Origin of the sequence: Pseudomonas sp. RL_105y_Pfl2_101 (assembly GCF_963970585.1) — a bacterium.
Taxonomy (GTDB): domain Bacteria; phylum Pseudomonadota; class Gammaproteobacteria; order Pseudomonadales; family Pseudomonadaceae; genus Aquipseudomonas.
This window is the reverse complement of sequence record NZ_CAXAPG010000009.1, coordinates 114912-198891: the sequence shown is the minus strand read 5'-3', so window position 1 is coordinate 198891 and position 83980 is coordinate 114912. Positions and strand designations below refer to the sequence as shown.

Below are 83980 nucleotides of genomic sequence, written 5' to 3'. Positions count from 1 at the left end.
AGACGTGACCTTCAACCTCGCGCGCCGTTTGGCGCCCAAGGTGCGATGGCCTGCGGAAATAGACCTGGAATCACGCACCGCACCCTGAATACAAGCCATCAACCGAAGCAGCCTCCATACGACAGGCTAAATATTGCAAGCGGCGTTCACCCCGAACTGGAACGGCTCATCATGGTATTTAAGGTTTACGACGGCTGCGCCGCCGAGCGGGAGCAAGCTCCCTCGCCACAGGCCGTGTATGTCTTCAGATCAGGTGTAACGTGCTGCCGCCTTCGCGGGCAAGCTCGCTCCCAACATTAGGGGGTTGGCGGTATGCGCTCATTCTGTGATCACCTCGGGGCGGTCAACGACGCTCGACCTGTGGCGAGGGGATTCAGCGAAACGTCGCACCGCCCCGCGGGGCTGCGCAGAAGCCCCAAAAAAGGCGACGCATTCCTACAGAAAAACCGCTGCGCCACCGAGCGAAAGCAAGCTCCCTTGCCCCGAATCCTGGGCATTACGAAGGCTTGTTTATTCACCCTGCGCAACGCTTCCGCCAAGCTACGAATCCTTGCGCCATTGCCTACAACTACGCCAGAATCCGCCCGCTTGTGCGCCTTGCTCATGGGTTCTATCGTTTCCCTGCCACTGCCCATCAGTGGTCGGGTTTAGTAGCCCGAGGTTGTGTCAGTAAGATGCACGAGCTCTCCATCCAAGCAGGTTCCTAACCTGTCCTTGATGGTGGCTGTGCGCAGGGCGCTTCGGCGCGCCGGCAATGCTGATCTCCCCGGTCTACTAACCTGCGTACAGCCGCCACCCTTCTTTTAGTAGGGAAGAGGTTGCGGCTTAACCATGGAGTATCAGCACATGTTCAAGCCAACACCGAATCCCCCTGAAGCAGATCGCACCTCTGCGTCCACCAAATCCAAAACGAAAAAACAAGACGAAGCAGAAAGGCGCGCCTTGGATTATTACCTGCAACCGAAACCGGAAAAGTCCGAAGAAGCATCCAATCCAGACCAGCTCTTCACCGTGAAAAAAAACGCCGACAACGAATGCCTGCTCGCCAACCTCAGCGAAAACCTGGCATCCGCCGACGCGATGATCAGCAACCTCGCCTTCGACCTGGAAGGCCCCCGCCGCCACATCGCCCTTGGCATTCAGCAATTGATCGAGATGAGTTCATTGCTGGCGAACCGAGTGTTGGATAACGTCGATCCACGCTAACCGCAGCACCACCAACCCCGTGGCGAGGGAGCTTGCTCCCGCTCGGCGGCGCAGCGACCGCAAGATTTTAGGGCCGCTTCAGCCCAGCGGGAGCAAGCTCCCTCGCCACGGGTTGTAAGGCGCGTCTGACGGATTGCTCAGCCCTTCCGCCAAGCCACGCATCCTTGTGCCTTTGCCTACAACTACGCCGGAACCCGCCGACTTGTGGGCCATACATTCAACCCCTATCGTCTCCTCGTCGCTGACATCAGCGAAAGGCTTGGCGGCCAATCCTGTCAGTAATTGCTGAAACACTTTAAGCATCACATTCTTCTAGAGGGGGGTGCGAAAAAAGTTGATATCAAGGATTTGGAAGTGGGGAAAGTTATACGGCGCAAATATGAGGAATGGCGGGCTTATGCCTGTGCGGCCCGTACAGCTTCCAACGAGCTATTGACGTTGCTAGCACAAGAACCAGCAGATCCTGAACGAGCGTCTGGTGTTGATTTTGCACTGGTGCGCTTCGGCAACATCGATGCTGATGCGCTCGAACAATTTAATCTATGGGAATCAGACCATGGCTTCCCCTGGCATGACTCTCCAGAGGTCATCAAAAGCGATGCCCGACATCTTGACCTTGCGCTGTGGTACGGGAATCTACTGTGCGGTCTATGCTTCGCCACACCCAGCGGCAAACGCACCGTTGTACGGATCAAACTACTGGAAGGCCATCCCAAGCGGGAGAGTGGTTCACACCCGTTGAAGAGAAGAGTCATCCAGCTTTGCGTGCTTGCCGTTACTCAGTACTGCAAGATCATTGGTGCGGAACTCATTGAAATAGATAGCCCGTTACCCGGTGCAGTCCCTATATACGTCGAAAATGAATTTCAGATGGTAAACGGTGCCCTTGTGTTGACTCTTGATGAGTAATAGCATCATTTCAGAGGTGATCGAAAAATGAGCAAATTGAAAGCAACCCAACGCGGGAAGGCCGGCAAACATAAAGGGCAGGACAACTTTGACTGCTTGTACGTACGCGGCTTGCGCAAAGCTCGTGTCACAAGCTCAATGGATTTGCGGATACTCGACCGCATCCGTCGTGGGTCCTCCGATGAGCCTGATGGTGCACTCGCAGGCTCGCGCTTGGTCAAGCTATCTGCCAGCGCGTAACCCCCACAAAGTAAGCATTAGGCGGCCCATCGGCCGCTTTTTATTTAGCGGCTGGCAACAAAAAAACGAAGCTGGCTTTCAAGCTGGAAGGCTCGCTTCAACACTTCGCTACCCCGTCATTATATGGCCTCAGATAGCCCTGGTTCCCAACGCCCCGAACCAGCGCAAACCCGCGCCAACAAGGGGCGATTTACGGTCAAACTTATTGGCCATTTCGATCCCCTTTTGGCCTCTCCTGCCGTTCTCTGAAACGCCCCACACCGCAAGACTGTGTTCAAACCGACCAGCCTTGCGGAGAACAAAAAAATGCTGACGATCTACTCAGACGATCACCACCTGCACCACGGCCGCTGCGAGTTGATGGACGGGCAATTGATGCCTTGCTTCGAAATGCCGTCCCGAGCCGATCACGTGTTGGAGCGGGTCAAGGCGCAGGGGCTGGGGCCGGTGGAGGCGCCGCAGGATTTTGGCCTGGGGCCTATCCTGCGTATCCACAGCGCGGCGTACCTGGAATTTTTCAAAGGTGCCTGGGACCGCTGGGCCAAGTACCACCGCGAGGGCGATTTGTTGCCCTTCACTTGGCCGGCGCGGACCTTTCGCACGGTCATCCCCACGAGCCTGCACGGTCAATTGGGTTACTACAGTTTCGACGCCGGCGCGCCGATTACCGCCGGCACTTGGCAGGCGGCCTACAGCGCCGCACAAGTGGCCCTCACCGCCCAGGCGGACATCCAGCGTGGTGCGCGCAGTGCCTTTGCCTTGTGCCGTCCACCGGGGCACCACGCCGCTGGCGATTTGATGGGCGGTTATTGCTACCTCAACAACGCGGCCATCGCCGCCCAGGCCTTTCTCGACCAGGGTCAGAAGAAGGTCGCCATCCTGGATGTGGATTACCACCACGGCAACGGCACCCAATCGATTTTCTATGAGCGCAGCGACGTGTTGTTCGCGTCGATCCACGGCCATCCGGAAGCGGAGTTTCCGTTTTTCCTGGGTTATGCGGATGAGTATGGCGAGGGCGCCGGTGAGGGCTTCAACTTCAACTACCCGTTGCCGGCCGGCTCGGGCTGGGACACCTGGAGCGCGGCGCTGGAGCAGGCCTGTGGGCAGATCCAGGGTTACGACGCCGATGTCATCGTCGTGTCCCTGGGCGTGGACACGTTCAAGGACGACCCCATCTCGCAATTCAAGCTCGACAGCCCGGATTACCTGGCGATGGGCAAGCGCATCGCGGCGCTCGGCAAACCAACGCTGTTCGTGATGGAAGGCGGCTACGCGGTGGCAGAAATCGGCATCAATGCCGTGAACGTTCTTGAAGGTTTCCAAAGCGCCCCATGAGGAATAACAGCATGAACAGACTCAAGCGTTTAATGGCTCCCGCCGTGTGCGCCGCGCTGCTTTGCGGCGCTGCCCAGGCCGAGGAGCGCACCTTGCGCGTCTACAACTGGTTCGACTACATCACGCCCAAGGCCCTGGAGGATTTCAAGGCGCAGAACAGCCAGGTCAAGCTGGTCTACGACATCTTCGACACCAACGAGGCCCTGGAGGCCAAGCTGCTGACGGGCAACTCCGGCTATGACGTGGTGGTGCCGTCCAACGTGTTCCTGGCCAAGCAGATCGAAGCCGGAGTGTTCCAGCCCCTGGACCGCAGCAAGCTGCCGAACTGGAACCACCTCGACCCCAAGCTGATGAAGCTGATCGAAGCCAACGACCCGGGCAACAAGTTCGCCGTGCCCTACATGTACGGCACCATCCTGATCGGCTTCAACCCGGACAAGGTCAAGGCCGCCCTGGGCGACAACGCGCCGGTGGACAGTTGGGACCTGATCTTCAAGGAAGAGAACCTCAGCAAGCTCAAGCAGTGCGGCGTGGCGCTGCTCGATTCGCCGTCGGAGATCCTGCCCCTGGCCTTGCAGTACCTGGGCCTGGACCCCAACAGCAAGAAGCCGGCGGACTACGCCAAGGCCGAAGCGCTGATGATGAAGGTGCGCCCATACATCACCTATTTCCACTCGTCCAAGTACATGGCCGACATCGCCAACGGTGATATCTGCGTGGCGGTGGGCTACTCCGGCAGCTTTTCCCAGGCCGCCAACCGGGCCAAGGAAGCCAAGAACGGCGTGACGGTGGACATGCGCCTGCCCAAGGAAGGCGCGCCGATCTGGTTCGACATGCTCGCCATCCCCAAAGGCGCGAAAAACCCGGACGACGCCTACACCTTCATCAACTACTTGCTGCAGCCGCAGGTGATCGCGCCGGTCAGCGATTTTGTGGGTTATCCGAACCCGAACAAGGACGCCACCGAAATGGTCGACCCGGCGATTCGCGGCAACCCCAACCTGTACCCGACCGAGGCGGCCATGGCCTCGCTCTACACTTTGCAACCGTTGCCCCGGGATGCCGAACGCGCGCGTACGCGGGCCTGGACGCGGGTAAAATCCGGCCAGTAAAGGCCGTTGGGGGATAACGGCCATTGTGGGAGCAAGCTTTGCTCCCACCAGCGTATACATAGTTACCACCAGCCCCGTTTCCTGCCTCTCTAGCATGGAAACCCCGAAGCGTTCGGCTTTGGGTTTTTCATCTATCTCGAGAGAGGGACAACTCAGATGACATCGGACCCTACCGGCACCGCCCCGGAGTTCAATGCGAGCATCAGGAGCGCGCTGCTCAACCAGCTGCTCGCAGGCCCCACCTACCCGGAAGTGGCGGCCATGCTGCTGCGCAATGCGCTCAAGAAGCTGTACCCATCACTGGATCTCGACCCGCTTACCACCGTCATCGGCGAACCGGCCTGGGACATTGTTGGTGGCGAGATCGTGGCGCGTCCCACCCGCTATGAATCGCTCAGCGATTTGCTGGCTTCGAGGGTGGACCAGAGCAAACCCACGTTGTTGATTGAAGGGCTGCACTTCCTGACCCAACTGCCGATCACCGCGCCCGAGGTGCATTTGCCGGTGCGCATCGACCAGATCGGCCGTTTGATCAACGAGCTGGTGCCGGCCATGGTGCCGGCCAGCCAGGAGCAGCAACTGGCGTACTGGAACATGCCGTTCGGCAATTACGGCCCACGCTGGCATGAACTCTCCCACACGCTGAGCAAGCTCTGGGACGTCAAGCAGATCGAGGGCTGGACGGCGACTGAATGCGACATGGCCCGGCAACTATTCCTGTACCCCGACCCACAAGACCGCAAGGACAGCTATGACAGCCACGCGTATCTGGTCGACATCGAGGAGGTCGACGGCGACGAGGTCAACCGCGTCAATGAAAACTCGCTGGTGGTGCTGATCGGCCTGATCGACAACAAAGAGGTCATCCTTGTGCACTCGTTGCTCAACGGCTACCAGAAGTTCGCTTCACGGCATGCGTTGGGACAAGCCCTTTCCGATCACCTGGGGACCTTGGTCCACCCGACGAAGATTCGCTGGCGGCTCTATGAACCCGACGGCAATATTTTCGATAGCAAGGCCTGCGGGATCATCGCGGTGCAGGTCAAGATCCTCGGCATCCCCAGCATCAGTCTGAATCCAACCTTTGCTGATGACGAACCACCGGCCCCCAGCGGGCTGGACATAGGACCTGGCGAAAGCTGGTTCCAAAAACAGTTGCCCGAATGGCTGCAGAGCGCGCCGATCTCCGACCAGATCCTGTTCGCCCAATACATGAAAAACCTCTCGGCGCTGAGCAGCTCCCACGCCGGAAAAACCTACCTGGACGATATTCCCCTCATCAAGAATTATGCGTCGCACGCGCTGAAAACGCAGATGCTGGCGGACCACCGCGATGCATCGACGCTGGACCCGGAAAAAATCGAGATCGAGATAAAAAGCCCCGTGGTCTGGGGCACCTTCGTTGTGCCCTTCAAGTTGGATACCACCCGGTTCAACCTCGTCGAACTGGCACTGCAAAACCTGATTGCACTGCCTCCGGGCAACAAAACGGTGGGGGCCCTCGACGCGACCGTGTTGCCCGCCTGGTTGACGGTGGACTACATCGAGAATCTCATCACGCAGGTCGACATCGGTCGGTTTTATCCCGACCTGATCAAGCAAAAACTGCTCGATGACCCGGCGGAGTCGAGCCGCCGCGAAAAGCTGTACACCTCACAGTTGCGCATACAGCTGCCCATGCTTGCACTGGAAGGCAAACTCCGTGGGCGGGGCAATATCGATGAGCGCGGTTGCCGTTATGTCGCGGCACTGATGGAACCCCAGGAAGCCGACCGCAAGGTAGACGGGCAAACCATCGTCCTGCGCAAACTGGCTTTCGTGCCCGAGCTGCAGCTGGGGCTTTCAGAGGATATCGTTGCCAACATGTTCGTGATCGGCCCGCAGACGCCAAGTGCCGGTCCTTGCCTGATTTATCGACCGTTGCTTGAACCGCAGCTGTGGCAATTCCCGTCGTACAGCAACTTGCTGTACACCATCAGGCAAAATGCGCCCTTGCGCCAATCGGTACTGGCGTGGCTGCCCGATGGGGTACGAGAAACCTATGGCCGAGATGTCTTTCCAGGCGCCCTGCCCTCGCCCTGGACCATCGTGGAGTTCGTGGCAGCCCCGCTGGAGACCTTGTCCAATAACGGTCCTGTCAGCCTTGGCGACGAGACCCTGGGCGCCGACTTCCTGCCACTGTTGTTCCGGGCCAACGCCAATGCCTTGGTCACGCTCGCCGATCATCAGTCGGTCTCCAATCGCGAAAGCCGTTGGGAGTCTTTCAAGCAGGCCGGTTGGCTGATTTTCAACCTGGCGCTGCCCTACCTCGGCACCACGGTGGCCACCGCGACCTGGCTCTGGCAAATCCTGGACGACCTTGAACAGCTGACGCAGAGTGACGAAGAAACCAATAGTCAGGACAAGTGGGCGCTCTTTGTCGATGTGTTGTTGAACGTCTCCTTGGGGATCATCCATTACGTGATTGACCGCACCAGGGCGAGCAAAGGTAGCCGTCCGACAGAAGCCCCGGAGATTGCCCCGCCACAAATCCCGCCAGTGCCCAAACCCAAGCTCACTATCGAAACGCTCGCGCCGCTCACCAAGCCAGAGCTGCCGCAAGAGCACTACGAGGTCGTTCATACCAGTGGTGCGTTGATCGGCAGGTCGAGCAAGCGCGCCAATCTGCTCGATAGCTTCAGCATCGCGGCCCCCGACTCACCTGGGCAACCCAGGGCCGAAGGCGCGCTCAGGGGCCTCTATGCGACGGGTAGGAAGTGGTACGCGAAAATGGCGGGAAAATGGTTCGAGGTCACCGTAGAGGGCGACCAGGTCTGCATCATTGATGGAGCCCGCACCGGCCCTCCGCTGATCCATGATGCGCACGGCCAGTGGCAGATCGATACCCGCTTGCGCTTACGCGGCGGCGGCTCGAAAGGTGCCCGGCAGAGGGTCGTCGCCGAGGCACGGCGCCGCAGCGTTGAGCTGCTGGCCGAACTCAACCAGTTTGAAGAACAGAAACCGGCGAACCAGAAGTTGCTGACCATGGACGCGCAGGAAATGAACCAGGCGTCCGGCGCGGCCCGGGAAACCAAGCGTGAGGCGTATCTGACGACCCTGGAAGCCCAACGAGAAAACTACGAAAAAGCGCTGAGGACCCTGATTGAATGGCCGGTCTTTCAGTCACGCCCCGATTACCCTCGCGTCAGCCTTGGTTACCTGAATGCGCAAGTGAATTTCACCTTCGCAGAAATGGATGTATTGCGAGAGCGTTTTACGCCTGCCCTGACCGATGCCATGGGCATGATCACGTCCGAGGTCAAGGTACTGGAGCAACAACACATCGATGCTGCCAACGCCATGATCAACGCCGGTCACGACATGATCGAGCGCCTGGACTACATGGAGACACGTTTTTCCAGGCTCAAGGAGATGGGACGCGAAGGCTTTGAGTTTGTCCGCCAGTACCGCGCAAAGATGCCGGTCTACAAAAGTGACGATCTGCGACTTATCCAGCTGGATATGTACCGCCACCTCTGCCTGTCTCTTGAAAGCGTCGAGACGATGCCTGAAAGCTGGGTGGAAATTAACCGGATTGTCGACAACGCTACGGTGGCCTTCCAAAGCCTGCGCGACGCCGTGGATGAGCGAAGCATGATCCGGCTGGATGAACAAATCGATGCACTGGGCAGCCTGACGGAACAGTTCGCCGCCATCGAAGAACATCTCGACTACATGGGTAGCGAATACCAGGACAGCGCCAGCCCTGCACAGCTCACTCGCCTGACCCGGCAGATAGGCGATTGTGGAAGACGAGCGTTGCGCCAGTTGGCCCAAGCCCTCGATGAGCGAAGCAACCGGCGAAGATCAGGCCGCGCTCATGAGCCACGTCCACGGCCCAGGAAAAAATTCATCAGGGCCCGCTTCTGGGGCGTCATCAGTGGCGAGCCTCGCTTATCGCAGTTGCACGAGGAAACGGATTGGGTCGATGTGAAGAATCCGTTCTCGGATGAAATCATCGCCTCGTTCCACCGCAAGGAAACCGGCGAATGGGCGCCCCACATGATGTCCGACCCGCCTCCCCTGGCAGTCCCTTCGCTGGATACGAGCGTTCGCAAAGGCCAAGCCCTGATCGACGGGCTGACCGCGTTCAACGCGCAAATTGAACAAGACCTGAAACAGCCAGGCCGGACACCGGCCGGCGTGACGATGATCCTCAATGCACACGCCAGCCGGATGGAGAAGGTCGGCATCGCGATCCGGAAGGCACTCGACCAGGCGCAAAGCGTTGTCACCAACGAGACGATTGAAACATCAGAAGCGCAGCAGCGCTCGGCCGAAGCCTTGCGATTGCGCCTCAAAAAAGAATCGAAGGCGCTCTATGAGCAGGAGTTCGAAACCGTACTGAACATCATCAAACAAAGCCCACCCACCATGAGTGGCGTGATCTGGCTGAAAGATCGAAACCGGATTTCCATCACCAAACGGATCAACCGACAACGCATCAAGGGCCCCATACATGGTTTCCTCGACAGGTATGAAATCAAGGACAGGAAGACCAGCAAGACGCTCTGGTTCGCCGACTTTCACTACTCCACAAACTGGGTACCCGCCCGTACGTTCCTTTCGGCACGCCTGAAAACAGTGGAGCAGGTGGTTCTGGGGGGGGCCGAGGTTTCTACAAAAGGCTTCAGCCAGCGTCAGTTGATCAATCATTACCGTAGCGAAATTGCCGTGGACCACGCCCAGCAGGTGTTTTTTCCAAAGGAGCGACCATAAAACCAGGTCCGCCGCCGATGCCCCGGTGGCGCGCCCTCAGGGTTTCCAAGCCTTCGACAGGTTCGCCAGCGCGGTGCCAATCGCCGCTGGCGGGACCGCCGCAAACCCCAGCACCAGCCCGGCGCGCACCGGCGTCGGTGTGTTGGGCAACCAATAACTGCTCAGGCCATTGATTTCCACACCCACACTCGTCGCTTGGGCGATCAGTTCACGCTCGCGCTCGATGCTCTCTACCGGGACCGTGAGATGCAGCCCGGCCACGACGGTGGGCAGGGCACCGACACCCGCAACCGCCTCGGGCCAGCCCGCCAGCAACGCATCTCGCCGAACCAGGGCGGCCCTGCGCATACGCCGGATGTGCCGCTGGAAATGCCCGGCGGCCATGAACTCGGCCATCACCGCCTGGGTGCTGACTTCGGAGTGGCGCACGTCCACGGCGCGCCGTCGGGCAAAGGCGTTGACCAGGCCTGGCGGCAGCACCAGGTAGCCCAGGCGCAGGGCCGGGAACGCCACTTTGCCGAACGTGCCGACGTAAAGCACCCGCCCCTGGCGATCCAGAGCAGCCAAGGGCGCCAGCGGCGCGCCGCTGTAGCGGTACTCGCCATCGTAGTCATCCTCGACGATCCAGCCGTCGTTGCGCTCAGCCCAGGCCAGCAACTCCAGCCGCCGTGGCAGGCTCATGACCACCCCGGTCGGGTATTGATGGGACGGGGTGACGTAGGCCAGCCGACAGTGGCTCAACGCGCCCAGCGCGGCGCAATCCAAGCCGTCGCCATCCACCGGCACGCCCCTGACATCGGCCCCGGCAACGGCGAACGCATGCCCGGCCGCGCGATAGCCGGGATTTTCCACCGCCACGACGTCGCCCGGGTCCACCAACAGCTGTGCACAAAGGCTGATGCCCTGCTGCGCGCCACTGGTGATCACAATTTGTTCAGCCGTGCAGTGCAGCCCCCGGGAGCTGCGCAAGTACGCCGCGATCAGCCCGCGCAAGCGCGCATCCCCTTGGGAGTCGCCATAACACAGCTGTTGCAGGTCCGGCTTGCGCCAGAAAGCCGCATTCAGCTTGGCCCAGACGTCGAAAGGGAACAGATCGAAAGCCGGCACACCGACCCTGAACGCCCGTGGCGGGCCACTGGGTGGCTGGGCCAAATGGTGTTTTTTGACACGGTGAGCGCATCACTGTGGATAACTTTACTGGATGGACCCACAGGCAAATCCAGCCAATCTGTGGATAAGGCTGTGGGTAAGCCTGTTGAAAACCCTGTGGATACTTTTGTGGATATGTTTTTCAGCGGCAGCGCCGTCGAGGACAGTTTCGCCACATAAGTACCGTCACCGACCCGTCCTTCGATGAAACCCTCGGCGTAGAGCTGGTCGTACGCCCGCACCACGCTGTTGCGCGAAATCGACAAGGCCGCCGCCAGGTCGCGGCTGGCCGGCAGGCGCGTGCCGCTGGCCAGGCGCCCATCGAGCACCCGGGCACGCAAGGCCTGGTAGAGCTGGCGGCTGAGCCCCTGGCGGCGGTCCAGCTCGATGCCAGCGGGGTTGAACGACAATGGCGGCGCGGCGTTGTGCATGACAGCCCTCACGAATGGACCTATCGAATTGGCCGTAAGTGGCTCTTACAACAGACCAATAGCCTGCCTAGGATGCTCGCATTCGCCAAGGAAAATCGTCATGTACAACCCTAAAGCCTTTGCCGTCGAAGACCTGCCTCAACTGCATGCCATGATGGGTGATTGCCGCCTGGCCGTCTTGATCACTCAAGGTGAACACGGCTTGCAGGCCAGTCATCTGCCGTTGCTGCTGGACACGCAACAAGGTCCGAACGGAAGCCTCTACGGCCACATGGCCCGGGCCAATCCACAATGGCGCGACCTCGAAGCCGGCGCCGAAGCCCTGGTGATATTCGCCGGGGCCGATGCCTACGTCAGCCCAGGGCTGTACGCCAGCAAGGCCGAACACGGCAAAGTCGTGCCGACCTGGAACTACGTGGCCGTACACGCCTACGGCAGCGCTGAGGTGTTCAGCGATGCTCATCGCCTGCGCAACCTGGTGGGCGCCCTCACCGACCGCCACGAAACCGGTCGCGAGCAGCCGTGGAAGATCGATGACGCGCCGCCCGATTACATCGACAGCATGCTCAAAGCCATCGTCGGCTTCGCCCTGCCCATCCAGCGCCTGGAAGGCAAGCGCAAGCTCAGCCAGAACCGTAGCCCCGCGGATGTCGCTGGCGTACGCAACGGCCTCGCCGCCAGCCCCGACCCGCAGGACCGGGCGCTCGCCCACCTGATGCCTGAACAATTGTCCAAGGAGTGAACATGAGCCAACCTGAAATCCGCCTCGTCAGCGCCGACGCTCACGCCGCCTGGCTGCCGCTGTGGCAAGCCTACCTGCGGTTCTATAAAACCCAATTGTCGGACGCCGTCAGCCAAAGCACCTGGCAACGCTTGCTCGATGAGCATGAACCGACCCATGCTGCCCTCGCCTGGGATGGCGACACGGCGGTGGGCCTGGTGCACTTTATCTATCACCGTTCGAACTGGAGCATCGAGAATTCCTGCTACCTGCAAGACCTGCTGGTAACGGAACAGAGCCGTGGCAGCGGTGTAGGTCGCCAGCTCATCGAATTCGTCTACGCCACCGCCAAGGCCGATGGTTGCTGCAAGGTGCACTGGTTGACTCACGAAACCAACGCCACGGCGATCCAGCTGTACGAGCGCATCGCCGAGCGCCCAGGCTTCATTCAATTTCGCAAAGCCCTTTAAGGAGCGCAGCATGTCGACTTCACTCGCCGATTGGAAAGGTGTCCCGGCGCCCTCTGCACAGGTGCTCCAAGGGCGTTTCATCCGCCTGGAAAAGCTCGACCCGGCGCGGCATGCCGATGGCCTCTGGCAAGCCCTTGAAGGCCCCGGCGCCGACCCGAAGCTCTGGGATTACTTGCCCTATGGTCCGTTCACGGATCGCGGCGCGTTCGATGCCTGGCTGAACAACCATGCGGCCAACACCGACCCGTATTTCTTCAGCGTGATCGACCGCGTCAGTGGCGAGGTGCAGGGCATTCTCAGCCTGATGTCCATCGTCCCGGCCCAGGGCCGCATCGAGATTGGCCATGTGACCTTCGGCGCGCCGATGCAGCGTTCGCCGAAAAGCACCGAGGCGGTTTATTTGCTGGCCAAGGAGTCTTTCGCCCTGGGTTATCGCCGGCTGGAATGGAAGTGCAACAACGGCAATGCCCGCTCCAAATACGCGGCCGAGCGGTTGGGGTTCACGTTTGAAGGGGTGTTCCGCCAGCACATGGTGGTCAAGGGGCAGAACCGAGATACGGCGTGGTACTCAATACTGGATTCGGGTTGGCCGGAGATCGCGGCAGGATTCGAGCAGTGGTTGAGTGAGGAGAATCAGAGCGAAAGTGGGCAAGTGCGAGGGCTAGTAGAGTGTCGGACATCCGCTGTCGGTGGCTGACGGCCCGTTTCGGCGAGCCGGCTCGGCGTCCATCACGTAGTTGACGACCCCACCGCCAATCCTTGCGGGGAATGGCGATGGGGCGACTTGCATCAGAGCTGTAAGTAGCCCGCGACTAAGCGATCAAGGTTTCTTTTTGGCTCCAAATGGCTTGAGCGTTTCGCGCGTGACGCCCTGCCTCAGGTATCGCCAGGCCCAATCGGGCACCGCCATGTGGCTTTCCAAATACAATGCAAAGTCCAAAAGCCTGTGGCCCAAACGATTGGCTGGGAACTCAAAATTGTAGAGATATTGTTGAGCCTGTCGCTGGCCAACACCGAGTGAATCTCTAACGATTTGGTTCGCGCGCCTCCCGTCCACGCCAAGCCCAACTCTTAACGCCCTTGCAATATCCAACTCTGAACGAAGCGAGCCAGGTTGCCTGAGCGCGGCTCGAACAGCGGCATCGCTGAAATACGGCCCAACGAGGTCCTCCCATATTTGTATAGCGTGATCCCTCGGGAAGCGCTGGATCAAATTAAAAATATTCGGCGTACTTAATAAAATCGAAACCCTGGTATTAGAAACAGCTTGTCCCGAAACGCTAAACAAACCTACCACTGCTGGCGTTTCGGCTTCCGATTGTACCCACCCCAGAAACTCTACAAATCTCGTCAGGCTGTCTTGCTGCCGGATAATACTGTTCAGATTCTGATCATCGAACGGCTGCATCCAGTCAATACTTATCGTGCCGTCGTCAATCACTTCGGTGTAGCGGGTATTGGCATATTCCGCAATGATCCCAAGCCGCGCCTCAGACAGCTTCGGATCACGTAGCCACCTGGCAAGGACATTGACCGGCAGCATGCCGCCGAGGTTCGAGGAAATCACCGTTGAGCGAAGAAGCAGATTAGCCCGTCGCTGCAAATCGGGAAACCGCCCGAGGGCAACGCTGAGCAGATCGATGGTGTCTTCTACCTGATCGTAATACATGAACTGGTTCATTAACTTGGCATCGTCATTAATGGTGACGCCCGACTCACGTTGATACCTTTGCTTTACTTCATTCAGATCGGCCTGATCCACCAGATCAGCACCTTCCAGTAAATCATCCAGTTGATCATCGTCCAAATGGCCGTGCAGGGTCTCATTGTATTTTACGTAAGCCAGCTCATTCCTTGGATGATGGTCGGTCAACTGTCGAGCCCTGACACCATACTCAAGCATGATATGGATCACATCCTGAGAAAGTTGAAGGTGTTCGTTATTGAGCAGTTCGGTCAGATGCAAATCGTCGATGGGCCCCAGCAGCACGTCTTCGAAGAACCTGCGCAAGGACTGCGTTTCCTGAGTGTAAAAGGGCGCGCTACTTGGCATCAGGCGCTCCGGAGACCGAACCGATAGATAATGCCCGATCTCCTGCAACAGCTCCGGCGGCAGGATGCCGTCCCGCGCTGCGTCCAGCGTCCTTCGGCCCAAGCTGTTGGCGTGACGGTCAAGGTGATCCAGAACCGGCTGGAACAAGCGATGTGGGTTGGGGGCGTTGTAGACAATCCGAGTGAGATCAGAGAGCGCTGCCTCCTCCAAGAGCTCTTGCAACCATGGCGCGATGTCGGAGAGCGCCAATTGCAAGCCGGTGGCCGGCTGCATCACGAAGCGGCTGATTTGCGGATGTCCAACGATATAATCGGCAGTTGCATTACGCAGCCCTTGCATCGTGAAGGCTTCCTGCGCCTGCCCTTCATTGAGCCCACGGGCGACGGCATTGAAAAAACAATCGCCATCGGCGGGAATCTCAACGACCCGCCTACCCAAAATCAAACTGTAGTGATTTTCAGCCGTTCGCCTCAAGACGATATCCGTGGATGATCTATCGGGGTGCTGACTCATCCGATAGAAACGCTCGTCTTGCCCTGGCGTGAAGCGTACTGACCAACTACGCCCTGCGGTTATTTCGTCCATGATCAGCAAGCTCCGGTTCTGCGGCCAGCTCGGAAGACGAGTCATGACAGAGGGGACCAGGTCCATGATGTCGTTGTCCCAATGACCAGCGGTCCGTACCCATTCGGAAGCACGAAGCGACAGAGCAGGCACTTTGGGTTTGGAAGGGCCTGGTTGTGGAGAGCTACCTGCCGGGCGTTTCCCGCCGCCCTGACCAAATCCAACCGCACGCCACTCTCCGTTGGGCATCCGGGCAACGGTACTTCGCATCACGCCACTGGAACGGATACTCAACCCGGTAGCAGGGTCGACAAGGGTGGCCTCGGTCGCCGTCAACTTCGTATGGTCGTGCACCCGGAACACCGTCCCATCGGGTTGTCGCACGTACACCGCACGCGTGACGCTGTTATTGACCGTGGGGCGATAAAAGCCCTGGGCATCGGCGGCGAGCCCTTGTAGCAACGAGGTATCTGTCACGGCATAACGGCGGTAAAGCGCGTCTTCCAAAGGCAGGCCAGCCAATGTTTCGCCCTGGCTCTGGCGGGCCGTCAGGGCCAGGAAAGAGGACTGCCCCCGCACCGGAACACTCACGCCACCCGCCACCCCTCGTCCGCCATAATTGGCCACTCTGTGGACAAAGGCCAAGGTAGCCAGGTTCGCTGGAACAGCGCCGGTCCTGACCATCAACCAGCCGGTCTTGATGGCGCTCTTGAGCAGTTGGAAGCCGGGGACCAGGAGGATGCCGGCCAGGTCCATGAACGTTTCCATCGCCATCATCACCAGCCTGGCAGACGTCTGGCGATGAACATCCCGGTTGCTGTTGGAGCGGTGATCGGCATACGCGCTATGGAAGTTGACGTGCGCGCGGTGGAGGGCCTCGAGAAGATTGCCAGGGATCAACGCGCCGCGGATCAACGGTCGGCCACGTTGTTGCCCCAACGTGCGCTTTATCTCTTCAGGATCGAGGGTGCAAATGCGTGAGCGGAAATATCCCTGCCATTGCTCTTGTTGCAACAGCCCCGCCACCCCCTCGCCCAGGCTGGAAAACTCATGATAGTCATTACCCTCGGGGCTGTCCGGAAAATAAACCCCCACGGTTCCCTTGAAGTCCGGCCCGTCCTGATCGGAAAAAACCAGGACGCCATCAATGCTGATCGCATTACCCATCGTCCCATGCTGTTCGCCAGCCCCGACACTTCCACCCAGCACAAGCGCATAGACCTGCACCCTTCGTCCCTGGACCAGGGCACGTGTCTCGGCAACGGGCGATTGCAGAACAGCCTGCTGCCAGAGAGCAATCAACTTCTTGGGCTTGGGTGGATGGAAGGCCCTATCGAACACGGTGGTCTTGAAGACTTCATCGCCCCTGAGCCCGGCCTCATAGCCTTTGAATTTCATATTGGCCAGGTACGCCGCCTGCCAGGCTGCTTTGTAGTCAGGTTTATTCATGTCCTTCCTGAGCAGGGTTTCATAACGGCCACCGGCATCAATATGCGTCGCCATCCTGGCAAGCTCGCGCCCCGTCAATGTGATCGGGAAGCCGTCGGCCGGATGCCGGATACGCTGGCCATCTTGATCGACAAGGTAGACGGCCAGCACTTCTCTCATTGCGTTCGGGTATTGAGCCGGGCGCAGGTTATCGAGCATCAACTCGGTCAGGCTGACGATACGTGACTGCCTTGGGTTGGCGCCTTTGCCATAGGAGAGCGTGACCAGGGTCTTGTCCGGGTCGGGATCAACGCCGGGGTACACCGCGTGTTGCAGGTACTGCTTGATCTTCTGGCGAGTGAACTGCGACAACGTCGGGATATCGCTACCCGTCAGTGTGTAGGCGGCTTCCAATACCTGCGTTTCCAGGCTGCGGTAGTTCGATTTTTCCGCACGTGTCGCAGTTGCATAAAAATCGGCACGGTTGTTTTCAACCAGGATTTCCCGACGCACCGCCAGCGGCCCGGCCAGCGACAACACGGGCAACCCCAGCGCATCTTCAACCTTCAGCGCATAAGCCGCCAAAGGAAGTGTCTGGTTTCCCGAGGCATTCAGGACCGTTTCCAGCGCGGCGCGTTGCTGCTGCAGCAGGTCATCCGCCGCCACGGCAAAAACAGACCCTGGCAGTTCAGAAGCAATGTCCCGGATCCCACACTTTTGTCCCGCGTAGGTCGGGCTGACGTGATTGACCAGGTCCTGGAAAGAACGGAAGCGCTGTATTCCCCCCTCAAGGGAGTACAGGAACAGCGAAGGCTGATCCGTGCGCTTGATCACCATCGCAGCGGGCCATTTCTGTGGCTTCGCGGCGCCCATGTCGAGCATGACGACATAGACATGGGGAATGGGCGCTCGCTGCAAACGGCTTCTGTCCTCCATGGACGGGTGAGTGGTGATGAGGTCCAGCAGGCGATCCTCTTCATCCTGCAGGGTTCGCGCACTTTGGGTTAACGGGGTGGCCGGATCCCGATCGACTTTGTACAAGTCGAAAAGATGCAGGAACCGCCGGGACAACAGATGAGCAAGTGCCGCTTCAGTGGTCGACGTATCGAGCGCGTCTGCGCCGTTTCTGTCATGGCGAAAGGCGCTGAGATCGTCACGGAACTGCTGCTTCAAGCTGTCATTGGTCGCGGGTTCGGCGATATAGAACACGGACTCCATGAGCGCTGGAATTTTCGCGTCCAGCGGGCTGACGAATACGCTGTCGACCTCTTCCACCGAATCCGGACGGGTGTAGAAGCCCACGCCACCGCGCGAGTAAGTGGGCGGTGTATCCGTCGCTAAACAGCCCAACATCACGTCGGTAAAGCACTGTGAGGCTGTCAATGAACGCCCACCGAATGAGTCCACGCTAAACTGGTTCACGTACCAGTGATCCGGGTCGATGCCCTGGAGCAGTGAAGTGTGGAATTTGCGCTCAGGGATCTTTGCCTTGATGCGGCTGACCAGCAGACGCTTGAGCACGGTGTCGAACGTTGGCAAAGCAGCGAACAGACGCGCCAGCTTCACCTGATTGACATCCAAGTGCCCCAGTTGCCTGACTTGTTCTTTTTCACGGGGGCTGAGCAGATTGCCTTGGGCGTCCACCTCAGTAATGACCGGCTGCCCAATGCCCTGGTAGCCGGACGCAATGCCGGTGTGCAGTTGCTGCAAAACGTCTGGTGAAAGACCTTTGCCGTTGACCCGCAGTGACGAGAAGTCCAGGGACATATGACTTCGGTGGGGATAAACCCAACCCTCGCGCGGAGAAGGCTCAGCGGTCGCCCTGCTTTGATGGGCGATCAAAAAGCCTCGTGTCACCGCGTCACGCAGCGGCACCGATGAGGTTTTTCTTTGAGCGGCCGAATCGACTGTCTCGACCTCTTGATAGGTGACTTGTACCCGCGTATCGCCGACAAGACCCCATTGATTTAGCCATTGATCGGCGAATTCATGAGGTTGAAATCGAAAACCGTGGGGTAACAGGCTGATGGGTTTGAGCAGTACGCCAGCAGCCTGCGGCGTCACGCCAGGTGCATTTTCAGGGAAGGCAGTCATTCAGGTGTCCCGGTGATGAGTAGGGCTGGGACCCTATCGCGCCGTTTCAGCGGGAATGACGTACATATGTATAGGTGGGGCTACAGGCTTTGGAGAAAAGCGTAAGCCCAAATGTCAGCAAGATCTCACGGATCTGTGGCGAGGGAGCTTGCTCCCTCGCCACAGGTTATTTCATCAAGTTCAGACCAGCTTTTGCGCCAACACCGCAATATGCTCCGGCCCGATCCCGCAGCAGCCGCCCAGATGGCTGGCCCCGCGTTTTTGCCAGTCCGCCGCCCACTGGAGATAGCCTGGCGGATCAAGGTCTTCGCGCAGCGGATCCAGCCCATCGTTGGCCGTCGCTTCCTTCGGTTGTGGCGGGAAGGCGTTGGCGTAGGCTCCGATGTGGATCTTCACGCCCAGGCCCTCGAAGGTTTCCCGCGCCGCGTCGATTGCCGCGCCGATCACCTCCGGTTGGCTGCAGTTGAACAGCAGCACCTCAACCCCCAGTTCGGCCGCGACCGCCGCAGCGTCCGCCACCGGTTCGCCGGAACGCAGGCGCGGCACTTCGTCAGTGTCTTCGTCTTTGAGGGTAAACGACAGCCAGAACGGCTTGCCGTCCTTTGGTAGCCCGGCGTGAATCGCCCGCGCTTCGACCGTGGAACTCTGGGTCTCGGCCAGCCACAAGTCGACGTGGGGCGCCAGGCCGTTTACCAATGGCGCCAACAGTTCACGGACGCGGGAGACGTCGAATAGATCCGGCCGATAGGAACCGAACAGCGGCGGCAGCGATCCGGCCACCCGCACCGCTTTGCCTGAAGCCTGCACCGCTCGCTGCGCCAACTCTCCGGCCAGTGCTGCCAACGCCTGACCCTCTGCGGCGAAACGCGCTTCGCCGATATGAAACGGCACCACGGCATAGCTGTTGCTGGTAATCACGTTGGCGCCGCTGGCAATGTAGGCCGCGTGCACGGCTTCTACCGCCTGGGGCGCTTCGCTCAAGGCCAGCGCCGACCACTCGGGCTGTCGGAACGGCGCGCCCCGGCGTTGCAGTTCGCGGCCCATGCCGCCATCGAGAATGACTGTCGTTGCTGAGCCCATATGCGATTCACTCATAAGCTTATGAAAAATACTCACTACCGGAGTTGTTCTTATAACTATTTAATACGCACCATTCAAAGAACTACAACTTATTTTTCCAACAGGGCCTTCTCATGAAACTACCACCATTGCTGGCTCTGGGCCTGACGCTGCTGAGCGCCTCTTCGCAAGCGTTCGCCGGCGCCACGCTGGATCGCGTTGAACAGAAAAAAGAACTGGTTGGCGTGCTGATGGAAAGCTACCCGCCCTTCTCGTTCCTCAATGATCAGAACCAGCTCGACGGTTTTGACGTGGACGTGGCCAAGGCCGTGGCGCAGAAACTGGGCGTGAAGCTGCGCCTGGAAACGCCGTCCTGGGACGTGATCGCGGCCGGTCACTGGAGCGGGCGCTATGACATCTGCATCTGCTCCATGACGCCGAGCAAGGCGCGCGCCGAAGTGTTCGATTTTCCCGTGCAGTACTACGCATCGCCAGCGGTGATCGTGGTTAACGCCAAGGACGACCGTATCCACGGCGCCAAGGACTTGAGCGGCAAGAAGGTCGGCCTGACCAGCGCCTCCAGCTATGAAAGTTACCTGAACAAGAACCTGGTGATCGAAGGTGCCGAGGATACTCAACTGAGCTACCCGTTCGAGAACGTGCAGATTGCCCCTTACGACACCGACAACGTGGCGTTCCAGGACCTGGGTCTGGGCGCCGGGGTGCGACTGGACGCGGTGCTGACCAACCTGGTGACCGCACAGCCGCGCCTGACCGAAGACAAGCGCTTCAAGCTGGCCGGTGAGGCGCTCTACTCCGAGCCGAACTCGGTGGTCATCGAAAAGGGCGATGCCCAGTGGGGCAACAAGGTGCGTGAAGTCTTCGCCCAGTTGAAACAGGACGGTACCTTGAGCAAACTCTCGCAAAAATGGATCGGCGCCGACATTACCCAATGACTTCTTTTCCACCCCCTCAGCCACCGCCACCGGTGGCTGAGTCACGCCTGCAAAAAATCTTCGGTTTTCGCACCCGCCTGTACCTGACCTGGGCGGTCATGTTGGTGCTGTTTGCGAGTTTTTTCCTGAGCTTCGACCTGAAGTTCTCCATCATCCTCGACAAACTGCCGAACCTGCTGGGCATGCACCTGGCGCCCAATGGCTTTGTGCAAGGCGCGGTGCTGACGTTGTTTCTGTGCCTGTGCTCGATCGTCGCTTCGTCATTGCTGGGCTTCATTACCGCCCTGGCGCGGCTGTCCAGCAGCGCGGTGGCGTTCGGTATCGCCAGTTTCTATGCGTCATTCTTCCGCGGCACGCCCCTGCTGATCCAGATCCTGCTGATCTACTTGGGCCTGCCCCAACTGGGCGTTGTCCCGGGCGCCATCGCCGCTGGGATCATCGCCTTGTCACTGAACTACGGCGCCTACCTGAGCGAAATCTTCCGCGCCGGCATCCTCGGCGTCCCCAACGGCCAACGCGAAGCCTCCCTCGCGCTGGGCCTGAGCGAAACCGTGATTTTCTGGCGCGTCACCCTGCCCCAGGCCATGCGCACCATCATCCCGCCGACCACCAACCAATTCATCTCCATGCTCAAGGATTCCTCGCTGATCTCGGTGATGGGGGTTTGGGAGGTCATGTTTTTGGCGCAGTCTTATGGTCGTTCCAGTTATCGCTATATCGAAATGCTGACGACGGCGGCGATTATTTACTGGTTGATGTCCATTGCGCTGGAGCTGATTCAGGCGCGGATGGAGCGGCATTATGGGAAGGCTTATCTGAATAATCGCTGAGCAGGGGACAAGGCAGCAGCAGATCGAAGGTGTAGCAAAAGGCTCATCCTTTGGATTCAGGAACCAAGGAAGCCTACCATCGCGAGCCCGATCTGTATCGAGCAATTGTCCGTTGCACTTTCCGATTGAGTGCTGCCGGACAACGCCAAGTCTTTATCCCAACGATTTAAACAAGGCATCCGGCGGTAGTGATTGCCCCGTCGAATGCCGGTCAAATAGAAAGGTCCGAGCAGGCCGTAGGGCAAAGCTTCGAACTATGAAATCCAACGAACCGACATCCTGAACTCCGCACGAGCAGCCTACAAATTTCATCCGCCGAATCTTTCCCACGGCGAGGAGATGGCTGGCATCGCCGCCCTGGGTGAAATTTTTAAAGTGCGACCTTCTCCATCACAGGTCGCACTCAATGCCTACCCAACACTTATTCCTGCCCCAACATCTCGCTCTTGCTATAGCTCTGGCACTTGGCTGTGCCGAGGTTTCGATGGCTCAGCAAACTGCCGAAATCCCCACGACTGCCCAGCTGCAGGAGCGTCTCAAGGCGCTCGCAGAAGCTCCAGATACCAAACATCACAATGTCGACAAACCTCGCAAAACCGCCATGAAACTGAACAAAACCAACGACTTGGTCAATGTCAGCGCAAAGGGTGCGTTCGGTGGGATGGTTGATGGAGGTGGCGGAACCAATGTGTTGCGATTGGACGACGCCGCGCACTCCACATTGGGTAAAACCCGTAATTTCCTGGCCATGCACGTCACGAAAGGCGAATGGGAGCACACCGGGAGCTTCACTGGCTGGGGAGTGATCGAGCCGACAACCGGATTGATCAACACTGGCCATATAGAAGGACAGGTCGGGATTTTCGGTGAACTCAATAACAAGGGGACCGTTGCGAGCAATGTTTCTGTCGAGTCGGGCGCTCGCCTGGTGAACTCCGGAACGGTATCCAGTCGCGTGGATGTTCGAGAGAACGCGACATTCCGCGGCAATGGGACGGTCGACACGCTGGACGTGGCGGGCTTGATGGAAGTCGGCCCTGAAATGGGCGCTCCTTCGGTCGTCAACGATCTCAAATTTTCCAAGACCGCGACGCTGGTCTACGGTATCGATGCAGAGAAAGGCAGCGCCACGATCAAGGTGGGTGGAACAGCGACGTTAGGCAATGCGATGTTGAAAATCACTTCCGTTCCGGGCGAATCCATCGGAGCGGGCAAACATGTCGTGATAAAAGCGGGCAAAGTCGATGGTAAATTTGGGCCGGTCATCAACGAATTGGCCTTTATGGCAGCGACACCTGACTACACCACAGAAGCGCAAGTAGAATTAACCCTTACACTTAAAGAGGTCGCGCGCCCTGGAATCACGCCGACTCAAAATAGCCAACAAGTTTTAGACAGTATCCTAAAACCGCAGCACGACGAACCAACGCTGCCAGACCCCGCCCTTGCATTACCAACAACCCAAATTTCCGTCACTGAATCGCCAACCAGTCCCCCTCCGTCCAATTCCACCGAACCGCTGAAAGTAGCCGCCAGCGCCAAGCCCAAGTCGGTCGTCCAGGCGCAAGCGGTCAAGCCAGCCCAAAAACCCAACGCCGCCATCAACGCCCTGCTCGGCACCAACCTGACCACCGCCGCCGATGCCATCGACCAACTGGGCGGTTATGACACGGCGGATCTGGGCAACGCCACCTTGAGCAGTGTCACGCCGATCAGCACGGGAATGCTCTCGGCCATGAGCCGGAGAAATCCGGCGGATGGGTACGACAACGGCCAAGTCTGGGTCCAGGCCATCGGCAACAGCGGCAGCCTCACCAAGCAATTGGGCAGCTTTGCCCTCAAGCATTCGACAAAAGGCCTGATGCTGGGAACCGACTGGGCCGTCAGCCCCGTTTGGCGACTGGGCATCATCGGCAGCAAGACCCAGACACGACTGGACAGCTATCAATTCGACGGAGCACTCGACAGTTGGCTCGTGGGCGCCTATGCCTTGCGCCAGGACGGGCCGCTGGCGCTGCGCCTGGGCGCTGTCTATGGCAGTCATGACGGCAGCACCAAGCGCCACGTTGCCTTCAATGGGTTCAGGGATCGCTTGAAGGGTCGTTACGATGCCACGACACAGCAGGTCTTTGGACAGATCGGCTACAACCTGGATGTTGGACATTTCGATATCGAGCCCTATGTCCAAGTGGGTTACCAGCGCTATCGACGCGATGCCTATACCGAAAAAGGTGGGGACGCCGCGTTGCAATACAACGGCCAGGCACAAGAACACTACAGCAGCGACCTCGGCCTGCGCCTCGCCCGTCCTTTGATTTTCGACCGAGGCATGCGGTTGACGCCGCGACTGGATGTCGGCTGGAAGCACCTGTATGGCGACGTAAGGGGCACCTCACATCAGCGTATGGCTAGCGGAAGTGGCATCTATACCGTCGAAGGTATCGAACTAGACCGTGACAGCCTGCTCCTGGAAGCGGGGCTGGACCTGGCCGTTTCACCACGGCATACCCTGGGGCTGAACTATCGCAGCGAAACAGGCCAGGACAACCACAACGGTGCACTGATGGGCCAGTGGCGAATGATGTTCTGACAGGCAAAAAAAAGGGGAGCACATGCCCCCCCGAGGTTAAAACGTTGTATCGAGGCGGTTAGCTCAGCCTTCGATCTCGATCAGGATCTCGCCCGGATTGACCCGGTCACCCTTGGCCACATGAATCGCGGTGACCTTGCCAGCGATGGCCGCCTGCACTTCGGTTTCCATCTTCATGGCTTCGGTGATCAGCACGGCTTGACCGGCCTTCACCACATCGCCTTCCTTGACCAGCACATCGACGATGTTGCCCGGCATGGTGGTGCTGACATGGCCCGGCGCAGTGGCTTGCTTACGCTTGCTGCCACCGCCGCCGACAAATTCATTGAGCGGTTCGAACACGACCTCTTCGGGCATGCCGTCGATGGACAGGTAGAAGTGACGCTTGCCTTCGGCCTTCACGCCCACACCGGTGATGTCGACGCGGTAGGTTTCGCCGTGAACGTCGATGACGAATTCGGTCGGCACGCCTTCGCCGCCCGCCGAGCTCACGCTGCCCGCCTCAGGGATGGGCAGCAGCACTTCCGGAGTCAGGGTGCCGGCTTCGCGTTCTTCGAGGAACTTGCGACCGATGTCCGGGAACATGGCATAGGTCAGTACGTCTTCTTCGGACTTGGCCAGCGCACCGATTTCGCCACGCAGCTTGGTCATTTCCGGCTTGAGCAAATCGGCCGGACGCACGTCGATCACCTCTTCACTGCCGATGGCCTGGCGACGCAGCTTCTCGTTCACCGAACCTGGCGCCTTGCCGTAGCCGCCCTGCAGATAGAGCTTCACTTCGTTGGTGATGGTTTTGTAGCGCTCACCGGCCAACACGTTGAAGAACGCCTGGGTGCCGACGATCTGCGAGGTCGGGGTCACCAGCGGCGGGAAACCGAGGTCTTCGCGCACGCGCGGGATCTCCGCCAGCACTTCGCTCATCCGGTTCAGTGCGCCCTGCTCTTTCAACTGGTTGGCGAGGTTGGAAATCATCCCGCCCGGTACCTGGTTGACTTGGACGCGGGTGTCCACCGCGGTGAACTCGCTTTCGAACTGGTGGTACTTCTTGCGCACGGCGTAGAAGTACAGGCCGATTTCCTGCAGCAGTTCCAAGTCCAGGCCGGTGTCGAATTCGCTGCCCTTAAGGGCCGCAACCATCGATTCGGTGCCCGGATGGCTGGTGCCCCAGGCGAAGCTGGAGATCGCGGTGTCGATGTGGTCAGCGCCGTTTTCGACAGCCTTGAGCTGACACATCGCGGCCAGGCCAGCGGTGTCGTGGGAGTGGATGAACACCGGCAACGATTGCTCGCTCTTCAGCGCTTTCACCAGTTCGCCAGTGGCGTACGGGGTCAGCAGACCGGCCATGTCCTTGATCGCCACCGAGTCGCAACCCATGGCTTCCATCTGCTTGGCCTGGGCCACGAACGCGTCGATGGTGTGCACCGGGCTGGTGGTGTAGGCGATGGTGCCCTGGGCATGCTTGCCTGAGGCCTTCACCGCCTCGATGGCGACCCGCAGATTGCGCACGTCGTTCATCGCATCGAAAATACGGAACACATCGATGCCGTTGACCGCAGCCTTGGCTACGAATGCCTTGACCACGTCATCGCTGTAATGGCGATAGCCCAACAGATTCTGACCGCGCAGCAGCATTTGCAGGCGAGTGTTGGGCAGCGCCGCGCGCAGTTGGCGCAAACGCTCCCACGGGTCCTCCTTCAGGAAGCGCACGCAGGCGTCGAATGTCGCGCCGCCCCAGACTTCCAGCGACCAATAGCCGACTTTGTCGAGCTTGTCGCAGATCGGCAGCATGTCCTCGGTGCGCATGCGCGTGGCGAGCAGCGATTGGTGGGCGTCGCGCAGGATTGTGTCGGTAACAAAGATCTTCTTGGACATGGTTGTATTTCCTTACAGGCCTGCGTGGGCGGCAATGGCGGCGGCGATGGCCAGGGCCAGCTCTTCGGGTTTGCGCTTGATCGAGTAGTTGGTCAGTTCAGGGTGGCTTTCAACGAAGCTGGTATTGAACTGGCCACTGCGGAATTCCGGATTGCGCAGAATCTCCTGGTAATATGCGGCGGTGGTCTTGACCCCCTGCAGGCGCATGTCATCCAGGGCCCGCAGCCCACGGTCCATCGCTTCTTCCCAAGTCAACGCCCAGACCACCAGTTTCAGGCACATCGAGTCGTAGAACGGTGGAATGGTGTAGCCGGTGTAGATCGCCGTGTCGGTGCGCACGCCCGGGCCGCCAGGGGCGTAATAGCGGGTGATCTTGCCGAAGCTGGGTAGGAAGTTGTTTTTCGGGTCCTCGGCGTTGATACGGAACTGCAACGCAAAGCCACGGTGCTGGATGTCTTCCTGCTTGACCGACAGCGGCAACCCGGAGGCGATGCGGATCTGTTCGCGAACGATGTCGATGCCGGTGATTTCTTCGGTGATGGTGTGTTCCACCTGCACCCGGGTGTTCATCTCCATGAAGTACACCTCGCCTTCGGCGAGCAGGAACTCCACGGTGCCGGCATTCTCGTAGCCCACGGCCTTGGCGGCGCGCACCGACAGGTCGCCGATGTAGGCGCGCTGCTCGGGGGTCAGCTGCGGGCTCGGGGCAATTTCAATCAGCTTCTGGTTGCGTCGCTGGATCGAGCAGTCACGTTCGAACAGGTGCACCACGTTGCCGAAACTGTCGCCCAGGATCTGCGCTTCGATGTGCTTGGGATTGACGATGCACTTTTCCAGAAACACTTCCGCCGAACCGAATGCCTTGGTGGCTTCGGAAATGACCCGTGGGAAAGCCTGTTCGAGTTCTTCGCGGCTGTTGCAGCGACGGATACCACGACCGCCGCCGCCGGACGTTGCCTTGAGCATCACCGGGTAACCGATCCGATCGCCTTCGGTCAGCGCTTCTTCAATGCCCGCCACGTTGCCTTCGGTGCCCGGCGTGACCGGCACACCGGCCTTGATCATGCTGCGGCGCGCTTCGGTCTTGTCGCCCATGCGGCGAATGACTTCTGCCGAGGGGCCAATGAATTTGATTCCGCGTTCGGCGCAGATGTCTGCCAGTTCGGCGTTTTCCGAGAGAAAACCGTAGCCGGGGTGCAAGGCATCACAGCCGGTTTCCACCGCCAGGTTCACCAGTTTGCGCGGGTTCAGATAGCCGGCCAGCGGATCGGCGCCAATGCTGTGGGCCTCGTCCGCACGCTTGACATGCAACGCATGGCGGTCCGCGTCGGAATAGACCGCGACCGAGCGAATGCCCATCTCGGCGCAAGCGCGCACGATGCGGACGGCAATTTCACCACGGTTGGCGATCAGGATCTTTGTTATCAATTGGAGGTTCCCTTGAGCCGGTGATACCACGGCCTGGGGTCCAGGCCGACGCGTGACCAGATGTAACAATTGGTCGCAGCCCCACACTAGTCCTGGCTGTCGATTAACAAAAATGAATATTTATTGGGTCGTGCATAAGCAAAGACTTATAGTTGCGCTATCCGTCTCGGCCCAGGGTGCTTAAATAATGCGTAAGTCATTGATGCGTATGACATTGCGTCAATTGCAGATTTTCAACGAGGTGTGCGACCTGAGGTCCTACAGCCGTGCAGCTGACGAAATGTCTCTCACACAACCGGCCGTTAGCCTACAGATTCGTTCCCTGGAAGAGCTGATTGGCCAACCGTTATTCGAGTATGTGGGCAAAAAACTCTACATGACCGAAGCCGCCGAAGCCCTGCAACGTGCCAGCCGGGACATCTTCGGACGCCTGGAAAACCTCGATATGCAGCTCTCGGATATGCAGGGTTCGCTGCAAGGCCAATTGAAACTGGCGGTGGAGTCGAGCGCCAAGTACTTCGTCCCGCACCTGTTCGCCGCGTTCAAGCGCCAGCATCCGGAGGTCAACCTGAACCTCACGGTGGTCAATCGCGGCCAGGTCATCCGCCGGCTCTCGGACAACCGTGACGACCTGGTGATCATGTCCATGGTGCCTCAGGACATGGGCCTGGAGTTCCTGCCATTTCTCAACAATCCAATCGTCGCCGTGGCGCCGCCCGATCATCCGCTGTGCCACATGGGCCCGCTGCGCTTGCAGGACCTGGAGCCCTATACCCTGCTGTTGCGCGAGCCGGGGTCCGGCACGCGACTGGCCTGCGAGGAGTATTTCAAGGAGAAACGGGTGCATTTCACCCAGACACTGGAGGTGGCGTCGGCGGAGGCCCAACGCGAGTGCGTGGTGGCCGGACTGGGCGTGGCACTGTTGACGCGCCACGCCGTGAGCCGAGAATTGTCGTCCGGCGCACTCATCGAATTGCCGGTGGAGGAGTTGCCGCTGTACCGCAGTTGGTGCCTGGTGCAGGCCAAGGCCAAACGCCTGTCACCGGTGGCTCACGCCTTCTTGGCATTTGTTCGCGGTGAGCGCGCTCAAATCATCGGCCTGGTTGAGCGTTTCGACGGGAAGCCTCCGGCGTTGCCTGCCAGTAATTGAACTCTGCCGTGCCAGGAAATTCGCTGATGTCGGCCAGGAGCTGGCGCTGTTCATAGCGGTCTTCGATGGCACGACGGAACGCCATACGGCGCTGGTCTTCCTGCTGACGACGGGTTTTGACGGCGCTGCGTTCTTCGTAGGACTGGGTCATGTCGAGACTCCCAAGACGTATACGGGAGCTTTACGATGACGGCGCGGGATGACGGTTTAGCGGCGCGAAGATTACAAGACGATGAATTTGGGCAGCCGCCACCTGCTGCGAAAATGCTTGCTCCCGCCGAACCATAGGAACCGCGCTGGAACCGCGCTGGAACCCGCGTAGGAGCTGTGTAGGAGCTGTCGAGTGCAACGAGGCTGCGATCTTTCCCCAAACACCTGAATCTCAAGCGAAAGATCAAAAGACCGCAGCCTTCGGCAGCTCCTACCGCAACCGAGCGCAAGCACTCCCTCGCCACAAAAGCTTCCTCGACAAAGAGTCGAAGCGACCCGATCAGTCGTCCAACGCCTTCACCGACTTGGGCGACAGCCGCAGGCTGCGAAGGCTGCGCTTCACGCTCTTGAGGTGGTTGACCAGGCTTGGCCCGCGGGCCATGGCGACACCCATTGCCAGCACGTCGATCACCACCAGGTGGGCGATGCGCGAGGTCAACGGCGTGTAGATCTCAGTGTCTTCATGCACGTCGATGGCCAGGTTCACCGTGGACAGTTCTGCCAATGGCGTCTGGCTCGGGCACAAGGTGATCAGCGAGGCACCACTTTCGCGCACTAGGTTCGCGGTGATCAGCAAGTCCTTGGATCGCCCCGATTGGGAAATGCAGATCGCCACGTCGGTGGGTTTCAAGGTCACCGCTGACATGGCCTGCATGTGCGGGTCGGAATAGGCCGCTGCCGTCAGCAGTAACCGGAAGAACTTGTGCTGGGCATCGGCCGCCACCGCGCCCGAGGCGCCGAAGCCATAAAACTCGACACGCTGGGCCTGGGACATGGCCGTGACGGCTTTTTGCAACGCCACTGGGTCGAGCTTCTCGCGAACCTCCATTAGGGTATGCAGGGTCGTGTCGAAGATTTTCAGGCTGTAGTCGGCCACTGAATCGTCTTCGTGGATCGCAAACTGACCGAAGCTCGCGCCGGCGGCCAAGCTTTGCGCCAGCTTGAGTTTCAGGTCCTGGAAACCCGAGCAACCGATGGCCCGGCAGAAACGCACGATGGTCGGTTCGCTGATGCCGACGCTGTGGGCAAGATCGGCCATGGAGCTATGCATCACGGCCGCAGGATCAAGCAGTACGTGATCGGCGACTTTCAGCTCCGACTTGCGTAGCAAGTGGCGTGACTGGGCGATGTGTTGCAACAGGTTCAAGGGGCTGGACTCTTGTTATGGGCAGGTGCCGGGATGTAGCAAGCTTGTAGTTATACTACAAGAATTGGCTTTTTGCCCGTCCAAAACGTAACTGGATTGCCTCGCCGCCCCTTTGTTTTGGCCGAGGATCCCCCGATGTAGCAGCTTGTGGCCGTAGCGCAAACGCTCAACGCTGCCGATCCGCTGGTTTCCTGGCCTGTCCTGAGCTTCTAACCCGGGGAAAATCGTTTATAGGTCACTGGCCAATCACCCAATAACTTGCTCCCCGCCAACATATATCCCGCAATAATAGACAGTAGACATCAAGACAAAACCAAGTAATCCATCGAAATATCATTTCTCCTTACAACACCAACAGCAATTGAGCAAACACTATCAGGGCGAAATAGATATATTGATTCCCGCAGGACGCAATCAACTTAACTACAGGAGTTACTACCATGAAAATCACGACTAAAGACTGGACCGCACAAATCGACCGCATGCCAGGCGCCGTATCTTTCCGCACCTTTGGCACCGTCACCGTGGCCAATAGCGGCGTTACCCCCACGCTGGTACGCAGCGACCTACAAGACAAGTCTCTTAATCTGCGACTGGAGTTGAAACTTGAACAATCCAACGGAATTTCACTGCCGGCACTGACAAACAAGCTCGTTGAGTATAAAGCGCTGGGCGACTCCAGTGTCACTGGCGTCAGTATTTTTTTCGAAGGCCAGTTACTGCACCACATCGATGAAGTGCTAGTAACTAACTAAGTGTAGACCCCATAACTTCCCGTCAGACGACGTCGTTGCCTGACGGGAAGTTTTCCTCGTGGTCCAGGCTCATTCACCCAGGTGTTGCGCCCGCAACAACCCAGCTAACCCGTCAGCCTCCACCGGCCGGCTGATCAGATACCCTTGAACCTCATCGCAACGTTCATTCCTGAGGAATTCGAGTTGCTCCTGCCGCTCAACGCCTTCGGCCACGACCTTGAGCGACAACCCATGCGCCATTGCAATGATTGCCCGGGTAATTGCCACATCCACGCTGCCCTCACCTAACCCACGAATGAACGCCTGGTCGATCTTCACGTAATCCACCGGGATGCGCTTGAGGTAACTCAGGGATGAGTAGCCGGTACCGAAATCATCGATCGCCAGCTTGACCCCAAGGTCACGCAATTGCTGGAACGTGGCGATAATGTGTTCCACGCTGTCGAGCAACTGGCTCTCGGTGAGCTCCAGTTCCAGGTATTGAGGGGCCAGACCGGTTTCTTCCAGTACCTGCCGCACCAGGCTGACCAGCTTGCCCTGACGCAATTGATGCACCGACAGATTGACGGACACCCTGATTGGCGCGAGCCCCTGACGCTGCCATTCGCATGCCTGCCAACAAGCCTGGCGCAATACGAACTCGCCAATCGGCCCAATCAACCCGGTCTCTTCGGCCAGGCCGATAAAATCCCCCGGCGGCACCCGGCCCATGGCCGGATGATCCCAACGCACCAACGCCTCGGCGGCGTTCAGGCGACCAGTCGCCAAACACAGTTTTGGCTGATAAAAAACCTTCAGTTGGTGCTCTTCCAAGGCCTTGCGCAACTGATTCTCCAACTGCAGACGCTCCAGCGTGCTGGCCTGGAGGCTGTCGGTGTAGAACTGGAAATTGTTGCCCCCCAAATGCTTGGCATGTTGCATGGCCATGTTCGCCTGGCTGACCAGCATGGCAACTTCCCGCGTGTTGTCGGGCAACAGACTGATGCCGATCGAGGCACTGAGCACCAGTTCATGGCCTTCTATGGTCAGTGGCACACGCAGTTTGGCGGCCAGCCGAGTGGCCACGCGCGCCAGGCTCGAAAGGTTGCCATAGGCATCGAACAACACCGCAAACTCATCGCCCGATAGCCGGGCGATGGTGTCCGCCTCGGGGAGCGCATTGATCAGGCGTCGTGCCATTTTCTGCAACAACTGGTCGGCGATGTCATGGCCGAGGCTGTCGTTGAGCAATTTGAAACGGTCCAGGTTGATATGCAGCAACGCCAGGCTGCGCCGTCCACCCTGGCGCACACGCTGGTGAGCTTCGTGCAGGCGCTCGCGAAACAGCGAGCGATTAGCCAGCCCGGTCAATTCATCGTAATGGGTCAGATAGCGCATCCGTTCTTCGGATTCGCGTCGCGCCGAAAGATCGGCGAAGAAACCCACGATATGACTGACATTTCCCCGAGCATCGCGCACGACGTTCAATTGCAGCCATTGCGGATACAACTCGCCGTTGGCCCGCGCCTCCACCAACTCCCCCTGCCAGGTGCCATGCTGCTTGAGCGCTTGGCGAATGATGGGGTAATGCCGGCGCGCGTCGCGACTGCACGGCAGGTCCACCACGTTGCGCCCAAGCATGTCATCGATATTGAAACCGGTGACCCGCGTGAACGCCTGATTGGCAGCGAGAAGCACGTAGTGAGGGTCGAAAATCACGATACCTTCACTGGCGGCTTCGAACACTGTGGCCGCCAGTTGCCGTTGCTGCTCAAGCTCCTTGTGGGTGCTGATGTCTCGCCGGGTGCCGACCATACGCAGCACCCGGCCGCTCACGCTGCGTTCCACGGCCCGGCCGCGGTCTTCGATCCAGACCCAGTGGCCATCGCCGTGGCGCACGCGGTATTCGATCTGGTAATCCTCGCTGCGACCCTTGAGGTGTTCGACCAAGGCTCGCTTGAGCGCCGGCAGGTCTTGCGGGTGCAGGCGCGGAGTGAGGTGAGTGAGCATCGCCGTGATGTATTCGGGCTCCAGGCCGAACAGTTCCTTGAGTTGTGTGTGATGAACTTCGTCAGTCTGCAGGTTCCAATCCCACAACCCCAGCTCACTGGCCTTGAGCGCCAGGGCTAGGCGCGCCTCGCTTTTGCTCAAGGCCTGGCTGGCGACCTCCAGTTCAAGACTGCGCTGCGCGACCCGCGCCTCCAGGCCAATCTGGGCCGCTCGCAGTTTTTCCTCGGCAGAACGGCGTTGTTCGACCTCCCGGGCCAGCGCGTCGTTGAGCTGGGCGCTGCGGGTTTGTGCTTGCTGCAGATGCTCGATTAGCGCCTGGTTCTGGAAGCGTCGCAACAGGCTGCGTTGGATCAAGCGGTTGACTTGCCAGGCCACCACGCTCAGCGAGACCAACACGATCAGCCCAAGCCAGCCCCACCCGCGTTGCTGCTCATCGCCGCCCCAGAAGAGGTAGCCGATGGCCGGTAACAGGCAGGGCAAGGTAAAGGACAGGAAGGCGGGAAGACTCACCGCGTAGGCCACACTGGCGGACAGGGCTGCCGCGCCAATCAGGCCGAACACCCAGGCCTGTTGTTGGAAACTGTCAGCCGGGACCAGCGCGATACCGGCCCCAGCCAGCGTCAGACCGGTCATCGCGGAGCCCAGCAAAAACATACGCAACCAGATCGGGTGTGCCTGGCGGCCCGGCATCGCCGAATCGAAAGCCGCCACCTGGATCACCCGCAACGCCACCAGCGACAACAACCAGACCAGCCAGACGCTGACCAGGAAATAGCGCCGCGGCTCCCATAACAGCGCGGCGCAGACCAGACCATTGAGCAACATGAACAGCGTGGGCAGCAGCGAGCCTTGATACAGCAGACGTGTGCGCTCGACCGCCATCTCCATGGCGTACTGCTTGCAGATGACCCGCGGCTCCACACAGGGGCCCACCGGATCGGAATTGAGGGTCATTGGCACTATTCTTGTTCTTATTCAGTGGAGCATGGAGAACCTGAAACAAGCACCGAGCATACACAAGCCATGGGCCATCCCACACTGCCCCAGCTCATAAAAATGCGGAACAAGTCGCTATTTCATTGGGTGGCGCCTCTTCGAAGCGGGCCCCGCCAATACCTGTAGTCTATGACCCGCCGGTCATCCTCAAGCGGTCTTTTATCGGCTGATGCAAAGCTCGGTTTGCCCGGGGTCGCGTCGCACCCTAGAATGCCCCGATGCGCGATGACCTCTCCCTTCTGCTGAACTCCCTCAACGATGCCCAACGCCAGGCCGTAGCAGCCTCCGTGGGTCGTCAGTTGGTCCTGGCCGGTGCCGGCTCCGGTAAAACCCGAGTGCTGGTGCATCGTATCGCCTGGTTGATCCAGGTCGAGAACGCCTCTCCCCATTCGATCCTGTCGGTGACATTCACCAACAAGGCCGCGGCCGAGATGCGCCATCGCATCGAACAACTGATGGGCATCAACCCCGCCGGCATGTGGGTCGGCACGTTCCACGGCCTGGCGCACCGCTTGTTGCGGGCGCATTGGCAGGAGGCCGGGCTGAGCCAGACCTTCCAGATCCTCGACAGCGACGACCAGCAACGCCTGGTCAAGCGGGTGATCCGCGAGCTGGGCCTGGACGAACAGCGCTGGCCCGCCCGCCAGGCCCAATGGTTCATCAACGGCCAAAAAGACGAAGGCCTGCGCCCGCAGCACATCCAGGCCAGCGGCGACCTGTTCCTGGCGACCATGCGCAGCATCTATGAAGCCTATGAGGCGGCGTGCCAGCGTGCCGGCGTCATCGACTTCTCCGAGCTGCTGCTACGGGCGCTGGACCTGTGGCGCGACCACCCAGGCCTGCTGGCCCATTACCAGAAGCGCTTCCGGCATGTATTGGTGGACGAATTCCAGGACACCAACGCCGTGCAATACGCCTGGTTGCGCCTGCTCGCCAAGGGCGGTGACAGCCTGATGGTGGTGGGTGACGACGACCAGTCGATCTACGGCTGGCGCGGCGCCAAAATCGAGAACATCCACCAGTACTCGACGGACTTTCCCGACACCGAAGTCATCCGCCTGGAACAGAACTACCGCTCCACCGCCGGTATCCTCAAGGCCGCCAACGCCCTGATCGCCAACAACACCGGGCGCCTGGGCAAGGAATTGTGGACCGACGGTGGCGAAGGCGAAGCAATCAACCTCTACGCCGCCTTCAACGAACACGACGAAGCCCGCTACGTGGTGGAAACCATCGAAAGCGCGCTGAAAACCGGCCTGGCCCGCAGCGACATCGCCATCCTGTACCGTTCCAACGCCCAGTCGCGGGTGCTGGAAGAGGCGTTGCTGCGCGAACGGATCCCCTACCGCATCTACGGCGGCCAGCGCTTCTTCGAGCGAGCTGAAATCAAGAACGCCATGGCCTACCTGCGCCTGATCGAAGGTCGCGGCAACGACGCGGCCCTGGAGCGGGTGATCAACGTGCCGACGCGGGGCATCGGTGAGAAAACCGTCGAGGCGATTCGCGATCACGCGCGCCACAGCCACGTATCCATGTGGGAAGCCATGCACCAACTGGTCGCCAACAAAGGCATGGCCGGTCGCGCCGCTGGCGCCCTGAAGGCCTTCATGGACCTGATTGAAGACCTGGCCGCCAAGTGCGGGGACATGCCTATACACTTGATGACTCAGACCGTCATCGAGCAGTCCGGCCTGATCGCCTACCACGAAGCGGAAAAAGGCGAGAAAGGCCAGGCCCGGGTGGAAAACCTCGAGGAGCTGGTCAGCGCCGCGCGCAACTTCGAAAGCACCGAAGAAGACGAAGCCCTGTCGCCGCTATCGGCCTTCCTGGGTCACGCTTCCCTGGAGGCCGGTGACACCCAGGCCGACGAACACGAAGACAGCATCCAGCTGATGACCCTGCACAGCGCCAAGGGTCTGGAATTCCCCTACGTGTTCCTCGTGGGCATGGAAGAAGGCCTGTTCCCCCACAAGATGAGCCTGGAAGAACCGGGACGCCTGGAGGAAGAACGGCGCCTGGCCTACGTCGGTATCACCCGCGCCATGCAGAATCTGGTGCTGACCTACGCCGAAACCCGACGTTTGTATGGCAGCGAGACCTACAACAAAGTGTCACGCTTCGTACGTGAAGTACCGAAGGGTCTGATCCAGGAAGTGCGACTGTCCAACAGCGTCAGCCGTCCGTTCGGTGGCGGCCAGCAGCAAAGCACCAGCAGCCTGTTCGGCGGCAGCGACATCCCTGAGACCGGCTTCAGCCTCGGCCAGACCGTACGGCATTCGGTATTCGGCGATGGCGTGATCCTCAACTTCGAGGGCGCTGGCGCCCAGGCGCGGGTGCAGGTGAACTTCAGCGAAGGCAGCAAGTGGCTGATGCTGGGGTATGCCAAGCTCGAAGCGATCTAAAGATTTCGTATGAAGCACCTTGCTGTGGGAGCAAGGCTTGCCCGCGAGGCGGTGGCACATTCGACACAGATGCGTCAGACAGATCGCTATCGCGGGCAAGCCTTGCTCTCACAGATATCTCTTCCTATCCCATATTAGTTTCCGACCGAACTTATTTACTTTTCCTACAGCCCAAAGCGAGCAAGCCTTCTTGCACAGCCGAAGCTGAACCTAAGCTGTCACGCAAAAACCCGAAACACTCTGTCGCTAGCCAGCAACAGTTCAGCTGTGCAACATGACCCGCGTGCTATCCACAGATGGGAATGCCTTTATATGAAACGTTTTCTTAGCATCGCCATGGCGCTGTGCATTGGCCTGACGATGGCCATCGACGCCAATGCTGCCAAGCGTTTTGGCGGTGGTAAAAGTTCGGGCGCGGCCCCAACTCACCAGACCAGCCAGATGGCGCCGTCCTCTGCCGCCGGCTCTACCGCTGCCAGCGCAGGTGCGGCCGGTGCCGCAGGTGCTGCCACCAAGGCCAGTGGTGCTTCGCGCTGGCTCGGTCCCCTGGCCGGCATCGCCGCCGGTGGCCTGCTCGCCTCCATGTTCATGGGCGACGGCTTCCAGGGCATGCAGATCTTCGACATCCTGATCATGGCGGTCATCGCCTTCCTGGCCTTTCGCTTCATTGCCGCCCGTCGTCGCAAGCAGCAGGAGCAATTGGCGCCGGCCGGCCACGCATCGATGCAACGGGAAGAGTTAAACCAGCAACCTGCCGGTGGCTCGATCTTCGGCGGTTCGGCAGCGCCTGCTGCCGTCCGTCCGGTCATCAATGCGCCAGCCTGGTTCAACGAAGGCCGCTTCGTCGAAGCCGCGCGCAACCATTTCATGTCCCTGCAGCAACATTGGGATGCGAACGAAATGGACAAGATCTCCGAATTCGTGACCCCACAGCTGCTGGAGTTCCTCAAGCGCGAGCGGGCCGAACTGGGCGATGGCTTCCAGTCCACCTACATCGACAATCTGAACGTGCAACTGGACGGCGTCGACGATCGCGCCGACAAGACCATCGCCACCCTGACCTTCAGCGGTGTGTCGAAGGACTCTCGCTTCGACAAGGGCGAAGCGTTCAGCGAAAGCTGGAACATGGAACGTGCCCAGGGCGATGACCAGCCTTGGCTGGTGGCCGGTATCCGCCAGAACGGTTGAACCTTTGCCCGTTTTGCATGTTGAAATAAAAGAACCCCGGCTCAGGCCGGGGTTTTCTATTTCGCAGTTGCATCTATAGCGAGCTACTGTATAAACCGCTCCATATCAAACCGCGCCATCGAGAAAGAGGATCCCGGACGTGGAAGAAATAATCGAACAATTGCGTGAAGCCAACGAGCCCGTACCGGTCCCGCTGGAGTTGCCCGACGAAGACTTGCTGGTAGAGATCGAAGAGCAGCTGTTCATCGATATCCCATTCGTCTTCAGGGAATTTTTGCTGACCGTCAGCGATGTCGTCTATGGCAGCCTGGAACCGGTGACCGTCACCGATCCACAGTCCCACACCTACCTGCCGGATGTGGCCGCCAATGCCTGGGATGCCGGCGTCGACCGCAGCCTGATCCCGATCTGCCAGGACGGCGACGATTATTATTGCGTCGAAGAAGACGGCACTGTGGTGCTGTGGCAGGCCGAAGAAGAACTGATCGCCGAAGAGACCTGGGAGTCGGTCTGGCACTGGGCCCGGGACGTCTGGCTGGAAAGCTGAGCCCCACCGCCGCTCAGTGCCCGGACGAGTCCTTGTGGTTGTCCAGGGTTTCAAGCAAGGCCACCTGCATCCGCGTATGCAGGCGGATGAACCAGCGCCATAGCAGTGCCGCTACGGCAGCCGCCACCACGGCGATCAGCACGAGCAACTTGTTGGTCGGCAGAATGCTGGCCGACAACGCTGCCAATAGCAGGAAAATCACCAACAGCGAGAGAATCGGGATCACTTCGGCAATCACCCGACGCACGCGCTGGGTATGGCGACCAGCCATTTCCGGTTTCACGCTCATCTCCGCCAACAGCATCGACAGTGCCTTGAGCTTGCGATAGGCGGCGATCAGGAACGGTAGCGACAGCAACAACGCCCCGCCCCAGATCAATGCTTTCTGCCAGCTCGGGTCGCTTATCCATACTTGCAGGTAAGCCGATATCCGCTCGGCGAAATAACCGCTCGAAACAAAAATCGCGATGACCAGCGCCAGGTTGACTCCAACCTGCAGCACAATCCGCCGGACCATCTGCGCCACCATCGCCCCTTCGCCGTGGGGCTGGATGCTGCGCAGCCATTCGCCATACATCCCCAGCACCCGCGTCAACCGTTGCGGCATGACCGTCGCCAACTTGACGGACAGCGGGTCGGCGGCCCGGATCAGGTACGGTGTCAGCAGTGTGGTCAACACCGAGACGGCGACCGCAACCGGATAGAGGAAATCGCTGGTGACCTGCAGGGTCATCCCCAACGACGCGATGATGAAGGAAAATTCGCCGATCTGCGAAAGGCCCATCCCAACGCGCAGCGAGGTGCGTCCGTCGTTGCCGGCGATAAAGGCACCGAGGCCGCAGGACAGCATCTTGCCAACTACAACTGCACCCGTGATCACCGCAATCGGCCAGGCGTGCTGCAGCAATATCGCAGGGTCGAGCATCAGCCCGATGGCGACGAAGAAAATCGCGCAGAACAGATCGCGCACCGGCTCCACCAGCCGCTCTATTTTCAGCAGTTGCCGGGACTCGGCCATGATCGCACCGATCAGGAACGCCCCGAGCACCATGCTGTACTCCAGCTTCACCACCAGCAGGCAGAAGCCGAAACACAAACCCAACACGGTAATCAGCAGCATTTCGTTGCTGTCGAACTTCGCCACGTAGGCCAGTACCCTTGGCACCAGCAGAATGCCGACGACCAACGCGACGATCATGAACAACGACAACTTGCCCACCGTGGAAAACACCTCGCCAGAGCTCACGGTGCCGCTGACGGCAATGCTCGACAGCAAGGCGATGATGCCAATACCGAGGATGTCCTCGACGATCAACACCCCGAAAATCAGCTGGGCGAAGCGTTCGTTCTTCATCTTCAGGTCGTTGAGAGCCTTGACGATGATAGTGGTGGAGGAAATGGCCAGGATCGCGCCGAGGAACAGCGAGTCCATGGTGCTCCACTCGAACCAGCGGCCGATTTCATAGCCGATCCAGATCATCAGCACGATTTCGAGGAACGCCGCGATGAAGGCCGTGGCCCCGACCTTGAACAGTTTGCGCAGGCTGAACTCCAGGCCCAGGCAAAACATCAGGAAGATCACCCCGAGCTCGGCCAGGGTCTTGATTGTGTCTTCGTCGTGGATAAAACCGAACGGTGGCGTATGCGGGCCGATGATGAAGCCGGCCACGATGTAGCCCAATACCACCGGCTGCTTGAAACGATGAAAGAGTAAGGTCACCAGCCCCGCTGCCATCATGATAATTGCCAAGTCCTGAATGAAGCTGATGGCATGCATGTCGGGGCTCCCTGTTCAAAATGGCTCACTGCAGAGCTGGAGAAATCCATTTCCTCTGTAGGAATTGCCCTCGCAACGGGTTTTTGAAGGGTAACACCGCGACTTCCGACAAAAAGACGATGCAATATATGGAAACAGATCCATCGGCGCGTGACGGCAACCACAGGTGCAGCGTCCCGATATCGGTGGCTTTTAAAACCTGGTGACCTGTTCGCAGGCCACTGCCCAGCACCCGCAGAGGTGCACTCCCGAATGACTGCCTTGAACCGTGAGTACGTTATGGAACCCGGAAACGCCCAGCTGTCGATGACGGTATTGATGACCCCCGATATGGCCAACTTCTCTGGCAATGTCCATGGCGGCACCTTGCTCAAATACCTCGACGAAGTCGCCTACGCCTGCGCCAGCCGCTATGCCGGGCGCTACGTGGTGACCCTGTCGGTTGACCAGGTCATCTTCCGTGAGCCGATTCATGTCGGTGAGCTGGTGACCTTCCTGGCATCGGTGAACTACACCGGCAACACGTCGATGGAAGTGGGCATCAAAGTCGTGACCGAGAACATTCGCGAACGCTCGGTGCGCCACACCAACAGTTGCTTCTTCACCATGGTAGCGGTGGATGACCAACGTAAACCCGCAGCCGTGCCGCCCTTACAGCCGCAAAACAGCGAAGCAAAGCGCCGCTACGAACAAGCCCAGCAGCGCCGGCAGATTCGCCAGGAGCTGGAAAAGCGTTACCAGGACATCAAGGCAGACGGGCCTTAATCGGCCACAGAAACAAATGTGGGAGCCTGCTCGCGATGACAGCATTATCCAGCCTGTCACACCGCTATCGCGAGCAGGCTCGCACACATGGATTGGCGCTGTTTGATCAAATACTGATCGGCACTGCCTCGAACCGTACCCGTGGATGGGCGATCCGGTCCTGGGCGCGGACCAGTTCCAGCTCATAGCTGGTGCAGGCCTGGGTTTCCAGCAGCACTTCATGCACCGCCGCGGCAGTGAATTCCAGGGCCGCCACCAGGCTGTCCCCTAACAGTATCCGCGCCAGGAACAACCCCGAGGTCAGGTCACCCACGCCCACCGGATGACGTGGGAAAGCCAGCAGTGGACGGCGCAGGTGCCAGCTACCGTCGGCAGTCACCAGTAGCATTTCGAAGCTGTCATCGGGCTTGCCAGGGTAGACCAGGTGCTTGACCAGCACCGCCTTCGGTCCACGGGCCAGCAACGCCCGGGCCATGGCCAGGCAGTCGAGCAAGGACTGCGCCTTGCGTCCCGAAAAACTGTCCAGCTCCAGTTGGTTCGGGCACATGAGGTCCGCCACGGCAGCGGCTTCTTCCAGGAGAAACTCACTCACCTCGGGCGCCACGATGCAGCCCTTCTCTGGATGTCCCATGACCGGGTCACAGAGGTACAGCGCCTTGGGATTGGCAGCCTTGATCCGCGCCACGCCCGTCAGAATCGCCCGCCCCTGAGCCGCGCTACCCAGGTAGCCGGACAACACCGCATCGCAATGACCCAGCTCACCGATCGCCGCAATGCCTTCTACCAATGCCGGTATCTGCTCTGGCGCAAGCACTTCACCGGCCCATTGACCATACTGGGTGTGATTGGAAAACTGCACGGTATTGAGCGGCCAAACGTTCACTCCGACCCGCTGCATCGCAAACACTGCGGCGCTATTGCCAGCGTGACCGAACACCACGTGGGACTGAATGGCAAGCAGATGAGGCGTACGTTTCATGCGGGAAGTTTCCGTAAAACGATTGAAATTCAAGCCGCGCAGTATGCGACTAAACGCAGCCTGTACGACAGACCGGCGAGGCAGTTAAGCTGGCAGCAACTTGTTGGAGCACTTAGTTCATGCTGACCCTTGGAAACATTTTCGTGCTGATGCTGCTGGCTACCGGCGGTGCCTGGCTGTGGCACAACCATGGCTTGCGCGAACGGGCGTTGGCGAGGGTCATGCAGCATTGCACCAACCTCAAGATCGAGTTGCTGGACGGCAACGTGGCGCTGAAAAAACTCGGTTTTGTGAAGGACGCCAGCGGACGACGACGGCTGGCACGCGTCTACACCTTCGAATTCACCGTCACCGGTGAAAGCCGCCATTCAGGCACCATCACCCAGTTTGGCGCCCACAGCGCGCACATCGAACTGGCGCCCTACCCGATGCCCTTCGAAGAAACACCGACCCCCTCCATTGAACCGGTCCAAACCAGGCCCAGGGCTGAAGTCATCGAGTTGAGCCAGTGGCGCCAGGAACACAACAAATGGAAGCCTTGAAACAGGGCTGACTCAGCAACACCGACAAGTCGCCAACCCGGCTTGCAGGCGATCAACGTCTTGCCGCTGATCGAAAATCAGCTCGATCCGAGAATCCTGGCGCCACTCACTGGCTTGCCAGCCCAGTGCCGTCCCCTCCAGCGCATTGGCTGAAACCCAGCCGTCGACACTGCGGATAACCATCTTCGCCCGCCTCCAATCCTGGCCTTGCAGCCATCGCGTCAGTGCCGCTGCGTCGAATTGCTGGCTTGGGTGCCAGCGCCAACCAATACTCCAGCCACCTTCCTGCTGCTGATACAAGCAAATCGGCAGCGTCGGCTCGGACCAAATGGCCGGTACCTGCCCCAGGCTCTTGGGCAGCTTCAAGTTATCCACAGCCCCGCTGCCCCGAGTTGCAAGGCCAGGCAATTGCTCGATCGGCAACGCAGCCTGTTGTGTCCAGTACAACGCACGTCCTGAGAGTTGCGCCGTCAGTCGTTGGCGATCGGCTTGTGTGAGGGTCTCGGACTTGTTCAGCACCAGCAGTCCGGCATCCGCCAGGGTCTGTCGCTGCGCGTCGGGTATAGGCTTGCCGTCCACCATCGCCCGGGCATCCAACACCAACACACAGGGTTGCACCGCTAGCACGCCGAGCCATGGCGCTTCGCACAGTTGCCGAAGCAACTGTGCGGGATGACCCAGGCCCGAGGGTTCGATGAACAGCCGATCCGGCCGGGCCTTGCGCAGCAAACGCCCAAGACCGATCTGAAACGGCGCGCCGTTGACGCAGCACAAGCAGCCACCGGCCACTTCGCCCAGTGCGATACCATCGCCGGCCTGGGTCAGCAGCGCGGCATCCAGGCCGATCTGACCGAACTCATTGATCAGCACCGCCCAACGCTCATTGGCCGGGCGCTGGGCCAGCAGATGCCTGATCAGGCTGGTCTTGCCGGCACCCAAGGGACCGGCGATGACATGGGTGGGAATGTGCTGCAACATAATCGACGGCTTTCGATGGAGGTGAACATGCGAATGATCGGCTGGTTGTTACTGGCACTGACGTCGAACCAGGCTCTGGCCCAGGCTTGTGTGGTTCACAGCCAGGCGGAACGGCTGGATGTGAAAGTCTGCCAACAGAACCGCAACATCCCGCAGAAGCTGTTTGCCGATGGTTTCTGCCAGCCAAACCTTGCCGGCCAGAAAGTCGAAGTGCAATACGTCGATCATTGCCCTGGCGGCGCGTTCGGCGTTTGCAGCAACGCCCAGGTCGCCAATATGCCTTACCACCAGGATATTCACTATTACGGCGTGGCGACCGATGCCGCTTATCTGCGGCCATTTTGCGAAGGGCAAAGCCAGGGCACCTGGCTCAAGCCTTAAGCCAGCCAATCCAGCGTGAGAATCAATCGACGCTGTCCCAGCGCAGGCTCCGGTGATCGATGGATCAGGCCAAGGCCTTCGTTACCGTGCCATTTTTCGCCTTTAAGCAAACCCACATCGCCGCAACGAAACTGCTGGATCACGCGCGGATCACTGGGTTCAGCCTCAGGCTCGGCAAGTCGTCGACGGTCCATGGCACCTTCCTCGAGCCACTGGCTGCCAACGCCCGCATAGGTGGTCAGCAGCCGCACCGGCACGTGGTCAACGTGAAAGCGCGGGCACATCGCCTTGTCCAGCGCGCGCAGGCGCAGGCCAACACGTTGGGCACCCAACAGGCAGGCAAACGCACTGACCAGCCAGGAGACATCAGCGATAAAGCCTTCATAGCCTTGCAGATCGCTAAAGCCTGCGGCCAGGCCTCGCAGCGCTGGCAGGGTGTCTTCTGCTGGCAAGTCGAGCACCCGTGATTCGGCCAGCGGTTGGTCCATCGCCAGCACCATGGACGCAAAGTCGCTGATGTGTGCAGGAAGCTGCCGCTGCCAGACCGCCAGGTTAGTGCCGTCGTCCAGGATCTGCGTAAATACCCCTGGCGTATCACCTTGGACCTGGCGTGCCTGCGCTGCCCTTTTTAGACTGGACGCCAGCATCACGCCGCGACCTCGTCATGCCACGAGCCGAACGGATCCGGCAACAACCGCCAATTTTCAACACCGAGCGCCATCTCCGCATCGGTGAGCAGGCAAGCGTCCAGTTCGGCGGTGAGCTGGCCGAAGTCGATGTCCTGACCAATGAAGACCAGCTCCTGACGGCAATCGCCTGTGGCAGCAAGCCAGTTCTTCATGATCGCCGCTGTACTTTCCTCATCTTGCGGCCATTGGTTTTTCGGCACGAATCGCCACCAGCGCCCGGCGAAGCCATGCCGCATCAAGCCTCCGGCCTGGGACCAACTGCCCGCCTCCTCAGGTTTGCTGGCCAACCAGAAGAAACCCTTGGAGCGCAGGAGTTTGCCATTGAGCCATGGACGGTCGATAAAATTGAAAAACCGCTCGGGATGAAACGGCCGATGAGCCCGATAGGCGGTGGAGGCGATGCCATATTCCTCGGTTTCTGGGACGTGCTCCCCACGCAGTTCCTGTAGCCAGCCAGGGGCCTGGGCGGCGCGTTCGAAGTCGAAAAGGCCTGTGTCGAGGATTGTGCTCAGCGGCACCTGTCCCATGACCATGGGGAGGATCTGCGCCTGGGCGTTGAGGCGCTGCAGAATCACGGTCAACTCTTCCCGATCATGCTGGCTGATCAGGTCGATTTTGCTGATCAAAATCACGTCGGCAAACTCGATCTGTTCGATCAGCAGGTCGGTGATCGAGCGTTCATCGTCCTCCCCCAGGGTTTCACCCCGTGACGCAAGGCTTTCAGCGGCCTGGTAGTCCAGCAGGAAATTCACCCCATCGACTACCGTCACCATGGTGTCGAGCCGCGCAACATCGGCCAGGCTTCGGCCTTCTTCGTCACGAAAAGTGAAGGTTTCTGCCACTGGCAACGGTTCAGAAATGCCTGTGGATTCGATCAACAAATAATCGAAACGCCCTTCCCTGGCGAGTTGCCCGACTTCTTCGAGCAGGTCCTCGCGCAACGTGCAGCAAATGCAGCCGTTGCTCATTTCCACCAGTTTTTCTTCGGAACGACTCAAGGTGACATCTCGCTGGACTTCGCCGCCATCGATGTTGATCTCGCTCATATCGTTGACGATCACCGCAACTCGCAGATTGTCGCGATTACGCAGAACATGGTTGAGCAGCGTGCTTTTACCGGCACCGAGAAATCCGGAAAGAACGGTCACGGGAAGACGATTGGGCATCAGGTATATCCTCATCGGGCGGCCGCTTCGACTACGGCTCGTTTCCAGGGTTTGACTAGGTTCAGGGGCATGGTGCTTTTTATGTTATAGTATAACAACACAATTCAACCAGCCCCGACGCCCTTCATGGTTTGAGATCACTCCATGCGCAATCATCTGAAATTCGTATTGGCGAGCCCGTTGCTGCTGTGGGTGTTAAGCGCGTCGGCCCAAAGCCCGCTCCTGGCGACCTGCACCCGCAGTGCAAATTTGCTGGCGTGCGTGGACATTCAGGGCAATGCTTACAGCGTCGCAGCGGCGGGAAACACCATTTATTTGCGAGGATTTGAAGCGGCCAGTCGTCGTTATTGGGCGCAAACCAATAGCCGTTACGGTCAGCTCACTTTTTTTACTGGCTTGGCATCGGATGGAGAAAGTTGGGTCGGATACAGCCGGCGTGTAGGTTGGAAAGCCTCAATCGTTTTTCGAGTTCTGGTGGTAGTGCGGGCGTATTTGTATGCGGACGCCTGAACGGTTGTCAGGACTCATCGCGCTGATGTTTCACGTGGAACATGGACGCTTGGGGAGATGAAACGCCTTTCATGGAAAAGGTTTCTTTAAATTAGTCGTTATACTATAACATCTAATTTTTAACCTTCGATGGACCTAGACCATGAACGCGTCAACCCTGCCCGACATCGCTGCGCAGGCTTCACGTCAAACCCTGCCCCTAGATTGGGTGGGCATGTGTGGCATCGCAACGCCGGTGCTGATTGACGGCCAGCGTCTCAGTGCAATGGCCGATGCAGGTGTCAGCCTGGATGACGGTGAGGCGCGCGGCATTCACATGTCACGCTTATACCTGGCGCTGGAACTACTCGAAGAGACGACGCTTTCGCCAGCGTTGTTGCGCCGAGTCCTCCAGCAATTTCTCGATAGCCATGAAGGCATGTCCCACTCGGCATCGCTCAGTCTGCATACCGATCTGTTGCTCAAGCGTCCGGCACTCATCAGCCCGCTGGAGGGTTGGAAGCGCTACCCGGTGAGCATCGAAGCCCACTTAAAAAACACCGTGTTCCACGTGGAACTGAAAATCCAGATTGCTTATTCCTCGACTTGCCCTTGTTCGGCCGCACTTGCCCGGCAATTGATCCAACAGCAGTTTGTCGACGACTTCGCTAACAAAAAACTTGAGCACGCCGAAATCCTGGCCTGGCTAGGTTCATCGAACGGCATTGTCGCCACCCCTCATAGCCAACGCAGTACGGCGACCCTGAGCCTACGCCTGAACACCGATACCGACGATTTACCGCTACTGTCGTTCATCAACAAAGCCGAAGCGACCCTTGGCACCGCTGTGCAAACCGCCGTCAAACGCGCCGATGAACAAGCCTTCGCCCTGGCCAACGGCCAAAACCTGATGTTCTGCGAAGACGCCGCGCGGCGATTAAGCACGGCCTTGAGTCGGTCACCCGACATCGTTGCCCTGAATGTGCGCGTCGTTCACGCCGAAAGCCTGCACGCCCATGACGCCGTGGCGCAAAGCCGCTGGACCCGGGACGCATCATGATCAACTGCCAAGCGCTGCGCTGGGGTGCACCCGGACAACCCCTCACTCCGCCCCTCGCGATGCAGCGACCGGCCGGCAGTCTCACCGCCATCATCGGTGCCAACGGCTCGGGCAAAAGCAGTCTGTTGAAAGTGCTCGCGGGATTGCAGAAGCCGCTCTCCGGCAAAGTCACCTTGGATGTTTCACGCCGTGGTGGGGTTTCGTTCATGCCGCAGCAGCAACATTTGGATCGGCAATTTCCCATCCGTTTGCAAGAGTTGGTGGCTGTCGGTTCCTGGGGGAGTCGACACACGCCAGCCATGCGAAGGCAAGCGCTCCAGACCGTACTGGCCGACTGGGCGCTAACCGGTCTCGAACATCGTCCGTTAATGGCGCTGTCTGGAGGTGAGCTGCAACGTGCCCTGCTCGCTCGCCTGAGCCTGGCCGAAGCGCCATTGCTGTTGCTCGACGAACCCCACGCCGCCCTCGATGAACAAGGCCAGACGCTGCTGTGGAAACACATTCATCGCTGGCATGCTGCGGGCAGAACCGTCGTGGTGGTATGCCATGATCTGGCAGCGGTCCGCCAACATATCCCCCATTCGCTGCTGATCAGCAACACGGGCTGCGTGCTGGGCCGCAGTGTCGACTTGATCGCTCAACAACCCCAGACGTGGGTGGCCTGATGCTTGCGGCCACCCATCTCTGGCAACCGTTTCAAGAGTTTGTCTTCATGCGCAGGGCCTTGCTTGGCGGCCTGGTGCTGGCGTGCAGCACGGCGCCGTTGGGCGTGTTCTTGATTCTTCGGCGCATGAGCCTGATTGGTGACGCCGTAGCGCACGGCATTCTGCCGGGTGCCGCCCTGGGTTTCTGGTTTGCCGGGTTGAGCCTGCCGGCCTTGACCGTTGGCGGTCTGGGTGCGGGCCTGAGCATGGCTGGGCTCGCCGCCTGGATTACCCGACGCACTGGCCTGCGGGAGGACGCCAGCCTCGCGGCGATTTATCCCATTTCCCTGGCCGCCGGCGTATTGATCCTCGGCATGGCCGGTAAACGCCTGGACTTGCTTCACTTGCTGTTTGGCTCGGCCCTGGCGGTAGATGGCCCGACACTCACCGGCATGCTCTGGGTGTCCGGCGCCAGCCTGTTGGCAATGGCGTTGATTTATCGACCGTTGCTGCTCGATACGCTGGACCCGCTGTTCCTGCAAACCGTCAGTCGTCTCGGCCCATTGGCCCATGGCGTGTTCCTGACCCTGGTGGTGTTGAACCTGGTGATCGGCTTCCAGGCCATCGGGGCGCTGATGGTGGTCGGCCTGATGATGCTGCCGGCCGCCGCGTCGCGATTCTGGAGCCGTCGCCTGCCACTGCTGATGCTGATCGCGGCGCTGCTTGGTTGCCTCTCGGTGTGGCTTGGCCTGTTGTTGTCCTTCTATTACTCACTGCCCAGCGGGCCGTCCATCGTACTGGTGGCGGGCGCGTTGTACCTGCTGTCGGTGGTATTCGGTCCGGTGCACGGTTTGCTGCACCGCCCACCTTTACTCACATCCCAATGAGGTGTTTCCCGATGCGCGTTCTGCTCGTGCTAATCAGTCTGATGCTGTCCATGTCCCTGTCCGCCGCCGAAAAGCTGCAGGTGGTGACCAGCTTCAGCATCCTCGCCGACATGACCCGACAGGTCGGCGGTGAGCATATCCACATCACCAACATGGTCGGGCCGGACGCCGATGCACACACCTACGAACCCACGCCAGACGACGCCAAGGCATTGCTCAAGGCAAAACTGATCATCAAGAATGGACTGGGCTTCGAGCCATGGTTGGATCGCCTGGTGACCAGCACTGAAACCGCTGCTCCGGTGATCAGCGCCAGTCGTGGCGTCATCCCGCGTTCACTGGATGAGGATGGCGAGACCGTTCCCGACCCGCACGCGTGGCACAACCTGGCGAACGCCGAGCTGTATGTCAGCAACATCACCAAGGCATTGGAAGCTGCCGACCCGGCCAACAAAGCCGACTACGAACGCAACAGCCAGGCGTATCTGAAGAAAATCTACGCCCTGCTCGCCGAAGCCAAGGCCAAGCTCGGTGCACTGCCTGCCGGTAATCGCAAGATCGTGACCTCCCATGATGCATTCGGTTACCTGGGCCAGGCCTATGGCATCGAGTTCATGGCGCCCCGGGGTTTATCCACCGAACGTGAACCGTCGGCAGCAGAAGTCGCGGCGCTGATTACCCAGATCCGTCAGGCGAAGGTAAAATCGGTGTTCATGGAAAACATCAAAGATGCACGCCTGCTCAAGCAGATCGCCGACGAGAGCGGTGCCCACATCGGCGGCACGCTGTACTCCGATGCACTCGCGGCCAGCGGACCGGCCAGCACCTTTACCGGTCTGTTCGAATACAACCTCAATACCCTGTATGAGGCGCTGAGTCGGCCTTGATAGAGCATTGTGGGAGCAATGCCTCCCACAGGCTCACCAAGCGACTACTTCAAATGAGCTTCAAGCCCTCGGCTTGACCGTTCCGCAATCCTGACCCAGCCACACCGCGCGAGTGTCGAGGCTGCCGTTCTGCTGGATGCCGGTGGCATTGAACGTGCCGTTGACCTTGGTGGTGAATTCACGATCACTCAGGAACGTCGCGACGCCATTACCCTGGGCTTTCGGACAACTGAAGCGAAACTTCCACTGATTGCCGGTACGCTCAGTGATCTGCTGCTTGCAACCCGATTGCGGGTCTTGCAGCGGAATGTCATTGCTTTGCACCTGCGCCGGGGTCAGGCAGACACGGATGCCCTTGCCGCCCATGGTGATGCCCTGCTTTTCCAGCATCGCCCGTTGTTGCGCAGTCATCTGGTTCTGCACCTGGCCCAGGATCAGTTGCAGGTCCGGCAGGTTCTGGTTATCGACCTTCATGTTGCTGGTGGTCAACTCCCACAAACCCGGCTGGAGCATCTGCGCCTGAGCCGCCATCGGAACCGCCAACCCCATTGCCAAGGCCACACCCAGCAGACGAACATTCATCGCATAAACTCCAGAGGACAAGTGGCCGTTAGACGCCGCCCACAGGCTTCGGTTCAAGCCCGGGACGCGTGAATTAAATAGCGACATTCGCCATGGAACATGGTCTGTTAAGCATTGAAACTTCCGGAGCAAGAATGCCCCATGGATTATTTCGGCCCGCATGTTTTCGGTTACCTGATCGCGCTGCTCCACACCCTGGGTTCCATCGCCGCCGTCCACGCCGTCTTAACGGTGCGCACGGCCCAAGGCTCGATTGCCTGGGCCCTGTCGCTGCTGTTCATTCCCTACCTGACGTTGATTCCTTACCTGGTTTTCGGGCGCAGCACCTTTGATGGCTACATCAAGGCGCGCCGACAAGCCAACAAAGAGATGCGCAAGGCGATCTCCGAGCTGAACTGGCGGCCGTGGGTGGAAGAGGCTTTGACCGCCCGCGCTTCCCAGGCCTACGACTCGTTACGGGCCATGCCCAAGCTGGGGCGCACACCGTGCCTGGCGAACAATCAGGTGCGCTTGCTCGTCAATGGGCAGGCCACGTTCGAGGCAATCTTCCAGGCCATCGATAACGCTCGGCAGGCCGTGCTGATTCAATTTTTCATCATCCACGACGACCGCCTCGGCCTACGCCTGCAGACCCTGCTGCTGAAAAAAGCCGCCGAAGGCGTGGCGGTGTATCTGCTTTATGACCGTATTGGTAGCCACTCCCTGCCCCACCGCTACGTCCAGGTGCTGCGCGACGGTGGCGTCCACGTTAAAGCCTTCGCCACCCGCAGCGGCTGGCTCAATCGGTTCCAGGTCAACTTTCGCAACCACCGCAAGATCGTGGCGGTGGATGGCGTTCTTGGCTTCGTCGGCGGGCACAACGTGGGCGATGAATACATGGGCGAAAAGCCGCCACTGGCGCCGTGGCGCGACACCCATGTCGAAGTCTGCGGCCCGGTGGTGGGGAGTATGCAAGAGTCGTTTGCCGAGGACTGGTTCTGGGCCGCTCGTTCGCTGCCACCGCTGATCCTGCCAGACACCTATCCGGACGACGGTGTGCTCTGCCAGTTGCTGACCAGCGGCCCGGCCGACGCCTACGAAACCTGTTCGCTGTTTTTCGTCGAGGCTATTCATGCGGCCAGCGAGCGCGTCTGGATCACAACACCTTACTTCATCCCTGACGAAGCGGTGTTCGCGGCGTTGCGCCTGGCGGTACTGCGCGGGGTGGATGTGCGCATCCTGCTGCCCTCGCGGCCAGACCACAGGATCGTCTACGCCGCGTCCAGCCTGTATGCGTTTGAGGCAGTGCGGGCCGGTGTGCGGATGTTCCGTTACGCGCCGGGCTTCCTGCATCAGAAAGTGGTGTTGATCGACCAGGAAATCAGCGCCATCGGCAGTGCGAACCTGGACAACCGTTCGTTCCGCTTGAATTTCGAAGTCATGCTGCTCACCGTGGATATCCCGTTCGCCACCGAGGTCGAGCAGATGCTTGAGCAAGACTTCGCCCAAGCCGTGGAAATCGACAAACAGGAAAGCCGGGAGACCCACCGCCTGCAGAAGATCGGCATGCGGATCGCCCGGCTTATCTCACCGATTCTCTAAGGGGTGTAGATGTCGTCGCGGGTCCAGGGCAACTCATGGCTACCGTCGGCGTGGGCCTTCACCGCCAGGATCTGGTGCAGATTGATCCAGCCCTTGGCGAACGCGTAGGCACAGCCCGCCAGGTACAGACGCCAGATCCGCAGCGCCTGTTCCGGCACTTCCTTCGCGGCGGTCTCAAGATTGTCCTCCAGGCGTTCACTCCAATGATCGAGCGTGCGCGCGTAATGCAGGCGCAGGCTTTCCACGTCGACGATCTCCAGCCCCGCGTCACTGATCTGGGCAGAAATCATCGACAGGTGCGGCAGCTCACCGTTGGGGAACACATACTTCTCAATGAATTCACCGGCGCCACGGCCAACCGGACGACCGTCGATGTGCTTGGCGGTAATGCCATGGTTCATCACCAAACCGCCCTCACGCACTGCGCCGAACAGCGTCTTGCAGTATTGCTCGAGATTAGCGTGGCCGACATGCTCGAACATGCCAACGCTGACCACTTTGTCGAAGCGACCGTCCTGGGGCAAATCGCGGTAATCGAGCAATTGCAATTCGACCAGATCCTCCAGGCCTTCAGCGTTGACCCGCTCCCGAGCCAACGCCAACTGCGCTTTGCTCAGGGTAATCCCGAAGACTTTGGCACCAAACTCGCGCGCAGCGTAACGGGCCAGACCGCCCCACCCACAACCGACATCCAGCAAGTAATCACCCGGCTGTAATCGTAGCTTGCGGCACAAGTGGCGGAATTTGGCTTGCTGGGCCTGTTCGAGGGTTTCGCTGCCCGTCTCGAAATAGGCGCAGGAGTAGGCCATGTCACTGTCGAGCCACAGCTGATAGAACGCGTTGGAAAGATCGTAGTGATAGGAAATCGCCTTGGCGTCGGTTTCCTTGTCGTGGAGCGATCGTAGCGGCGGATTGTCGGCGTCATCCTCGACCAAAGCCTGGCTCAATTCATCGCAGACACGAATGACTTCGTGAATCGAACCTTCGAGTTCCAGCTTACCTTCGACGAAGGCCGCTCCTAGCGCATCCAGGCTGGGATGGGTGAATTGCGCGACCATTTGTGGGTCCTTGACCACGATCGTGACACTGGGGTCGTCACCCAGTGAAAACTCATGGCCATCCCAGAGTCGCAGCCGAAGCGGTAGATGCAGATTCTGTAAGGCCGGTGGAAGTTGCGCGAGCATGAAAAATCCCCCTCGTTTCAGACGTCTGAAAATGAGGGTAGACCATCATAGAAAAATAGCAGGCTATCGAATTTATAGCCTTTCTCTATCACTGTCCCAAATTCACTCCTTGTGCCGGGTAGCGCCAGTATGGGTACCCCCTCTCCAACAGAGACTGCAAGGGTGACGCACAGTTCGCCAAGGGTTATCCAACGGTTCCCTTCGCTTGGATTTTCAAGAGTGGCTCCTGAAACCGCAACAATCGCCCCGCATTACCTAACACTAGCAGGGTACTGAGATTGTGCAGCAATGCAGCGATCATCGCCCCTGCCGCACCAAGCCAGCCGAAGGCGGCAAAAGCGACGATTGCCAGCGTCCAACCCAGGCCAATGATCACGTTAACCTGCAACGTGCGCCTGCATTGGCGGCTCAATCGGACGCAGGTGCCGAGGCGGCGCAGGTCACTGCCGATCAGCACGATGTCTGCCGACGCCAGGGCGATGTCTGCACCGCCTGCGCCCATTGCGACACCCACCACCCCGGCCTTGAGCGCCAGGGAATCGTTGATGCCATCGCCCACCACCATGGGGCGGAACCCATGGTCGATTTCGGCCATGACCCGTTTGAGTTTGTCCTCCGGCAGGGCCTGGGCTTGCAAATCGCCGATGCCGACCTCCCGGGCCAGGGTCGTGGCCACGCTCTGGCGGTCGCCGGTCAACAGCAATTGACGTCCCAGGCCCAGCTCGCGCAGCTCGGCCATGGCAACCCGCGCCTCCGGCTTGATACTGTCGGCCAACAACAGCCAGGCGAGGAATTGCCCGTCCAGGGCCAGGCCGGCAATCGGGCCGTCGTGCTCGGGGACCACTGACGTTTGAATGCCCAGCAGTGCAAACAACTCCGGCCGCCCGAGCGCCGCTTCGCCTTGGGCGGTCATCGCGACCACCCCCAGACCCTGGCGTTCATGGATGTCCGTCAGCGCCAGGCAGCTTTCCTGATCCACCAGCCCCGCCAACGCACGACTGACCGGATGACTGCTGGCCGAACCGAGGCTGGCAGCTAAAGGTAGCAGCAACGATGGGGGAGCAGCCTGAGCATGTTCGATGGATTGCAGACGCAGGACGCCGTAGGTCAGCGTACCGGTCTTGTCGACAACCAACGACGTCAGGTCCGCCAGTTCTTCCAGGAAGGCCGAGCTGCGAATCAGGATGCCGTGTCGCGCCGCCACCGCGATCCCGGCAATGGCAGTGGCCGGTGCCGACAGCACCAATGCACAAGGACAGGCGGCGACCAATACCGCCAGCATCGCCTGGGCATCGTTGGTCACGAACCAGGTCACCGCCGCCAGCAACAACACCAGTACCAGGTAACTGCCGGCGTAGCGTTCCAGCAAGCGAGTGATGGGAGGCTTGGAGCGTTCGGCGTTCTGCATTAGGGCGATGACCTTGCCCAAGGTGGACTCTTCGCCGATACGGGTCACTTCCAGGCGCAGCAGGCCATCGAGGTTGATCGCGCCACCAAAGACTTCAGTGCCTACCACAGCCTCCAACGGCACCGACTCACCCGTGATAGGCGCGGTGTCGAGGCTGGCCTGGCCGGACAACACCCGACCATCGGCCGGTACCCGGTCGCCAGCGCGCACCTCCACGACATCGCCGGGCTGGAGCATTGCGTTGTCGACATCGATGATAGAACCGTCGTTTTGTACCTTGCGACATTGGCTGCGGGTGAGTTGGCCAAGGGCATGGATCGCCTCTTGGGAGCCAATGACACTGCGCTCTTCCAGCACATGCCCGAAGATCATGATGATCGGTAACAACGCCGCCGTCAGCAGATCGCCGGTGGCCCAGGCACCGAGCATCGCCAAGGCGATGAGTTGGTCGGTAATCCCGTGTAGGCTCGGATAGCGCAAGCTGTACCAGGCCGAACGCATCACCGGCACGGCCACCAACAGCGAGGCGAACCCCAACAGCAGTTGGCTGACACCGCTCTGCTCCGGCGACCAGCCGCGCCATACCAGGCCCAATGCGAGCAAGCCGAGGGCGAGCATCGCCAAGGTCAGTTGCCGGGCGGCGATACGCTGTTCCGCCGAGGACAACATCGGTGCAGCGCTGGCTTGGGCAGTCATTGTCCGGCTCCCTGGATGATCAGGTGGGCATCGTCTTTCGGGTCGACCGTGGTCACTGAACCGGCCTGGCGAAGGATGGCAGGCAGGCGTTCGCGATACAGGCGTAGCAGCATTTGTGGATCGCTGCCTTGGGTCTTCGCCAGGCCCAGCACCGTGGCCGTGTCGGCCGAAGCCTTGGCGAGTCGTTCGCTGGCCTGGGCATGGGCGACTTGCACGGCACGGTCGGCGTCTTGGCGGGCGGCCTGGGTGAGTTTTTCGGCTTCGGTGCGCGCATTGGCCACGGCTTTATCGGCCTGCTGGCTGGCTGTCAGTACCGCGTTAAAGGCACTGACCGTCGCCCCCGGTAAACTCGATTGCACATCGACCCGCACCACTTCGATACCCAACCCCTGCCCTGTCGCGGCCAGGTCAGCCAGGCGTCGGTTAAGCCCCTGCACCAGATCACCACGCAAGCGTTCGCGGCGTTCGGCCGCCTGGTTGTCGCTGCCCATCAGTTCGGGGCGAGCCACCAGAATGGTGTCCAGGTCCCGGGCCGCAGTCAGGGCTAGCGCACTACGGGTTGCCAGCCGGTCCAGTGCCGGCAGGACATGTTCACCTTGCAAGACGAAGGCGTACGGGGCGGTGACCTTGTAGAACACCCGCACATCCAGTTGCACCACGCCGGCATCACCGGTCAATAAATAACCGGAGCCGGCCAACGCATCGCTGACCGGCGTGGCGAAACTGGCAACACGGTCGGCCTGCAGCGCTGCATCCGAGCGCAGCAGATTTTCCACCCGCCGCTCAAGCACCCTATCCGCAGCGGGCAGCAAAACCACTTGTTCCACAGGACGAGGCCACGCCAACAAAAGGCCGGCATTCTGGATGCGATCCAAGGCGCCAAAGTGCAGCACCACCGCGCGATTCTGCGGATCGATCTGCCGCACGTTGGAAAAGACCCAGGCCAACGCCGCCAACACCGTGACGGCATAAAGCGCTAAGAACGCCAGGCGCCCGGCCTGGATCCACGGGCTGGATAACTGGTTTGTTCCACGTGGAACCAAACTCATGGTTGTGTTCCACCTTTGCCTTCCACGGAACCAGGACCGTCCACCAGGACACGGAATGGCGCCGCATCGGTGCGCAAAATAAGCTTCGTGCCGGGGCTGACGATGGTGCCCAAGGTGTCCAGCGAACGGAGCAGGTTGTAGAGCTGCGGAGAACCGGCGTATGCCCGACCATAAATTTCAGCCGCTTCTACTCGCGACTGCGCTTCGATATCGGCGGCTTTCACCGTGGCATCGGCTTGCATCACTCGCGCATCACGTTCTGCGGCGGAGCGAATCTGCGCCGCTTCGCGCTTGCCGATGGCCGTGCGTTCAGTGGCGATGGTCTCACGCTCCGCGCGCATGCGATCCACCGTTGCGGTCAGCGTCACCGAAGGCAAAGTCAGGCGCTCGATGCCAACTTGCAACACACGCACGCCATAAGTGGTGAGCAACTGTTGCTCGATCTGCTGACGCAGTTGGGCTTCGAAATCGGCGATGTGCACTTGGCTGGCATCGGTGTTGACCAGGTTCGCCAGGTCAAAACTGGCGGCTGTGGTTTCCAGCGCCGAGCCGACGAATGTGCGGATCTGCCGGGCGGCTTCGTCCGGTTGGTTCTGCACCGCGCGCATGAAACGCTGCACGTTTTCGGGGTCACCCTGCACCTGCCAAGCCACGTAGGCCTGGACGATGATCCGCAGCCCGTCACGGGTGCCGACATCCTGCAGGCCGCTTGACGTGGTGCGCAACCGCAGGTCCACCGCAATCGCCGCCTCGAACGGTGCCGGCCAGCGCCAACCCAAGCCAGGTTGCAGCAGCACCCGCGCCGGATTGCCGAAACGGGTGATGACTGTGGCCTCCCCCGAACGCACTTGCACCAGGCTTGCGGCCGCAACGGCAAACGCCACCAGCAGCGCCGCCCAACCCATCCGCCGCCACGGGAACGGACCGGCTTGCTGCGGATCGCCATGATGGTGGTGGTGATGGCCAGGGTGATGACCGGCATGGCCGTGATCGTGACCCGCGTGGTCGTGGTGATCGTGTGAAGAGGACTGGCTCAATGGGCAGCTCCTGGCGGGACAGGGTTACGCGGCGACGTGGGGTCTGCCGGCAGCGTGAAGGTACGCAAGTCGATGGTCGGCGCGTTGCCGTTACCGCCCAAGCGATGGTCGAGAATCAGCAACCGGGCATTGGCGAGGCCCTGGCTCAGTTGGCCCAGGTAATGCTCCAGCACAAAAGCGTGCCCCGCCGTGGCGTAAGCTTTGCGCTCGGCATTGAAGCGCAGGTCGGCGGCCTGGGCAGTCGCGTTGATTTCCCGGGCGGTGGCAGTCGCCTGGTCATGGGCGACGCTGGCTTGCAATTGCGCCTGGTTGGCCTGTTCCGCCGCCGCGCCACGCTCTCGGGCGATCAATGCCTGGGCGCCGATCTGCGCCGCCTGCACGCCGTGGTAAGCATTGGCCGCACCGGCCGGCGGATGAATCGCCTCCACAACCGTCGCCAGGATTTCCACACCGCTATCGAGCGATTGCAAATCAGCCTGGACAGCGCGACCGATCTCGTCGGCGAGGCTGACACGGTCCGCGCCGAGCAAACCATCCAGTGTGCGCGACGCAAACTCATGCACCAGGAGGCGGCTGGCGGTGCTGCGGATCAGCGTTGGCACATCGGCGCTGTTGTAGGTCGCCGCTAACGCCGCGGCGTCCGTCAGGCCGATGCGGTAGACAAAGCGCACATCCATATTGACGATCTGGAAGCTCTGCTGGTCGGCACGACGACTGGCAATGACCTGGGACTTGTCGTTCACATGGCTGGCATCCCACAACCGATTAGCGATTGCCGGGGCCGGTCCTTCCGCCGGTTCAGCCTCGACCGCTGCCCGGCTCTCCACGAGGCTGGTCGCCAGTTCATGCACAACACCATTCTCGACGTTGAGCACCCTGCCCCACGGCCAGGGCAACGCGACATGCAAGCCCGGACCGAACACCTCTACCGGTTTGCCAAAGCGCTCATAGATGCCACGCCCCTGCAGCGACACTTCGTGCACACCCGTCAACAACCAGCCCACCAGCACCACCAACGCCAACACTGGCAAAAAAGCCCGGCGCATGTAGCTGAAGGCCCAGATCTGGCGCAGGTCGATGCCAAAACGGTTGCGCAGTTCATGTCCCAAGGCCAGCAACGGTTGCGGCGGCCAGCGCAGCAGATCGGCGATGACACTGCGGCCCAGCAACGTCGGTTCCAGGGTATCCCGGCGCGGGATGAATAACGACAACACGGCGCGCAGCAAAAACTCGGCCGCCACCACGCCCGGCAACAGCCCCATCAGCACGGCCAGGCGCATCGGCCAGAGGGACGTTTCTGCAGCGAACAACAAGCACAAAGCGCCGAGCACCAGCACGATGATCGCCACCCGCGTCAATTGCGCCAGCGGCGTCGCTTCCGGCCATTCCACGGGGGATTGCTGGGCTAATTGCCGCTCAAACATCAATAGCCCGAACGCCAACAATAACGACAGCACCGCCCCCACACTGGCCGAGACACCGAGGGCGGCAGCCGGCAGTTGCAAGTTCCAGGCTTGTTCCAGGCCCAGCAATACCAGCACTGACCCACCGGCCAACCACAACGCAGGCGCACCGATTTGCTTCAGCAGGCCGACCCCGCGAGCGCCGATTCGCTCCAGCAGCCGCTCATACCAACCCAGGTTATCAACAGGCGCGTTTTCCGCCGACAAGTTACCCACAGCCGGCAGCAGCGCCCTGCTACGCCACTGCGTGACCCACCAAGCTGATTGCAAACCCGTCACCAGCACCAAGAGTCCCGCGCCTTGGCTGACCAGCAAAACCGGCCACAACGATTGCGGCGAAAACACCCCGATAAAAAACGCCAGCACCAGGCCCACGCCCACCACGCTTCCCAGGGCGAAGGCGATCTGCTTCAGACGGCGCCCCTGAAACGAGGCGCGCTGAAAACGCGGCCATTCGGCCACCTGTCCCCCCTCGACATCAAGATCGACTTGCATACCACCCCAGCATTCGTGGCGATCAAAATCCGGGCCCGTGGACAGACGCCACCGACGCTTCGTTAGACGCCGTTACCTTATAACGATTACTGTGAAATTTCCGTTTTGAATTCTTCATGCCAAGGCCGGTACCGGCTCCTTGACTTAAGCCTTGACCGAAATCTCTGGAAACGCTCATATTACGTTCATAATTTTTTATCAAGCCAGTGGGAAAACAGCGATGAGCAACTACGACGTGATCATTCTGGGCGGCGGACCCGGCGGGTATAACGCGGCGATTCGGGCCGGGCAGTTAGGGTTGAAAGCCGCCTGCATCGAAGGCCGAGCCACCCTGGGCGGCACCTGCCTGAACGTCGGCTGCATGCCCTCCAAGGCCTTGCTGCATGCCTCGGAACTGTACGAAGCCGCCACAGGAACGGAATTCGCCAACTTGGGCATTGACGTCAGCCCCACCCTCAACCTTGCGCAAATGATGAAGCAAAAGGACGAAAGCGTGGCCGGCCTGACCAAGGGCATCGAGTTTCTGTTTCGCAAGAACAAGGTCGACTGGATCAAAGGCTGGGGCCACATCGACGGGCCCGGCAAGGTGACCGTTACCGGCGAAGATGGCGCCAAGACCGAACTCAGCGCCCAGGACCTCGTCATCGCCACCGGCTCGGAACCTATGCCCCTACCAGGCGTAGCCATCGACAACCAGCGCATCCTCGACTCCACCGGTGCCTTGTCCCTGAGTGAGGTGCCTCGGCATCTGGTGGTGATCGGCGCCGGCGTCATCGGCCTCGAACTGGGTTCGGTCTGGCGGCGCCTGGGTGCCCAGGTGACCGTGGTGGAATACCTCGATCGTATTTGTCCGGGGGTAGATGGCGAGGCTGGCAAGACTCTGCAACGGGCCTTGAGTAAACAGGGCATCCAGTTCAAGTTGAGCTCGAAGGTCACGGGGGCCGCTACTTCAGCCAGCGGCGTGCAATTGCAGATCGAGCCGGCGGCGGGCGGCGAAGCACAGACCCTGGACGCCGATTACGTGCTGGTCGCCATTGGTCGTCGGCCTTACACACAAGGACTGGGGCTGGAGAACGTCGGGCTGAGCCCTGACCCGCGCGGCATGCTCGCCAACCAGCGTCACCGGACCGAAGCACCGGGCGTCTGGGTGATCGGTGATGTGACGTCCGGACCGATGCTGGCCCACAAAGCCGAGGACGAAGCCATGGTCTGCATCGATCAGATCGCCGGCAAGGCCGCCGAGGTCAACTATGCGCTGATTCCCAGCGTCATCTACACCCGTCCGGAATTGGCCAGCGTCGGCAAGACCGAGGAACAACTCAAAGCCGAAGGCCGCGCCTACAACGTCGGCAAGTTTCCGTTCACGGCCAACAGCCGGGCCAAGATCAACCACGAGACCGAAGGGTTCGCCAAGGTCCTGGCCGATGAACGCACCGATGAGATCCTTGGCGTGCACCTGGTGGGCCCGAGCGTCAGCGAGATGATCGGTGAATACTGCGTGGCCATGGCGTTCAGCGCCTCAGCCGAGGACATCGCCCTGACCTGCCACCCACACCCCACCCGCTCGGAGGCATTGCGCCAGGCAGCGATGAATGTGGAGGGGATGGCGACGCAGATGTAGGGGCAACGCAAAACTGGAGTAAACACTTTTTGTGGCCAGCGATTGCTCCCACTGGAACGCACCCGTAGGAGCTGTCGAGAGCAACAAGGCGGCGATCTTTCCAAGACCCATTGAGTCCAGAGCGAAAGATCAAGGTCAAAAGATCGTCCGAACGCGGCCCGAGCCTTCGCCAGCGCCTACAGAGCCGAGCCAGCGCCAAGCTCTGGCCACATTCAACTTAATTGGCCGACATCCGCGCCTTGCGCCGGCGCCGGCTGATCAATCCCAACACCACCGCAACGACCAGCGCCACACCGCCCATTTGCAGCCAACCCTTGTAAGGTCGCAACATCGAACGAATCGGGTCCAAGGCCTGGGTCACGTAGCGTTTGTTCGCCTTGCTGAAGTCCGGTTCCTGGCATTGATGACCGAAGTCCCCGGCCCAATCCACATACGGGCCTTCCTTCACATAGCGTTGATACAGCGCGCTTTGCTCTTCAAGGCTGGAGTTGTACCCCACCGCTTTGCACAGCACCGCGGCAAAGGCCTGGCTGGTATGCGGCAAATAATCCGCCGCCTGACTCGCCAGCGCCGTGGCGACAAAGCGATAGTGATAACGCATGTCCGGCTGCGCCGCGCTGGCCTGCTGGCGTTGCACTTCGCCTTCGGCCAACAGCGGTCCGACCTTCAGCTCAACCGGTTCCAGGCTGTAGTTGCCTCCCAGGCTGGCGTAATCCGGCGCCATCTCATAGCCAAGCAGTTCCATGCCCCATTTACGCGCCATCCAGGACGCATTGAAATACGCCTCGGCCCGCCGGGTTGGCCACCATTTAGACTCCGCGTCCTGGCGCAATTGCCCATAGGCGCGGGCCTTGTTCTGCAGGTCCGCGTCATCGAAATAAGCCGGTGCCTCATCAAAGCGCCCTTCCCTCAGCAAACGACGACCCAGCAGGTTGCGCAAGCTCGCAGCCACCGGCAGCGGCCTGTAATTATCGCGATCCTCCTGGCTCAACGCCGGTGGCGCCGGGACTTGCGCGTCGACGTACTGCTTGAGCTCATCCACCGTGAGCACACGCTCGGCGACTGCGGCGGCGTCGTACCAATAGTTGCTCTGGCCGCGATAGAGCTGATCGAAGGCTTGCAGGTAATCACCGCGTTGCAAGGCCAGGATCGCGCTTTCACCTTCGACCCGGCACTTGGGTTGCACCGACTCGAAGTTCCAATCCGGTGTCCGCCGGCTGCCCCAGGATTCATCGTTCGGAAACGCCTGGGCAGCCTTGGCATAAGCCGCCGCCGCGGCCACTTTGTCGCCGTCGCGCAACGCCAGCTTGGCACGCACCCACCAGGTCAGGCCGGTGTCGGAGGCCTTTTGCACAAACGCCTGGGCGTTGGCGTAATCGCCGTGCTGGTAACTCACCGCCGCCAAACGGTCGGCATCGTCCAGGTTGTCCCGGGCGTTGGCTTGCAACAGTTCGAACAGCCTTTTCTCGCCAGTGGGTGCTTCACCGTCCCACCAGCCGACGCGGCTGAGCAGGTAGGCGGTGACCAATCGCTGCACCGCCCTGGTTTTGAGCAATTCGCTCAAACGTTCATCCGGTTGGACGCTCAAATCACCGGCCAATTGCAACAACGAGCTGTAGCCGACCGCAGATCCTTGCAGGTTCTGGATCGCGTACAGGTCGATGGCACTGTCCCAATCGTCAGCGGTGTAGGCCACCCGGGCTTCTTCGCCAAGGCTGGCGATGCCCAGTTCCAGCGGATCGCTGAAGCCGGCAATGCTCAACTCGCGGGCCTGGCGAAACGCCACTCGCGCCTGGTCCTGCAAGACCACGGGGTCGCCGCTGCCGGCCTCGGTGCTCACGGCGAACAAAGCCCGCCCCAGAGAGTACGCGGCCCAGGTGCTGCGCAACCGACGTTGGTCAGCCGGTAACGCCAGCAATTGCTGGAATGCTTCCACGGCGCGCTGATGCTCACCGACGTTAAAAGCCGCCGCACCAATCGCATACAAGCGCAGCTCATCAGGCAGATTGGCCGCCTCGGCTGCCACCTGGTCGACATCGGTGAGGGCCCGCAGGCGCTCCACCACCGCTTGCTGCGGCGGGGTCAGGCCGATCTGCTCGGCCTGGTTGCGTTGTTCCACGTAGGAAGGCAGGTCGTCATAGCTGTAGTTCGGGTTGCGCGTCGCCTCGGTGGCCGGTTTGAGCCCGGCAATCGCCTGGCCAAGGCGGCTGACCTCGAAGCGAAAACTGCCTTCGGGCAATTCGGCCAACGACTGGGCGCGGTTATCCAGCAAGCGCATCGGGAAATCCGGTCCGCATGCCAGCGCCGGGCCCAGCGGCAGGCACAGGCTCAGGCACAGCAAGTGACGAGGCCACCTACGGATAAACATTGAAACCTCCTTGGTCGATTTTCGTACAGCGCGCCCAGCCGATTGCCCGGTGGCTGCCAGCAGCCAAGCGGCCTTCCTGAATGCGGGTGAAGGTAAGCAGTCCGGGGGTTTGTTGCAATGTATAACCGGCCAAGGCATCGACGCCGTCACACGCGCCCACAGTCAGCGTCAGGCGCTGGGGCCAGGGGCTGTCGAGATTGCCCTGGTTGACCAGGCGGATATCGTAAAGACCGTCCTGCTCCCCCCACTGCAACGCCAGGCGACTGTCCAGGTTGTCTCCCCGGGCGACGGCGCCGAGCGTGGTCAGGCTCCAGGCCCTTCGGTCGCCGGCCAGGGGCAGGCGAAACCAGATCAACCCAGCGAGATGCTTCGGCGGATCGGCACGCAAATCTGCCGCAAGCCCAGCCACTTGTTGCGGATCGGCCAGCAGCTCCCGACGCTCGCCACCGCGATCGATCGGCACTTCACTTTCCACCACTGGCGCGCCGCTCTCCTGAGTCAACAGCGCCACGCCGTAGGCCGGCAGAGCCAGATAAAACGGCCGAGTGGTGACGTCGCTCCAGCGTTGCGCCCAGTGCCGGGACTGTTTCGGATCGAACAATCCCTGCCGTGGATCGTTCACCGCGTGGACCTGCAGTACGCTGCTGTCCACCGCTTCCAACAACCCCGGCAATGCTGGGCTGTCGAGCCAGGCCGGTAGTGCAGTAATGCTTAGCCGCACGCCGGCCGGCAGGACTTGCCGCAGTTGGCCGAGGAATTTTCCATAGGCCGGCAACCGGGCGTTGCCAGCATCGTGATCGATTTCTATCCCTACCGGGGTCAAGCCCTCGGCGTGCCAGTCGCCCAGCACCTGCTGGATTTGCGCGAATACCTCATCCTGGTCCAGGGCCTTGAGCTGGCCGTCCAGGCGAATCACCGCGATCAGCGGACGGCCGTCAGCCCTGAGCAAGGCCGGATCGATCCGCGCACGGCTCCAGCCCGCCCCGGGAAAAGCCTGCAGCGCCAGCACCCGCAGGCTGGAGAAATCGCCATGGCTCTGGCGCAGCGCCGGCTCGTGAGCCTTTGTCCATTGGCGCTGCCAGATATACAACTGTTGATCCAGGGCTGGGGGTGAAGCTTGTTCGCAGCCCCCCAAAAGCAACACGGCGAGGGCCAGGGAGAGCCGGAAAAGAAACGTCATGAAGCCTTACCACCCATAAAACCCGGCAGATTACGCCACTAGGATCCTGGCGAATACCTGTGGCGAGAAACCTTGCTACTGCTGGGCCTGTAGAAGCGGTGTAGGAGCTGTCGCGTGCAACGAGGCTGCGATCTTACCTCAGACATTTGAGTCTCAAGCGAAAGGTCAAAATCAAAAGATCGCAGCCTTCGGCAGCTCCTACAGCACAACCCAGCGGGAGCAAGCTTGCTCACCACAAGGTTTCGCACCTGCGGTTTCAGGCGTGCTTTTGCAGCCCGACAACCGTACGCGGCATGCCCACGAACCCGGGCAAGGCTTCGATCCGCGCCAGCCAGGCCCGCACATTGGCATAGTCCTCCAACGACACATTGCCTTCCGGTGCGTGGGCGATGTAGCTGTAGCCAGCGATGTCCGCCACAGTTGCAGCGTCACCCGCCAGATAAGCGCGGCTGCTCAATTCTTGATCAATGACTTTCAGCACGTTGTGGGCACGGGCAATCACGTCCTCAGCGTTGTAGGCCGCGCCAAACACCGTGATCAGCCGCGCCGTGGCCGGGCCCGCATGGATCGGGCCGGCCGCCGCCGACAACCAGCGCTGCACCCGGGCGGCGCCGATCGGGTCGGTCGGCAGCCAGCGGTCCTTGCCATATTTATGGGCCAGGTACACCAGTATCGCGTTGGAGTCCGCCAGTACCACACCGTCATCGTCAATGACCGGTACCTGGCCGAACGCATTGAGTGCCAGGAAATCCGCCTGCTTGTGCGCGCCCTTGGCCAAGTCGACGAAGACCTCTTCGACAGGTAACCCGAGCAACGAAAGCATCAGTTGAACGCGATGGGAATGGCCGGAAAGCGGGAAGTGATAGTGCTTGATCGGGTTCATGGTCGACTCCGCTGCAAATGACGCCATCAGCACAACGGCGTCGATGGGGGTCATCTTCCGCTCCCGGCAAGAACAAGAGAATCACCCAGAAATGCAATCCATTGTTTCAGCCAGAGAAACAATGCTTCAACCGCTCAAGGCCGAATTTTCGCGCAGAGCACTGACGGCAAAATCGACAAAACTACGGACCCGCGCCGGCGCATTGCGTCCGCCCTGGTACACCACATGGATCGGCAGAGGCGGCAATTCGAAATCAGCCAGGACGATTTCCAGCTCCCCGGCAGCCACGCTGCCTGCCACTTGGTAAGACAGGACCCGCGTCACCCCCAACCCTCGGCAGGCGGCCGTGATCGCGGCCTGGTTGGCCGTCACCACCAGCCGAGGCACGGTCCGAACGGCCAACGGTTGGCCTGAATCGATGAAAGTCCAGCTTTTGACCTGGCCAATGGCCGATGACGCCACCACGGGCATTCGCTCCAAGTCGCCCGGATGCCGGGGCCGCCCGTGGCGCGCGAAGAAATCAGGCGCGCCGCACACCACCCGTCGCACTTCACCGACACGCACAGCATGCAGGTTGCTGTCCGGCAGCTCGCCAATGCGCAGGGCAACATCGATGCCCTCTTCCACCAGGCTGACCGTGCGGTCCAACAACAAGGCGTTGATGCTGACCTCGGGGAACCGGTGCAAGTAATCCACCAGCAATGGTGTGACGAACAACTGACCGAACAGCACCGGCGCGGTGATCGTCAACTGCCCGCGAGGCTGGACATGGCTGCCGGCGGCCGAATCCTCGGCTTCCTGCAAATCGCTCAGGATCCGGCGACAATCCTCAAAAAAGCGCTGGCCAGCTTCGCTCAAATACACATTGCGGGTGGTGCGCACCAGCAATGGCGTGCCAATGCGTTGCTCCAACGCCGCCACCGCCCGCGTGACGCTGGCCGCCGACAGGCCCAAGCGCCGCGCCGCAGCCGAAAAACCCGACGCCTGGGCCACGGCAAGGAAAACCTGCATTTCCTGAAACCTGTCCATCCATCCCCCGATGAAAAACCTTGATACAATTTTATGCGCGCCTCAAATGAGCGCTATGCGGCCCTCGCAAAGGCCTGAGCCAGTGAACCACAGCCCAGCACAGCCGGACACCGGGACATTGGCACGGCCAGGGGTGATTGCCCTTGGTACCATCCCGCCTCATGACAATTTCATGACCGAAGGAAGAACTTCCCACAGGGTTGGTGTGTTGTTCAACGGATTAGCTTTAACGAAGGGCTCGTTTCTTGTGAATATTCTTTATCGCGCTTTAACCCACCCCCGCGCCGCCCTCATCGCCCTGATAGGCTGCGTACTACTCGTCCCCATGGGCCTGCGTCTCGCCCTGGGCTGGTCCGACCCGCTGGGCTATCTCTCGGACCTGGGTATCGGCGGGGTGCTGATCGTGCTGCTCCATCGCCGTCCCGGGTGGCTGGCATTCCCGGTATTGCTGGCTTGGAGCGCGTTGACGCTGGCCAGCATCGAGCTGGTCAGCGCGGTCGGGCGGATGCCCAACCCTTCGGACATTCATTATCTGACCGACCCGCAGTTCGTTGAAAATTCCACCAGCGGCGGCTTCGCCCATCCCTGGCTGGCCGTGATCCAGTTGGCAGCGCTGGCGTTCTGGCTGATTACCCAATGGACCAGCCGCCCACGCCAGGCGCCACACTTGCCTCGCCACGCCTGGGCCGTGCCCGTGTTGCTCCTGCTGAGCCACAGCGCGCTGCAAGCCTGGCGCCCCAGCGAGACGGACCAATGGAACGTGTTCAACCTGCCTCACCAACTCGTCACAGCCGGTGTCGCCGCCGGGCAGGACCAGGCCCGGCAATGGCTCGACGGCGAGGCGCTAGACCCAGCCCCGTCAATGGAGGGGCTGACTCGGCTGGACCTCGATGGCAGCAGACTGTTGGCCGAACCGGGACGGGCGCGCAACGTCCTGATCATCGCCCTGGAGGGTATTCCCGGGGCCTACGTGGGCGCCAACCGCCAGGCCTTGAAAAGCAGCTATCAGGAGAACCTGATGCCGCACCTCAGTGCCTGGGCCGAACGCGGCATGAACACACCCGATTACGTCCTGCACAGCCACCAGACCATCCGCGGCCTCTACGCGATGCTGTGTGGCGACTACGACAAGCTCGACAACGGCACCCCCAAAGGCGTCGAAATGCTCAACCAGACCCAGCGCAACCAAGCCTGCCTGCCGGCCCAGTTGCGTCAGAATGGCTTTTCCACACATTACCTCCAGGGTGCTGGCCTGCGGTTCATGGCCAAGGACCGGATCATGCCGCACATCGGCTTCGATAAGACCCTGGGCATGGAGTGGTTCACTCGCCCCGCCTACCTGGAATTCCCTTGGGGCAAGGACGACAAGACCTTCTTCGAAGGCGCACTGGACTACGTCGGGCAACTGCAACAAGCGGACAAACCCTGGATGCTGACCCTACTGACCGTGGGCACACACCAGCCCTACTCGGCCCCAGATCAATACCTGCAACGCTACGACACCGCCAAGCAGGCGGCGGTAGGCTACCTGGACGACGCCCTGGAAAACTTCCTGGCGGGCCTGGAACGCCAAGGTATCCTGGACAACACCCTGGTGGTCATCACCTCGGACGAATCCCACGGCATCGACGACGTGCGGCTGGCCTCGTCCTGGGGGTTCAACCTGACGCTGGCGCCGGAGCCGTTGCCCAGGATCAAGTCCGGCACCTATGGCCACGTCGACCTGACCGCCTCGATCCTAGATTACTTTGGCTTTGCGGTGCCCACGTCGTTGTCCGGCCGCTCGATGTTCAGGGACTACCCGACGGGCCGGGAAATCATGTCGTTCACCAACGGCAAGCTGCGCTACCACGACGGCAAAGGCACGTTTACCGAGTGCGACTTCCTCCAGCATTGCCGCTACTACACCAGCACAGGCTTCATCGCTGACCGGGCCACCTATGGCGGGCAATACAGCGGCCAGCGCGCCAGATTGATCGGCGCCCGAGCCATGGCCCTGGACCAAACCCTGTTGCGCACGCCCCTGAACCAGCACTATCAGTTCGGTAGCGCAGATAAAATCCCACTGCCGGCCCAGGTCACCAACGACTGGACCGACAACCTGATCGGTGCCCAATACCTGGAAATGCCCAAGGGCTCGCAGACCCGCGTCAGCCTGACCATCCGCACCGTGGATGACCATGCCGCCTATATTTCCCTCAAGGCCAAGGAGTTCGAGCAGGATGTGCCGATGGACCTGCCAACCGAGGTGGCGGTCACACCCGACCAGCCGTTGGTGATGAACATCCGTTTCGACAACCCGCAGCAGCGCAAGGCGTTTTCCTTCCATCTGCTCGGTCATGGCGTCGGCGCCATCGAGGTCAGCGACTTCAGCGTCGTGACCGAACTGCCGGATCAGACGGAGCAGCCGCAATACCTGGACGATATGCTGGTAGACAGCGAGGCCCGATCCGGCTGAACAAAAAACGCGCACCCCTTGAACACGGCTGCGCGTTTTTATGGTTCGGGGCGGGAGAAGACCTTGCCGGGGTTCATCAGCCCAGTCGGGTCCAGCGCGCGTTTGATGGCACGCATCAACTCGGTCTCCAGAGGATCCTTGAAGCGGACCGCCGCTTCAGGTTTGGCTTGTCCCAGCCCATGTTCGGCACTGATGCTGCCGTTGAAGGCACTCGTCATCCGGTAGATGACTTGCATGATCGCGTGTTCTCGAGCCCTGAACGAAGCGTCCGCATCGCCGACCGGCTTGCTGATGTTGTAGTGCAAATTGCCATCGCCCATGTGGCCATAGGAAACGATGCGCACGCCCGGGAAGTCCTGTTGCAGGGCTTTGTCGGTGCGTTCAATGAACTCCGGTATCCGACTCACGGGCACGCTGATGTCGTGCTTGAGGCTGGGGCCTTCATGATTCTGCGCCTCGGAAATACCTTCGCGCAGCGCCCATAGCGCCGCGGCCTGTGCCTGGCTGCTGGCCAATACCGCATCAATGACCCAACCGTGCTCGAAGGCGTGGGCCAGGCCGTTTTCAAGCAACCGCGTCAACGGCGCGTCGGGCACCGTGTCGCGCAGTTCAATCAAGGCGTACCAAGGGTGCTTCGTTTCCAGCGGATCAGTGCAGCCGGTCACATGGTCCAGAACAAAGTCCAGGCTCTGGCGCGACATCATCTCGAAGCCCGTCAGGCGGTCGGCGCACAGGCTGCGAACATAGCCGATCAAGTCCACCGCCGCCTGTGGCGAAGGCAGCGCGACCCAAGCAGTCGCCGTGCAGTGGGTCGCCGGGAACAATTTGAGCACCGCCGCCGTGATGATGCCAAGCGTGCCCTCCGAGCCAATGAATAAATGCTTGAGGTCGTAGCCGGTGTTGTCTTTACGCAAACCTCGCAACCCATTCCAGATACGACCATCGGGTAGCACCACTTCCAGGCCGAGGGTCAGTTCACGCATGTTGCCGTAACGCAGCACCGCCGTCCCGCCGGCATTGGTCGCCAGATTGCCGCCCACCGTGCAGCTGCCCTCAGCCCCCAGCGACAGCGGGAACAGACGATCGACCTGATGGGCGGTGTCCTGTAGCTGCTGCAGGATCACCCCGGCCTCGACCGTGATGGTTTCATTCGCCAAGTCGATTTCACGGATGCGCTTCATCCGGGTCAAGGACAGCACCACTTGGTTGCCAGAGGCATCAGGGATCGAGCCGCCGCACAAACCGGTATTGCCGCCCTGTGGCACCACGGCAATCCCGGCGTCATGGCAGAGCCGTACAACGTCGGCCACCTCTGCGGTGCTGGCCGGGCGTACCACCAGGGCAGCCTGGCCCTGGTAGGCGTTACGCCAGTCCGTCAGATAGCCGCGCATCCGCTCGGGATCACGCACCCACCCTGACGGTCCGACCACCTGCTCGATGCGCTGGATAACTTCGTGGTTCAACGACGACATGCCTCTCTCCTCAATCGGCTTACGCACGCTTCCAGAACTCAGCCTGGTTCGCCGTCCAGCCCGCCACTTGCTCGCTCAAAGACAGCCCCAGGCCAGGCCGGGTGGGCACCAGCATGCGCCCGTCACGTGTCTCCATGCGCTCGTTGAACAGCGGCTCCAGCCATTCGAAATGTTCCACCCAGGGCTCGCGGCTATACGTGGCGGCCAGATGAATGTGCAGCTCCATGGCAAAGTGCGGCGCAATCATCAGCCCCGCTTGCTCGGCCAATGCCTGAACCTTGAGGTAAGGGGTAATGCCGCCGACACGGGGCGCGTCGGGCATCAGGTAATCGGCCGCGCGCAATTTGATGAACTCCCAGTGCTCGGCAACGCTGGTGAGCATTTCACCGGTCGCGATCGGTGTATCAAATTGCAGCGCCAGCGCGGCATGACCTTCGGCGTCATAGCAATCGAGCGGTTCCTCGATCCAGATCAAGTTGAACTGCTCGAGACGGCGGCACATACGCTGCGCGGTGGGCCGATCCCATTGCTGGTTGGCGTCGACCATCAATGGGAAGTCATCACCCAGGTGTTTGCGGACGGTGCTGACCCGGTGCAGATCCAGTGCCTGGTCAGGCTGGCCCACCTTGAGCTTGATACCCCCAATGCCCTTTTCCCGAGACAGGTCGGTATTGATCATTAATTGATCAAGCGGCGTATGCAGGAATCCACCCGACGTGTTGTAGCACTGGACGGAATCGCGATGGGCGCCGAGCAAGCGAGCCAGGGAAAGATTGGCCCGCTTGGCTTTCAGATCCCACAGGGCGACATCGAATGCGCCAATGGCCTGTGTGGCCAGGCCGCTGCGCCCTACCGAGGCACCCGCCCAGCAGAGCTTGTCCCACAGTTTTGAAATGTCGCTGGGGTTTTCGCCGATGAGGCTGGGGGCGACTTCCTCGGCGTGGGCAAATTGCCCGGGGCCACCGGCGCGCTTGGAATAGCTGAACCCCAGTCCACGGTGGCCATCCCTGGTTTCAATTTCCACGAACAACATGGCGATTTCTATCATTGGCTTTTGCCGACCGGTCAGCACCTTGGCATCGCTGATGGGGTTGGCCAATGGCAGGAACACCGAGGCCACGCGCACCCAGGCAATGCGGTCGTCGTCGGCGCAAGGCATTTGAGGCGTGTCTTGCATGGCTATGCTCCGAACATTTGGGGCGGCGGCTGCAACCCGGGTTCGGGTTACAGCAGCAAATGCGGACGAAAGCAGCGGGCTAGCTGCGCATCAACTCAATAGCAGCACTTTTCCTGTTGCGAATGACCGTCACCACGTGCCAGGAGATGGAGGCGGCGGCCAGGATGAGAAAGCACGCAGAGATGGGATTGCTCAGGAAGCCGCCGAAGTTCCCATCGGACAGCATCAAGCCACGGCGCAAGTTGGTTTCAGCCATGGGGCCCAGGATGAAACCGATGATGAACGGTGCAATCGGCAAACCGGCTTTTACAAACCCGTATCCCAGCAAGCCAAACAGCAACACCGCCCAGACATCGAAGATCCGGCTGTTCAGGCCGAAGGCCCCGACCACACAGAGCACCAGGATGATTGGCAGCAGGATGTGCTTGGGCACCGCCAGCAGTTTGATGAACATGCGTAGGCCGTAGAACTCGAGCACCAGCATCAGCACGGAAGCGAGGATCAGCGCGGCGAAAATCGTGTAGACCAGCGGTGCCTGGCTAATAAACAGCAGAGGCCCAGGCTGAAGGCCGTGGATCATGAACCCGCCGAGCATGACCGCCGTGGTGGTATCGCCGGGAATGCCCAGCGTCAGCAGTGGAATCATCGCACCACCAATACCGGCATTGTTGGCCGCCTCGCTGGCGACCACGCCATCGATCTTGCCTTTGCCGAATTCCTCTGGGGTCTTGGAGCGCTTCTTTGCAACGATGTAAGAAACGATATTCGATGTCCCGGCACCGATGCCGGGCAGGATACCGATGCCCAGGCCGATCAGGGAGGAACGGCCAGCATTGGGCAATTGGCCGACAAACTCCTTCATCGAAAAACCAAAACCTTTCACACCTTTCATGCTGACGTGCTGTGGTCTGGCCCGGTGGCTCAGGCGCGCGCTTTCAGCAAACTTCAGCACTTCGGCGACGGCAAACATACCGATCATGACGGTGAGCATGGCGAAGCCGCCATTGAGGCTCGGCAGGTCAAAGGTAAAGCGGCGAATCGCCTCGACCGGCGCAATCCCCACGGTAGAAAAGGCAAAGCCCAGGGCACCGGCAAACAAGCCTTTGACCAGCGAGCCGGTAGACAGCGTGGCGATCAACGTCAGCGAGAAAATCGCGATGGAAAAGTATTCGTGCGGGCCAAAGCTCAGGGCCAGCTCCGCCAGGATCGGAGCGATGAACATCAGCGCGGCGATGCTGAAAATCGTCCCCAGGAAAGAAAACACCACACCAATACCCAAGGCTTTGACGCCCAGGCCCTTCTTCATTAGCGGCCAACCGTCGAAGGTCGTGGCGATGGAGGCCGGCGTTCCCGGTATGTTGAGCAATATCGCCGATATCAGCCCTCCCGAGGTAGCACCGACAAACAGCGCGACCAGCAGCGCCAGGCCCGGACCGGGGCCCATCGAGTACGTCAGCGGCAAGCACAGCGCGATGGCCATCGTGGCCGAGAGGCCGGGCACCGCACCAAAAACGATCCCCACCGCAACGCCGAGGGTGATCAGGAGAAAGACGTAGGGTGTAAGTATGACCCCAAAGCCTTGTTGCATGAGCTCAATCATGGCCGCCCCCTAGAAATCCAATAAACCGACCGGCAGGAGCAAGTCGAAGCCATGGCGAAAAATGTAAAAAATCAGAACTGCCGAAACGACCGCTATCAACGCGTATTGAAGGTGCTTGACCTTTTGTTCCGCCGGGGTCAGCACGATGAACTGGGCATAGAGATAAAGCACCGTCATGATCACGAAACCCACCGTCTCCAGCAGCGCTGTAAAAAGCAGCACCAATGCCAGGGATTTGAAGACCGTCGGGTAATCGATCGACTCCGGCTTTTGCGCCGGTTCGGGGCTCTTGTCCGGCAGCTTTCGCCACGCCCACAATTGCAACGCACCCAACAGGCACAACGCGACGGCAAGCACCCAAGGTACAAACGCGGCATCAACCAACCCGCGACGCGGCAGGTTCAAGGTCAATACGAGATAAGCCACACCGGCGCCGAGCATGGCCACGCCGGCTATCAGCTCGTTTCTTTTATAGGAATCCATACAGGCTCCTCTTGCTGGAAAGGACCGGCAATCGGGTGCTTGCCAACACGGCGCCCACCCGAGCCGTTACGTAAATTATTTGGCTTTACGCATCTCGTCCTTGAACTGCATGAAGCTGTCACGGGTTTTGTTCAGGGTGGCAACAGCTTCTTCGGTGCCCTGGAAGCTGACCGGCTGCTTGAAGGACTTTTTCAGCTCTTCGGCGTATTCCGGCTGTTCGGTAATGTCCTTCATAATCTTGGCCATTTTCTTGACGATGGCCGGGTCGGTGCCTTTCGGGAAAGCGACGACGTAAGGCTTGTCCAGGATCAAATCCACACCTTGCTCCTTGAACGTCTTGACGTCGCCTAGCAACGCGTTGCGCTCAGCGTTGGGCTGGCCCAAAGCGGTCATCTTGCCGCTGGCGATGTAATCCTGGACCGAACCATAACTGATGGCACCGAGCTCAATACGCTTGCCCAGCAAGGCGACGATTTTTTCAGACACCGTGCCGCTGTCGACCATTTTCAGCTTCACGCCGGCGAGCTTCTCGAACATCAGGCCCTGCAGATGAGAGAAGTTGCCCATCTCAGTGCCGTAGGTGATGGTGCCGGGCTTGGCCTTGGCTTTTTCAATCAGTTGGTCGAGGCCGTCGATGCCCGAGCTTTTCGCCGAGACGAACACCGCGCCTTTGTCGACGCCGGCAATGCAGGAGATATCGAACGCATCAAAACGGTCCTCCGACAGCCCCGCGACCTCGTTGACGATCAACTGGCCGGTATGGGTGAACAAGATTGTATTGCCATCCGGTGCCGCGCTTTTCACCGCATCGGCGGCGATCGTCCCGCCCCCGCCGGCCATATTGGTCACCACCATGGATTTTCTAGTGAGCTTGGTGAAGTATTTGGCCATCATTCGTGCGTTGAAATCGGTGTCACCGCCGGCGTTGGCAATCACCACCACCTGCACCGGACGGCTTGGCCAGTCTCCGACGTCGGCGGCCATTGCCGTGCCAGCGGTCAGGCTCAGAAAAGAGGCGATCAAAGAGGCGCAGATTGTTTTCTTCATTATTGTTCTCCAGGTGCTGCCATTCATTGTGGGGTTGAAGTTGAGCAAGAAACGGGCACGCCGAGCGCTAACGCCTGGCGAGGCAGGCGCGCAGGCCTGAACGTTGGGATAGGGGAATTGGATTGCATGGCGAGCCCGCACGGGGCTGTTCGGCAAGCGAGGGAAGTAGCTGGCACCCTGCGCTAACGCGTCGGGCCGGTGACCTGCAATCTCGCTGGGCGGTAAATGTAGAAGACATGACTGCGCCTTTCGTTTTTATTATTTTCTATGTCATACGTTGTCGTATGACTTGATATCATCACCTATGCCCCATGTTGTCAACGTAGTTGTTCAGTGGCTCGCCCTGAAAACGACGAACAGGGCTCGCCGACCAAGGCGCGATTGAAGCTCGGTTCCCGGCCCAAATCGGCATGAAGTTTAGTTGCCCTAAAAAAAAACCCCTGAATCAGGGGGTTGGTTTGTGTGAGCGTTTCGGATCCGAGCCGGCAGGCTGGATCTGGTCGCTTACAACATAGTTTGTCACCACGATGCCCAAAAATGCTGGGCGATCCCAGGGTCGCCTCTAGCCCCTTGCTGCTACACGCACTTGAGCGCATAGCTGCAGCCGATGAAGCCGTGCACCTTCACCTTCTGACAAACACGGCGGAAGACTTTTTCCCAACTCGAGGGTAAAAGCGCAGCGAGCGATCCCAAGCACCGGAAGCGATATCCAGTTTTACGCACACATAAAAAACCCCTGTGTAAAACAGGGGCCTTTTGTCACTGCACAGCGTTAGCCGATGCTGACGCCATGGGCTTCAGCCAATGGCTTGAGGCCGCCGGCGAAACCTTGACCGATTGCCTTGAACTTGAACTCTTCGCCGTTGCGATACAGTTCGCCGAAAATCATCGCGGTTTCAGTAGAAGCGTCTTCGCTCAGGTCATAACGCGCCAGCTCTTTGCCGTCGGCTTTGTTGACCACGCGGATGAACGCATTGGAGACCTGACCAAAGCTTTGCTTGCGTGCTTCGGCATCGTGAATAGTCACTGCGAACACCAGCTTCTTCACTGCCGGCGCCAGGCCGGTCAGCTTGACCGTTGCCTGCTCGTCGTCGCCTTCGCCAGCACCCGAGCGGTTATCACCCATGTGTTCGACGGAACCATCGGCCGACTTTTTGTTGTTGTAGAAGATGAAGCTGTTGTCATCGAGCACTTTGCCGTTTTCGCCCACGATGAAGATCGACGCGTCCAGGTCGAATTCGGTGCCATCGGTCACGCGAGGGTCCCAGCCCAGGCCAACAATGACTTCGGTCAGGCCGGGGGCTTCTTTGGACAGGCTGACGTTACCGCCTTTGGACAATGAAACTGCCATGTGTAGATTCCTCAGTAAATGGAGTGATAGATCAGAAATTCATGCCGAAGCTGTTCGCCACGGACTTCAGGCCGCCAGCGTAGCCTTGGCCGATAGCACGGAATTTCCATTCGTTGCCATTGCGATACAACTCGGCGAAGATCATCGCTGTTTCAGTCGAAGCATCCTCTGCCAGGTCGTAACGCACGACTTCAGCGCCGCTGACTTCGTTGACGATACGGATGAAGGCGCCACCCACTTGACCAAAGTTCTGCTTGCGCGCGTCTGCGTCGTGAATGGTCACGGTGAACGAAATCTTGTCAATCTCGGCAGGTACGCGGCTCAGGTCAACCTTGATCACCTCGTCATCACCGTCGCCGGCGCCAGTGCGGTTGTCACCGGTGTGCTCTACAGAACCGTCGACGCTTTTGAGCTGGTTATAGAAAATGAAGTCTTGCTCGCCGCGAACTTTGCCCGCAGCAGAGAGCAGGAACGCACTGGCGTCCAGGTCAAACTCGGTGCCGTCTGTGGCACGAGGATCCCAACCCAAACCAACAATCAGTCTGGTCAGCGATGGATCAGTTTTGGACAGCGACAGGTTGCCGCCTTTCTGAAGTGTCAAAGCCATGGGTGCAACTCCTTGTGATTTAGCGAATTAAATTAGCTGAGTTCAGCGGGCGCTTCTTCCTTGCCAGGAAACATGATGCTTGCGACGACACCGATAACCAGTACAACCATTACGATTAACAGGCTGGTGTTCGCATCAATGTTGTAGCCGTGGTGGAAAATGTGATTGGTCGCGTTCAGCCCGAGCTTGATGGCGATAAAAAACAGCAGTGCAATAACCGCTTTCTCGAGATGTACCAGATAGCGCTTCAGTGCTTCCAGCACAAAGTACATCGTACGCAGGCCGAGGATAGCGAAAAGCATTGCCGAATAAACGATCAACGGCTCACGGCTCACCGCAATAACGGCGGGTACGGAGTCAAAAGCAAACAGCACATCGGAGACTTCAGCAACGACCAGACACAGAAACAGCGGGGTCGCAAACAGCCCCCCCTTGGCGGCCAAGCTCATCCCTTTGTTCTCTGGTTTCAACAGCTCAGCTTCGAGCACCTTGCGGCGTACGAAAAAGCTATTGCCGTGCAGCTTTGGCCACACCGGGAACAGTTTTTTAGCGAACCGATAAGCCATGTGAGTGGAGTAGTCCTCCTCCTCTTCATCGTCACCGCCGCTTCTCAACATCATCACAGCCGTCCAGGCCACGATCACCGCAAACACGATTTCAACCCATGGGCCGAACGCCAGCAAGCCAGTACCGATGGCCACAAAAATGCCACGGAAAACGATGGCGCCGATGATGCCCCAATACAGTACGCGGTGGCGCAAGCCGTCCGGCACTTTGAACCAGGCAAAAATTGCCATGAACACAAAGAGGTTATCCACGCTCAGGACTTTCTCCAAGGCGTAGCCGGTGACGAACAGACTGGCGACTTCAGGGCCGTGCTCGTAATACAGGAACCCTGCAAATCCCAGGGAGATCGCGATCCAAAAAATCGACCAGATGGACGCTTTCATCAGGGACACCGGCTTGTCACCCCGGTGGGTAACCATGTCCAGCAACATTGCACCCAGTGCGATAGCGACGAATACCGCCATCGTCAGAGGGGGAAAACCGATATGGGTAGCTTCCACGGTCATACGCCTTATAGTTCGAAATCAGCAGGGTTCAGGCCCAGCTCGAGACAGATCAGGCGGCAGGCGGCTTTTTCCTTGGCGTCAAAGTCACCATCCGAAGAGCCGATCGCGCAGGCAACGCGCACCAGAAGACGGGCCGCGCCGTCGTTGCCTTTGATTTTGTTGATAATCTTAAGTGCTTCGGCCTGACCAATGGCAAAGTCGAATTCAAACTTGCCCACGGCATCATTGAACGACTTGATCACGTCACTGAGGTTAAACACCTTCAATTCCGGCGAATTATTGATAAAGCCTGTCATCTTCATTTTTTCGGCAGAAGAGACTTCACCATCAGCCGCAGCGATCATTGCGCAGGCCGAGGCCGTGGCCTCCATAAAGTTCTTGTTCTTGAACTTGCCGACTTCGGTCGTCAGCGCTTCACGCGCCTTCGCTGCATTTGTTTTCAGCCATTCCAGCATGGGATCTTCCTCTCAAAGAGGGGCCGTAGCCCCCGTTTTGCAATTAATTATTTGGAGCCCGCCGACCAGCGCATGCCCCAGTTGTAGGCCGTATCCATAGGTGCCTGGGACTTATGGAAATCGACCCGACGTGTCACTTTCACGGCGCCATTGTCATTTTCCAGCAGCGCGATCGCGCAGCAACCCAGTCGACCGCCCTCTTCGTTCAATCGAACTTCGATTTCAGGCTGTCCAGGTACGAAGATCGTGACCACGCCGTCGGTCTCGGCCCAGTTGGGCGCGCCGTCATAGATGAAGGCGTAGACCAAGATGCGTCGAACCTTGCTCCACTGTTGGCCATTGATATGAATCCACTCGCCGCCGGTCACGGAACCGGTCCGGTCGTCCCCCATCAATTGCACGAAGGGTTCTTCCGTCAGGCTGCCAAACGCATTGCCGAGTGCCTGCACAACGCCTTTGTAGCCGTCCTGCATCTCGAACAGACAGCCGACATCGAGGTCGATAGATTTGCTTTTCCCAAAGAACCCGCCCTTTTTTCCCTGGTTCCAGTTGAGGTTGACTTTGATCAGGCCAAAACCCGACGCTGACTTTTCCAGGCTGATGCTGGCGCGAGACTTGTCCAGCGTCACCTTGCTCAGGCTAACCGTCGCTTTAGGCGCAGCGGCCGGCGCCGGAACAGCGGGAGCAGGTGTCGGGGTCGGTGTGTCGGCGATCTCAACGCCGAAATGAGTAGCCAATGGTGCAAGGCCGCCAGCAAAACCTTGAGCAACACAACGGAATTTCCACTCGCCCTGGCGACGATAAAACTCGCCCAGGATCAGCGCCGTTTCTTTCATGCCGCTCGTGGAAATCTGCGCATCCAGGCCACCGCTGAGTGTCACGGAGAGTGACGAAACCCGATCAAAACTTGCCTTGTTTTCGTGAATAGTGGCCGTCAGGGCAATTTTTTCCACATCTGCTGCAAGGCGGCTGAGATCAACCGTAAACGTCGCCCGGCCTGACGACGAATCCGTCATCTGAACGGCGCCTGCCAGGATGTTCGGCTGCCCATAGAAGCACATCGCCGAGTCATTCTTGACCTTGCCCGATGGAGACAATGCAAAGGCTGAAACATCGATATCAGCGCCTGGGAGTGGCGAGTAGCTGACATCGACCCGGATAGAACCGGTGGCGACCGGCGCATTACCACCTGGTACCAGACTAGTCATGCGCGCAACGCCTCAACCGCCAGGCTGACAAGATCGTCGGCCGTCCGGCCGTTGGTTGTTTGCCCGATGGCCTTGAATTCCCACCCTAGTGGCCCACGGGTCAGGCTTGCCATGACCACGCCGGTGTGGCGACCTTTTTCAGACAGGTTAAAGCGTGCCAGCTCGGCGTTTTTCGAAGTGTCGAGAATACGGCAGTAAGCGTTTTCGACCTTTTCGAAGTTCTGACCGGTAAAACTATTGCAGGTCAGGGCCAGATACTTGATCGAAGCCGGCAGGGCCTGGAGGTCAACATAGATCGACTCATCATCGCCACTGCCCTCGCCCGTACGGTTGTCGCCGGAGTGCTTGATCGAACCGTCCTTGGAGGCCAATTGACGGAACCACACCAGGTCTACCGCGTTGAGGTGTTCATCGAACAGAATGCAGGAAGCATCGAGGTCGATTTCCGTACCTGCCCCCATCAACTTACCAAAAAAACCACCTTTAACCGGATCCCAGCCCAAGCCCAGCGTAATTTTGGTCAAGCCGGCCCCGCCGGTTTTTTCCAGGGAAATCGATTGGTTCTTCGACAATGTAAGTGCCATCTTTACGCTCCTTGATGATCTTTGTGTTTCTGGTTGGTATCAGAAACACCGGTTACTGAATTTGATAGCAACACCATGACGCTAAAGGCATTGCTTTCATCGGCTCACTTCCGCCAATCGCAGTTGCTCTGCATAAGATGAATCGGCAGCTTTCACGCCATGCCATTGGGCGCGTTCGATAATTCTGGTCGCCCAGCGAAAATGCGTGGCGGGTTCACACATGGCATCGTCATGCTTGAATACAGCCGGAGCGTCATCGTTGACGATCAACATTGCACTATTGAGGTCCTCGATGCTCACGCGGAATGCATCCTGGATAACAGCGATCTGCCCAGGATGAATCGCCGTCTTGCCGACCAGGCCGTGAGCAATGTCCAACTCCAGCTCTTCACCCAGCAATTGTGGGGTCGACATCTGCTCGAACACCGGCGCAGTGAGCGCAAAGCCCTGGGCGCCCAGCACCCCCGCCAGCATCGGGATCACATAGCCCATGGGCGTTTGGTAAAGCGTGGTCCTCGGGTTACGGCGCAGACCCAGGCAGCCCATCAAGTCGTTGCCGCCAATGCGTAACGCAATGATCCTGTCACCCAGTTCACGCTTGAGTGCATCACCCAACTCGACCATCGCGTTCGGGCTGTAGACCTCTTTCGTTTCGAGGGTGGGCATGAGTGCGAGGCCGGGATGAGTGACGGCCTGTTGCCATTTAATCAAGTTGACCAGCGTCAGCTTGGGCACCACAAATCCATCGATCCAACAGATCTCCGGCCAGTCATTCAGCACTGCCGCCATCGAAGAGTCTCGCGGTCGAACAAACACCAGCGGTCCATTGGCCGGGCGACCGTTTTCGCGACCAATACTGTGCAGGACATTACGCAGGTCTTTCAAGGCGTCAGCGATATCGCACTGGGCGACCGCGTCTTCCAGGCAAATCACCACGGAACGAAGTTCGGGGTACTTGCGGCCCATTATCACTTCGGTGATGTCTGCGCGTGTCGCCGGCATGTACAGCGTTGCGCCCAGTGCGAAAGGTGAGATGAGCTTCATCAACTCACGCTCTTGATAATGGTCACTGCGCGGTAGGGGCCCAGAGCATCACCGGCCTCCTCCACATCGACATGGGCCCGTTCGGTGAGGTGCATCAGCAACTGAACATCAATGTCAGCCCGATCACGTACCAGCACCTTGAACGGCACCCGACGCAGGACAGCTCGCGTGGCTTCAGCGATGCCCGGTTTGACGCGGTTCATGTTGGTGATCTGGAAACGCGATGCCAACTGGTCGACGGTGCCCTGCGCAAGTTGTTGCAGGGCGCTGGCTTGGGTCGAGGTCCATGGCTGGGCCGCGTCCACGTCGATGTCCTGGCGAATGGCTTCGATTCGATCAATGAAGTCGCGGGTAACGTCATGCGCCTCCAGGTGGCTATACATCACACAGCCGTGCAGCCCGCCGTTGGCAGGCCAGATACTGCGCGAGATCAACCCGGATACCGTCGCACCGAGGATGCCGGATGGAATGATCCAGTCATCCGACGACGCCGCCAACCAGGCGCGGCCGCAGGGATCAGCCAGCACCACCAGGCGCGGTGTCTCGGGGAAGCGTGAATCGCCAGCCAGACTGCGCTTGATCTCACCGGAAATGGCGCCTTTGCCTGTCCAGCCATCGACAAACACCACGTTCTCAGCACCATGACGGGCGATAATCGCCTCGAGGGCAACGGTGTCGATGCCCCGGTCACGGACGATACTGATCCCGTAGTGGCTGGTGTCTCGGCCTTTGTCGAGTAACGCCCGACGCAGCAGCACGCCCAACGGCAGGCCGGCCCGCACAAACGAGACGAGGGCAATGGTCGGGCCAGGGTAGAGATGATCAAGGGCCAGGGCGAGGGACTGCACGTCGGCGGCCATACGGCCCGCGTTCTGTGTCATTGCATGCTCATAAAGCGCCATATGCGTGGCTGAGGGCGCCGACTCGGTGCTGATCATTTCAGAATAATGCTTTTCTCTGGACTGGATCAGGCGCTCCTTCTCCAGCACATCCGTCGCGCTCATTTGCATGGGTTGCAAGAGAAAATGCACATCATCCGCTAGGTAACTGCCGCTGCCGACAGTGTCCAATGCCGTGAGCGCGTTATTCATGGATAACCCCCTGCACCGCACTCGCCAATTGACTGCGCGCCGGCGTGGACCAGAAATGACAGAGGTCCATGAAACCCAGGTCGGTAATGCTATCGCCGAAACCGAGCACAGGCCGCCCACCATTTAGCTGCCTATCAAGGGCGAGGTAATGCTCAACGGCTACACGCTTGGATAGCCCCTTGGGCAACAGCGCCAGGTTGTTGCCATTGGTATGCACGTGCATATCCTCAAGCAACCCGCGCGCTTTGATTTGCATCAAAATCGCTGCAAGGTCCGAGTCTCGGCCAGTGTTTTGCTTGATGACGACGTAGTGCTGCTGTTTGGCTTCCTCCACCACCCAGCCGCGCAGGGAAATGCCCCGCTCTTCGCCAAGTTGCAGGGCGGCGGCGCAGAGTTGCGGCAGCCGCAGCTGATAGTCCCGCAGCGTCTCAATCATAATGGCGTGCCAGTCGCTGTTGACACTGCGATCCGGATTGAGGATCACGGCACCGTGAGAGCAGATCGCCCCGCCGGGGAAGTCGAGTCGAACGCGACTGAACGCTTCAGCGCAGCGGGCAGTCACCGGCACCACATCGGTGCTCATCAAGAGCCATTCGACGAATTGCTTTTGCACCGTTGACATATAGCCACTCACGTTGCCTGACACGTCAAAGGATGCAGGGAAGCGCTCGGCTTCCTCCGGCATTTTGCGCGCCGTCTGGAACAACGTGTCATCCAGGTCCACCAAGGCCAGTGGGCGATTAACGCGCATCGACGATGACCTCCGCGCTCAACGCCTCGATCAGCGACGAAGGCACTGCCATCGCATCGGTTTCCGTGCAGATCAGCACACGGTCAAACTGGCCTGGTGCAACGTTATAGAGGAAGTTCACGATTCCAAGCCCATAGTTATCGGAAAATGACATGGCATGGTGAATCGAGTGCCCCAGAGCGATGGGCGAGCGCGTAGTCGAGCTGAAATGCACATCAGCGCCACCGCGCTCCAGGCGCTCGGCCAGCAGGAACGGCTTCCACACAAACTCACCCGTGCCTACCACCAACACCCGCTGTCCCGGCTCAATCACAATATCCGGGGCCAGGGTGTCTGCTACTGCACGGGTGCCGAGGCGACCCCAATCGTTCAGCGGATCAATTGGCCAATCGCCCGCCGCAACGGTGCCCAACTCAGGCATTTCGGGCAGCGGGGCTTGCAGATCCTCGATGAACTGATAGTCACCACGAATCAGGGAAACCTGAGCGGTTGAGTTGCCGATGCTGTTGGTCACAGCATCACCCGACCAATCCGTCAGCACGCACGTGACAACGCGCTCGATCTGCGACAGGCCGCTGTTGATCAATGCAGTGTGCAGATTGATAAACGTCTTGCCGGTTGAGGCCTCGTCATCCACCAGCACCAGAGAACGGGCGTTCAGCAGTGCGTCTCGCAGCTCAGGATCGACGGGCATATGAATCAGATGTGCGCTGGCGTGGCTGTGCTCTTCTTCAAAACGAGCGAAAATATCGCGGCCTACGGGGTGGCGCGTACTCACGATGTACAGCGTATCGGGGCGGGTGGTACTGAATGCGCGGTGTACGCCAGCGCCTAGACCAACGGCAGTTTCAGCCATGCCAATGACCAGCACGGGGCCAGGCAGGTCAGCAGGAATTTGCGCAGCCAGGCACTCATAGCTCGCTTGCATCACCGATGGCTTGACCGGGATATGCTTGCCTAATACCCGAGAGACAAATAGAAATGCGCGCTTGGGATTACGACGCTCGGCAAATCCAAACAGGGTTTCCGGAGAAATAGTGGATGCGGCAATGTTAACTTCGAGTAGCCCGCGCATCAGTAGCGCGCTCATCCTCGTCGGTCCGTGGTTCACTAAGTTAAGTTCCATAATTGTTTCCTGTGGCCGGTAGTAGTGAACCTAACGTACGCACCTAAAAATCCACTGCAAAAACGCTGATTCAATTTCGAGCTTCAATCTTCCATAGCGAGGGTTGTACGCGTCGGGCAATTTCCGAGGCGCTTATAGACGCCTTGAGCGGATCAAGCACTACCGACACATTGCACGCATCGAGAAAAGAAACAAGGAGATTGAGTTTCACCGCGAAGTTCATATTCTGAGCGTCGGGAACGGATGAAGTGACCATCCCCATTACACCCCCAGCAGCGTCGAACAGCGGGCTACCACTTGAGCCTGGCTGAATTGGCGCCGTGAACTGCAGCAGGCTCGAGTCATTGCGCAGGCCAAACAACGCGGAGACACCCCCTTGCGTAACATGCGCGCCCCCTCCTGCAACACCTGACATCGGGTAGCCTACGGCGACCACCGGATCACCCAGTGAACACCCTGAGGCACCGGAAAACCGTACCGGAGAAAGCGTTCCATGCTCAACGCGCAAGAGCGCAATGTCGTTGCGTGTATCGACCATCACCGGCTCCACCCGATGATGACCATTAAATGAGTTGATCCTTACCTCAGACATCCCCTCAATTACATGGGCGCAGGTCACTACCATCGATGGCGACACGGCGAACCCGGTACCGGTAGCACTGGAGGCCGATCCGTTACGGCCAGATTCGGGATCAGACCTACGGCTTTCGGGGTTGGCGTCGTCGATATCGAGGCCGATACGGCGGCCCAGTGCCGACAGTCCATAAGCTGACCCTTCGGCCAGCGCCCTGAATTTCCACTGCCCAGCTCTTAAGTAAAACTCCCCGATAATCATCGCGGTTTCACCTTGGCCACTGATGTCCAGGTGATACTTAATTGTGCCGTCAATAGTTAAACGCAACGCTCGTAAGGCACTGATTGGCCCAAGGTTCGAATAGATATAAACGACAACCAACACCCGGTCGCTTCCAGTCGGAAGTCTTGTGAAGTCAATGGAACAGGCAATTTGCTCAGGTTCCCCGCTCCACTCCATCCAATCTG

General features: G+C 59.7%; 64 protein-coding genes and 2 pseudogenes (1 of these 66 running past the window's edge). 27 read left to right on the top strand and 39 right to left on the bottom strand.

The features are described 5' to 3' along the window. Positions 1-846: 846 nt before the first annotated feature. The 5 genes from AACY31_RS13545 to AACY31_RS13525 all read left to right on the top strand — a co-directional run bounded on the left by AACY31_RS13545 (position 847) and on the right by AACY31_RS13525 (position 9563). Entirely contained in the window at positions 847-1206 is a 360-nt protein-coding gene (locus AACY31_RS13545; RefSeq protein ID WP_339504566.1) for a DUF6124 family protein, read from the top strand. 282 nt (positions 1207-1488) lie between these two features. Continuing rightward, on the top strand, positions 1489-2115 hold the full coding sequence (locus AACY31_RS13540) for a hypothetical protein (protein WP_235862380.1): 627 nt from the start codon (positions 1489-1491) through the stop codon (positions 2113-2115). Between the two features lie 546 nt (positions 2116-2661). Continuing rightward, positions 2662-3693, top strand: a complete 1032-nt coding sequence (locus AACY31_RS13535; protein WP_339504565.1) for a histone deacetylase family protein — start codon at positions 2662-2664, stop codon at positions 3691-3693. Positions 3694-3704: 11 nt separating this feature from the next. Beyond that, positions 3705-4805: a polyamine ABC transporter substrate-binding protein gene (locus tag AACY31_RS13530; protein WP_339504563.1), complete on the top strand. Its 1101-nt coding sequence runs from the start codon at positions 3705-3707 to the stop codon at positions 4803-4805. Between the two features lie 156 nt (positions 4806-4961). Continuing rightward, positions 4962-9563 (top strand): dermonecrotic toxin domain-containing protein, encoded by a 4602-nt coding sequence (locus tag AACY31_RS13525; protein WP_339504562.1) that lies wholly within the window; start codon positions 4962-4964, stop codon positions 9561-9563. Between the two features lie 36 nt (positions 9564-9599). On the opposite strand, the pseudogene pdxR reads toward AACY31_RS13525, so the two are convergent. Next, positions 9600-11143 (bottom strand): annotated as a pseudogene (gene pdxR / locus AACY31_RS13520) (MocR-like pyridoxine biosynthesis transcription factor PdxR). A gap of 100 nt (positions 11144-11243) precedes the next feature. Here pdxR and AACY31_RS13515 point away from each other — a divergent pair. From AACY31_RS13515 to AACY31_RS13505, 3 genes are read left to right on the top strand one after another with little or no spacing between them, the layout of a single operon-like run. Next, the gene (locus AACY31_RS13515; protein WP_339504561.1) at positions 11244-11885 is read left to right on the top strand and encodes an FMN-binding negative transcriptional regulator; all 642 of its coding nucleotides are present in this window, start codon (positions 11244-11246) and stop codon (positions 11883-11885) included. A gap of 2 nt (positions 11886-11887) precedes the next feature. Further along, positions 11888-12334, top strand: a complete 447-nt coding sequence (locus AACY31_RS13510) for a GNAT family N-acetyltransferase (protein WP_339479927.1) — start codon at positions 11888-11890, stop codon at positions 12332-12334. Positions 12335-12344: 10 nt separating this feature from the next. After that, positions 12345-13031 carry a GNAT family N-acetyltransferase gene (locus AACY31_RS13505; protein WP_339479925.1) on the top strand — a complete coding sequence of 229 codons (687 nt, stop codon included), beginning with the start codon at positions 12345-12347 and terminating at the stop codon, positions 13029-13031. A 123-nt stretch (positions 13032-13154) separates the two neighbouring features. Here the strand turns inward: AACY31_RS13505 and AACY31_RS13500 are convergent, their stop codons facing one another. Then, positions 13155-18473 carry a dermonecrotic toxin domain-containing protein gene (locus AACY31_RS13500; RefSeq protein ID WP_339504560.1) on the bottom strand — a complete coding sequence of 1773 codons (5319 nt, stop codon included), beginning with the start codon at positions 18471-18473 and terminating at the stop codon, positions 13155-13157. Positions 18474-18653: 180 nt separating this feature from the next. Further along, positions 18654-19553 carry a homocysteine S-methyltransferase family protein gene (locus AACY31_RS13495; protein ID WP_339479922.1) on the bottom strand — a complete coding sequence of 300 codons (900 nt, stop codon included), beginning with the start codon at positions 19551-19553 and terminating at the stop codon, positions 18654-18656. A gap of 113 nt (positions 19554-19666) precedes the next feature. Here AACY31_RS13495 and AACY31_RS13490 point away from each other — a divergent pair, with 113 nt between their 5' ends. The 3 genes from AACY31_RS13490 (at position 19667) to AACY31_RS13480 (ending at position 23908) form a co-directional block, all read left to right on the top strand. Then, positions 19667-20488 (top strand): transporter substrate-binding domain-containing protein, encoded by an 822-nt coding sequence (locus tag AACY31_RS13490; RefSeq protein WP_339479921.1) that lies wholly within the window; start codon positions 19667-19669, stop codon positions 20486-20488. After that, positions 20485-21318: an amino acid ABC transporter permease gene (locus AACY31_RS13485; protein WP_339479920.1), complete on the top strand. Its 834-nt coding sequence runs from the start codon at positions 20485-20487 to the stop codon at positions 21316-21318. Before AACY31_RS13490 ends, AACY31_RS13485 begins: the two co-directional genes overlap by 4 nt. A 484-nt stretch (positions 21319-21802) precedes the next feature. Continuing rightward, a complete protein-coding gene (locus AACY31_RS13480; RefSeq protein WP_339491675.1) occupies positions 21803-23908 on the top strand; it encodes an autotransporter outer membrane beta-barrel domain-containing protein in 2106 nt (701 codons plus the stop codon). A gap of 63 nt (positions 23909-23971) precedes the next feature. Here the strand turns inward: AACY31_RS13480 and oadA are convergent, their stop codons facing one another. Next, positions 23972-25780, bottom strand: coding sequence for a sodium-extruding oxaloacetate decarboxylase subunit alpha (gene oadA, locus AACY31_RS13475; RefSeq protein WP_339479917.1), 1809 nt, complete (start codon positions 25778-25780; stop codon positions 23972-23974). Between the two features lie 12 nt (positions 25781-25792). Continuing rightward, on the bottom strand, positions 25793-27208 hold the full coding sequence (locus AACY31_RS13470; protein ID WP_003187105.1) for an acetyl-CoA carboxylase biotin carboxylase subunit: 1416 nt from the start codon (positions 27206-27208) through the stop codon (positions 25793-25795). A 187-nt stretch (positions 27209-27395) separates the two neighbouring features. On the opposite strand from AACY31_RS13470, the gene AACY31_RS13465 reads away from it, so the two are divergent. Then, positions 27396-28358: a LysR family transcriptional regulator gene (locus AACY31_RS13465; protein WP_046063324.1), complete on the top strand. Its 963-nt coding sequence runs from the start codon at positions 27396-27398 to the stop codon at positions 28356-28358. Here the strand turns inward: AACY31_RS13465 and AACY31_RS13460 are convergent. Both AACY31_RS13460 and hexR read right to left on the bottom strand, forming a co-directional pair. Continuing rightward, complete coding sequence (locus AACY31_RS13460; RefSeq protein ID WP_339479914.1) at positions 28300-28509, bottom strand: PA3496 family putative envelope integrity protein; 210 nt, start codon at positions 28507-28509, stop codon at positions 28300-28302. The two genes, AACY31_RS13465 and AACY31_RS13460, sit on opposite strands and share 59 nt — an antisense overlap. Before the next feature lie 339 nt (positions 28510-28848). Further along, positions 28849-29715 carry a transcriptional regulator HexR gene (gene hexR / locus AACY31_RS13455; protein WP_003187110.1) on the bottom strand — a complete coding sequence of 289 codons (867 nt, stop codon included), beginning with the start codon at positions 29713-29715 and terminating at the stop codon, positions 28849-28851. Positions 29716-30155: 440 nt separating this feature from the next. Here hexR and AACY31_RS13450 point away from each other — a divergent pair, with 440 nt between their 5' ends. Next, complete coding sequence (locus AACY31_RS13450; protein WP_339479913.1) at positions 30156-30470, top strand: hypothetical protein; 315 nt, start codon at positions 30156-30158, stop codon at positions 30468-30470. 69 nt (positions 30471-30539) lie between these two features. Here AACY31_RS13450 and AACY31_RS13445 read toward each other — a convergent pair whose 3' ends face one another. Next, positions 30540-33413, bottom strand: a complete 2874-nt coding sequence (locus AACY31_RS13445; protein ID WP_339479912.1) for a putative bifunctional diguanylate cyclase/phosphodiesterase — start codon at positions 33411-33413, stop codon at positions 30540-30542. Between the two features lie 260 nt (positions 33414-33673). Between AACY31_RS13445 and uvrD the strand changes: the two genes are divergently transcribed. The 3 genes from uvrD to AACY31_RS13430 all read left to right on the top strand — a co-directional run bounded on the left by uvrD (position 33674) and on the right by AACY31_RS13430 (position 37592). Continuing rightward, complete coding sequence (gene uvrD, locus AACY31_RS13440) at positions 33674-35857, top strand: DNA helicase II (RefSeq protein ID WP_339479911.1); 2184 nt, start codon at positions 33674-33676, stop codon at positions 35855-35857. A 312-nt stretch (positions 35858-36169) separates the two neighbouring features. Next, positions 36170-37045: a Tim44 domain-containing protein gene (locus AACY31_RS13435; RefSeq protein WP_339479910.1), complete on the top strand. Its 876-nt coding sequence runs from the start codon at positions 36170-36172 to the stop codon at positions 37043-37045. A 139-nt stretch (positions 37046-37184) separates the two neighbouring features. Beyond that, positions 37185-37592 (top strand): SMI1/KNR4 family protein, encoded by a 408-nt coding sequence (locus AACY31_RS13430; RefSeq protein WP_003187120.1) that lies wholly within the window; start codon positions 37185-37187, stop codon positions 37590-37592. A gap of 13 nt (positions 37593-37605) precedes the next feature. Here AACY31_RS13430 and AACY31_RS13425 read toward each other — a convergent pair whose 3' ends face one another. Beyond that, positions 37606-39369: a cation:proton antiporter gene (locus AACY31_RS13425; protein ID WP_339479908.1), complete on the bottom strand. Its 1764-nt coding sequence runs from the start codon at positions 39367-39369 to the stop codon at positions 37606-37608. A gap of 279 nt (positions 39370-39648) precedes the next feature. Here AACY31_RS13425 and AACY31_RS13420 point away from each other — a divergent pair, with 279 nt between their 5' ends. Further along, complete coding sequence (locus AACY31_RS13420) at positions 39649-40134, top strand: acyl-CoA thioesterase (RefSeq protein WP_339479947.1); 486 nt, start codon at positions 39649-39651, stop codon at positions 40132-40134. A 106-nt stretch (positions 40135-40240) separates the two neighbouring features. Here the strand turns inward: AACY31_RS13420 and pdxY are convergent, their stop codons facing one another. Further along, the gene (gene pdxY, locus AACY31_RS13415) at positions 40241-41113 is read right to left on the bottom strand and encodes a pyridoxal kinase PdxY (protein ID WP_339479907.1); all 873 of its coding nucleotides are present in this window, start codon (positions 41111-41113) and stop codon (positions 40241-40243) included. Positions 41114-41232: 119 nt separating this feature from the next. Here pdxY and AACY31_RS13410 point away from each other — a divergent pair, with 119 nt between their 5' ends. After that, positions 41233-41655 (top strand): DUF3301 domain-containing protein, encoded by a 423-nt coding sequence (locus tag AACY31_RS13410; protein WP_339479905.1) that lies wholly within the window; start codon positions 41233-41235, stop codon positions 41653-41655. Positions 41656-41667: 12 nt separating this feature from the next. On the opposite strand, the gene AACY31_RS13405 is transcribed toward AACY31_RS13410, so the two are convergent. After that, positions 41668-42633, bottom strand: a complete 966-nt coding sequence (locus AACY31_RS13405; protein ID WP_339479903.1) for a CobW family GTP-binding protein — start codon at positions 42631-42633, stop codon at positions 41668-41670. Between the two features lie 27 nt (positions 42634-42660). On the opposite strand from AACY31_RS13405, the gene AACY31_RS13400 reads away from it, so the two are divergent. Beyond that, complete coding sequence (locus AACY31_RS13400) at positions 42661-43014, top strand: NADH:ubiquinone oxidoreductase (RefSeq protein WP_339479901.1); 354 nt, start codon at positions 42661-42663, stop codon at positions 43012-43014. Here AACY31_RS13400 and AACY31_RS13395 read toward each other — a convergent pair. Together AACY31_RS13395 and zigA are read right to left on the bottom strand one after the other, a co-directional pair. Next, positions 43011-43661: a DUF1826 domain-containing protein gene (locus tag AACY31_RS13395; RefSeq protein ID WP_339479899.1), complete on the bottom strand. Its 651-nt coding sequence runs from the start codon at positions 43659-43661 to the stop codon at positions 43011-43013. The two genes, AACY31_RS13400 and AACY31_RS13395, sit on opposite strands and share 4 nt — an antisense overlap. Then, complete coding sequence (gene zigA / locus AACY31_RS13390) at positions 43661-44869, bottom strand: zinc metallochaperone GTPase ZigA (protein WP_339504556.1); 1209 nt, start codon at positions 44867-44869, stop codon at positions 43661-43663. The genes AACY31_RS13395 and zigA overlap by 1 nt, the downstream gene beginning before the upstream one ends. 144 nt (positions 44870-45013) lie before the next feature. On the opposite strand from zigA, the pseudogene AACY31_RS13385 reads away from it, so the two are divergent. The 5 genes and pseudogenes from AACY31_RS13385 (at position 45014) to AACY31_RS13365 (ending at position 48836) form a co-directional block, all read left to right on the top strand. After that, positions 45014-45405 (top strand): annotated as a pseudogene (locus tag AACY31_RS13385) (glutamine synthetase). Positions 45406-45521: 116 nt separating this feature from the next. Next, positions 45522-46418 (top strand): GTP cyclohydrolase FolE2, encoded by an 897-nt coding sequence (gene folE2 / locus AACY31_RS13380; protein WP_339479893.1) that lies wholly within the window; start codon positions 45522-45524, stop codon positions 46416-46418. Next, the gene (locus AACY31_RS13375) at positions 46415-47083 is read left to right on the top strand and encodes a metal ABC transporter ATP-binding protein (RefSeq protein ID WP_339479891.1); all 669 of its coding nucleotides are present in this window, start codon (positions 46415-46417) and stop codon (positions 47081-47083) included. The genes folE2 and AACY31_RS13375 overlap by 4 nt, the downstream gene beginning before the upstream one ends. Then, positions 47083-47949: a metal ABC transporter permease gene (locus AACY31_RS13370; RefSeq protein WP_339504555.1), complete on the top strand. Its 867-nt coding sequence runs from the start codon at positions 47083-47085 to the stop codon at positions 47947-47949. The genes AACY31_RS13375 and AACY31_RS13370 overlap by 1 nt, the downstream gene beginning before the upstream one ends. An 11-nt stretch (positions 47950-47960) precedes the next feature. Next, positions 47961-48836 (top strand): metal ABC transporter substrate-binding protein, encoded by an 876-nt coding sequence (locus AACY31_RS13365; RefSeq protein WP_339504553.1) that lies wholly within the window; start codon positions 47961-47963, stop codon positions 48834-48836. 60 nt (positions 48837-48896) lie between these two features. On the opposite strand, the gene AACY31_RS13360 is transcribed toward AACY31_RS13365, so the two are convergent. Then, positions 48897-49418 carry a DUF3617 domain-containing protein gene (locus AACY31_RS13360; protein WP_339479886.1) on the bottom strand — a complete coding sequence of 174 codons (522 nt, stop codon included), beginning with the start codon at positions 49416-49418 and terminating at the stop codon, positions 48897-48899. A 141-nt stretch (positions 49419-49559) separates the two neighbouring features. On the opposite strand from AACY31_RS13360, the gene cls reads away from it, so the two are divergent. After that, entirely contained in the window at positions 49560-50999 is a 1440-nt protein-coding gene (cls, locus tag AACY31_RS13355; protein WP_339479884.1) for a cardiolipin synthase, read from the top strand. Here cls and cfaB read toward each other — a convergent pair. The 5 genes from cfaB to AACY31_RS13330 all read right to left on the bottom strand — a co-directional run bounded on the left by cfaB (position 50996) and on the right by AACY31_RS13330 (position 58331). Continuing rightward, on the bottom strand, positions 50996-52183 hold the full coding sequence (gene cfaB / locus AACY31_RS13350) for a C17 cyclopropane fatty acid synthase CfaB (protein ID WP_339479882.1): 1188 nt from the start codon (positions 52181-52183) through the stop codon (positions 50996-50998). The two genes, cls and cfaB, sit on opposite strands and share 4 nt — an antisense overlap. Before the next feature lie 184 nt (positions 52184-52367). Beyond that, entirely contained in the window at positions 52368-54287 is a 1920-nt protein-coding gene (locus AACY31_RS13345; RefSeq protein WP_339491667.1) for a heavy metal translocating P-type ATPase, read from the bottom strand. Continuing rightward, positions 54284-55336, bottom strand: a complete 1053-nt coding sequence (gene hflK / locus AACY31_RS13340; RefSeq protein WP_339479878.1) for a protease modulator HflK — start codon at positions 55334-55336, stop codon at positions 54284-54286. The genes AACY31_RS13345 and hflK overlap by 4 nt, the downstream gene beginning before the upstream one ends. Further along, complete coding sequence (hflC, locus tag AACY31_RS13335) at positions 55333-56373, bottom strand: protease modulator HflC (RefSeq protein WP_339479876.1); 1041 nt, start codon at positions 56371-56373, stop codon at positions 55333-55335. The genes hflK and hflC overlap by 4 nt, the downstream gene beginning before the upstream one ends. Continuing rightward, complete coding sequence (locus AACY31_RS13330; protein WP_339504552.1) at positions 56370-58331, bottom strand: SPFH domain-containing protein; 1962 nt, start codon at positions 58329-58331, stop codon at positions 56370-56372. The genes hflC and AACY31_RS13330 overlap by 4 nt, the downstream gene beginning before the upstream one ends. Positions 58332-58551: 220 nt before the next feature. On the opposite strand from AACY31_RS13330, the gene lpdA reads away from it, so the two are divergent. Further along, positions 58552-59952, top strand: coding sequence for a dihydrolipoyl dehydrogenase (gene lpdA / locus AACY31_RS13325; RefSeq protein WP_339479874.1), 1401 nt, complete (start codon positions 58552-58554; stop codon positions 59950-59952). A 217-nt stretch (positions 59953-60169) separates the two neighbouring features. Here lpdA and AACY31_RS13320 read toward each other — a convergent pair whose 3' ends face one another. From AACY31_RS13320 to AACY31_RS13305, 4 genes are all read right to left on the bottom strand, one after another. Next, a complete protein-coding gene (locus AACY31_RS13320; RefSeq protein WP_339504551.1) occupies positions 60170-62320 on the bottom strand; it encodes a hypothetical protein in 2151 nt (716 codons plus the stop codon). Further along, positions 62307-63500: a DUF3142 domain-containing protein gene (locus AACY31_RS13315; RefSeq protein ID WP_339504550.1), complete on the bottom strand. Its 1194-nt coding sequence runs from the start codon at positions 63498-63500 to the stop codon at positions 62307-62309. Before AACY31_RS13315 ends, AACY31_RS13320 begins: the two co-directional genes overlap by 14 nt. 256 nt (positions 63501-63756) lie before the next feature. Further along, positions 63757-64383 carry a glutathione S-transferase family protein gene (locus tag AACY31_RS13310; RefSeq protein ID WP_339479945.1) on the bottom strand — a complete coding sequence of 209 codons (627 nt, stop codon included), beginning with the start codon at positions 64381-64383 and terminating at the stop codon, positions 63757-63759. A gap of 126 nt (positions 64384-64509) precedes the next feature. Continuing rightward, positions 64510-65412 carry a LysR substrate-binding domain-containing protein gene (locus tag AACY31_RS13305; RefSeq protein ID WP_339491658.1) on the bottom strand — a complete coding sequence of 301 codons (903 nt, stop codon included), beginning with the start codon at positions 65410-65412 and terminating at the stop codon, positions 64510-64512. A gap of 247 nt (positions 65413-65659) precedes the next feature. Here AACY31_RS13305 and AACY31_RS13300 point away from each other — a divergent pair, with 247 nt between their 5' ends. Next, positions 65660-67870: an LTA synthase family protein gene (locus AACY31_RS13300; protein WP_339504549.1), complete on the top strand. Its 2211-nt coding sequence runs from the start codon at positions 65660-65662 to the stop codon at positions 67868-67870. 38 nt (positions 67871-67908) lie between these two features. On the opposite strand, the gene AACY31_RS13295 is transcribed toward AACY31_RS13300, so the two are convergent. The 16 genes from AACY31_RS13295 to AACY31_RS13220 all read right to left on the bottom strand — a co-directional run. After that, positions 67909-69342 (bottom strand): FAD-binding oxidoreductase, encoded by a 1434-nt coding sequence (locus AACY31_RS13295; RefSeq protein WP_339504548.1) that lies wholly within the window; start codon positions 69340-69342, stop codon positions 67909-67911. 19 nt (positions 69343-69361) lie between these two features. Then, the gene (locus AACY31_RS13290) at positions 69362-70519 is read right to left on the bottom strand and encodes an L-talarate/galactarate dehydratase (RefSeq protein ID WP_339479865.1); all 1158 of its coding nucleotides are present in this window, start codon (positions 70517-70519) and stop codon (positions 69362-69364) included. A 79-nt stretch (positions 70520-70598) separates the two neighbouring features. Continuing rightward, positions 70599-72119 carry a tripartite tricarboxylate transporter permease gene (locus AACY31_RS13285; protein WP_339491656.1) on the bottom strand — a complete coding sequence of 507 codons (1521 nt, stop codon included), beginning with the start codon at positions 72117-72119 and terminating at the stop codon, positions 70599-70601. 9 nt (positions 72120-72128) lie between these two features. Next, on the bottom strand, positions 72129-72602 hold the full coding sequence (locus tag AACY31_RS13280) for a tripartite tricarboxylate transporter TctB family protein (RefSeq protein WP_339479862.1): 474 nt from the start codon (positions 72600-72602) through the stop codon (positions 72129-72131). A 75-nt stretch (positions 72603-72677) separates the two neighbouring features. After that, positions 72678-73649, bottom strand: a complete 972-nt coding sequence (locus tag AACY31_RS13275) for a tripartite tricarboxylate transporter substrate binding protein (RefSeq protein WP_339504546.1) — start codon at positions 73647-73649, stop codon at positions 72678-72680. 772 nt (positions 73650-74421) lie between these two features. After that, a complete protein-coding gene (locus tag AACY31_RS13270) occupies positions 74422-75000 on the bottom strand; it encodes a TerD family protein (RefSeq protein ID WP_339479858.1) in 579 nt (192 codons plus the stop codon). Positions 75001-75031: 31 nt separating this feature from the next. Continuing rightward, positions 75032-75607, bottom strand: coding sequence for a TerD family protein (locus AACY31_RS13265; RefSeq protein WP_339479857.1), 576 nt, complete (start codon positions 75605-75607; stop codon positions 75032-75034). 32 nt (positions 75608-75639) lie between these two features. Next, a complete protein-coding gene (locus AACY31_RS13260; protein ID WP_339479856.1) occupies positions 75640-76674 on the bottom strand; it encodes a TerC/Alx family metal homeostasis membrane protein in 1035 nt (344 codons plus the stop codon). Positions 76675-76685: 11 nt separating this feature from the next. Next, positions 76686-77135, bottom strand: a complete 450-nt coding sequence (locus tag AACY31_RS13255; RefSeq protein WP_339479854.1) for a tellurite resistance TerB family protein — start codon at positions 77133-77135, stop codon at positions 76686-76688. Between the two features lie 47 nt (positions 77136-77182). Beyond that, the gene (locus AACY31_RS13250) at positions 77183-78343 is read right to left on the bottom strand and encodes a TerD family protein (RefSeq protein ID WP_339479852.1); all 1161 of its coding nucleotides are present in this window, start codon (positions 78341-78343) and stop codon (positions 77183-77185) included. Further along, positions 78340-78927 (bottom strand): TerD family protein, encoded by a 588-nt coding sequence (locus AACY31_RS13245; RefSeq protein WP_339479851.1) that lies wholly within the window; start codon positions 78925-78927, stop codon positions 78340-78342. The genes AACY31_RS13250 and AACY31_RS13245 overlap by 4 nt, the downstream gene beginning before the upstream one ends. A gap of 96 nt (positions 78928-79023) precedes the next feature. Then, a complete protein-coding gene (locus AACY31_RS13240) occupies positions 79024-79971 on the bottom strand; it encodes an HpcH/HpaI aldolase/citrate lyase family protein (RefSeq protein ID WP_339479849.1) in 948 nt (315 codons plus the stop codon). Further along, the gene (locus AACY31_RS13235; RefSeq protein WP_339479848.1) at positions 79971-81062 is read right to left on the bottom strand and encodes a cysteine protease StiP domain-containing protein; all 1092 of its coding nucleotides are present in this window, start codon (positions 81060-81062) and stop codon (positions 79971-79973) included. The genes AACY31_RS13240 and AACY31_RS13235 overlap by 1 nt, the downstream gene beginning before the upstream one ends. Then, positions 81055-81813, bottom strand: coding sequence for a trehalose phosphatase (locus tag AACY31_RS13230; protein WP_339479846.1), 759 nt, complete (start codon positions 81811-81813; stop codon positions 81055-81057). Before AACY31_RS13230 ends, AACY31_RS13235 begins: the two co-directional genes overlap by 8 nt. Then, positions 81803-82939, bottom strand: coding sequence for a phosphoribosyltransferase domain-containing protein (locus AACY31_RS13225; protein WP_339479844.1), 1137 nt, complete (start codon positions 82937-82939; stop codon positions 81803-81805). The genes AACY31_RS13230 and AACY31_RS13225 overlap by 11 nt, the downstream gene beginning before the upstream one ends. A gap of 70 nt (positions 82940-83009) precedes the next feature. After that, positions 83010-83980, bottom strand: the 3' portion of a protein-coding gene (locus AACY31_RS13220) for a trypsin-like peptidase domain-containing protein (protein ID WP_339479843.1). Its footprint extends 166 nt past the window's final position; 971 of the gene's 1137 nt are visible here — the last part of the coding sequence; its start codon lies beyond the right edge, outside the window; the stop codon is at positions 83010-83012.

Bases quoted from the DNA above. Each gene is read 5' to 3' on its own strand.
- AACY31_RS13545 (WP_339504566.1), top strand. From the start codon at position 847: ATGTTCAAGCCAACACCGAATCCCCCTGAAGCAGATCGCACCTCTGCG.
- AACY31_RS13535 (WP_339504565.1), top strand. From the start codon at position 2,662: ATGCTGACGATCTACTCAGACGATCACCACCTGCACCACGGCCGCTGC.
- AACY31_RS13530 (WP_339504563.1), top strand. From the start codon at position 3,705: ATGAACAGACTCAAGCGTTTAATGGCTCCCGCCGTGTGCGCCGCGCTG.
- AACY31_RS13525 (WP_339504562.1), top strand. From the start codon at position 4,962: ATGACATCGGACCCTACCGGCACCGCCCCGGAGTTCAATGCGAGCATC.
- AACY31_RS13515 (WP_339504561.1), top strand. From the start codon at position 11,244: ATGTACAACCCTAAAGCCTTTGCCGTCGAAGACCTGCCTCAACTGCAT.
- AACY31_RS13510 (WP_339479927.1), top strand. From the start codon at position 11,888: ATGAGCCAACCTGAAATCCGCCTCGTCAGCGCCGACGCTCACGCCGCC.
- AACY31_RS13505 (WP_339479925.1), top strand. From the start codon at position 12,345: ATGTCGACTTCACTCGCCGATTGGAAAGGTGTCCCGGCGCCCTCTGCA.
- AACY31_RS13500 (WP_339504560.1), bottom strand. From the start codon at position 18,473: ATGACTGCCTTCCCTGAAAATGCACCTGGCGTGACGCCGCAGGCTGCT.
- AACY31_RS13495 (WP_339479922.1), bottom strand. From the start codon at position 19,553: ATGGGCTCAGCAACGACAGTCATTCTCGATGGCGGCATGGGCCGCGAA.
- AACY31_RS13490 (WP_339479921.1), top strand. From the start codon at position 19,667: ATGAAACTACCACCATTGCTGGCTCTGGGCCTGACGCTGCTGAGCGCC.
- AACY31_RS13485 (WP_339479920.1), top strand. From the start codon at position 20,485: ATGACTTCTTTTCCACCCCCTCAGCCACCGCCACCGGTGGCTGAGTCA.
- AACY31_RS13480 (WP_339491675.1), top strand. From the start codon at position 21,803: ATGGCTCAGCAAACTGCCGAAATCCCCACGACTGCCCAGCTGCAGGAG.
- oadA (WP_339479917.1), bottom strand. From the start codon at position 25,780: ATGTCCAAGAAGATCTTTGTTACCGACACAATCCTGCGCGACGCCCAC.
- AACY31_RS13465 (WP_046063324.1), top strand. From the start codon at position 27,396: ATGCGTAAGTCATTGATGCGTATGACATTGCGTCAATTGCAGATTTTC.
- AACY31_RS13460 (WP_339479914.1), bottom strand. From the start codon at position 28,509: ATGACCCAGTCCTACGAAGAACGCAGCGCCGTCAAAACCCGTCGTCAG.
- AACY31_RS13450 (WP_339479913.1), top strand. From the start codon at position 30,156: ATGAAAATCACGACTAAAGACTGGACCGCACAAATCGACCGCATGCCA.
- AACY31_RS13445 (WP_339479912.1), bottom strand. From the start codon at position 33,413: ATGACCCTCAATTCCGATCCGGTGGGCCCCTGTGTGGAGCCGCGGGTC.
- uvrD (WP_339479911.1), top strand. From the start codon at position 33,674: ATGCGCGATGACCTCTCCCTTCTGCTGAACTCCCTCAACGATGCCCAA.
- AACY31_RS13435 (WP_339479910.1), top strand. From the start codon at position 36,170: ATGAAACGTTTTCTTAGCATCGCCATGGCGCTGTGCATTGGCCTGACG.
- AACY31_RS13425 (WP_339479908.1), bottom strand. From the start codon at position 39,369: ATGCATGCCATCAGCTTCATTCAGGACTTGGCAATTATCATGATGGCA.
- AACY31_RS13420 (WP_339479947.1), top strand. From the start codon at position 39,649: ATGGAACCCGGAAACGCCCAGCTGTCGATGACGGTATTGATGACCCCC.
- pdxY (WP_339479907.1), bottom strand. From the start codon at position 41,113: ATGAAACGTACGCCTCATCTGCTTGCCATTCAGTCCCACGTGGTGTTC.
- AACY31_RS13410 (WP_339479905.1), top strand. From the start codon at position 41,233: ATGCTGACCCTTGGAAACATTTTCGTGCTGATGCTGCTGGCTACCGGC.
- AACY31_RS13405 (WP_339479903.1), bottom strand. From the start codon at position 42,633: ATGTTGCAGCACATTCCCACCCATGTCATCGCCGGTCCCTTGGGTGCC.
- AACY31_RS13400 (WP_339479901.1), top strand. From the start codon at position 42,661: ATGCGAATGATCGGCTGGTTGTTACTGGCACTGACGTCGAACCAGGCT.
- AACY31_RS13395 (WP_339479899.1), bottom strand. From the start codon at position 43,661: ATGCTGGCGTCCAGTCTAAAAAGGGCAGCGCAGGCACGCCAGGTCCAA.
- zigA (WP_339504556.1), bottom strand. From the start codon at position 44,869: ATGCCCAATCGTCTTCCCGTGACCGTTCTTTCCGGATTTCTCGGTGCC.
- folE2 (WP_339479893.1), top strand. From the start codon at position 45,522: ATGAACGCGTCAACCCTGCCCGACATCGCTGCGCAGGCTTCACGTCAA.
- AACY31_RS13375 (WP_339479891.1), top strand. From the start codon at position 46,415: ATGATCAACTGCCAAGCGCTGCGCTGGGGTGCACCCGGACAACCCCTC.
- AACY31_RS13370 (WP_339504555.1), top strand. From the start codon at position 47,083: ATGCTTGCGGCCACCCATCTCTGGCAACCGTTTCAAGAGTTTGTCTTC.
- AACY31_RS13365 (WP_339504553.1), top strand. From the start codon at position 47,961: ATGCGCGTTCTGCTCGTGCTAATCAGTCTGATGCTGTCCATGTCCCTG.
- AACY31_RS13360 (WP_339479886.1), bottom strand. From the start codon at position 49,418: ATGAATGTTCGTCTGCTGGGTGTGGCCTTGGCAATGGGGTTGGCGGTT.
- cls (WP_339479884.1), top strand. From the start codon at position 49,560: ATGGATTATTTCGGCCCGCATGTTTTCGGTTACCTGATCGCGCTGCTC.
- cfaB (WP_339479882.1), bottom strand. From the start codon at position 52,183: ATGCTCGCGCAACTTCCACCGGCCTTACAGAATCTGCATCTACCGCTT.
- AACY31_RS13345 (WP_339491667.1), bottom strand. From the start codon at position 54,287: ATGACTGCCCAAGCCAGCGCTGCACCGATGTTGTCCTCGGCGGAACAG.
- hflK (WP_339479878.1), bottom strand. From the start codon at position 55,336: ATGAGTTTGGTTCCACGTGGAACAAACCAGTTATCCAGCCCGTGGATC.
- AACY31_RS13330 (WP_339504552.1), bottom strand. From the start codon at position 58,331: ATGCAAGTCGATCTTGATGTCGAGGGGGGACAGGTGGCCGAATGGCCG.
- lpdA (WP_339479874.1), top strand. From the start codon at position 58,552: ATGAGCAACTACGACGTGATCATTCTGGGCGGCGGACCCGGCGGGTAT.
- AACY31_RS13320 (WP_339504551.1), bottom strand. From the start codon at position 62,320: ATGTTTATCCGTAGGTGGCCTCGTCACTTGCTGTGCCTGAGCCTGTGC.
- AACY31_RS13315 (WP_339504550.1), bottom strand. From the start codon at position 63,500: ATGACGTTTCTTTTCCGGCTCTCCCTGGCCCTCGCCGTGTTGCTTTTG.
- AACY31_RS13310 (WP_339479945.1), bottom strand. From the start codon at position 64,383: ATGAACCCGATCAAGCACTATCACTTCCCGCTTTCCGGCCATTCCCAT.
- AACY31_RS13305 (WP_339491658.1), bottom strand. From the start codon at position 65,412: ATGGACAGGTTTCAGGAAATGCAGGTTTTCCTTGCCGTGGCCCAGGCG.
- AACY31_RS13295 (WP_339504548.1), bottom strand. From the start codon at position 69,342: ATGTCGTCGTTGAACCACGAAGTTATCCAGCGCATCGAGCAGGTGGTC.
- AACY31_RS13290 (WP_339479865.1), bottom strand. From the start codon at position 70,519: ATGCAAGACACGCCTCAAATGCCTTGCGCCGACGACGACCGCATTGCC.
- AACY31_RS13285 (WP_339491656.1), bottom strand. From the start codon at position 72,119: ATGATTGAGCTCATGCAACAAGGCTTTGGGGTCATACTTACACCCTAC.
- AACY31_RS13280 (WP_339479862.1), bottom strand. From the start codon at position 72,602: ATGGATTCCTATAAAAGAAACGAGCTGATAGCCGGCGTGGCCATGCTC.
- AACY31_RS13275 (WP_339504546.1), bottom strand. From the start codon at position 73,649: ATGAAGAAAACAATCTGCGCCTCTTTGATCGCCTCTTTTCTGAGCCTG.
- AACY31_RS13270 (WP_339479858.1), bottom strand. From the start codon at position 75,000: ATGGCAGTTTCATTGTCCAAAGGCGGTAACGTCAGCCTGTCCAAAGAA.
- AACY31_RS13265 (WP_339479857.1), bottom strand. From the start codon at position 75,607: ATGGCTTTGACACTTCAGAAAGGCGGCAACCTGTCGCTGTCCAAAACT.
- AACY31_RS13255 (WP_339479854.1), bottom strand. From the start codon at position 77,135: ATGCTGGAATGGCTGAAAACAAATGCAGCGAAGGCGCGTGAAGCGCTG.
- AACY31_RS13250 (WP_339479852.1), bottom strand. From the start codon at position 78,343: ATGACTAGTCTGGTACCAGGTGGTAATGCGCCGGTCGCCACCGGTTCT.
- AACY31_RS13245 (WP_339479851.1), bottom strand. From the start codon at position 78,927: ATGGCACTTACATTGTCGAAGAACCAATCGATTTCCCTGGAAAAAACC.
- AACY31_RS13240 (WP_339479849.1), bottom strand. From the start codon at position 79,971: ATGAAGCTCATCTCACCTTTCGCACTGGGCGCAACGCTGTACATGCCG.
- AACY31_RS13235 (WP_339479848.1), bottom strand. From the start codon at position 81,062: ATGAATAACGCGCTCACGGCATTGGACACTGTCGGCAGCGGCAGTTAC.
- AACY31_RS13230 (WP_339479846.1), bottom strand. From the start codon at position 81,813: ATGCGCGTTAATCGCCCACTGGCCTTGGTGGACCTGGATGACACGTTG.
- AACY31_RS13225 (WP_339479844.1), bottom strand. From the start codon at position 82,939: ATGGAACTTAACTTAGTGAACCACGGACCGACGAGGATGAGCGCGCTA.